The sequence below is a fragment of the Candidatus Paceibacterota bacterium genome (genome assembly GCA_028714635.1).
Taxonomy (GTDB): domain Bacteria; phylum Patescibacteriota; class Minisyncoccia; order Phycocordibacterales; family JAQTLZ01; genus JAQTLZ01.
Genome location: JAQTLZ010000004.1, coordinates 1 through 115,343, shown reverse-complemented (window position 1 = coordinate 115,343; position 115,343 = coordinate 1). Strand labels below are relative to the sequence as shown.

General features: G+C 43.7%; 124 protein-coding genes and 2 tRNA genes. 113 read left to right on the top strand and 13 right to left on the bottom strand.

Annotated elements, in window-relative coordinates; all coding sequences use genetic code 11:
• Positions 1 to 89: 89 nt before the first annotated feature.
• From PHS53_03835 to PHS53_03730, 22 genes are all read left to right on the top strand, one after another.
• Entirely contained in the window at positions 90 to 2,381 is a 2,292-nt protein-coding gene (locus PHS53_03835; protein MDD5357248.1) for an ATP cone domain-containing protein, read from the top strand.
• Positions 2,382 to 2,432: 51 nt separating this feature from the next.
• Positions 2,433 to 2,990: a cob(I)yrinic acid a,c-diamide adenosyltransferase gene (locus tag PHS53_03830; protein MDD5357247.1), complete on the top strand. Its 558-nt coding sequence runs from the start codon at positions 2,433 to 2,435 to the stop codon at positions 2,988 to 2,990.
• Positions 2,991 to 3,104: 114 nt separating this feature from the next.
• Complete coding sequence (locus PHS53_03825; protein ID MDD5357246.1) at positions 3,105 to 3,431, top strand: metalloregulator ArsR/SmtB family transcription factor; 327 nt, start codon at positions 3,105 to 3,107, stop codon at positions 3,429 to 3,431.
• Between the two features lie 84 nt (positions 3,432 to 3,515).
• The gene (locus PHS53_03820; protein ID MDD5357245.1) at positions 3,516 to 4,202 is read left to right on the top strand and encodes an SDR family NAD(P)-dependent oxidoreductase; all 687 of its coding nucleotides are present in this window, start codon (positions 3,516 to 3,518) and stop codon (positions 4,200 to 4,202) included.
• Positions 4,199 to 5,470: an adenosylhomocysteinase gene (gene ahcY / locus PHS53_03815; protein MDD5357244.1), complete on the top strand. Its 1,272-nt coding sequence runs from the start codon at positions 4,199 to 4,201 to the stop codon at positions 5,468 to 5,470. Before PHS53_03820 ends, ahcY begins: the two co-directional genes overlap by 4 nt.
• 11 nt (positions 5,471 to 5,481) lie before the next feature.
• Positions 5,482 to 6,216, top strand: coding sequence for a hypothetical protein (locus tag PHS53_03810; protein ID MDD5357243.1), 735 nt, complete (start codon positions 5,482 to 5,484; stop codon positions 6,214 to 6,216).
• A complete protein-coding gene (locus PHS53_03805) occupies positions 6,217 to 7,161 on the top strand; it encodes a PfkB family carbohydrate kinase (GenBank protein ID MDD5357242.1) in 945 nt (314 codons plus the stop codon).
• 47 nt (positions 7,162 to 7,208) lie between these two features.
• Positions 7,209 to 7,928 carry an ABC transporter permease subunit gene (locus PHS53_03800; protein ID MDD5357241.1) on the top strand — a complete coding sequence of 240 codons (720 nt, stop codon included), beginning with the start codon at positions 7,209 to 7,211 and terminating at the stop codon, positions 7,926 to 7,928.
• Positions 7,929 to 7,938: 10 nt separating this feature from the next.
• Positions 7,939 to 8,718 carry an ABC transporter ATP-binding protein gene (locus tag PHS53_03795; protein ID MDD5357240.1) on the top strand — a complete coding sequence of 260 codons (780 nt, stop codon included), beginning with the start codon at positions 7,939 to 7,941 and terminating at the stop codon, positions 8,716 to 8,718.
• A 92-nt stretch (positions 8,719 to 8,810) separates the two neighbouring features.
• Entirely contained in the window at positions 8,811 to 9,608 is a 798-nt protein-coding gene (locus PHS53_03790; GenBank protein ID MDD5357239.1) for an ATP-binding cassette domain-containing protein, read from the top strand.
• A gap of 5 nt (positions 9,609 to 9,613) precedes the next feature.
• Entirely contained in the window at positions 9,614 to 10,366 is a 753-nt protein-coding gene (locus PHS53_03785; GenBank protein MDD5357238.1) for an ABC transporter permease, read from the top strand.
• A 125-nt stretch (positions 10,367 to 10,491) separates the two neighbouring features.
• Positions 10,492 to 11,622, top strand: coding sequence for an ABC transporter substrate-binding protein (locus tag PHS53_03780; protein ID MDD5357237.1), 1,131 nt, complete (start codon positions 10,492 to 10,494; stop codon positions 11,620 to 11,622).
• A gap of 85 nt (positions 11,623 to 11,707) precedes the next feature.
• Positions 11,708 to 12,574, top strand: a complete 867-nt coding sequence (locus PHS53_03775) for a branched-chain amino acid ABC transporter permease (protein MDD5357236.1) — start codon at positions 11,708 to 11,710, stop codon at positions 12,572 to 12,574.
• Position 12,575: 1 nt separating this feature from the next.
• Positions 12,576 to 13,442, top strand: coding sequence for a branched-chain amino acid ABC transporter permease (locus PHS53_03770; protein ID MDD5357235.1), 867 nt, complete (start codon positions 12,576 to 12,578; stop codon positions 13,440 to 13,442).
• Between the two features lie 55 nt (positions 13,443 to 13,497).
• Positions 13,498 to 14,598, top strand: coding sequence for an ABC transporter substrate-binding protein (locus PHS53_03765; GenBank protein MDD5357234.1), 1,101 nt, complete (start codon positions 13,498 to 13,500; stop codon positions 14,596 to 14,598).
• 9 nt (positions 14,599 to 14,607) lie between these two features.
• Entirely contained in the window at positions 14,608 to 15,714 is a 1,107-nt protein-coding gene (locus tag PHS53_03760; protein ID MDD5357233.1) for an ABC transporter substrate-binding protein, read from the top strand.
• A gap of 2 nt (positions 15,715 to 15,716) precedes the next feature.
• Positions 15,717 to 16,451 carry an ABC transporter ATP-binding protein gene (locus PHS53_03755; protein MDD5357232.1) on the top strand — a complete coding sequence of 245 codons (735 nt, stop codon included), beginning with the start codon at positions 15,717 to 15,719 and terminating at the stop codon, positions 16,449 to 16,451.
• 31 nt (positions 16,452 to 16,482) lie between these two features.
• Positions 16,483 to 17,622, top strand: coding sequence for an ABC transporter substrate-binding protein (locus PHS53_03750; protein MDD5357231.1), 1,140 nt, complete (start codon positions 16,483 to 16,485; stop codon positions 17,620 to 17,622).
• On the top strand, positions 17,622 to 18,344 hold the full coding sequence (locus PHS53_03745) for an ABC transporter ATP-binding protein (protein ID MDD5357230.1): 723 nt from the start codon (positions 17,622 to 17,624) through the stop codon (positions 18,342 to 18,344). Before PHS53_03750 ends, PHS53_03745 begins: the two co-directional genes overlap by 1 nt.
• Before the next feature lie 11 nt (positions 18,345 to 18,355).
• A complete protein-coding gene (locus tag PHS53_03740; protein MDD5357229.1) occupies positions 18,356 to 18,730 on the top strand; it encodes a riboflavin kinase in 375 nt (124 codons plus the stop codon).
• Positions 18,731 to 18,757: 27 nt separating this feature from the next.
• Complete coding sequence (locus PHS53_03735; GenBank protein MDD5357228.1) at positions 18,758 to 21,334, top strand: M1 family metallopeptidase; 2,577 nt, start codon at positions 18,758 to 18,760, stop codon at positions 21,332 to 21,334.
• Between the two features lie 6 nt (positions 21,335 to 21,340).
• Entirely contained in the window at positions 21,341 to 23,083 is a 1,743-nt protein-coding gene (locus tag PHS53_03730; protein MDD5357227.1) for an ABC transporter ATP-binding protein, read from the top strand.
• Here PHS53_03730 and PHS53_03725 read toward each other — a convergent pair.
• Entirely contained in the window at positions 23,080 to 23,313 is a 234-nt protein-coding gene (locus PHS53_03725; protein ID MDD5357226.1) for a glutaredoxin family protein, read from the bottom strand. The genes PHS53_03730 and PHS53_03725 overlap by 4 nt on opposite strands.
• Positions 23,314 to 23,456: 143 nt before the next feature.
• Here PHS53_03725 and PHS53_03720 point away from each other — a divergent pair, with 143 nt between their 5' ends.
• From PHS53_03720 to PHS53_03690, 7 genes are all read left to right on the top strand, one after another.
• Positions 23,457 to 24,743, top strand: coding sequence for a Glu/Leu/Phe/Val dehydrogenase (locus PHS53_03720; GenBank protein MDD5357225.1), 1,287 nt, complete (start codon positions 23,457 to 23,459; stop codon positions 24,741 to 24,743).
• A 12-nt stretch (positions 24,744 to 24,755) separates the two neighbouring features.
• Positions 24,756 to 25,448, top strand: coding sequence for an HAD-IB family hydrolase (locus PHS53_03715; GenBank protein MDD5357224.1), 693 nt, complete (start codon positions 24,756 to 24,758; stop codon positions 25,446 to 25,448).
• 42 nt (positions 25,449 to 25,490) lie between these two features.
• On the top strand, positions 25,491 to 26,072 hold the full coding sequence (locus tag PHS53_03710) for a sigma-70 family RNA polymerase sigma factor (protein MDD5357223.1): 582 nt from the start codon (positions 25,491 to 25,493) through the stop codon (positions 26,070 to 26,072).
• Between the two features lie 4 nt (positions 26,073 to 26,076).
• Positions 26,077 to 27,366 (top strand): hypothetical protein, encoded by a 1,290-nt coding sequence (locus tag PHS53_03705; protein MDD5357222.1) that lies wholly within the window; start codon positions 26,077 to 26,079, stop codon positions 27,364 to 27,366.
• Positions 27,367 to 27,437: 71 nt separating this feature from the next.
• On the top strand, positions 27,438 to 28,316 hold the full coding sequence (locus tag PHS53_03700) for an EamA family transporter (protein MDD5357221.1): 879 nt from the start codon (positions 27,438 to 27,440) through the stop codon (positions 28,314 to 28,316).
• 1 nt (position 28,317) lies between these two features.
• Positions 28,318 to 28,962, top strand: a complete 645-nt coding sequence (locus tag PHS53_03695) for a hypothetical protein (GenBank protein MDD5357220.1) — start codon at positions 28,318 to 28,320, stop codon at positions 28,960 to 28,962.
• Between the two features lie 60 nt (positions 28,963 to 29,022).
• A complete protein-coding gene (locus PHS53_03690) occupies positions 29,023 to 29,406 on the top strand; it encodes a DoxX family protein (GenBank protein MDD5357219.1) in 384 nt (127 codons plus the stop codon).
• Positions 29,407 to 29,750: 344 nt separating this feature from the next.
• Here the strand turns inward: PHS53_03690 and PHS53_03685 are convergent, their stop codons facing one another.
• Together PHS53_03685 and PHS53_03680 are read right to left on the bottom strand one after the other, a co-directional pair.
• A complete protein-coding gene (locus tag PHS53_03685; protein MDD5357218.1) occupies positions 29,751 to 30,446 on the bottom strand; it encodes a TIGR00730 family Rossman fold protein in 696 nt (231 codons plus the stop codon).
• A gap of 21 nt (positions 30,447 to 30,467) precedes the next feature.
• Positions 30,468 to 31,205 (bottom strand): pseudouridine synthase, encoded by a 738-nt coding sequence (locus PHS53_03680; protein ID MDD5357217.1) that lies wholly within the window; start codon positions 31,203 to 31,205, stop codon positions 30,468 to 30,470.
• A 169-nt stretch (positions 31,206 to 31,374) separates the two neighbouring features.
• Between PHS53_03680 and PHS53_03675 the strand changes: the two genes are divergently transcribed.
• From PHS53_03675 to PHS53_03665, 3 genes are all read left to right on the top strand, one after another.
• On the top strand, positions 31,375 to 31,536 hold the full coding sequence (locus tag PHS53_03675; GenBank protein ID MDD5357216.1) for a hypothetical protein: 162 nt from the start codon (positions 31,375 to 31,377) through the stop codon (positions 31,534 to 31,536).
• 69 nt (positions 31,537 to 31,605) lie between these two features.
• Positions 31,606 to 32,820, top strand: coding sequence for a tRNA guanosine(34) transglycosylase Tgt (gene tgt / locus PHS53_03670; protein MDD5357215.1), 1,215 nt, complete (start codon positions 31,606 to 31,608; stop codon positions 32,818 to 32,820).
• Positions 32,821 to 33,183: 363 nt separating this feature from the next.
• On the top strand, positions 33,184 to 34,281 hold the full coding sequence (locus PHS53_03665) for a hypothetical protein (protein ID MDD5357214.1): 1,098 nt from the start codon (positions 33,184 to 33,186) through the stop codon (positions 34,279 to 34,281).
• Positions 34,282 to 34,499: 218 nt separating this feature from the next.
• On the opposite strand, the gene PHS53_03660 is transcribed toward PHS53_03665, so the two are convergent.
• Positions 34,500 to 34,646 carry a hypothetical protein gene (locus tag PHS53_03660; protein MDD5357213.1) on the bottom strand — a complete coding sequence of 49 codons (147 nt, stop codon included), beginning with the start codon at positions 34,644 to 34,646 and terminating at the stop codon, positions 34,500 to 34,502.
• 173 nt (positions 34,647 to 34,819) lie between these two features.
• Here PHS53_03660 and uvrB point away from each other — a divergent pair, with 173 nt between their 5' ends.
• The 3 genes from uvrB (at position 34,820) to uvrA (ending at position 40,598) form a co-directional block, all read left to right on the top strand.
• Positions 34,820 to 36,853: an excinuclease ABC subunit UvrB gene (gene uvrB, locus PHS53_03655; GenBank protein ID MDD5357212.1), complete on the top strand. Its 2,034-nt coding sequence runs from the start codon at positions 34,820 to 34,822 to the stop codon at positions 36,851 to 36,853.
• Positions 36,854 to 36,868: 15 nt separating this feature from the next.
• On the top strand, positions 36,869 to 37,585 hold the full coding sequence (locus tag PHS53_03650; GenBank protein ID MDD5357211.1) for a HAMP domain-containing sensor histidine kinase: 717 nt from the start codon (positions 36,869 to 36,871) through the stop codon (positions 37,583 to 37,585).
• A 418-nt stretch (positions 37,586 to 38,003) separates the two neighbouring features.
• A complete protein-coding gene (uvrA, locus tag PHS53_03645) occupies positions 38,004 to 40,598 on the top strand; it encodes an excinuclease ABC subunit UvrA (protein MDD5357210.1) in 2,595 nt (864 codons plus the stop codon).
• A gap of 51 nt (positions 40,599 to 40,649) precedes the next feature.
• On the opposite strand, the gene PHS53_03640 is transcribed toward uvrA, so the two are convergent.
• Complete coding sequence (locus tag PHS53_03640; protein MDD5357209.1) at positions 40,650 to 41,381, bottom strand: hypothetical protein; 732 nt, start codon at positions 41,379 to 41,381, stop codon at positions 40,650 to 40,652.
• A gap of 94 nt (positions 41,382 to 41,475) precedes the next feature.
• On the opposite strand from PHS53_03640, the gene PHS53_03635 reads away from it, so the two are divergent.
• On the top strand, positions 41,476 to 42,687 hold the full coding sequence (locus PHS53_03635; GenBank protein MDD5357208.1) for a GIY-YIG nuclease family protein: 1,212 nt from the start codon (positions 41,476 to 41,478) through the stop codon (positions 42,685 to 42,687).
• 33 nt (positions 42,688 to 42,720) lie between these two features.
• Positions 42,721 to 43,689: an ATP-grasp domain-containing protein gene (locus tag PHS53_03630; protein MDD5357207.1), complete on the top strand. Its 969-nt coding sequence runs from the start codon at positions 42,721 to 42,723 to the stop codon at positions 43,687 to 43,689.
• 48 nt (positions 43,690 to 43,737) lie between these two features.
• Here the strand turns inward: PHS53_03630 and PHS53_03625 are convergent.
• Positions 43,738 to 43,810: transfer RNA gene (locus PHS53_03625), tRNA-Ala, on the bottom strand.
• A 74-nt stretch (positions 43,811 to 43,884) separates the two neighbouring features.
• Positions 43,885 to 44,178, bottom strand: coding sequence for a hypothetical protein (locus PHS53_03620; protein ID MDD5357206.1), 294 nt, complete (start codon positions 44,176 to 44,178; stop codon positions 43,885 to 43,887).
• A 104-nt stretch (positions 44,179 to 44,282) separates the two neighbouring features.
• Here PHS53_03620 and PHS53_03615 point away from each other — a divergent pair, with 104 nt between their 5' ends.
• The 19 genes from PHS53_03615 to PHS53_03525 all read left to right on the top strand — a co-directional run bounded on the left by PHS53_03615 (position 44,283) and on the right by PHS53_03525 (position 58,958).
• A complete protein-coding gene (locus tag PHS53_03615; GenBank protein ID MDD5357205.1) occupies positions 44,283 to 45,137 on the top strand; it encodes a hypothetical protein in 855 nt (284 codons plus the stop codon).
• A gap of 31 nt (positions 45,138 to 45,168) precedes the next feature.
• A complete protein-coding gene (atpB, locus tag PHS53_03610) occupies positions 45,169 to 45,912 on the top strand; it encodes a F0F1 ATP synthase subunit A (protein MDD5357204.1) in 744 nt (247 codons plus the stop codon).
• Between the two features lie 122 nt (positions 45,913 to 46,034).
• Positions 46,035 to 46,262 carry an ATP synthase F0 subunit C gene (atpE, locus tag PHS53_03605; GenBank protein MDD5357203.1) on the top strand — a complete coding sequence of 76 codons (228 nt, stop codon included), beginning with the start codon at positions 46,035 to 46,037 and terminating at the stop codon, positions 46,260 to 46,262.
• A gap of 21 nt (positions 46,263 to 46,283) precedes the next feature.
• Positions 46,284 to 46,799, top strand: a complete 516-nt coding sequence (atpF, locus tag PHS53_03600; GenBank protein ID MDD5357202.1) for a F0F1 ATP synthase subunit B — start codon at positions 46,284 to 46,286, stop codon at positions 46,797 to 46,799.
• Between the two features lie 88 nt (positions 46,800 to 46,887).
• Positions 46,888 to 47,271: a F0F1 ATP synthase subunit delta gene (locus PHS53_03595; GenBank protein ID MDD5357201.1), complete on the top strand. Its 384-nt coding sequence runs from the start codon at positions 46,888 to 46,890 to the stop codon at positions 47,269 to 47,271.
• A gap of 2 nt (positions 47,272 to 47,273) precedes the next feature.
• Positions 47,274 to 48,806, top strand: coding sequence for a F0F1 ATP synthase subunit alpha (atpA, locus tag PHS53_03590; protein ID MDD5357200.1), 1,533 nt, complete (start codon positions 47,274 to 47,276; stop codon positions 48,804 to 48,806).
• 27 nt (positions 48,807 to 48,833) lie between these two features.
• Positions 48,834 to 49,769: an ATP synthase F1 subunit gamma gene (atpG, locus tag PHS53_03585; protein ID MDD5357199.1), complete on the top strand. Its 936-nt coding sequence runs from the start codon at positions 48,834 to 48,836 to the stop codon at positions 49,767 to 49,769.
• Between the two features lie 17 nt (positions 49,770 to 49,786).
• The gene (atpD, locus tag PHS53_03580) at positions 49,787 to 51,160 is read left to right on the top strand and encodes a F0F1 ATP synthase subunit beta (GenBank protein ID MDD5357198.1); all 1,374 of its coding nucleotides are present in this window, start codon (positions 49,787 to 49,789) and stop codon (positions 51,158 to 51,160) included.
• Positions 51,161 to 51,269: 109 nt separating this feature from the next.
• Positions 51,270 to 51,512: a hypothetical protein gene (locus PHS53_03575; protein MDD5357197.1), complete on the top strand. Its 243-nt coding sequence runs from the start codon at positions 51,270 to 51,272 to the stop codon at positions 51,510 to 51,512.
• Between the two features lie 14 nt (positions 51,513 to 51,526).
• Entirely contained in the window at positions 51,527 to 52,210 is a 684-nt protein-coding gene (locus PHS53_03570; GenBank protein ID MDD5357196.1) for a nucleotidyltransferase family protein, read from the top strand.
• Between the two features lie 18 nt (positions 52,211 to 52,228).
• Positions 52,229 to 52,873, top strand: coding sequence for an MBL fold metallo-hydrolase (locus tag PHS53_03565; GenBank protein ID MDD5357195.1), 645 nt, complete (start codon positions 52,229 to 52,231; stop codon positions 52,871 to 52,873).
• Positions 52,874 to 53,087: 214 nt separating this feature from the next.
• Entirely contained in the window at positions 53,088 to 53,318 is a 231-nt protein-coding gene (locus PHS53_03560; protein MDD5357194.1) for a hypothetical protein, read from the top strand.
• 74 nt (positions 53,319 to 53,392) lie between these two features.
• Positions 53,393 to 54,808, top strand: a complete 1,416-nt coding sequence (gene zwf, locus PHS53_03555; protein MDD5357193.1) for a glucose-6-phosphate dehydrogenase — start codon at positions 53,393 to 53,395, stop codon at positions 54,806 to 54,808.
• A gap of 93 nt (positions 54,809 to 54,901) precedes the next feature.
• The gene (locus PHS53_03550; GenBank protein ID MDD5357192.1) at positions 54,902 to 55,609 is read left to right on the top strand and encodes a 6-phosphogluconolactonase; all 708 of its coding nucleotides are present in this window, start codon (positions 54,902 to 54,904) and stop codon (positions 55,607 to 55,609) included.
• A gap of 45 nt (positions 55,610 to 55,654) precedes the next feature.
• Positions 55,655 to 56,242 (top strand): NAD(P)H-dependent oxidoreductase, encoded by a 588-nt coding sequence (locus tag PHS53_03545; protein MDD5357191.1) that lies wholly within the window; start codon positions 55,655 to 55,657, stop codon positions 56,240 to 56,242.
• A 6-nt stretch (positions 56,243 to 56,248) separates the two neighbouring features.
• Positions 56,249 to 56,470 carry a hypothetical protein gene (locus PHS53_03540; protein MDD5357190.1) on the top strand — a complete coding sequence of 74 codons (222 nt, stop codon included), beginning with the start codon at positions 56,249 to 56,251 and terminating at the stop codon, positions 56,468 to 56,470.
• An 84-nt stretch (positions 56,471 to 56,554) separates the two neighbouring features.
• On the top strand, positions 56,555 to 56,881 hold the full coding sequence (locus PHS53_03535) for a hypothetical protein (protein MDD5357189.1): 327 nt from the start codon (positions 56,555 to 56,557) through the stop codon (positions 56,879 to 56,881).
• 87 nt (positions 56,882 to 56,968) lie between these two features.
• Entirely contained in the window at positions 56,969 to 57,967 is a 999-nt protein-coding gene (gene ychF / locus PHS53_03530) for a redox-regulated ATPase YchF (protein MDD5357188.1), read from the top strand.
• Between the two features lie 166 nt (positions 57,968 to 58,133).
• Positions 58,134 to 58,958, top strand: coding sequence for a hypothetical protein (locus tag PHS53_03525; GenBank protein MDD5357187.1), 825 nt, complete (start codon positions 58,134 to 58,136; stop codon positions 58,956 to 58,958).
• Between the two features lie 118 nt (positions 58,959 to 59,076).
• Here PHS53_03525 and PHS53_03520 read toward each other — a convergent pair whose 3' ends face one another.
• A complete protein-coding gene (locus PHS53_03520; GenBank protein MDD5357186.1) occupies positions 59,077 to 59,577 on the bottom strand; it encodes a hypothetical protein in 501 nt (166 codons plus the stop codon).
• A 132-nt stretch (positions 59,578 to 59,709) separates the two neighbouring features.
• On the opposite strand from PHS53_03520, the gene PHS53_03515 reads away from it, so the two are divergent.
• The 5 genes from PHS53_03515 to mltG all read left to right on the top strand — a co-directional run bounded on the left by PHS53_03515 (position 59,710) and on the right by mltG (position 67,487).
• Entirely contained in the window at positions 59,710 to 60,633 is a 924-nt protein-coding gene (locus tag PHS53_03515) for a DUF5671 domain-containing protein (GenBank protein ID MDD5357185.1), read from the top strand.
• 57 nt (positions 60,634 to 60,690) lie between these two features.
• Positions 60,691 to 63,756 (top strand): leucine--tRNA ligase, encoded by a 3,066-nt coding sequence (gene leuS, locus PHS53_03510; protein ID MDD5357184.1) that lies wholly within the window; start codon positions 60,691 to 60,693, stop codon positions 63,754 to 63,756.
• Positions 63,757 to 63,937: 181 nt separating this feature from the next.
• Positions 63,938 to 64,972, top strand: a complete 1,035-nt coding sequence (locus PHS53_03505; GenBank protein ID MDD5357183.1) for a sigma factor-like helix-turn-helix DNA-binding protein — start codon at positions 63,938 to 63,940, stop codon at positions 64,970 to 64,972.
• Between the two features lie 99 nt (positions 64,973 to 65,071).
• Positions 65,072 to 66,421 (top strand): hypothetical protein, encoded by a 1,350-nt coding sequence (locus PHS53_03500; GenBank protein MDD5357182.1) that lies wholly within the window; start codon positions 65,072 to 65,074, stop codon positions 66,419 to 66,421.
• A 106-nt stretch (positions 66,422 to 66,527) separates the two neighbouring features.
• Positions 66,528 to 67,487, top strand: coding sequence for an endolytic transglycosylase MltG (gene mltG, locus PHS53_03495; protein MDD5357181.1), 960 nt, complete (start codon positions 66,528 to 66,530; stop codon positions 67,485 to 67,487).
• Positions 67,488 to 67,540: 53 nt separating this feature from the next.
• Here the strand turns inward: mltG and PHS53_03490 are convergent, their stop codons facing one another.
• Entirely contained in the window at positions 67,541 to 68,272 is a 732-nt protein-coding gene (locus PHS53_03490; protein MDD5357180.1) for a phosphoribosyl-AMP cyclohydrolase, read from the bottom strand.
• A gap of 104 nt (positions 68,273 to 68,376) precedes the next feature.
• Between PHS53_03490 and mnmA the strand changes: the two genes are divergently transcribed.
• The 4 genes from mnmA to PHS53_03470 are packed head-to-tail and all read left to right on the top strand — an operon-like array spanning position 68,377 to position 70,899.
• The gene (mnmA, locus tag PHS53_03485) at positions 68,377 to 69,462 is read left to right on the top strand and encodes a tRNA 2-thiouridine(34) synthase MnmA (protein ID MDD5357179.1); all 1,086 of its coding nucleotides are present in this window, start codon (positions 68,377 to 68,379) and stop codon (positions 69,460 to 69,462) included.
• A 59-nt stretch (positions 69,463 to 69,521) separates the two neighbouring features.
• On the top strand, positions 69,522 to 70,004 hold the full coding sequence (locus PHS53_03480) for an MgtC/SapB family protein (GenBank protein ID MDD5357178.1): 483 nt from the start codon (positions 69,522 to 69,524) through the stop codon (positions 70,002 to 70,004).
• Positions 70,005 to 70,012: 8 nt separating this feature from the next.
• Entirely contained in the window at positions 70,013 to 70,306 is a 294-nt protein-coding gene (locus PHS53_03475; GenBank protein MDD5357177.1) for an MGMT family protein, read from the top strand.
• Positions 70,306 to 70,899, top strand: a complete 594-nt coding sequence (locus tag PHS53_03470; GenBank protein ID MDD5357176.1) for a uracil-DNA glycosylase — start codon at positions 70,306 to 70,308, stop codon at positions 70,897 to 70,899. Before PHS53_03475 ends, PHS53_03470 begins: the two co-directional genes overlap by 1 nt.
• An 81-nt stretch (positions 70,900 to 70,980) precedes the next feature.
• Here the strand turns inward: PHS53_03470 and PHS53_03465 are convergent, their stop codons facing one another.
• Entirely contained in the window at positions 70,981 to 71,274 is a 294-nt protein-coding gene (locus tag PHS53_03465) for a hypothetical protein (GenBank protein MDD5357175.1), read from the bottom strand.
• 51 nt (positions 71,275 to 71,325) lie between these two features.
• Between PHS53_03465 and PHS53_03460 the strand changes: the two genes are divergently transcribed.
• The 21 genes from PHS53_03460 to dnaK all read left to right on the top strand — a co-directional run bounded on the left by PHS53_03460 (position 71,326) and on the right by dnaK (position 87,714).
• Positions 71,326 to 73,098, top strand: coding sequence for an alanine--tRNA ligase (locus tag PHS53_03460; protein MDD5357174.1), 1,773 nt, complete (start codon positions 71,326 to 71,328; stop codon positions 73,096 to 73,098).
• 43 nt (positions 73,099 to 73,141) lie between these two features.
• A complete protein-coding gene (locus tag PHS53_03455; GenBank protein MDD5357173.1) occupies positions 73,142 to 74,362 on the top strand; it encodes a hypothetical protein in 1,221 nt (406 codons plus the stop codon).
• Positions 74,363 to 74,404: 42 nt separating this feature from the next.
• Positions 74,405 to 75,769, top strand: a complete 1,365-nt coding sequence (locus PHS53_03450; protein MDD5357172.1) for a hypothetical protein — start codon at positions 74,405 to 74,407, stop codon at positions 75,767 to 75,769.
• 90 nt (positions 75,770 to 75,859) lie between these two features.
• On the top strand, positions 75,860 to 76,078 hold the full coding sequence (gene infA / locus PHS53_03445) for a translation initiation factor IF-1 (protein MDD5357171.1): 219 nt from the start codon (positions 75,860 to 75,862) through the stop codon (positions 76,076 to 76,078).
• Positions 76,079 to 76,141: 63 nt separating this feature from the next.
• Positions 76,142 to 76,258, top strand: a complete 117-nt coding sequence (gene rpmJ / locus PHS53_03440; protein MDD5357170.1) for a 50S ribosomal protein L36 — start codon at positions 76,142 to 76,144, stop codon at positions 76,256 to 76,258.
• Positions 76,259 to 76,346: 88 nt separating this feature from the next.
• Positions 76,347 to 76,730: a 30S ribosomal protein S13 gene (gene rpsM / locus PHS53_03435; GenBank protein ID MDD5357169.1), complete on the top strand. Its 384-nt coding sequence runs from the start codon at positions 76,347 to 76,349 to the stop codon at positions 76,728 to 76,730.
• 10 nt (positions 76,731 to 76,740) lie between these two features.
• Positions 76,741 to 77,175 (top strand): 30S ribosomal protein S11, encoded by a 435-nt coding sequence (gene rpsK, locus PHS53_03430; GenBank protein ID MDD5357168.1) that lies wholly within the window; start codon positions 76,741 to 76,743, stop codon positions 77,173 to 77,175.
• A gap of 12 nt (positions 77,176 to 77,187) precedes the next feature.
• Positions 77,188 to 77,799, top strand: coding sequence for a 30S ribosomal protein S4 (rpsD, locus tag PHS53_03425; GenBank protein MDD5357167.1), 612 nt, complete (start codon positions 77,188 to 77,190; stop codon positions 77,797 to 77,799).
• A gap of 108 nt (positions 77,800 to 77,907) precedes the next feature.
• Positions 77,908 to 78,876, top strand: a complete 969-nt coding sequence (locus PHS53_03420; protein MDD5357166.1) for a DNA-directed RNA polymerase subunit alpha — start codon at positions 77,908 to 77,910, stop codon at positions 78,874 to 78,876.
• Positions 78,877 to 78,971: 95 nt separating this feature from the next.
• Positions 78,972 to 79,322, top strand: a complete 351-nt coding sequence (rplQ, locus tag PHS53_03415) for a 50S ribosomal protein L17 (protein MDD5357165.1) — start codon at positions 78,972 to 78,974, stop codon at positions 79,320 to 79,322.
• Between the two features lie 4 nt (positions 79,323 to 79,326).
• Positions 79,327 to 79,671 (top strand): 50S ribosomal protein L13, encoded by a 345-nt coding sequence (gene rplM / locus PHS53_03410; protein ID MDD5357164.1) that lies wholly within the window; start codon positions 79,327 to 79,329, stop codon positions 79,669 to 79,671.
• A 5-nt stretch (positions 79,672 to 79,676) separates the two neighbouring features.
• On the top strand, positions 79,677 to 80,090 hold the full coding sequence (rpsI, locus tag PHS53_03405; GenBank protein ID MDD5357163.1) for a 30S ribosomal protein S9: 414 nt from the start codon (positions 79,677 to 79,679) through the stop codon (positions 80,088 to 80,090).
• Between the two features lie 129 nt (positions 80,091 to 80,219).
• Positions 80,220 to 80,921 (top strand): transposase, encoded by a 702-nt coding sequence (locus tag PHS53_03400; protein MDD5357162.1) that lies wholly within the window; start codon positions 80,220 to 80,222, stop codon positions 80,919 to 80,921.
• Positions 80,922 to 81,061: 140 nt separating this feature from the next.
• Positions 81,062 to 81,874: a 4-hydroxy-tetrahydrodipicolinate reductase gene (gene dapB, locus PHS53_03395; protein ID MDD5357161.1), complete on the top strand. Its 813-nt coding sequence runs from the start codon at positions 81,062 to 81,064 to the stop codon at positions 81,872 to 81,874.
• 90 nt (positions 81,875 to 81,964) lie between these two features.
• Complete coding sequence (locus PHS53_03390; protein MDD5357160.1) at positions 81,965 to 82,717, top strand: PsbP-related protein; 753 nt, start codon at positions 81,965 to 81,967, stop codon at positions 82,715 to 82,717.
• A gap of 21 nt (positions 82,718 to 82,738) precedes the next feature.
• A complete protein-coding gene (locus tag PHS53_03385; GenBank protein ID MDD5357159.1) occupies positions 82,739 to 83,107 on the top strand; it encodes a VOC family protein in 369 nt (122 codons plus the stop codon).
• 3 nt (positions 83,108 to 83,110) lie between these two features.
• Positions 83,111 to 83,743 (top strand): class I SAM-dependent methyltransferase, encoded by a 633-nt coding sequence (locus PHS53_03380; GenBank protein ID MDD5357158.1) that lies wholly within the window; start codon positions 83,111 to 83,113, stop codon positions 83,741 to 83,743.
• A 606-nt stretch (positions 83,744 to 84,349) separates the two neighbouring features.
• A complete protein-coding gene (locus PHS53_03375) occupies positions 84,350 to 84,931 on the top strand; it encodes a nucleotide exchange factor GrpE (protein ID MDD5357157.1) in 582 nt (193 codons plus the stop codon).
• A 9-nt stretch (positions 84,932 to 84,940) separates the two neighbouring features.
• Positions 84,941 to 85,426 carry a hypothetical protein gene (locus PHS53_03370; GenBank protein MDD5357156.1) on the top strand — a complete coding sequence of 162 codons (486 nt, stop codon included), beginning with the start codon at positions 84,941 to 84,943 and terminating at the stop codon, positions 85,424 to 85,426.
• 5 nt (positions 85,427 to 85,431) lie between these two features.
• The gene (locus PHS53_03365) at positions 85,432 to 85,758 is read left to right on the top strand and encodes a hypothetical protein (protein ID MDD5357155.1); all 327 of its coding nucleotides are present in this window, start codon (positions 85,432 to 85,434) and stop codon (positions 85,756 to 85,758) included.
• A 42-nt stretch (positions 85,759 to 85,800) separates the two neighbouring features.
• Positions 85,801 to 87,714: a molecular chaperone DnaK gene (dnaK, locus tag PHS53_03360; GenBank protein MDD5357154.1), complete on the top strand. Its 1,914-nt coding sequence runs from the start codon at positions 85,801 to 85,803 to the stop codon at positions 87,712 to 87,714.
• A 107-nt stretch (positions 87,715 to 87,821) separates the two neighbouring features.
• Here dnaK and PHS53_03355 read toward each other — a convergent pair whose 3' ends face one another.
• The gene (locus PHS53_03355) at positions 87,822 to 88,295 is read right to left on the bottom strand and encodes a hypothetical protein (protein MDD5357153.1); all 474 of its coding nucleotides are present in this window, start codon (positions 88,293 to 88,295) and stop codon (positions 87,822 to 87,824) included.
• A 149-nt stretch (positions 88,296 to 88,444) separates the two neighbouring features.
• Between PHS53_03355 and dnaJ the strand changes: the two genes are divergently transcribed.
• Positions 88,445 to 89,521, top strand: a complete 1,077-nt coding sequence (gene dnaJ, locus PHS53_03350; GenBank protein MDD5357152.1) for a molecular chaperone DnaJ — start codon at positions 88,445 to 88,447, stop codon at positions 89,519 to 89,521.
• A 143-nt stretch (positions 89,522 to 89,664) separates the two neighbouring features.
• On the top strand, positions 89,665 to 90,045 hold the full coding sequence (locus PHS53_03345) for a hypothetical protein (protein ID MDD5357151.1): 381 nt from the start codon (positions 89,665 to 89,667) through the stop codon (positions 90,043 to 90,045).
• A gap of 93 nt (positions 90,046 to 90,138) precedes the next feature.
• Here the strand turns inward: PHS53_03345 and PHS53_03340 are convergent, their stop codons facing one another.
• On the bottom strand, positions 90,139 to 90,903 hold the full coding sequence (locus PHS53_03340; GenBank protein ID MDD5357150.1) for a hypothetical protein: 765 nt from the start codon (positions 90,901 to 90,903) through the stop codon (positions 90,139 to 90,141).
• Between the two features lie 576 nt (positions 90,904 to 91,479).
• On the opposite strand from PHS53_03340, the gene PHS53_03335 reads away from it, so the two are divergent.
• From PHS53_03335 to PHS53_03215, 25 genes are all read left to right on the top strand, one after another.
• Entirely contained in the window at positions 91,480 to 92,034 is a 555-nt protein-coding gene (locus PHS53_03335; GenBank protein MDD5357149.1) for an AAA family ATPase, read from the top strand.
• Positions 92,035 to 92,136: 102 nt separating this feature from the next.
• Positions 92,137 to 92,853, top strand: coding sequence for an HD domain-containing protein (locus PHS53_03330; GenBank protein ID MDD5357148.1), 717 nt, complete (start codon positions 92,137 to 92,139; stop codon positions 92,851 to 92,853).
• Between the two features lie 103 nt (positions 92,854 to 92,956).
• Positions 92,957 to 93,562: a hypothetical protein gene (locus tag PHS53_03325; GenBank protein ID MDD5357147.1), complete on the top strand. Its 606-nt coding sequence runs from the start codon at positions 92,957 to 92,959 to the stop codon at positions 93,560 to 93,562.
• Between the two features lie 209 nt (positions 93,563 to 93,771).
• Positions 93,772 to 94,656 (top strand): prephenate dehydrogenase/arogenate dehydrogenase family protein, encoded by an 885-nt coding sequence (locus tag PHS53_03320; GenBank protein MDD5357146.1) that lies wholly within the window; start codon positions 93,772 to 93,774, stop codon positions 94,654 to 94,656.
• Between the two features lie 359 nt (positions 94,657 to 95,015).
• On the top strand, positions 95,016 to 96,110 hold the full coding sequence (locus tag PHS53_03315) for a 3-deoxy-7-phosphoheptulonate synthase (GenBank protein ID MDD5357145.1): 1,095 nt from the start codon (positions 95,016 to 95,018) through the stop codon (positions 96,108 to 96,110).
• 192 nt (positions 96,111 to 96,302) lie between these two features.
• Entirely contained in the window at positions 96,303 to 97,535 is a 1,233-nt protein-coding gene (gene tyrS, locus PHS53_03310) for a tyrosine--tRNA ligase (protein ID MDD5357144.1), read from the top strand.
• A gap of 11 nt (positions 97,536 to 97,546) precedes the next feature.
• Positions 97,547 to 98,407 (top strand): prephenate dehydratase domain-containing protein, encoded by an 861-nt coding sequence (locus PHS53_03305; protein ID MDD5357143.1) that lies wholly within the window; start codon positions 97,547 to 97,549, stop codon positions 98,405 to 98,407.
• Between the two features lie 7 nt (positions 98,408 to 98,414).
• Positions 98,415 to 98,500, top strand: a tRNA-Tyr gene (locus PHS53_03300).
• 151 nt (positions 98,501 to 98,651) lie between these two features.
• Positions 98,652 to 99,134, top strand: coding sequence for a pyruvoyl-dependent arginine decarboxylase (locus PHS53_03295; GenBank protein MDD5357142.1), 483 nt, complete (start codon positions 98,652 to 98,654; stop codon positions 99,132 to 99,134).
• 10 nt (positions 99,135 to 99,144) lie between these two features.
• The gene (locus tag PHS53_03290) at positions 99,145 to 99,717 is read left to right on the top strand and encodes a hypothetical protein (protein ID MDD5357141.1); all 573 of its coding nucleotides are present in this window, start codon (positions 99,145 to 99,147) and stop codon (positions 99,715 to 99,717) included.
• Positions 99,704 to 100,237 carry an SET domain-containing protein-lysine N-methyltransferase gene (locus tag PHS53_03285; protein ID MDD5357140.1) on the top strand — a complete coding sequence of 178 codons (534 nt, stop codon included), beginning with the start codon at positions 99,704 to 99,706 and terminating at the stop codon, positions 100,235 to 100,237. The genes PHS53_03290 and PHS53_03285 overlap by 14 nt, the downstream gene beginning before the upstream one ends.
• Before the next feature lie 108 nt (positions 100,238 to 100,345).
• Positions 100,346 to 101,113: a hypothetical protein gene (locus PHS53_03280; GenBank protein ID MDD5357139.1), complete on the top strand. Its 768-nt coding sequence runs from the start codon at positions 100,346 to 100,348 to the stop codon at positions 101,111 to 101,113.
• A gap of 15 nt (positions 101,114 to 101,128) precedes the next feature.
• Positions 101,129 to 101,404, top strand: coding sequence for a hypothetical protein (locus PHS53_03275; GenBank protein ID MDD5357138.1), 276 nt, complete (start codon positions 101,129 to 101,131; stop codon positions 101,402 to 101,404).
• Between the two features lie 6 nt (positions 101,405 to 101,410).
• Positions 101,411 to 102,820, top strand: coding sequence for a GAF domain-containing sensor histidine kinase (locus PHS53_03270; GenBank protein MDD5357137.1), 1,410 nt, complete (start codon positions 101,411 to 101,413; stop codon positions 102,818 to 102,820).
• Between the two features lie 343 nt (positions 102,821 to 103,163).
• Complete coding sequence (locus PHS53_03265; protein MDD5357136.1) at positions 103,164 to 103,484, top strand: hypothetical protein; 321 nt, start codon at positions 103,164 to 103,166, stop codon at positions 103,482 to 103,484.
• Positions 103,485 to 103,577: 93 nt separating this feature from the next.
• Entirely contained in the window at positions 103,578 to 104,804 is a 1,227-nt protein-coding gene (gene trpB / locus PHS53_03260) for a tryptophan synthase subunit beta (protein MDD5357135.1), read from the top strand.
• The gene (gene trpA, locus PHS53_03255; GenBank protein MDD5357134.1) at positions 104,794 to 105,585 is read left to right on the top strand and encodes a tryptophan synthase subunit alpha; all 792 of its coding nucleotides are present in this window, start codon (positions 104,794 to 104,796) and stop codon (positions 105,583 to 105,585) included. Before trpB ends, trpA begins: the two co-directional genes overlap by 11 nt.
• Positions 105,586 to 105,626: 41 nt before the next feature.
• The gene (gene trpS, locus PHS53_03250) at positions 105,627 to 106,571 is read left to right on the top strand and encodes a tryptophan--tRNA ligase (GenBank protein ID MDD5357133.1); all 945 of its coding nucleotides are present in this window, start codon (positions 105,627 to 105,629) and stop codon (positions 106,569 to 106,571) included.
• A 211-nt stretch (positions 106,572 to 106,782) separates the two neighbouring features.
• A complete protein-coding gene (aspS, locus tag PHS53_03245) occupies positions 106,783 to 108,186 on the top strand; it encodes an aspartate--tRNA ligase (GenBank protein ID MDD5357132.1) in 1,404 nt (467 codons plus the stop codon).
• Entirely contained in the window at positions 108,187 to 108,921 is a 735-nt protein-coding gene (locus tag PHS53_03240; protein ID MDD5357131.1) for a ScpA family protein, read from the top strand.
• A 4-nt stretch (positions 108,922 to 108,925) separates the two neighbouring features.
• Complete coding sequence (scpB, locus tag PHS53_03235) at positions 108,926 to 109,480, top strand: SMC-Scp complex subunit ScpB (GenBank protein ID MDD5357130.1); 555 nt, start codon at positions 108,926 to 108,928, stop codon at positions 109,478 to 109,480.
• 57 nt (positions 109,481 to 109,537) lie between these two features.
• Entirely contained in the window at positions 109,538 to 111,454 is a 1,917-nt protein-coding gene (locus PHS53_03230; protein ID MDD5357129.1) for a hypothetical protein, read from the top strand.
• Between the two features lie 38 nt (positions 111,455 to 111,492).
• The gene (locus tag PHS53_03225; protein ID MDD5357128.1) at positions 111,493 to 112,566 is read left to right on the top strand and encodes a hypothetical protein; all 1,074 of its coding nucleotides are present in this window, start codon (positions 111,493 to 111,495) and stop codon (positions 112,564 to 112,566) included.
• A gap of 54 nt (positions 112,567 to 112,620) precedes the next feature.
• On the top strand, positions 112,621 to 113,721 hold the full coding sequence (locus tag PHS53_03220) for a putative peptidoglycan glycosyltransferase FtsW (protein ID MDD5357127.1): 1,101 nt from the start codon (positions 112,621 to 112,623) through the stop codon (positions 113,719 to 113,721).
• A 13-nt stretch (positions 113,722 to 113,734) separates the two neighbouring features.
• Positions 113,735 to 114,862 (top strand): UDP-N-acetylglucosamine--N-acetylmuramyl-(pentapeptide) pyrophosphoryl-undecaprenol N-acetylglucosamine transferase, encoded by a 1,128-nt coding sequence (locus tag PHS53_03215; GenBank protein MDD5357126.1) that lies wholly within the window; start codon positions 113,735 to 113,737, stop codon positions 114,860 to 114,862.
• A 76-nt stretch (positions 114,863 to 114,938) separates the two neighbouring features.
• On the opposite strand, the gene PHS53_03210 is transcribed toward PHS53_03215, so the two are convergent.
• Positions 114,939 to 115,343: hypothetical protein (locus PHS53_03210; protein ID MDD5357125.1), on the bottom strand; the 405-nt coding region annotated here is incomplete at its 5' end.

The window sequence follows — 115,343 nt, the reverse complement described above, 5'->3', positions numbered from 1 at the left end:
TTCTCTACACGCACAGTTTTAAAAGGTGTATAATATTTGTAATTAATCATTCCAATTATTAGCCACGAAGTAAGTATTTTTTTATTGCCATGATAAAAGTTCTCCCACTCACAAAAGCAGATCTCGCAAAAATAAAATTGATTCGGAAGCGAGATGCAACAGTTGTCCCGTTTGAAGTTGATCGAATTGGAACTGCGGTTGCGAAAGCAATGTCTGTGACGAAAGAGGGAGGAGAAAGAGAAGCAGAGGCCGTGGCAACAAGAGTGTTTCGGGAGCTTCTTATCGACAAAACGCTTTCCGAAGATCCAAAGAAATTTACTCCATCAGTTGAATTTATTCAGGACTTGGTTGAAAAGGTCCTTATTTTGAGCGGTTTTGTAAAAACGGCCAAGGCATACATCCTTTACCGAGAAGAGAGATCAAAAATTCGAAAGCGAATCGGAGCAATTCCTGAAAAACTCAAAAATCTTATCGCAGACAGCAAGCAATACTTCAGAAATCCACTCGCGGAGTTCGTCTATTTCCGAAGTTATGCAAAATGGGTTGATGGAGAAAATCGCCGTGAGACCTGGATCGAGACAGTAGACCGATACATCGGCTTCATGCAAGAAAATTTAGGAAAGAAACTCAAAGATTCTGAATACAAAGAAATTCGACAAGCAATTATTTCTCAAAAAGTAATGCCTTCGATGCGGCTCTTCCAGTTCGCTGGCAAGGCTGCCCGAGCGACAAATGTTTCTGCTTATAACTGCTCATTCATTGCTCCAAAATCGTTCCAAGATTTCGGCGAGATCATTTATATCTCAATGTGCGGAACTGGGGTTGGTTTTGCGGTAGAGAGCCAGAACATTCAAGCACTTCCACAGATCGCGACACAATCAGGCAAAAAACTCCCAGCTTACAAAGTTCCAGATAGCAAAGAGGGGTGGGCTGATGCATTCGTGTTCGGTATGAAGACATGGTTTGAAGGAAATGATGTTGAATTCGATCTCTCCGGTCTTCGTGCGGCAGGCGCGAGACTCAAAACCATGGGTGGAAAGAGCTCTGGACCTGAACCTTTGCGGAATTTGCTCGCCTTTACCCGGGAAAGAGTGATCCGAAAGCAGGGAAGACGCCTTACAAACCTCGATGCCCACGATATTATCTGTAAAATCGGTGAATGCGTGGTTGCTGGAGGAGTTCGCCGAAGCGCTCTTATTTCTCTTTCTGATTTGGATGATGATGCAATGCGAGATGCCAAAAAAGGCCAGTTTTTCCTTACAGAAGGCCAGCGAAGCCTCGCGAACAACTCCGCTGTCTATAATGTAAAGCCTTCGAATACCGAATTTATGGACGAATGGATCGCTCTTATGAAGTCCGGCTCTGGAGAAAGAGGTATTTTCAACCGGGGTTCTCTCGCGAAAACTCTTCCAAAACGACGTCTCGATGTGTTGAAAGGCTATATTGGAGGACTTGGAACCAATCCTTGCGGAGAAATTATCCTCCAGTCAAAACAATTCTGTAATCTTTCGGAAGTTGTGGCTCGGGAGAACGATACGGAGAAAACCTTGATCGAAAAAACTCGGCTTGCAACGATCCTTGGAACCTATCAATCTGCTCTTACACATTTTCCTTACCTCTCTGAAGCTTGGAAGAAAAATTGCGAGGCGGAAAGGCTTCTCGGGGTGTCTATCACTGGCCAGTGGGATTGTCCTGCAGTTCGAGACCCGAAAGTTTTGGAAAAAATGAGACTCGAATCGATCAAAGTGAATAAAGAATTTGCAAAAAAGATGGGAGTGAATCCTTCAACTTGCATCACTTGCGTCAAACCATCTGGAACAGTGTCGCAAACAGTAGACTGCGCTTCTGGAATGCATCCTCGGCACGCTCCATATTACATCCGACGAGTTCGAATCGCTTCTTCAGACGCTCTCTTCAAGATGCTCAAGGATCAAGGAGTGCCATATTATCCTGAAGTTGGACAAACTATGGAAGATGCAACGACCTTTGTCATGGAATTTCCTATGAAAGCTCCGGACAAAGCAGTATTCAAAGATGATCTTTCTGCAATTGACCAGCTTGAGCATTGGAAGATGGTAAAAGTGCATTATACAGAGCACAATCCTTCGGTGACCGTTTCTATCGGAGAAGAAGAATGGATCGAAGTCGCAAACTGGGTCTATCAGAATTGGGATATTATCGGCGGACTTTCATTCCTTCCAAAATCAAATTACGTCTATAAGCTTGCTCCGTACGAAGCGATCGATGAAAAGAAATACAATGAGCTTCTCGCGCATTTCAAATATGTAGATTTCGCAAAGATCGTAACCTACGAAATGGAAGATGAGACTGAAGTGAAAAATGAGCTTGCCTGCGTCGCTGGAGTCTGCGAAGTTTCCTAAATCTAAAAACAAAAAACCTCGCGAAAGCGGGGTTTTTGTTCACTTACTACTATGCCAGGACTTTACACAGGAAAAGGCGACGCTGGAACGACAAAAATCTTTACTAGTAAGGAGCGTATATCGAAAGACTCTCCGGTTATCGAGGCTCTCGGCTCTCTAGATGAGCTAAATTCTTTTTTGGGTATTTGCAAAGTACTCTCATATGAGAAGAAGCTCAAACTGGAATCAGATCTTCTAGGAGATATCATCCACGCAATCCAAAAAGACCTTTTTATCGTCCAGGCCGAGCTTGCGGGGTCAGAAATGACCATCTCGCGCAAAAAGGTGGAAAGTCTTGAGGCTCTTATCGCAAAAGTTGAAAAGATAATCCCTCCTATTAAGACTTTTCGTATTGCGGGCGGGACAGAACTTGCAGCGCATTTTGATGTTGCGCGGACAGCTGTTAGGAGAGCCGAACGGCGAGTGGTCGGTGCGGGAGAAAAAGGAAATAAAGTCGGCTTAGATACCTTGGCATTTTTGAACCGTCTCTCGAGTGTTTTTTATGCCTTTGCCCGCCTCGTGAACGATCAGGAAAAAATCATTGAACCGTCTCCAGATTATAGCCTTTGATATCTCCTAATAGGAAAATGAATTATTTATATGCATCATGCATATGCATATATAAACATGACGCATATATACCCCTTATTCGCGCGAATAAGGGGTATATAGTATGATTGAGATATGGGAGGCCCGATGTACAAAAAGTTTAAAAAATTTGTGGGCCCTAAACAGCCAGTGAATATTGAACAGGTTTTGAAAGCGCTCGCTAATGGTAGGCGCCTATTTATCCTGAATCTTTTAAAAGATAAAAAAAGACTCTCTGTAGGAGAGATCAGTAAAAAGATAAAACTTTCTCTCAAATCGACCTCGAAACATTTAGTAATTCTTTCTGCGGCCGGTTTACTAGAAAAAGAACAAAAGAGCGTACAAGTATATTATTCAGTATCTTCTGAACTTAATTTTTCCGTGAGAACCATACTCAATATCATATTGCAAGATTATATGTAGGTCTTATTCGCGCGAATAAGACCTATATACGAGATTGGATGCGGACGGATTCCCAAATACTTGAAAATATGAGAGGATGGTGCAATGAAAGATAAGGTTGTTGTAATTACCGGCGGAAGCAGGGGTTTTGGCAGGGCTCTCGCCGAAGTCTTTATTGCTCGGGGTGCGAAAGTGATTATTTCATCACGGGATAAAAAAGAATTGGAGGAAACAGCCGACGAAATTAAAGCAACTTCTGTTGTTGCGGATGTGACAAAAGAAAAAGAGATTTTAAATCTTCGCGATGAAGCGGTTAAACGTTTCGGGAAAATTGATTATTGGATCAATAACGCAGGGATTTGGTTTTGTTTTTCTACGATTGAGGAACTCGATATTCCGAAAGTGCACGATCTTATGGAAGTGAATCTTTTCGGTACTATGTATGGCTCCAGGGCTGCTTTAATTCAAATGAAAGACCAGGGTTTTGGTACAATTGTGAACATTATTTCGGTAAGCGGACTTCGTGGGAGAGCGAAATCGTCTGGCTATGCGGCAACAAAATATGCAGTACGGGGTTTTACCGAATCGCTTCGCGAGGCGTGCAAAGAAACTCCGATAAAAGTTATTGCTGTATATCCGGGAGGTATGAAGACGGAAATATTTCATGACAAAAAACCATCTGATTATGATAAATTTATGGATGTTGAATCAGTTGCAGAGAGAACAGTGATGAATTTAGAAGCGGAAAATCCAAAAGAAGATTTAATAATTGAAGATTACGTACTTATATGAAGCACGACATAAAAGACATTAAACTCGCAGACAAAGGAAAGAAACGAATCGAATGGGCAGCGATTGATATGCCTGTGCTCAAAAGCATCGGAGAAGATTTTAAAAAGAGAAAGCCACTCAAGGGAATCACTGTTGCCGCTTGTCTTCATGTTACGGCAGAAACAGCCAATCTCATGATCGCGCTTAAAGATGGCGGGGCGAATTTGGTTCTTTGCGCCTCCAATCCTCTTTCGACACAAGATGATGTCGCCGCGTCGCTCGTAAAAGATTACGGCATTTCAGTTTTTGCGATTAAAGGAGAAGACAATAAAACTTATTTTTCTCACATAAAGGCAGTGCTCGATATGAAGCCGGATATCACGATGGATGATGGAGCTGATCTTGTCTCAGAGCTTCATAAAAATCGCGAACCACAACTCCTTAAAATGATTGGCGGAACGGAAGAAACAACGACCGGTGTTATCCGTCTCAAGGCCCTTTGGAAAGAAGGGAAACTGAAAATGCCGATCTTGGCCGTGAACGACGCCATGACCAAGCACTTTTTTGATAATCGGTATGGCACCGGCCAATCGACGCTCGATGGAATTATTCGCGCAACAAACAAACTTCTTGCGGGGAGAGTTTTTGTTGTCGCTGGCTACGGCTGGTGTGGACGAGGACTCGCAATGCGTGCTCGAGGAATGGGTTCACGTGTGATTGTCACTGAAATTGATCCAGTAAAAGCTCTTGAAGCGAATATGGATGGATTTGAAGTGTTGCCGATGAAGGGAGTATCAAAAATCGCTGATTTCATCTGCACAGTTACAGGAAACACGAGCGTTCTCGACGAAGAGCATTTCAAGGTCATGAAAGACGGCTGTATTATTTCAAATTCCGGCCACTTTGATGTTGAAATAAATTTGAAATCGCTCATGAAACTTTCCAAAAACAAGCGGACACTGCGAGATTTTGTAGAAGAATACATGTTGAAAGACGGTCGGAAAATATATGTTTTGGGAGAGGGCCGGCTTGTGAATCTTGCCAGTGCCGAAGGACATCCTGCGTCAGTTATGGATATGAGTTTTGCCAATCAGGCGCTCGGAGGGGAATACATGGTAAAAAATGGCAAAAAGCTGGTAAAAGATCATCAACCAGCCGTCTATCCGATTCCAGAAGAAATAGATAAGAAAATCGCAAAGCTCAAACTTGCATCTCTCGGCGTAACAATTGACACGCTCACGCCCGAGCAGAAAAAATATCTTTCGAGTTGGCAAGAAGGAACGCTCTAAAGTGTAAATTAATGAAATTAGAATCTGAAAATCCCGAAATTTCTCATTCGAAATCCGAAAGTGGCCGGGAGCTAGTTTATGCTAATGAATTTAAACAATTAATTCATGAAAATCCAGGTATTATAGCGTCTTTTCGAAAGCTAGAAAAGGAGGCGGAAGAAAAATATAAATCAACAGAACTTAAGTATGGTGACTCACTCGAAGATGCGGGTCTTAGGCTTACTGCTATCTGGCGTAGAGATCTGCATCCTGGGCAGATTAATGTTTGGAAACACCCCTTAGTGGAGAAGTCTGATATGTATTTTAAAGCTGAAATAGGTTCTCATGCATTTTTTATCAAACGCACACCAGGTCTGGAGGAAGATATGGGAGGTGTTCAGGAATTTTTTTCCATGCAAAGAGCGAAGGAGAAACTTAAAGATTTTCCCGGTGTTGAAGTAGTTGACTTTCAGTTAGGATACCAAGATAACAATAACGTAACTTATTTCGTCTCAAAGTGGACAGATGGAATTAGGCTCGATAGGTATTTGGAAAGTTTAATAGAGCGGGCCAAAACTGAAATAGATAGCGAAACAAGATCTCAAATGAATACTGAATTCGAAACTCTAGAGAAAACGTCTGTTTCTCTTAGGCGTTTACTCGAGGACGATTTTTGGGATGTGCAGGAGTGTAACATGCTTTTTAATTCGCAATCAAAAAAAATCACAGTTTTCGATATTCATTCAAGACCATCAGGTACATTCTAAATGTTTTCAAAAAGTCACAGACAAAACAAAATTCTTGTTTCGGGTTCGCTTGCAATCGACCTGATTTTTGATATTCATGGGAAAATTCAGAATGAAATTGTCATGCCTATCGAAAGCCAGCAAAATATGATGTTTGTGGCAAAGCGAAAGATCGAACGATACGGAGGAACTGGAGGAAATATTGCTTACGGCCTTGGGCTTCTTGGCGCAAAGCCGATTCTTGTATCTGCGGTAGGGAAAGATTTCGACAATGGTTTTCGCAAACATTTACTCTCTAATGGCGTGATTCCTAAAGTTTTTATTGATAAAAACGGCTTTACCGCGAATTTTTATGGAATGTCTGATGAAAAAGGACAGCAAGTAGGAGTGTGGCAGCCAAATTGCTATCACGAAGTAATTGAAAAATTTCCTCTGTCTAAAATTGTAGCAAGGACAGTCCTTGCTACGGTGTCGCATGCGATTGTTTCTGCGGGTACTGGTAAGAGTATGCTTTCTCATACAGAAGAGCTCCGAAAACTGTGTGGGAAAGAAATAACCATTATCTTTGATCCGGGCCAAGTGCTTTCTGTGTTCTACGATAAAACACTTCTTGAAAAAACTCTGAAACTCGCCGATATTTTCATAGGAAACGAAGTAGAATTCAAGCAAGCCGAAAGTATTTTGGGATACTCGCGAGAAGAAATCTTTAAACTCGGAGTGGCCACTCTTATTGAAACCAAAGGAAGCAAGGGAAGCATCGTTTATCATAAGGACGGCGCTAAAGAAAAAGTAAGCGCAGTAAAACCAAAAAAGATTGTTGGAACAACAGGCGCGGGCGATGCGTATCGCTCGGGGCTTCTTTTCGGCCTCTCACGAGGACAGTCCTTGCGAAAATCTTGTGAGTTGGGAGCGAAAATCGCAGCGAAAAGTATCGAATATTCCGGAGCACAGGAATATAAACTCTAGGACGAAATCCACAACCCCCATAATCTCTCTGGGGTATACTTATAGTCATGCGGAAAAAGGTAATGCGACTCTATCGCACCAAATATCACCTGCTCGGTACGATCCTTGTGATTGTCGTGCCTTTTCTTTTCCTTCTTTATTTTTCCCGAGTTTCTAATATTCAATCTGGGGTACTTTTTGAAAATCTGGTTTTGTCGGTCGGGCGAATTATTGTCGCATACATTATCTCGGCTGTACTGGCTTGGGTGCTTGCGGTTCTCTTTTATCGCGGTAAGCGGGCCGATTACGCCCTTCCCGTTTTTGATATCCTCCAAAGTTTTCCAACTTCCGCGACTCTTCCTCTCGCTGCTCTTATCTGGGGCAAAACAAATGGCACTGTTATTTTTTTCCTTGTCCTCACAATGATTTGGCCGATTCTTTTCTCGCTTATAAGCGCGCTCAAACTCGTAAAGCATGAATGGGAAGAATCTGTCGAAATAGGAGGAATTACCGGCTGGCGATATATAAAATCATTTTTGATTCCTGTCAGCTTTCCGGCCCTCATTACAGGTTCCATTATTGGTATTGGAGAAGGATGGGAAGCGCTTGTTGCAACAGAAATTATTATCGGCATTCAATCAGGGCTTGGACACTTTTTCGAACAATTTGCTACAAATACAACTCTCACAGCTCTCGGAGTTCTTGGATTTCTCCTCCTCATTTTCAGTGTGAACAAAATAATCTGGCTCCCTCTTCTTGAACGAAGCCATAAGATGCTAGAGGAATAACTTTTTATTTATGAGTACTATTCTTAAATTAAAAAATGTTTCAAAAAGTTTTCGGGAAGGGCGCGGAAAAGAAGTGCGCATACTTACCGATATTAATCTTGAAATAAAAGAAGGGGAGATCTTTACTTTTCTCGGGGCTTCCGGTTCTGGTAAATCAACTCTTCTTCGCCTGATGTCTGGACTCGATAAGGAGTACGCGGGGTCGCTTGAATGGGCTTCCACGGCACTTCCGAAAGAATGCGGATTTGTCTTCCAGCAGTTCGCACTTCTTCCTTGGCTTACGGTGCATCAAAATATCGAACTTTGGCTCATCTCCCGAAATATTCCTCTTGCCGAGAGAGAACGTCGAGTCAAAAAAGAACTCCAGGTGATGAAGCTTGACCGAGCGGGGCATCTTTACCCTCACGAACTCTCCGGCGGTATGAAGCAAAGGGTTGGAATTGCCCGTGCGCTTGTGATCGAGCCAAAAATTATCTTTATGGACGAAGCTTTTTCAGAGCTTGATTCATATACAGCCCAGACCCTTCGCCAGGAACTTTTGAATATTTGGCAGGAAAGAAAGATGACTATTGTCATGGTGACGCATATCCTTGAAGAAGCGCTTGAACTTGCAGACAGGATTGCTGTTTTAACATCAGATCATCCGTCCACTATTTCACACGTGATGGAAAATTCTTTATCGCGTCCGAGACAAAAACGTTCGCCAGAATTTTTTGCTCACGAAGATAAATTGTTTGGCTATGTTCGTCCGCATCTTGAGGCAAAAGAAAGGCGAGATGCGATGATGTGATTTCCGCGCTACGGAAATCATGTCGAAAGATGTACAGCCGAAGGCGTAGTACATTTTCGACTAGTTTTCTGCTATACTCTCGTCTAACTCATATGATCGAAGTTAAAAATCTTGTAAAAAAGTTTGGAAATTTCACCGCTGTGAAAAATGTAAGTTTCGAAGTTAAAAAGGGTGAAATTTTTGCATTTTTAGGTCCGAACGGCGCGGGAAAATCGACAACAATAAAAATGCTTACGACTCTCCTTCATCCCACAGAAGGGACGATTCGAATTGACGGAAATAATCCCGTAACAGAGGCGAACAAAGTCAGACACTCCTTCGGTATCGTTTTCCAAGACCCGAGCCTTGATGACGAGCTTACTGCCTGGGAAAATATGGAATTTCATGGAGTACTGTATGGAATGCCGAAGAAACTGCGCCGACAGAGAATTGACGAACTTATGGCATTCGTAGAGCTCACTGATCGAAAAGACAGTCTGGTAAAGCAATTTTCCGGAGGTATGAAGCGTCGGCTTGAAATTGCCAGAGGTCTCATTCATCACCCTAAAATTATTTTCTTGGACGAGCCAACACTTGGTCTTGACCCGCAAACTCGAAATCATATGTGGACGTATCTTCAAGAATTAAATAAATCTGAAGGCGTGACCATCTTCTTTACCACGCACTATATGGAAGAGGCTGCAAAAGTAGCACAGAGAATTGCCATCATTGACCATGGAACTATCGTTGCTTCCGGTACGGCGGATTCTTTGAAAGAACAGACGAGCACCAAATCTCTTGAAGAAGCATTTCTCGCACTTACAGGAAAGACGATTCGTGATGAAGAAGCTGGTGCAGGAGATCATATGCGTCAAATGCGCCAAGTGTGGAGAGGCGGAAATAAAAGATAAAAACTATGCTTTCAACTATTTACATTCTTTGGCTCCGACAAATTAAGCGATACATACGCTCCAAGTCTCGTATCATTGGTTCCCTTGGCCAGCCGATCCTATTTCTTTTGGCGCTTGGATATGGGTTCGGGCCGGTTTTCCAGCAAGCGGGAAAAGGGAATTATATTAATTTTCTTGTCCCCGGTGTGGTTGGAATGGGAATTATTTTTACGGCGATCTTTTCAGGAATTGAAGTGATCTGGGATAGGCAATTTGGATTTTTGAAAGAAACGCTTGTTGCTCCCGTATCTCGTTACAATATTATGATCGGAAGAACTTTGGGGGGCGCGACTGTTGCGGTTATGCAAGGTGTTGTCGTCTTTCTTCTCTCACTTTTGACCGGTTTTCATCCTGTATCTTGGGCAGTGATGCCTCTCGTACTTCTAGTAATGTTTCTCGTGGCGATTCTCTTCACGGCTTTGGGTACTGCCATCGCTTCGAGATTAGAAGATATGCAAGGCTTTCAGCTCATCATGAACTTTTTGGTGATGCCGCTCTTTTTTCTTTCCGGATCTTTGTTTCCTCTCGGAGAGTCTGGACAAGGTGTCATAGGCACAATTGCGAAATTTGATCCGCTTTCATACGGAATTGATGCGATGCGAGGGCTTCTTGTTGGCGGATATCATTTTGGATTGGGAACGGATATAACAGTGCTTTCTCTCATAACAATTGTGTTCGTCATCATTGGAGGATATCTTTTTTCTAAGATCGAGATATGAAAGATATTTGTGGGACATTTTTGACACAGATTATTTGCATTTTATAAAACGCTTTTATATCATTAGAGGCGTTGAAAGCTCTAGTTCCTTTTGGCTCTCTTAATTATTAGTTATTTATTCATTCTATGAAGAAAGTTCTTGTTTTGATTGTTATCGTGTTGGTTGTGCTCGGTATAGCGTATTTGGCAAAAGGCCCTGGAAAAGCTCCTGTGGCAACAGAGACTGGCCCTGTTACGATCGGATTCACAGGTCCACTTACGGGAGATTTGGCTAACATAGGACAAAATGCAAAAGCCGCAGTAGAAATTGCGGTAAGCGAGGTTAATGCGGCCGGAGGTATCAATGGCCGAACGCTTAATGTGATTTATGAAGATGATAAATGTGCAGGACCAGAAGGAGCAAGCGCCGCACAAAAACTCATAAACATCGATAAGGTTTCGGTGATATTAGGAAGTACATGTTCTCCAGCGACGCTCGCAATGGCGCCAATTGCAGAGCAAGCAAAAACAGTTGTGCTTTCATATAGCGCAACTGCTCCAAAAATCTCCGATGCTGGCGATTATATTTTTAGAGATGTTCCCTCAGATCTTTTCCAGGCAAAATATGCAGCACAATTTGCTTACAATACCCTCAAAAAAACAAAAGTAGCTATTGTCTACATCAACAACGATTGGGGAATTGGTCTTAACAAAGCCTTTACCGACGCATTTACAGCATTGGGAGGCAGTGTTGTTTCTTCGGAAGCGTATGCACCTGATTCTCAAGACTTGCGATCTCAAATTACGAAAGTAAAGGCTTCTACTGCAGATCTTTTCTATTTCCCATCTTTCACAGACGGAGCAATTGCAGGTATCAAACAAGCAAAAGTGCTCGGTCTTAAACAGCCAATCTTTGGAGCTGATTCTTGGGATGACAACAAGATATGGGATACGCTCGGAAAGGATGGTGAAGGAGTAATGTATACTCGCGTCAAAACAAATTCTACTGATGCCTTTAAAGCAAGTATGAAAGCGAAATTAGGAAATGACAGTATTATTTATCCTAGCAACTTCGCTTATGACGGAATAAAGATCCTTGCGCAAGTTATATCTCAAGTTGGAACTGATAGCACAAAAATAAAAGATGCGCTATACAAGGTGAATTACAATGGTGGTGTTTCAAACCTTAATATTCAATTCGATAAGAACGGTGATCCTGTCGGTGCAGATTACAACGTGCTTGTTGTAAAGAATGCAAAGGCAGAAGTGCTTCAATAATAGTTGAAGAATTTCTCAGAAAAAACCATCCCCAAGAAAGGATGGTTTTTTCGTGTTTAAATTGCTATTCTAAAGGTGCAATTTTATGTCCATCGTTCCTCAACTCGTATTAAACAGCATTATTGCCGGATCCATCTACAGCCTCATGGCTCTGGGTTTCAGCCTCATCTTCAGTACAGTGAAGTTTTTCGATCTCTCTTATGGAGTGCTTGCCACTGCAGGTGCATATGGAACATTTTATGTTTTGAAAACACTTGGCCTTCCACTTTTTGTGGCTGTCCCCGCGGGCATTCTCATTTCCGCTCTTCTTGGTTTTCTTTTCTACAAATTGATCTATCGAAAGCTTCGCGCTAGAAAATCCTCAAATACTGTGATGCTTGTTGCTTCGCTCGGTGTTTTTACAGCCCTTCAAGCAGTTGTGGCGATCCTTTTTACAAGCCAATTCCAAACACTTTCTTCCAATTTGGGGCAAGAGAGAGTCTTTATTATTTTGTCTGGCGCGATAACACAAACACAAGTCATCATTCTTTGCACTTCCATTCTTGTTGCAGTTGGTCTCGCTCTTCTTCTCAAATTCACATTTTTCGGAAAAATGGTAAGAGCAGTGGGGGATGATGAAGAAGTTTCTAAAATAGTGGGGGTGAATACCGAAAAAATTATTGGAGGTATCTTTATTATCGGCTCTGCAATTGCAGGTCTCGCGGGAATTATGGTGGGTTTTGATACGGGTATTGAGCCGACAATGGGCTTGCCGCTCCTTCTCAAGGCCGTCATTGCTTCAATAATTGGAGGAATGGGGAATATCTACGGCGCACTTCTAGGAGCTTTTCTTCTGGGTTTTGTTGAAAACTTCGGTATTTGGCACATTTCTGGAGAATGGAAAGATGCAATCGCGTTTGGAGTTTTAATTATATTTTTAATTTTTAAACCCCAAGGAATTTTTAAACAATAAAATGCCTTACCTTATCCATTTACTGATCCTTATATCCATTTACGCCATTTTAGCGATTTCCTTGGACTTGGTTGTTGGTTTTTCTGGCTTTCTTTCTCTTGCTCACGCGGCGTTTTTTGGTATCGGTGCTTATGTCACAGCGATTCTTCTTACTTCTCTCGGTATCAATTTCTTTTTGGCCGCTTTTATTGGAGCTCTCATTTCGGCATTTCTGGCACTTTGTATCGGTGCCGTACTTTCAAAGTTTAAAGGCGACTTTTATGCTCTGGCTTCACTTGGCTTTGGAGTAATTGTTTATAGTGTTTTTCTCAATTGGCAGGACCTTACTCGTGGACCCCTGGGTATTCCGGGGATTCCTCGACCAGCTATTTTTGGTTTCGCTTTTGCAGATAATTTCTGGTTTTTAGTACTCGCTCTCGTTGTAACTCTGCTTGTCTTTTTATTTTCCCATTTCGTCACCGGTTCTTCTTTTGGGCGAGTGCTAAAAGCAATTCGCGAAGATGAACAAGCTATTTCTGTATTCGGCTATAACGTACTTCTCTACAAGCTTGCGATTTTTGTTATTGCGGCTGCTCTTGCGGCCTTTGCTGGCTCTTTGTATGCCGCCTATATTACTTTTATCGATCCATCCACGTTTACTGTTACCGAATCCATCTTTATTCTTTCAACAGTGATCCTCGGTGGGCTTGCGAGCCACCGCGGCGCCGTACTCGGCGCCGCGGTCCTCATTCTTCTTCCCGAATTTCTCCGTTTCGTGGGCTTCCCAACAGATATAGCCGCCCAAATGCGACAAGTGGTGTACGGAGTGCTTTTGGTGGTGCTTATGATGTATAAACCGCAGGGACTTTTGGGAGAATACAAGCTTTGATTGCAAAAACTCCCCGGAAGGATAGTATTGAAGAATATTAAATAAAGCTTATTTTATGGGTAAAAAAACAATATGGGGGCTTGTGATTCTCGTCGTGGTTATATTGATTATCCTCATTGGACGAGGAAACAACTCATCAGGTTCTCCTAAAATCGGCGTGGTCGCTCCTCTAACTGGCTGGGGCGCATATTGGGGCGAAGGATATGTAAAGGGAATGCAGCTTGCTCAAGATGAAATCAAAGCAGGCGGAGACAATCTAGACATTGCAATTGAGGACGGTGCGACAGATGCACAAAAATCAGCTACTGCTGCGCAAAAACTGATAAATATCGACAAAGTAAACGCTCTGGCTGTCGAATTCACCGCTCCAAGCTCTTCTGTTAACCCTTTGTCTCTTTCAAACAAGATTCCTTTCGTCTACGACGCTCTTGTGAAAAAATTCGTGGAAGACAATCCGTATGCTTTTAAATTCTATTTTGACGTTGGGAAACAGTGTGCGGTAGCTACAGAATATCTCGCGAGTCAGGGTTATAAAAATATCGGCGGACTTTTCCTCAATCTCGACTTCGCTCCCGAATGCGAGCAGGCTATGACAAAAGTAGCTCAAGAAAAAGGAATTAAAATTGATATCACTAAATTCAACATAGATACGACGGATTTTCGCACGATCATTTCAAAAATGAAAAGCAGTGGAATAGATGCGCTTGTGCCGGTTTTCTATGAGGATCATGCCATCAGTTTCTTTAAGCAGAAAGCGGATTTAGGTCTCAGAATTCCGATATTCATGGGCATTGGAATTCCGGACGGCTTTACTGAAAAAGTTCGCTCAAGCGTTCCTCAATCTGCTATCGAGGGGGTAATGACATTTGATCAGCCGATTTCAGATGATTTCAGAGCGAAACTGGCTAGAAAATATCCGGGCATAGTAGAAAAAGATTTTGTTCCTGCTGCTTATGGGTATGATGAAGTTATGTATCTCTATAACGGACTGTCAAAATGCTCGAAGACAGATCCTGATTGCGTTGTTTCAAAGATGAAGCAAGATGCACATGTTGGCGTTCTTCAGTCGGCTGGTTTTGGAGACGACAGAGTGCTCGACATGAGCCCGGTTTATTACAGATATACATCAGGAAAACTTGTTGAGTTCAATCCTTAAAAAATCTCTATGGACAAGAAAGTAATTGGAGCAGTTTTCGTCATCTTGTTCATTTTTCTTCTTGTTTTCCTTGTCTCGAATAAGAAACCAGAAAGTTTTCGAATTGGAGTCATCGCTCCAATCACAGGTAACTTTGCCGCCCTCGGTGAACATATTCATAATGGTTTTGAAATGGCAAAAGAGGATGTTTTAGCTCAAGGAAAAATAAAAAGTTTCGATATACTCTATGAAGATGCTTGCCAGCCGAAAGAAGCTGTGGCTGCAGCTCAGAAATTTATCTCAACAGACAAAATAACTATTCTGGGCGGTTCATTCTGTGTTGTTGGCTTTGTCCCCGTATTGCCAATTATGGAAGAAGCTAAAATTGTGTCTTTCAATATTGCACCAAATCCAGATTCTGTTTTAGGACATAAGTATCTTGTTTCTACGAACAGTTCGATACAGCTCAAAGCAAAGCAGATAGCACAGTTTGCTCACGATACGCTTGGCGGGAAGAAGGCTTCTGTGATCTATTACAACACTCCGCTTGGAGCAGATTACAATAAGTATTTGTCTGAAACTTTTGAGAAGGCTGGAGGAAAGATTCTTTCAAGCGAGGTTACTGCTGTTGACGCGACAGATTTTCGGACACAGCTTACAAAAATTAAAGCTGATAAAGTGGATATTATTTTTGTAACGGAACTGGCAGCGCCTCTTGGAAATTTACTGAAACAAGCACGAGAGCTCGGCATTCAAGCAAAAATTGTCGGAAATTCTCAGAATGAAGACCCGAATGTATTGAGTACTGCAGGAATAGCTGCCGAAGGATTTATTATTTCTTCTGACGAGCCGTTTCCGAAGACCGATAAAATTCTAGATTTTGCGAAACGATATGAAGCAAAATTCAATCAAAAGCCAGATACCTTTGCCGCTAATGCATATGATTCTCTCATGCTCCAAGTTGATGCGTACAACTCTTGTGGCGCCGACTCTGATTGTGTGCTTAATTATCTCCATAGGATTAGTAATTACACGGGAGTGAGCGGACAAATCTCGATTGCCGAAAATGGTACTGCTTCAAAACCAACAATATTTAAAATCGTAAAAAATAGTCAGTTTGTTAAATTTGAACAATAAAAATGCCCATTCTCGAAACAAAAAGCTTAGTAAAACGATTCGACGGCGTACATGCCGTAGATCATCTCTCGCTTTCCTTTGAAGCCGGGAAAATCACTGGAATTATCGGCCCGAACGGTTCGGGGAAATCGACTCTCGTGAATTTGCTTACAGGAATTATTCCGCTTGATAGCGGGAAAGTTGTAGTGCTCGGAAAAGAGAAAATTTCAAAAGTCATTTCTCACGAAGTTTCCACTCTCGGAATCACTCGGACCTTCCAAGATGTCAGGCTTTTCGAGCAGATGAGTGTGCTTGATAATGTACTTGTAGTTTTGACCGAACGCCATGTTTTAAACTCGCTTTTTGAACGTCACGGGGCGTATCATCTTGCAAAAGCCGAAGAAGTGCTGAAACGAGTCGGACTTTGGGAGAAACACAAAGAACTCGCCGGAGGACTTTCGTATGGTCAAAGAAAACTTCTTGAAATTGCGCGCATACTGGCAATGGATTCAAAAATCATTCTTTTGGATGAACCATTCGCCGGACTTTTTCCCGAAATGCTCAAAATAATGGTCTCTATTATAAAAGACCTTCGAGCTTGCGGTACCTCGATCATCCTTATCGAACACAACATGGAGCTTATTCGCGAACTTTCTGATTACGTCTTTGTCTTGGACAGCGGAGAGCTTCTTGCAGAAGGGAAACCAGAGGAAGTTTTGGCTCGAAAAGATGTGATTGAAGCTTATCTCGGGGAATGATAGGATGGAGAACAAGTAATATTAAAAATATATGAATAAAAAGATATTGATCGTGGGCGCAGTTATCATTGTGATTTTGCTTATTATTATCCTTATTCCGAAGAAGTCAGACGGAAATACGATAAAAATCGGGCATATTGATTTTGTAACCGGTCCGCTCGCTAGCATTGGAGAGGCCGCGAAAAAGGGTGCAGAACTCGCTGTGGAAGATATCAATGCAGCGGGAGGAATAAAAGGAAAAAAAGTTGAATATTTGGTAGAAGATTACGCTTATGATGGAAAAAAGGTTATTCCTTCCTACGAGGCACTTATGAATAAGGGGATCCAGTACCTTATTGTTGAAGGAAGCACTGCTGCCGCAATTCTCAATCCAATTGCAAAAGAAAAGAAACAGTTCATGCTCGTACCGTCGGCCTTTACTCCCGTTTGGAAAGATGGAAATCCGCTTACCTGCAGAATTGCTCTCACCGCTGATTCTTACGGTGCAGCTACCGCAGACTACCTTCTCAAGCATTTTAACAAGCCAAAGATCGCAATACTCGTAAGCAACAACGAATACGGCAAAGGTATGATGGATGTTTTGAGCAAGGGTGTTGAAGCGGGAGGCGGAAAAGTAGTTATTACAGATACCTATGAGCAAGCGGGCGGGGATTTCCGAACACAGCTGACAAAAATAAAAGGTGTTGAATCACAACTTGATGCAGTGTTTACCCTTAATTCCGGCGCGAGCGTTGAACCTCTTTTTAAAGAGATAAAGGAATTAAAAATTACAAAACCGATTATTTCGGATACGAGTACCGTTTCCAATTCAAATCTTAAGGACAGGTCGCTTGTTGAAGGCGTGGTTTATTCCGATTATCCGCTTTCACCTATGAGAAGCGATGATGACACTCCGAAAGCACATGATATGAAGGAGCGATACTTCCAAAAATTTGGCGAGGAACCGGGTACATTTTCTGTGCAGTCTTACGATGCTATGATGATTCTCGCTAGGGCCATAGAAGACTCCGACGACACATCGTCTCAAGGGATCTCTGATTTTCTGATTCACAAGATCGGCACTTATGAAGGTGTTAATGGCAAATTTACATTTAACAATGATTGCGAGGTAGATCGCCCAGTTGTTATGCGGGTTGTAAAAGACGGCAAGCCAGTGCTTCTAACTCAGTAATGAAAGAAATCCTTCTTGAGGCGAAAAACGTGCACGTGCATTATGGTGGCGTAAAAGCTCTCGATGGTGTTTCAGTTGCTGTTGGAGAGGGTGAAATTCTCGCGCTTATGGGTCCGAATGGCGCTGGGAAATCTTCTGTTTTGAAGGCGATCTTCGGTCTCGCTCCGCTTCAAAGTGGGAATGTATTTTGGCATGGACAGAAAGTGGATCCAATAGCTCATGAAATGGTGGAACGAGGAATTTCTTTTGTTCCCCAAGGGAGACGAGTATTTCGGCACCTCACTATTTTGGAAAATTTGGAACTCGGCGGAATCACCGTAAAGAACAAAAAAGATCTCCATGAACGAATTGCAGAAGCTTTAGAAATTTTTCCAGCCCTGAAAGCGAAACTTCGGCACAAATCTGGCTCTCTTTCTGGCGGGCAACAGCAGATGCTCGCCCTCGCTCGAGGACTTATTACCCGCCCCCAAGTGCTTCTTCTTGATGAGCCCTCGCTCGGTCTTGCTCCGAAGATCGTTGGTGAAGTTTTCGCAAAAATAAAAGAAATAAATGAACGCCATAAAATAGCGATCGTGGTTGTTGAGCACAACATCAAAACACTTCTCCATATCGTGAATAGGATTTATATTCTTGATAAAGGAAAAGTTGTGACAGAGGGTACGCCAGAAATTCTCAAGGGAAATCGAATCCTGGAGGATGTTTTCTTGGGAAAATTAGTATAAGATTTTTCTTCATGAAGCTTTTATTTAAAACAACAAGTAAAACTGGAAAAGGGCGGGGAAAGCTTCTTGGATTTCCTACGGTCAATCTTGTTATACCGGATGAACTTTCACTCACCATGCAAGAGGGGATTTATGCCGCGCGCGCAACAATAAAAGACCAAAAATACAAAGCTGCGCTTTATTTCGGGACGGTGCCGACGTTTGAAGACGTAGATCACACTTTAGAGCTCTATCTTATCGATGCCGACCACCCCATTATTTTTGCCGGTGAAGCCGTAGAATTCGAAGTCGTAAAATTTATCCGCGGAGTTCAAAAATTTGATTCTCCGGAGCTTCTCGTGCGCCAGATGCAGAAAGATGTTGAAGCGATAAAATCTATTCTCTGAATCATTAAATTCTGCTAGAATGGCGGAATGCAAAAGGGAAAATCTAAAAATGTACGGCTTTCTAGCCATGTTATTCCCGAAAGATACGAGCTTAGTTTAAAGCCCGATCTTGAAGCTTTTACCTTCGAAGGGCAAGAAGCTATTACGCTTATTCTCAAAAAAGCCACAAAGACAATCACTCTTCATTCAAAGAATCTGGAAATAGAATCTGCCGAAGTAGAATTCGGAAAAGAAAAGATCTTTGCTCTTACAATTTCGTACGATGAGAAGGCAGAGACTGCTACATTTCACTTTCAAAATGAAATTCCTAAAGGGAAGCTTAAGCTTGCTCTAGTGTTTCGAGGAGTTTTAAACGATTTAATGCGGGGCTTTTATCGGAGTCGGTATGAACACAAGGGTCAAACGAAACACCTCGCCACAACCCAATTTGAGTCAACAGATGCCCGTCAGGCCTTTCCCTGCTTTGATGAGCCCGCTTTGAAGGCTATTTTCGATATCTCACTTGTTGTGCCGACAAACCTGACGGCTATTTCAAATACCATGCCTTCGAACATTCGGGAGCATGAGGGAGGATACAAAACTGTTACTTTTGAACCAACTCCGAAGATGTCTACCTACCTCGCGGCATTTATTGTTGGAGATTTTGAATCTATCGAAGGGAAAACTGCCCGGGGGACTCTTGTGCGAATTTTTACTACTCCCGGAAAAATTCATCAAGGAAAATTTGCTCTGGAAGTTGCGAAAAAATCTCTCTCATTCTTTGAAAAATATTTCGGCATTCATTATCCGCTTCCTGCCCTTGATCTCATTGCCATTCCGGATTTCCAATCAGGAGCCATGGAAAATTGGGGAGCCATTACCTATCGAGAGACTGCGCTTTTGTATGACGAAGAACATTCCGCGCTTGCCACAAAACAGCGAGTAGCTATTGTAATTGCTCACGAGATCGCCCATCAGTGGTTTGGAAATCTTGTAACGATGGAATGGTGGACGCATTTGTGGCTCAACGAGGGATTCGCAACGTACATCGAGTATCTCGCGGTTGATGCAATGTTTCCAGAGTGGGATATGTGGACGCAATTTCTTATCGAAGATCACGGCGTCGCCCTTCAACTTGATGCTCTCGCGAATACTCATCCGATCGAAGTTCCCGTGCATCATCCAAACGAAATCAGTGAGATTTTCGACAAAGTCAGCTATTCGAAAGGGGGAAGCGTTATCAGAATGCTCGCAGAATATCTTGGGAAAGAAAATTTCCGAAAAGGCCTTTCGCATTATTTGAAAAAACACAGCTACGCGAATGCTGAAACTGCTGATCTTTGGAAAGCTCTCGAAAAAGTTTCTGGCAAACCTGTGGCGAAAATAATGCGAGATTGGACGGAACATCCCGGATATCCAGTTCTCCAGGTTTCGCAAGTACAAAGCAAATACAATTTGACCCAATCACGTTTTTTTTCAAGCCCTATTTCAGAAAAGAAAGCTAAGGATAAAACTTTGTGGCATATTCCTGTAATTTCCAAATCGAATAATAAAAGTGAAGTAGAAAAAACTATTTCGAATAAAAAGACCTTTGCGGTTTTGAGAAAAGCCGGTTCAAAGTGGACAAAGATAAATTACGGAGAAACGGGTTTTTTCCGCACAGCATATCCGAAAGAGATGCTCGAAAGTTTTAAAAAACCGATCGAAGATAAGGTATTTGGTCCAATTGATAGACTCGGTATTATTCGAGACGCTTTTGCTCTTCTAGAGGCTGGCAAAATCAAAGTTGAAGATGTTCTCACTCTTTCGGAGAGTTTCAAGAACGAAGATGATTATGCTGTTTGGGGAGAATTGGCGTCTGGGCTTTCTTCGCTCGCCGGAGTTTTGCCAGCAGGGAAGTTGAAAGATGAATACAAGGAATATGCCGGAAAGATATTTCTAGGAGTTGTCAAAAAATTAGGCTGGGCAAAGAAAGATGAAGAAAGACACACAGTAACACTTTTGCGCTCACTTATTCTCGGAAGTGCGGGAATTTATGGCAATAAAGAGGTTATAAAACGAGCGCAGAGGCTTTTTCATGATTTTATAGAAAAAGGTGCTCCAATTTACGCAGATATTCGGGGTGTTGTTTTCATGCTCGTAGCTCGCTATGGAAGTAAAAAAGAGCACGAAACTCTCACTAATCTGTACAAGAAAGAGAAACTTCAAGAAGAAAAAAATCGAATCGGGAGGGCACTTGCAAATTTCTCTACTGAAAAACTCATAGAAGAAACTCTCAATTTTGCTCTTTCTAAGGAGGTGCGGGCACAAGATGCTTTTATACTCATTATTTTGGCATGGAGAAATCCGCACGGGCAAGAGTTGACCTGGAAATTTGTGAAAAAACACTGGGACGAGCTTTTGTCTCGGTACGGAGGAGCAGGAATTATTGCTCATATATTGGAAAGTGCGTCTGTTTTTGCAACAACCGAAAAAGCGAAAGAGATTCAAAAATTCTTTAAAACTCACCCAGCTCCTGGTGCAAAAAGAACTTTGGAGCAGGCAGTCGAGCAAATTTACTCGAATGCTCTGTGGAGAGAAAGACTTCTTAAAACTTTGCCGGCATTTTTAAAAAAGAATAAATAATTCTGTATGCAACTTCTCTGGAAATACGTAAAAAAACAAAGATGGCTTCTGGTGGGGACTTTAGCTTTGGCGACAATAAACCAGGGTTTTTCGCTTTTGGATCCGCAAATTTTCCGGATCATTGTTGATAGATATGCGACCCAGGCGGCGAGCTACACCCATTCCGGATTTCTTCGGGGTGTTCTTCTTCTTCTCCTTGCTTCGATCGGCGTTGCGCTTGTCTCGCGAATTGCTAAAAATTTCCAAGATTATTATGCGAACGTGATAACTCAAAGGGTGGGAACTGAAATGTACAGCGAATCCGTCGCTCATACTTTTGCCCTGCCCTACGCTATTTTTGAGGATGAAAGAAGCGGGGAGATGCTCCAGAAACTTCAGAAAGCCCGTCTTGATGCTCAAACGCTCATTATGAGTGCGATTGGAAGCATTTTCATCGCACTCGTTGGGATTATTTTTGTGATCATCTACGCACTCAATGTGCACTGGTCAGTTGGGCTCGTCTATATTCTTATCATTCCGGTGCTTGGAACGGTAACCTTCACTATTTCAAGGAAGATCAAACGGGCGCAGAAAAATATCGTCATCGAAACTGCAAATCTTGCCGGTTCGACGACAGAGACGATTCGAAACGTCGAGATGGTGAAAAGTTTGGGACTTGAAGAACAAGAGATCACTCGCCTTAATATTGTAAATCAAAAGATCCTCACCCTCGAACTTAAGAAAATAAAACTTATTCGCACCTTAAGCTTTATTCAAGGCACATGCATCAATGCCCTTCGTTCTTCGCTTCTTCTCCTTATGCTTTGGCTCATCTGGAATTCTGCCATCACGGTCGGAGAATTTTTCAGCCTCTTTATCTACTCATTCTTTATTTTCAACCCGCTTGGTGAACTCGCAAACGTTTTCGCACAATTTCAGGAAGCCAGCGCAAGCCTCGCTGCCGTAGCGGAGCTCCTTTCTCGCCAAGTTGCTCCGGTTCCTCTTTCTCCCGTGCGACTCAAATCACTTGAATCAATTGAATTTAAAAATGTTGACTTTGCTTACTCGGGAGCTCGAAGTTCGGCTGTTTCGGGGATTAACTTAAAAGTACATGTCGGGGAAACAGTCGCTTTTGTGGGCCCTTCTGGTTCCGGCAAATCGACTCTCGTAAAGCTTGTGCTTGGCCTTTACCAACCGGAGAAAGGTTCTCTTTCCTTCAATACTGTAAACGCGTCCAAGATCGATTTCGAGGCATTACGAAGTCGTGTCGGGCTTGTTGCGCAGGAGACCCAGCTTTTTTCAGGAACCATTCGAGATAATCTTTTATTCGTGAAAACTGACGCTACAGATGAAGAGTGTCTTTTAGCGCTTTCTTTTGCTCAAGCCACAACTATTTTAGAGAGGAGCGGGCAAGGACTCGATACAAAGATCGGCGAAGGAGGAGTGAAAGTTTCAGGAGGAGAACGCCAGCGTCTCGCTATCGCTCGTGCGCTTCTTCGAAAGCCGGAACTTATTATTTTCGATGAAGCGACTTCGAGCCTCGATTCGATTACTGAAAAAGAAATTACGGACACGATTCAGAGCGTCGAGATCGCGGCAAAAGGAGTTATGCAAATTCTAGTTGCTCACAGGCTTTCAACAATTGCCCACGCAAAGAGAATTTACGTCTTAGAAAAAGGCAAAATTATTGAAGAAGGGACGCACGAATCACTCCTTAAGAAAAAAGGATTGTACGCTGCTTTGTGGAGAGAGCAGTCGCCGACGAATTAGAGACTAAGAGCCTTTCGGAGTTCTGGTTCGTTAAAGCCGACGATTATTTTTCCTCCAATATCAATAACAGGCACTCCCATTTGTCCTGATTTTTCAACTGCTTCTTTGCGCGCAGTCATATCACTCGCAGCATTTTTATCGGTAAATTTTACGCCATTTGCGTTGAAAAAATCTTTCGCCATATGACAGAAGTGGCAGGTTGGAGTTGAGTAGATTATTACGTCTTTCATAGAAGTGTGAGATAAGATTAGTAAAAGAGTACTCATTATACCAGACTATTTTTAAGACACAAAATTTTTGCTGTAACCACTCGCATTCCCGCCATTTCGGTATATAATGTTTGCCTATAATTAATCAATTAATCCTTCATTTTATGGCCAATTCACCGTTCAACAACTATCTCGTAAGGCTTAAGAGCGCCTCGACCCTTTTGGGTCTTTCTGGCAAGGAATTCAAGACTCTTTCAACACCCAATAATGTCATCGAAAAAGATATCGAAATCGAGCGCGACAATGGCCAGATCGAGAGCCTCAAAGCCTACCGAGTTCAGTTTAATAATGCTCGCGGTCCTTATAAAGGTGGCATCCGTTTTCATCCAAAGGCAAATTTGAATGAAGTAAAAGCACTCGCTTTAGGAATGGCAGTAAAATGTGCGGTTGTGGGAATTCCGATGGGAGGAGGCAAGGGCGGAGTAGAATTTGATCCCAAGCAATACTCCTCAAAAGAAATTGAAGCTGTTTCCCGCGCGTGGATGAGGGCGATGGCAGAGCATGTCGGAAGCAGAAAAGATATTCCAGCTCCAGATGTCTACACCAACGGCGCGATTATGTCATACATGCTTGATGAATATGAAAAGATTGTCGGTTACAGCGATCCCGGAATGATCACGGGCAAACCGCTTTCTCTTGGAGGAAGTCTGGGGCGTGACACCGCAACCGCACAAGGGGGCGTGTACGTTTTGGAGGAACTTGTAAATACACTTGGTTTAAGGAGAAAAGATCTGCGCGTTGCAGTGCAAGGATTTGGAAATGCTGGATATCATGCGGCATCAATTTTACACGGACTTGGCTATAGAATTGTGGGTCTTTCTGATAGTAAAGGAGGAATTTGGAGCGCTCGCGGACTTGATCCGGAAGAAGTAAATGCGGTGAAAGAAGAGCGTAATGCTGTCACTGAATTTTATTGCAAGGGAACTGTGTGCGATATGGATAAACTTATGCACGATGAAGCGAAGATCTATAGTGAAAAAGATTTCGTAACGTGCCCCTGTGATATTCTGATTCCTGCTGCTCTCGACAATGCGATCGATGCGAAAAATGCTAAAAACGTCAAAGCGAAAATCATTCTCGAACTCGCAAATGATCCGACAACGCCAGAAGCCGATCTTATCTTGGCGAAAAAGCGGGCGATTGTTGTACCGGATGTTTTGGCAAACGCTGGGGGAGTAACGGTTTCCTATTTTGAGTGGGTACAAAATATTACTGGCCAAAGATGGACTGAAGAAGAGGTTCGAGACAAGCTGAAGCCGATCATGCTCAAAGCTTTTGAAAGCGTCTGGCGCCTTTCAAAAGAGAAAAAGTTGACCCTTCGTAACGCAGCATATTTCGTGGCGGTAGAAAAAATCGCGGCCGCAATGCGAGATAGAGGCTCGTTTTTGTGATAGTATGGGTTTATGAGCACCGGCCGAAAAGTCGCCATTTTTGATGTAGACGGAACGATATTTCGCTCTAGCCTCCTTATCGAATTGGTGGAAATAATGATAGAAAAGGGGCTTTTTCAGGAGTCTGTGCGGGTAGATTACGAACGAGAGCGTTTACATTGGCTTGAGAGAAAAGGGGATTATGAAGCCTACATTCAGGCTATCATAAAAGTTTTTGTCGCAAATATTAAAGGCGTTTCTTATAAAGAATTTGACGATGCTTGCACAGAAGTAATCGCCCGGCACAAAGACAAAAATTATCGCTTTACCCGAGACCTCATCAAAGATTTGAAAAAGAAAGGTTACTACCTTCTCGCCATCTCACAGTCTCCGAAAACAATTCTCGATAAGTTTTGTATTCCGCTCGGATTTGATAAAGTGTATGGCAGGATTTATGAGACTGGGCCTTCGGACAAATTGACTGGTGCGGTAACGGACGAACATCTCATAAGCAATAAGGCCAATATTGTGCGCAGGGCGGTACTTAAAGAAAATCTGACCCTCGAAAATTCTGTCGGAGTTGGAGACACTGAAAGCGATATTCCGTTTTTGGAAATGGTGGCTAAACCAATATGTTTTAACCCAAATTCGATGCTTTGGAAGCAGGCAAAACGCTCAAAATGGAGAGTTGTCGTGGAAAGGAAGGATGTCGTATACGAGATATAAACACAAGAAATTGTCACGTACTAAAATTTTTAACGTTATTCTATGAGACGCACCGATGATGAAAATACCCGAACGCTGTTAGAGGAGGCGAAAAAAGGCGATAAGCATGCTTTTGAAGAAGTGTACCGCCTTTTCTTTACGCCAGTCTATCGATATGTCTATCTTCGGGTAAAAGACAAGAAGCTCGTTGAGATGCTTACCCAAGATGTTTTTATAAAAGTATATAGTTCGCTCGGCCAGTTTCAATCTAAAGGAGCATCTCCGCTTTCGTATTTCTTTACAGTCGCGAGAAATACCATCATTGACCATTGGCGAAAAGATAGAAATAAGATTTCGTTCGGAAAGGAAGACCTTATGCTGGTAGTTCCAGATACCGCTGATAATCCGGAGCAATCGTACGAAAAACAAGAAACAAAAGCTCTTTTGTACAAGGCGGTGAATATGTTAAAGCAAGATGAGCGGGAAGCTATTTCAATGAGATTTTTAAACGAAATTCCGAATAAAGAGATCGCGAAACATATGGAAAGAACGGAAGAATCAGTCCGACAACTTCAGTCGAGGGGGCTCAAATCACTGCGAGTGATCCTTCTTGAGCTTTCCGGCAGTGGTGAAGAAAAAAAATAATTCTATGGCAGCTCCTAAAAAAGAAATTGACGAAAATCTAATAGCGAAAGCCCTCGAAATGCACGAGGCGGGCAAAGTGAACCAAGAGATCATCTCTCGGCTTGTTCCAAACGGTAATAAAGAGGAACTGGAAGAGATCCTTGAATGTTTGGCTTGGGTAGAAAACGAGGGCAAAAGTATTTCTCCCTCGCCACTTCTCCTTCGCACCATTTTGGCTCACGTACCTCACGCAGAGAAAATTGCTGCCGCCACAGAGGTTCCTCCGATTTCTGACGAGGGTTTGAAGAAAAAAATAAAAGAGCGTCCTATTTTCGACATTTCTAAATTAAAAGACACCTTCTTGAATAAAAAAATCTTTCTGCCTGTTGGTGCGGTGGCCGTTGTCCTCTTTCTTTTTCTTATTCTTAAACCCGGAAGTACCCCAACTACAAACACCATTCTTCCTTCTTCCGAAGCCACGCAAGCTTTTCTCACAAAATCCGCAATGGAAAATCCCGTAACTATCGATGAGATCTTCAATGACTTGGATAAAGAAACAGAGGATGAATTGAGCAGTGTGACAGCAACAGTAGAGGCAATGACTCCAGTTTCTGCGTCGGCTCTCTTGGATACGGGCACAATTATAGATGCGAATGAGACAGATAAGGGAGTTTGTGAGCGAATTTCAGCCGCAAGCGCTGATGCGAATGCACAAATTAGCGGGAAACAGGTAAAGTTCGAAACCGCATATAATCTTGAACAGGAAAAACAGGAGCAAAAACTGGCGAGCACAACTCAAGAATTAAAAGACAAGAGAGATGCTGCCGAAGCGTCCTTCGCATCCCAAGTGCTTTCATTTTCAGATGCCGCCTCAACAACCGAACAAAAACAAGCAATTTCTGACTTCCAACAGGCCGTAGAAAAAGCTCGCGCAGCACGCCTTGTTGCCGTAGATGGGGCTGTTAAAGTTTTTGGAGATGCGGTAGCAAGTTTGACTGACGCGAAGAAAACCGCGAGCTTAACCGCACTCCAAAACTTCGGAACGTCTGTACAGGGCGCATTTCAGAAGGCGCAGACCGATTGCGCAAGTTCCATTTCAAAAGACACGACCCAATCAAATCTTATAAAAGCTCTGAATGCCGCAGAAGCCAGCCTTAAAACAAATCAAACTTCTCTCTCTAAAACAGCTCCCACCTTCGACGCTCTCGTGAAAACACGAAGAGATTCGATACTGAAAGCATTTTCTGGCTACAAGCTTTCTCTTCGAAAAATGAAAGCTGACTTACGGCTTGTATTTCCTCTGGTGAAAAAGTAACTCTCCTTTTTTACACGGGTATACCCAGGCACTAACTTTCCAAAAAGTTAGTGCCTGGGTATAATAGATCCATGCAGAATTCCCTCGGAGTTCTTTTGTCAGTCTCAACACTTCTTCTCTGGAGCGTTGGCGATTTTTATATCCAGAAATCAACCCGAATAGTGGGTATTTGGAAATCCCTTTTTTTCATAAGTTTTTTCGGAATGGTCTTGGAGTTGCCTTTTGTCTGGGTTGAGGTGCAAAAGATTTTTCTAAGCCCGCAAAGCCTCATCCTTCTTGTCATTCTCGGAGCATCTGTCTTTCTCGCTGCTTTACTCGATTTTGAGGCCCTGAAACGAGGGAAGATCGCCGTTGTCGAGCCTGTGTTCGGTCTCGGAATTCCTTTTACTGTCTTCCTGGCCGTTATCTCTGGGCACGATATTTTAAGTCTCACCCAAAGTCTTCTGATCGGCGCTATCTTCATCGGAATAATCCTTTCAGTTATGGTCCGAGGTTCTTTTCGTTATAATCGGATTATTTGGGAGAAAGGAGTCTTCATCGCAATTCTTGGAACTTTGGCGATGGCTCTTACCAATTTCCTGACTGGAGTAGGGAGCCAGCTTATTTCTCCGCTTATGACAATCTGGTTCATCAATTTTTTCTTAACCATTGCAACCTTCGTATACCTTTTTGCAAAAGGGGAATGGAGAAGCTTGCCAAACGACATGAGAAGGCACTCGAAAGTCATTCTTGAAGAAAGCCTTTTTGACAACATCGCCTGGCTTGCCTACGCGTTTGCAATGACCCTTATTCCAATCAGTATCGCGACCTCAATAGCCGAAAGCTACATTGTGATGGCAGTGCTACTCGGCGTCTCTGTGAATAAAGAAACGCTTAATCGGCATCAAGTGCTCGGCGTCATTCTCGCAGTTCTCGGAGTAATATCGCTCTCGCTTACTGTGACTGGCTGATATGCTGCACATAATTCTCGCATCGCTCGGATTTCTTCTTATACTTCTTGTTTCAGAAGCTTGCAAGAAGCATTTTCATTTTTCAGCGGATATAACACGGAAGATCGCCCATATGTTTTCGGGTGTCTTTGCCTTTTTTCTGCCGTATCTTCTTACCCGCCGGGAACTTATTGTTCTGTCGGTTTTATTTATTGGAATTGTTTTTGTCACGAAAACACTCGGATTATTTGGAAGTATCCATGGAGTATCCCGCAAAACGTGGGGCGAAATTTATTTCCCGCTTTCTCTTGGACTTTTGGCTTATTTCTTTCTTCCAAATCACGTACTTTCGGCTCAATTTGGAGTTTTAGTCCTTGGGTTTTCTGACGCATTGGCGAGCATTGTTGGAATAGAGTTTGGCTCTCATAAATTAAAAATCTGGGGACATCAAAAAAGTATCGAGGGAAGCGGTGCCTTTTTTGTCACAACCGTCATCCTTATCATCGCTTTTCTTGCTCCAACTTCATTTTTAGCGATTATTGCCGGGCTTTTCATTGCCTTTTTCCTAACTTTTGTCGAACTTTTCTCGATAAACGGCCTCGATAACCTTCTTTTACCGATATTAGGTGCATATTTGTTCCAATACTTACTGCTTGCTTTGCGCTAACTTGAGGACTAAAATAGAAGGATACAGCTTATTATAAGGCTTTCTTAACTATTAGAGCGTATGGATTTACTATTTCTTTTGGGACGAGTGTTGTTTGGAGGCTACTTTCTTTACAAAGGAATCGGCCATTTTACACAATCAGCTGTTTTAGTCGCTCGTGCATCAAATCGTCATGTGCCAAGCCCTAAAATTGCCGTGTATGCTACGGGCATACTCATCCTTTTGGGAGGAGCCGGAGTTATTCTCGGTATTTCTCCAGTCTGGTCGCTTGTCTGTCTTATCGTCTTTCTTATTCCTGTAACTTTCATCATGCATCAATTTTGGAAGGAAACTGACCCCCTTCAGAGAAGAATACAGGTTAGCAACTTCTTAAGAAACATTGCTCTTCTCGGAGCAGTACTTATGCTTCTCTCGTTTCCGACTCCTTGGCCGCTTTCTTTCTAGGAATTCCTTACCACCCAAGCGAGCCCCACACCTTTTGGGAAACTCACTGGGCGAGGTGCGGAGCACCGCAAGACCTTGAGCGTTCTGTACTCAGAAAGCGAAAGGTGTACCGCTCCTGTAAGGAGATGTGCAACGCAAGCGTCAGAAATTTTTGCGCCTTCGGCTAAAAATCTTCTGACGTGATTTTTGTGTGGCAAAAATCACGAGCTTTTCCGGAAAATTGAACTGTCTGAGCCTCGCCTTACAGGCGGGCGAGTTTTCACGTTTTCCGAAGTAGAAAAGTGACTATTCCGCAATCAGAGAACCAGTGGCAGCTGTTTCCCAAAAGGTGTGGGCGAGTGACTTTACTGTCCTCTTAGGTGTGCTTTTTTTATTATTTCGATGATCTGGTCTTCATCATCTGTAATGCTATAAATGAGCAAATCTTCGGCTCGGATCGTGCCGTATTTTTCCAAAAGGGTAGCACGGAAAAGTTTCTCAAGGGGTTGCCAGTATTCCGAGCCAAAAAGAACAATCGGCACTGGAGAAATTTTATGCGTTTGTCGAAGCGTTAATATCTCAAAAAATTCATCGAGCGTACCGAAGCCCCCAGGAAAAAAGATACAGCATTTAGCCGTGAAGGAGAGAATAAATCGTCGGACAAAAAAATAATAAAAATCAACACTATCGGTAACGTATTGATTTGTTGCCTGTTCGTGGGGGAGCCGGATAGTGATGCCTATCGAATCTCCATTTGCATCCTTTGCGCCCCTGTTGGCCGCTTCCATAATCCCGGGGCCTCCACCTGTGACAACCGCGCAGTTGGTTTCTTCAACAATTCTTTTTCCCAAAATCCGAGCCTTTTCGTAATAGACAGTTCCTTCTTGAATCTTCGTTCCTCCATAGATAGTGACAGTTTTCGGATATTGAGCAACGAATTCGAAGCCCCTCAAGAATTCGTTATCAATTTCAGACACACGGTCTTTCGCTGTGACATGTGCGTGATGTTTGATCTTGTCTATGAAAGAAACAAGAGCCTCGGTGTTGTTATCGGTTGCCATTGGATTTTATTTTATCAAGAATTACTTTTTTAATCCAATACTTTCGAGAAACAAAGTCAGTTCTTTACCGCTAAGTTCCCGGTATTGCCCCTCTTTTATATTCGAAAGTCGAATATTCATGATACGAATGCGCTGAAGGTCTCTCACTTCGTACCCGCATGCGGTACACATTCTTCGGATTTGATGTCGTTTCCCTTCGGTAATCGTAATAGTGAGAGTTTTTTCGTCTAACTCTTCTACGACGGCAGGCTTAGTCGTGAAATCTTCAAGAGCGATGCCTTTTTCGAGCCTTTGAATAAATTGTTCTGTGATCGGCTTATTCACCACCACTTGATATTCTTTTTCGTGATCTTTATCGGGACTCAAAAGCCTTTCAATAATTCTTCCGTCATTTGTGAGAATAATGAGCCCACGAGATTCTTTATCAAGCCGGCCCACAGGAAACACTTTGGTGCGAAATTTTACAAGATCAACGATCGCTTTTTCGCCAGGCTGGGGCATTGTGGTCGTAATCCCCGGAGCCTTGTTGTATGCGAGATAAACGTAATTGTTTTTCTCTCTGCCCGCATTTTGTATTTCCACCTTATCATCCTTATTCACCTTATCCCCAAGTACGGCAATTTTGCCATTTATGGTCACCTTTTTCTGTTCAACTAAAGTATCGGCGCCACGGCGAGTTGAGTGTCCTTGGAGCGCCAAGTAGCGATTAATCCGCATTGGATAGGCGATTTCAGGCTCTTTTGGCAGTGATTTCTTCATCCCGTTAGAAGCTAGCTTCGATTATCTGGTAAATGTTAAGTTTATGCATGGTTTGTAAATATTGGTTGCTTCTAACGGGATTCATAGGAAGGTACTATAACATGCATTGCGTAAAATAGTCTGTGAGTATATGATTACACTATATTAATATCCTTTTTCATTTTATCGCATGAAAAAATTAAGCAAAAAGGAGTGGATTGGAGTGGTGGTTGCTCTTGTCATCGTGGGAGTTTTTATGATATTCCCTCAGGTGCTTAAAAGCATCCAGGGAAATTCAGCCATGCCGGAAATTTCACCGGCGGCAATCGATACGGCACAGTTACCACAATAGAATATTTTTCTATTGTATAAGGAAAAGGCCGTATCAATACGGCCTTTTATGTCCCCCCACCAAAAAACTATGCGAGCCATAAAATTCAAAATTGAAAAGAAACTCAAAGGAAAGCTGGGGCGAGCCGGTATTTTGGAAACGCCTCATGGGAAAATTGAAACGCCCGCATATGTAGTGGTGGGGACAAATGCAACCATAAAATCAGTAAACGTGGAACAAGTGAGGGCTTGCGGGACAGAAGTTGTACTCGCCAATACCTATCACCTCTATCTTCAACCCGGAGACAAACTGGTGAAAGACGCCGGCGGACTTCACAAATTCATGAACTGGCACGGACCCACCATGACAGACTCGGGAGGATTTCAGGTTTTTTCACTTGGCGTTGCGTATAAAAAAGGTATTACGAAATTCGCCAAAACAGAAGACCTTCACGATGATACGAATGAACAAGAAGAGAATAAAATCTCACCACAACTCGCAGTCATCGACGAAGAAGGGGTAACGTTCAAATCGCACCGCGACGGAAGCATGCATCGTTTTACGCCAGAACGCTCTATCGAAATTCAGCACAACATCGGCGCCGATATGATCTTTGCTTTTGACGAATGTACATCTCCGAGTGCTCCGCTTCAATATCAAAAAGAGGCAATGGACAGGACTCATCGCTGGGCAAAACGCTCTCTCGATTACCACAAATCACAACCGCATTCCGAAAAGCAGGCTTTGTTCGGAATAGTTCAGGGGGGCAGATACGAAGATTTGCGAAAAATTTCCGCAAAACAAATCAGTGGAATGGATTTTGACGGATTTGGAATTGGAGGTTCATTTAACAAAGAAGATATGGGAACTGCGGTGAAATGGGTGAATGAAATTTTACCAGAAGAGAAGCCGAGACACCTTTTAGGAATCGGTGAACCAACTGACTTGTGGGAAGGAGTTGAAAATGGCGTAGATCTTTTTGATTGCGTGCTTCCGACTCGTCTCGCGCGCAATGGTTCTATTTATACAAAAGACGGAAGAGTGGGGATTACGAACGCTCGGTTCACAAAAGATTTTTCTCCAATCGAAAAAGATTGCGGATGCTACACTTGCCAGAATTATTCTCGCGCTTATATTTCGCACCTTTTCCGCTCTGATGAAATGCTTGCGGGAACGCTCGGTTCAATTCATAACATTTATTTTCTTGTAAATCTGGTAAAAACAGCTCGACAGGGGATTATCGACGGCAACTTTCAAGAACTCAAAGAAGAATTCTTAGCAAGATTCCGCCCAAATATGGCCTAAAGTAAGGCTAAAAACTATTGACTTTAATGCCCAGATGTGCTATACTCCTAGTAGGTAGGGAGATGAATTAAAGCTGGAATCATCCGGCTTTTTCATTTCGTGGCGGAGGCTTCAAATTTAGGAGGCTACACAATGTTCTTCAAAATCTTTTCTGGTTTTTTGGTCGCGATGTTTCTGGGCTGTGCGCCCATGACATTCGCTGTGGCGGAGGAACCGCAAGCAATGCCCGCGGCTGGGCTTGACGCTGAGGTCAGATGGCCCGATAACGGCTCGACGTTGGTCACCGGTGAGTACTACACGGTGACTGTGCGAATCAATCCGGATCTCGGCATCACGAACCTGCAGGCAAGCCTCTGGTACTTGATGCCGAGCCCGATGGGCTATCAGGATGTGTATGTGTCTACGATTAGTTTCGGGACACCAGTACAGGATGAGTACACGTGGGTGGATTTCCAACCACGAACAACCGATACCGGCGCACAGCTGCCGGACGGCCTGTACTTCATCCAAATTTCCCTTTTCAGCGATGGGAAGGGTAACGGAACGTTCGTCGGGAACATTCGTGGCAGCGTTTTCAATTTGATTTCGCCGCCGACGATTTCATTTCTCGATCCGGAAATCATAGCTGTGGGAGAGGAGTTGACCATCTACGGCGGTGATTTCCAGCAATATGGAAGTTCCGTGTTGATTCAAAATATCGACACGGGAGCGTTCCGCAGGTTCGAGTATCTGGAATCTGAATACGGCTACGGCCACCGGTTGTTTATCACTATCCCCGATGAAATGTTTATCGCGGGAAAAGGAGACGCGCCGATACCAATCGGAACACATGCAGGTGTGTATCGCGTTACCGTGCAGGGGTATTACGGCGGTCAAAGCGAAAGCTATTTCACGATCACTGATACGCAAATCAGCGTATACCCGCTCCAGTATGAGTACTCCTTGGGGGATTACCTGAGGTTTGGGTATAGCTCTGACGGACTCGTCAGGGCAAATGTGATGGTCCGAAGGATTGACACCTCGATGAAGTGGGTCGGCTCTATTGCCGAAAACTTTTTCCCCGACTCCGAGGAAACGCAATGGTACATCGAGTATGATGTTCCGCCGGGTGTGTATCAGATCTTCGTTGAGAAGACTGACCGCACCTTTCGAGCATTTTCGGCGCCGTTTACGATTTCCGCGGGCGGTAAGGGTGTTGTGAAGCCGACAGTGAACCCGACAACTACAAGCTCCGACCATTTGATTGTTCACTACTATGTTGTGGACGGTTTGAATGGGAAGAAAACGCTCACCGGCGTTGCAGAGCAGGATCCTGTATTGTATGGCCTAGAAGCAACATTTACCGGCCGTACAATAGACAGCAGCACGGGGGTGATCGTCTTTGTACACAACCCCAAAAAGAAGGCCAACTTGAAGAAAGCCGTGCAAGTGCAGAGCTTCAGCTTTAAGCCGGGCGCGTAACAAAACCAGAAGTAAATCTGCTTCGCACTGGGCGAGCAGATAAACAATAACCGTAGCCACGTGTCTCACGACCGTGGCTACTTTTCATTATTGAGAAAAATTGGATATTTGTGTATGATGCAATTTGGCGTTGGGCGTAGTACAAACGGGGGAAGACCAGATTAGGAGAGGGACAAGCCATGAGAACAGTTACGGTGGCAGATCTGCCAGTTGGGACGTCAGTGATTACGGGAGCGCCAATTTACGGCGACAATTATAAGCTCGTCGTTGATGCCGGCACCTCCGGAAGGATCACTAATCATTCGCAATTCGATATCAGTCACTGCCACGTGCGGTTCGATGGCCACCCGAACGAGGTCAGGCATGTCTATGTCGGCCATCTGAAAAAAGTGAGCTGGTGGACCCGCCTGTGTCATCTCATCGGATGCTGATTGTCGGGGCCAGAACCGACTCATATCTTTGCAGCAATATTCGTGTTACAAGGGCGTCGTCAAGATGCCCTTTGTTTTTATCTATCAGAATAGTATAGTTTCTCGATATGAAGTTAGAAAAGAAATTCAAGTTGAAATCGGAATTCAAACCTGCGGGTGACCAGCCACTCGCTATTTCTGCACTCGTAAAGGGGCTCAAAGAAGGAATGAATCACCAAACACTTCTTGGGGTTACCGGTTCTGGGAAAACTTTTACTGTCGCAAACATCATCGAAAAAGTTCAGAAACCGACGCTTGTCATTGCTCACAACAAAACGCTCGCTGCCCAGCTCGCTCAAGAATACAAAGAATTTTTCCCAGAAAATGCTGTGCATTATTTTGTTTCGTATTACGACTACTACCAGCCGGAAGCGTATTTGCCAACCACCGACACATATATCGAAAAGGAGGCAATGATAAATGATGAAATTGACCGACTTCGCCACGCATCGACACAGGCACTTCTCACGCGAAGTGATGTCATTATTGTTGCTTCGGTTTCTTGTATTTACGGTTTGGGTTCTCCGGTTGAATATGAGAAGGTGAATTTGAAAATTGAAAAGAATCAGGTTATTTCACGCGCAGATTTCATTCGAAAACTGGTAAATCTCCATTTTGAACGCACTAATGCTGACCTTGAGCCCGGACTTTTCAGGGCACTTGGAAATGCGATTGAAATAATGCCGGTCAATGAGAAACTCATTTACCGTTTAAGTTTCAAAGAAAGTGTCATCGACGAGATTGAAGTCATTGATGCAATCAGCCGTTCAGTTTTAGAAAACGTGGACAATTTTTTCCTTTTTCCGGCAAAACATTTCATCAGCACTTCCGAAGGAGTAAAAAGCGCCCTCCAAACTATCGAAGCCGAGCTCAAAGAACAAATCAAAAAATTCGATAAGGAAGGAAAGCTTTTGGAAGCAGAGAGAATCAAGCGACGAACAAGATACGATCTGGCGCTCATCCGCGAAGTTGGCTATTGCAACGGAATTGAAAACTATTCTCGACACTTCTCGGGGAAAATGGAAGGTGAACCGCCAGACTCTTTGCTTTCCTATTTCCCGCACAAAGCAGATGGTTCAGCAGATTTTCTCACTATTATAGATGAATCGCACGTAACTGTGCCCCAAATTGGAGGAATGTACGCTGGGGATGCTTCTCGAAAGAAAACTTTGATCGAACACGGCTTCCGACTTCCTTCCGCGAAAGATAATCGCCCACTCAAGGCCGAAGAATTTCGAGAAAGAGTTGGACAAGTAATTTATACGTCCGCCACTCCGGGAGAATATGAAAAAAAAGAAAGCCAACAGATAGTTGAGCAGGTCATTCGCCCAACAGGTCTTATTGATCCTGAAATAATTATCCGTCCAATCATTTCAAAAGGAAAATTTCAAGGTCAAATCAAGGACTTCATAATGGAAGCCGAAGCGGTGATTAAAAGAGGGAATCGTGTTATCGCGACAACGCTCACCAAAAAAATGGCAGAAGATTTGAGCGAATATCTCAAAGAGCGCGGCGTAAAAGCGGAATATCTGCATAGCGACATCGAAACGCTTGATCGCATTAGAATTCTAACTGAATTTCGAAAAGGGAAATTTGACTGCATAGTCGGGGTAAACTTACTGCGAGAAGGGCTTGATCTGCCGGAAGTTGAGCTCATCGGAATTTTGGATGCTGACAAGGAGGGATTTCTCCGCTCTGAAACCTCGCTCATTCAAACTATCGGCCGTGCCGCCCGAAACGTGCTTGGCCACGTGATTCTTTATGCTGACAACATGACCGGTTCAATGGAAAGAGCGATAAGCGAGACCAATCGTCGCAGGGCTCTTCAAGTCGCTTATAATACGAAACACAGCATCACTCCCAAAACGATTCTGAAGAAAATTCATGACATTACCGAGACAATGGAAAACAAGCACTCGAAAACGCTCAAAAATTTGATCGAGCTTGATGATAAATTTTTTAAGAAGAATCCTGCAAAATTTATTAAAGAAAAAGAGAAACAGATGAATGCTGCCGTAAAAGTACTCGATTTTGAGACCGCAGCACTTCTTCGAGACGAGATTGCGATGTTGCAAAACTCAATGGCTAAGAAAAAGTCTTAGTGTTAGAATATTCCCATGTCTGAAGAAAAAAAAGATGCAAAAGGTGATTTTGCTACTATTCTCGTACACCAGTTGCGCACACCTCTCGCAGGAATTAAATGGACATTATCCGGAGTACTCAAAGGCGATCTTGGGCCTTTGAATGACGAGCAAATGAAAGTTCTGGAAAAATGTTATGAGGACAACGACAACACCATTGCAATTGTGAATGATATTTTAAGTTTAGATACATTGAAGTCTGGAAAATTTCAGTACAACTACGAGGAAACCCAAGTTGTGGATCTCATCTCAAATATTGTCACAAGCTTCCTTCCTTTGGCAGAACGCTATGGAATTGATTTAGTTTTTGAGACAGAAGGACTTTCACTTCCTCCCTTGGTTGTAGATCCAAATAAAATTCATACCATACTTCAAAACCTCATAGAAAACGCCGTAACTTATTCAAAACCAGGTACGAAAATAAGCGTGAAATTAGTTCCGGGTAAAGATGAATTTACAGTATCAGTTTCTGACCAAGGAATTGGAATTTCGAAAGAAGAACAGCCGAAGATTTTCAGCGAATTTTTCCGCGCGAAAAACGCAATTAAGCAGAGAAGGGATGGAATCGGACTTGGGCTTTACATCATCAAAAATGTGCTCGAAGGACAGGGAGGAAAAATATGGTTTGAAAGCGAAGAGGGAAAAGGAACCACATTTTTCTTCACTATTCCAACAAATAAGACAGTTTCCTAACTTTTCCACTTTGACCTCAAGGTTTCTTTTTGCTATACCTGTTCGGGGAAGTACAACACGGGAAAGGAGATTAGCGCAAATGCTACAAGGAAAAGAGGCTCGCGGTGGCCTTTCAAAACGCTGTAACATTGTCGAGGTTTTCGCAGAGATGGAACGAAGGGGCGAAAAGATCATGCCCCAAGTAGAACCATCCCAACCCCAAGACTTCGAGTCGTCTCCGAGATCACATCCGGAAACGATCAAGAAAAATCATCGCTCCTTCAGTTGGAGCCCTGGAAGCATACTCTTTTAGAAGTTCGAAAGGATTTCCACGGAGCTCGGACTTCGGTTCGAGCTTTTTCTTTTTCTAAGATTATAGTAGACTAGAACAATTCATACATAACCCTATGCGTCACCGCGTAGGTCTTTGCTGTCTTTTATGAAGGAAAATCAAGATAAATTAGTTATCAGGGGCGCCCGCACCCACAACCTAAAAAATGTGACGGTAGAGATGCCTCGCAATAAAATGGTTGTTTTCACAGGGCTTTCCGGAAGCGGGAAGTCGTCTTTGGCGTTCGATACCATTTTTGCTGAAGGACAGCGGCGATATGTCGAATCTCTTTCTTCATACGCTCGACAATTCTTGCGCCAAATGCAAAAGCCGGATGTGGACGAGATCATCGGCCTTTCTCCTGCAATTTCAATCGACCAAAAATCCCGCTCGAATAATCCTCGCTCAACTGTTGCTACTATCACAGAAATTTACGACTACCTCCGTATTCTTTACGCTCGTGTAGGCAAACCACACTGTCTCATTTGCGGAAGAGTTATTAAAAAGCATACGAACGAAGAAATTCTTGAAACGATTCTCAAAACTGTCGAATCTATCGAAACTGGTACAACTAAAAAGGTAATGGGAGTCGTATACGATACTCTTAAAATTCGAATTCTGTCGCCCCTTGTTGTTGGAAGAAAAGGTGAATATTACCAACTTCTCTACGATCTTCTCGGGAAAGGATATAAAGAAGTGCGAGTGGATGGGAAAAATAAAAAGTTGCGGGAACAAATTATTCTTTCCAAAACTCAAAAGCACGACATTGATGTGGTTGTTGATGAAATTTTCGTCACAGAACTCAAAGATCTAAAATCAAAAAGTGGAGCTCACGAAAGGCTTAGTGAAGCGATTGAACGTGCACTTGCCGAATCTGACGGACTTCTCCGAATCGAATACCCCGGAGAAGGCGGAGAAACAAAAGAGCATCTCATCTCTGCAAAATTCATGTGCGCATATGATGGATTTTCATATCCAGAAATCGAGCCCCGCCTTTTCTCCTTCAATTCCCCATATGGAGCGTGTCCAGAATGTAACGGACTTGGAACAAAACATTTTTTCGGTGAAGAACCCTGTCCAAAGTGCAAAGGCGCTCGGCTTCGGGAAGAAGCCCTTCATGTATTTCTTGGCGAAGGAAAAGTAAATATTGTGAATCTGGTTGGAATGTCTATCGCGGATTGTTTTGATTTTTTCTCGAAACTCAAACTCACCGCCACAGAAAAAAATATCTCGAAGGTGATCATAAAAGAAATTGAAAGTAGGCTCCAATTTATGATCGATGTCGGTATTGATTATCTCTCTCTCGATAGGCGCGCCCATACGCTCTCGGGTGGAGAAGCGCAGCGAATTCGCCTCGCTTCACAACTTGGTTCCGGGCTTGTGGGAGCGCTCTATGTGCTTGATGAGCCGACCATCGGTCTTCATGCGAGAGATAATGACCGACTTATTAAAACCCTGCTCCACCTTCGTGATATTGGAAACACTATTGTCGTTGTAGAACATGACGAAGATACGATTTTTGCATCGGATTACATAGTAGACATTGGCCCGGGAGCAGGAGTACACGGCGGAGAAATCGTTGTCGCCGATTATCTTGAAAAACTTCTTCTGGCCAAGAAAAATGATTCGAAATCTCTTACTCTTTCATATCTGCGCGGAGAAACGGCAATAGAACCGCCGGAAGAAAGACGAACTGAAGAAAAAGGTGCGCTGAAAATCCGCAACGGAAATATCTTCAATATTAAAAATATGGATCTCGATGTTCCGCTTGGCAGACTTGTGAGCGTGACCGGTGTGTCTGGTTCTGGGAAATCCTCCCTCGTGTACGAAATAATCCATAAAAATCTCCAATGCCGACTTGAACGCCATTTCCGTTCAAACGATACTCACAATTGCTCTTCATTCACAGGAAGCGAATATATTGGACGAACGATTCTCATTGACCAAAGTCCGATCGGCCGAACTCCTCGTTCAAATCCTGTAACCTACACAGGTTCGTGGATATTCATCCGAGATCTTTTTGCAGCTTCAGCCGAAGCTCGCGCTCGCGGATGGAAAGCCAATCGATTTTCATTCAATGTAAAAGGCGGACGCTGTGAAAACTGCCAGGGAAACGGAATGATTGCCGTTGAAATGCATTTTTTGCCGACAGTCTACGTTCCTTGCGAAGTCTGTGAAGGAAAGCGATTCATGAAAGAAACGCTCGAAATTAAATACAAAAAGAAAAGTATTTATGATGTGCTTCAGATGACAGTAGAAGAAGGACTCAAATTCTTCGAGGATATTCCAGCTATTTATGATCGAATGAAGACACTTGATGAGGTGGGTCTTGGATATTTAAGACTTGGCCAATCAGCGACAACGCTTTCCGGCGGGGAAGCGCAAAGAGTAAAAATTTCGTCAGAGCTATACCGTCCTCATCTTCAAAAGACACTTTACATTTTGGATGAGCCGACAATCGGCCTTCACTACGAAGATGTGCGAAAACTAATTGAAATTTTGCAAAGGCTGGTGAAGCACGGTAACACAGTGCTCGTGATCGAACACAACATGGATGTCATAAAAAGTTCTGACTATATTATTGATATCGGTCCAGAAGGAGGAAATGGGGGAGGGAAAGTGGTGGCAAAGGGGACTCCGGAAGAAGTTGCCAATAATACTAAGTCTTACACAGGCAAATATTTGAAGAAAGCTTTGAAATAAAAAGGAGCAAGCTTGCGCTTACCCCAATATCGTCTAACAAACTTCAGAAACTCATTGCGTGGTGAGTAATGCCTTGAATCTTTCCAAAGCCTTGCTCTTGTCGTGCATGCGAAAATCTTCAGGACAGCCAGCTTCCGCAATGCGCTTGATCCACGGGCCGTCTTCAGATACAACCAACACCGGAATCTTTTCCTCTTGTAACCGGGTAAAGATAGCAAAGAGCCATTGGTCCTCGATGATCGTAAATCCGCTCAGAATGACTCCGTCGATCCGCGACATTTGAACTACAGCAACAACATTCTCTGCGTCAAACTCCTTCCCCAGTCTCTGGGGCAGGATGAGGTCTACGCCAATCCGTTCTGCTTCGACTTCAAACGCTCGGAGCATTGCCTCCCTGCTTGCGGGTGAGCAGGATTCTATGGCGAGAATCTTCTTCTTTTTGACCCACCCTGTCGCCTCAACGACCATTGAGACAAAGTCTGCCATCGGATTCTTGGCCCACGTTTTGGTACAGCCAGCGGCGATGAGTTCATCGTTGATGTCACTCGACGCTGCGACCATCACACCGTCGAACTTCTGACGAATCTCCTTCACCAGCTTAATGGATGTCTTCTCGCCAAGCTTTCCATCAAAGAAAATGATGGCGATATCGGCGCTGTTTGTCTTGAACAAACCCTTGGCCTCTCCGATGGTGTAGGCCTGAAGGATGTCTTCTTGGGGAAATCCCACACCCTTTACCAACGCTTGCCAGCAAAGATCCTGGATTCCTTCGCTGTCCTCCACGATCAGCACTTTTTTTGTCATCTCTGAATTCTCCTTTTCTTTTCGGTTTCCTTGCCAAAGTAACGGCCCTTACTGTATCATTCAAAACACTATTATGTCAATTAGTCAAGAATCATTAAAAAATCTGCCAGACTTGCCCGGAGTATACTTTTTTCGATATGAAAAAGAGATTCTTTATATCGGCAAAGCCACATCTCTTCACGACCGAGTAAAGAGCTATTTTTCAGCACGGCTTGGGGAAGCTCGGAGCCCGCTTATCACCAAAATGGTTGAAAAAGCCGATTCAATTGATTTTCAGATTACTGATTCGGTTCTTGAAGCCCTCATTCTTGAAGCTGCTCTTATAAAGAAGCATCAGCCAAAATACAATACGGATGAAAAAGATGATAAAAGCTACAACTATGTCGTTTTCACAAAAGAAGATTTTCCTCGTATTCTTTTGGTTCGCGGTAAAAATCTAGATTCTCTGGATTATAAAGTGAAAGATATTTTCGGCCCCTTTCCAAATGGCGGACAGTTAAAAATTGCACTCAAAATTATTCGGAAAATTTTCCCATATCGGGACACTTGTACTCCACTTCAAGGAAAATTGTGTTTCAACGCCCAAATCGGCCTTTGCCCGGGCGTATGCGATGGACGAATGGGAAAAGTTGAGTATGCTCGGCAAATCACACACTTGAAACTCTTTTTTGAGGGGAAAAAATCTACTCTTGTAAGATCTCTTGAGAAAGAGATGAAAACCCTCGCCAAGAATAGAGAATTTGAAAAAGCAGACAAGATCAAAAAACAAATTTTCGCGCTCGGCCATATCCAAGACGTCGCTCTCCTCAAATCTGATATATCCCTAATTCGCGCGAATAAGGGATACATGAGAATCGAAGCTTATGACGTTGCTCATATAAGCGGAACTTCAACCGTTGGCGTAATGACTGTTGTGGAAGATGGGGAAGTAAAAAAGGCCGATTATCGGATGTTTAAAATCCGCACTGCCAAAGCGGGAAGCGACACGGGAGCGCTTCGAGAAGTACTTGAACGCAGACTGAAACACTCTGAATGGCCAACTGCAAATTTGATAGTAATAGACGGGGGAATTGCACAAAGAAATTTGGCAGAAAAAGTGCTAGAAAATTTTGGACTGAAAACTCCAATCATAAACGTAGTAAAAGACGACCGCCACAAGCCCGATCATTTCCTGGGAGACGAATTACTTGCTCGAAAATATAAGAAAGAAATTCTCTTAGCAAACAGCGAAGCGCACCGATTCGCAATTTCGTATCATAAAAGAGTCAGGGGAAAACTGTTCTAATCTAGGCTATGTTCTCTGTGGTATAATTTTTCTATGTCAAAGATCCGTGTCGGAGTTTTGCGCGGAGGAACTTCCCGCGAATATGAAAAATCTCTCAAAAGCGGAGCGAATGTTCTTAAAAATCTACCGGAAAAGTATGTCGGCTATGACATTCTCATAACGAAAGATGGAACATGGCATTTCCAGGGACTGCCGATCATTCCGGAAAAACTTTTTCCGAGAATAGACGTAATCTTTAATGCTCTTATAGTCGGCAATTATTCAGAAAACGCGCAAGTAGAGCATATTTTTGAATCTCATAATATTCCTTACACTGGTGGAGATCCTCTCTCTTCCGTTTTATCGAGAAATAAAGCTCTGACAAAAAGAATTCTCGAAAAACATGGCATAAAAACCCCTCACTCGATTGTGATGCACAAAGATGAATACAACGAGAATCGGATAATGGAAATTTTCAGGTCGTTTCCAATGCCCGCAGTGGTGAAGCCCGTTTCGGATTCGCTTTCCCGCGGAGTATCGCTCGCAAAAACCTTGCAGGAACTGAAAGAATCCCTACGGTATGTTTTTCTGCATTCACCGATCGCACTTATCGAAGAATATATAAAGGGAAAGGACGCAAAATGCATTGTTGTCGAAAATTTTCGTGGTAAGAAATATTACTCTTTCTTTCCGATAGAAGTGAGAAAATCAAAAGGAATCGAATTTATTAACAGCGAAATGCGTGCTGAAGAAATTCTAGAAAGAGCAAGTCCGGGCAATTTTACTAAAAAAGAAAAAGAAAAAATGGAGAAAGTCTCCGCCCAGGCTCATCAGATTTTAGGCATTCGGCACATTTCAAAAACCGACTTTGTTGTCCATCCAAGACGGGGCGTTTATCTGCTTGAAATAGATCCTCTTCAAGGTTTTTCTGAAAACACTTCCATAGCTCATTCGCTTTCTGTTGTGGGAGCTAAAATGTCAGATTTGATAGAGCACTTGATTGAACTGGCTCGTAAAAACTAAACAAATACAGAAAAAAACCTCCAATAATGGAGGTTTTTTTCTGTTCGGTGGACCCAAGCGGATTCGAACCGCTGACCTTTGCTTTGCAAAAGCACTGCTCTACCAGCTGAGCTATGGGCCCTCTAAGAACGCGATAGATTCTACACGAATTTATGTTTTGTGACAATAACAAAAGAAGGGAATTCTGTCTTAAGATTAGCGTCGAGAATTTTTCTCCCGCTCTTCCTGCCTCTGTGCGTCCTCCGCTCCCCGCCGAGCTTGATTCAATTCATCTTCAAATTTTGTCTTTCTGAATTTCAACTCCTTCATCTCATTCATTTCTCGCTTTAATTTCTGCTCTTTCATTTCAAGATCAAATTTTTCCTGCTTATTTCTTCTGCCCAGGGTCTCTGTTTCTCCGGCTAGTAGTCTGATTTTGTCATTAGTAAATCTGAGCTGATCTTCTGCTTCCCTAGCTTTTCGTTTCAATTCTTCTGATTTTGATGCCATGGTGATTTGAATTAAGAAATAATCACTTCTAGTATGACTCTTCTAGAAAAAACCCGCAATTCCCCCTTTAATAAAGCAGGGAGAAATGTTACAGTAATCTCGACATGAAAGAAGCCTTTGAACATAATCCGGAAAAATATCTGGAACGGACTAAAAAACGTGCCGACACAGAGTATCCGCCGGAGAAGAAGGGGGGTGTCGACCCTGAAATCGAGGATTTAAAGGCTCATTTTGCCGATGTCTCGTGGGAAAAGCTGAAGGGAACTGTTACATTTGATCTCCCAAGTGAAGAAGGGAGTGCACCCTCAAAATGCATAATCGAATACAATTCGATACTTGATGAAAATATCCTGAATCATTTTTCAGATTCCTCCGACCCGGATGGCGGGTTGGAAAGTATCCCCGATCTTCCCAACTATCGCCGAATAACAAATCTAACATTTCAAAATTCTAAAGGAGAGATTGTAAATCTCAAGGATATCTGCGAAGAAGTTTCAGTATATGTATACACGGGAGCTATGCCAGATACGAAGATGCGAGGAAAAACAAAAATCGGAGAATCGAAAGAGCTTGGAGGATTTTTCAACGGGGGAACTCATATTATTATGGTTGGAAGTAGCCCCATTTCAAAGCGGGGGATAAGCTACCTCCTGCACGAGATGGGACACGCTAAGAGAGACAGAGATATGACAATGGATGCTCAAGACAGGGCAGATACCGTGAGAGGAAAAATGGTCGAAGAAAAACCATTGAAAGCAATCGAAAGAGCTTCGATTATAAATGATGAACGTTATGCTGATGCATTCGCTCTAAATATAATGAGGAAATTCTTCAGTCGAAAATTTATGAAAGAGATAAACAAACAAAGTTACCGTTCACAATCGAAATATCATGACGCTTTGGGAAAGTGCGAAAGTAATGATGGGGTTTGGCAAAGATTCCTTGGAGAGACAATTTGATAAATTCCGCTAAATCCGTATGATATGAGCCATGTTGAATATAGAAATTGCAGCTGAAAAGCTTTTTTCATTTATGGGCTTGCCCATCACAAACGGCCTTCTTACAAGCTGGATCGTGGTTATTTTGCTTGTTGTTGCTTCCTATATTCTCTCGAGAAACATCCGCAAAGTGCCGAAAATGTTTCAAAATATCGTCGAAAGCGGGGTAGAGGAGCTCGTAGGAATGATGCAGGGAGTGCTTCATTCTCGAAAAAAAGCGGAGAAATTTTTCCCGCTTATTGCCACCATTTTCACCTTCGTTCTCATTTCAAACTGGCTGGGGATTTTCCCAGGGGTTGGTTCTGTTGGATTTAATGAGGTCAGCGAGGGGGTCACAAAATTCGTACCATTAACTCGCTCCGCAGCTGCTGATCTTAACTTCACTCTCGCAATTGCTCTCATTTCCGTAGTAATGGTAAATATTTATGCCATCCGAGAGCTCGGCGCAAAAATTCATTTCGGTAAATTTTTCAATTTCAAGGGTCCAATAGAATTTTTCGTCGGAATTCTCGAAATTCTCGGTGAATTTGCAAAGGTCATCTCTTTTTCGTTCCGACTCTTCGGAAACGTCTTCGCTGGAGAGGTGCTTCTCATCATTATGGGCGCGCTTGCGCCGTTTCTCGCTCCCATTCCGTTTCTCATGCTCGAAATCTTCGTGGGCTTCATACAAGCGCTGGTGTTTTCGATGCTAACGCTTGTATTTTTGAGCATTGCGGTCGAACACGAGGCTCATTAGACCCCACGAAGCGCGTGAGTAAAGTACGTTTACTTTCTTCAAGTCATGAGATATACTGGGGGCGCTTCTTTTTTTGTTTTCTTTATTTTAGTCATTATTATTAGCCATTAAAAAACATAAAAATGGACATAGACACAATTAAGTTGATCGCAGTTGCAGCAACTATTATCGGAGGAACCCTTTTCCCAGCACTTGCTATCGGAAAAATCGGATCAAAAGGCCTTGAATCTATCGGCCGAAACCCAGAAGCAGCATCAAAAATTCAGACAGCTATGGTGCTTTCTATCGCTTTCGCTGAAGCTATCGCTATTTACGCGTTGGTGGTTGCACTCATAATCAAGTTCGTCTAGTAAAGGAGGTTAGATACTGCCATGAGTGACCTTCTTAATCATCTGGGGGTGGATTGGAAATTGCTACTCGCACAAGTAGTGAATTTTGCCATTCTCGCTTTTGTTCTCGGTAAATTTGCTTACAAGCCGATCCTTGGGATGCTCAAAAAGCGCTCCGATGATATCGAGGAAGGACTTCGAGCAAGCGAAGAATCGAAAGAGAGATTGAGCAAGACAAAAATAATCGAGGAAGAAAGGATTCTCGCCGCTGACAAAAAAGCGCTTTCAATGGTGCAAGCTGCGGAGACAACTGCAAAAGTGCGCGGTGAAGCTATTATGGAAGACTCGAAGAAAAAGAGCGAGGGAATGGTGGAAAGCGCTCACAAATCAATCGAGCAGGAAAGAGGACGAATGGCCGAAGAAGTGGGGAAAGAGGCGAGCATGTTCGTCCGAATGGGGCTTGAAAAAGTCATCGGAAAGATGGATTTCAATGAGCGTGATAATGCACTTATCGCGGAAGCATTGAAAGAGATGAAGTCTGCTTCAACCCATAAATAACCTATGAATCCCGTTAGAAGCAATCAATATTTACAAACCATGCCCAAATCGAACCATTATCAGATAATCGAAGCTAGCTTCTAACGGGATGAAATACAAGCCGAAACAATATGCTGAAGCGCTCTACGAGACACTGGAAGGAGCGAAAAAAGGAGAAGAAAAAAAACTTATCCAGCATTTTGTTCAGACGGTAAAGAAAAACAAAGACTGGATTCGATTGCCGCTTATTCTCAAACATTTCGAGAAAATATTTGTCGAAAAGAACGGTCTGACAAAAGTAGAAGTTGAATCAGCGTATCCCTTGACCGCAAAAACAAGAAAAGAAATTGAAGGAATATTTAAAGACAAAGTACTCCTCGAAGAAAAAGTAAATCCAAGACTTATCGCTGGAATCCGAATACTTTTAAATAATTCCGTCTTTATCGATTCAAGCGCGCTCAAACACATTAACAATCTTTTTATAAACGCATAATTATGCCTTCACCAATCATCGAAAATCTGAAAAATGAGATCACTGGGTACAAACGAGAAGCTCGTGCCCAAAAGATCGGGAAAGTGACCGAAGTGGGAGACGGAATTGCCCGCCTTTCGGGACTTTCTGACGTTTCGATGCAGGAAATGGTGGAATTTGAAACAAGTTCTGGCAAAGTTTCCGGCGTGGCTTTCAACCTCGAAGAAGACAGCGTCGGAGTTATCGTTCTCGGAGATTATAAAAAAATTAAAGAGGGGGATATCGTTACTCACGCAGGACGCGTGCTTTCTGTACCAGTAGGGAACGAAATGATCGGACGAGTGGTTGACCCTCTTGGAAATCCCCTTGATGGCAAAGGCCCTATTTTTAAAACTGGTTCAAAACACGAATTTTATCCTACAGAACGAACAGCACCGTCTGTTATCGCACGTTCTCCTGTAAATACTCCGATTCACACCGGAATCAAAGCTATCGACTCGATGATTCCGATCGGCCGAGGGCAGAGACAGCTCGTCATTGGAGATCGACAAGTGGGTAAGACGTCTATTTGCATCGACACCATCATCAATCAGAAAAACGATACTCGGTTCCAGACACCAATCTGTATTTACGTCGCAATCGGACAGAAGGAATCAAAAATTGCAAAAATTATTGCGACCCTTGAAGCTGCGGGCGCGATGAAATACACGATTGTCGTCTCTGCTCCATCTTCTGCTCCGACTTCAATGCGATATTTGGCTCCATACAGTGCAACCGCCATCGGAGAATATTTTATGTACAAAGGGAAAGATGCCCTCGTGATTTACGACGATCTTTCAAAGCAGGCGACAGCATATCGAGAAATTTCTCTTCTTCTCCGACGTCCGCCAGGCCGTGAAGCTTATCCTGGAGACATTTTCTATCTCCACTCAAGACTTCTCGAGCGATCAGCAAAACTTTCGAAAGAAAATGGGGGAGGCTCGCTTACTTCGCTTCCAATCATCGAAACACAGCTTGGAGACGTGGCTGCATACATTCCAACAAACGTTATTTCTATCACCGACGGACAGATTTATCTCGAATCAGAACTTTTCAACCAAGGAACTCGTCCTGCGGTAAACGTCGGACTCTCCGTATCACGCGTGGGTTCTGCGGCGCAGACAAAGGCGATGAAGAAAGTGGCAGGGAAACTACGACTTGAGCTCGCCCAGTATCGAGAACTCGCTGCTTTCTCTCAATTTGCATCTGATCTCGATGAATCGACACGAAAAACCCTTACTCGCGGAAAAGCGCTTTCAGAATCTTTGAAGCAAGATGAGCTCGCTCCAATTCCATTCGAGAAACAAGCTGTCCTTATTTACACAGCGACAAATGGATATTTTGACGCGATTGCTCCAGAGAAAATCGTTGATGCCTCACTTTCTGTGATTGATTATCTTGAAAAGATGCACAAAGAGAAAATTTTTGAAGCGATCAAGAAATCAGGTGAAATGTCAGACGATATCCTTAAAACTTTGAAAGATTCTTTGGCGGAATGGGTGAAGATGCAGAAATAGTCAGTAGAAAGTAGTAAGTAGAATCAAATGCAATCATTACGAGATATTAAAAAAAGAATCAAGTCGGTCAAGAACATCGAACAGATCACCAAAGCAATGGAAGTGGTTTCGATGACTAAGATGCGAAAAAGCCAGGGTTACGCGCTTCGTGCTCGCCCTTATGCTATCGCCGCGTTTGAAATGCTTGAAAATCTTTTGACAAAAAGCCCGAAACTCCCGGAACTTTTGAAATCTCGAAAAATAAAAACTTCGCTTCTTGTTATTGTAACTGCCGATAAGGGTCTTGTGGGAGCTTTTAACGACAACATCGTCAGAAAAGCGCAGAACTGGATCAATGAAAGCCGCGAAAAAGGAGAATCTTTCAAAATAATCACTATAGGAAAGAAGGCCAAAGAGTACTGCGATCGAAAAAAGATCGCTGTCATAAAAAGTTTTCTTGATTTCGGCGACTATTCCGAAGCAGAGGAAGCTCTTCCAGTTGGAGATATGGTGCTTTCAGGCTTTATTGCAAAGGAATGGGATGCAGTAGATATCATCTACACCCATTTCCGTACAACACTGCGCCAAGAAACAGTTCTGCGAAAAATTCTCCCGGTCACAAAGACAGGAATTGAGGAAATCATCCGCGGTATTGTTCCTGAATACGGAAAATTCTCAAATGCAAACACTGGCCTCGCAGGAAATACCAAGCACCGATACAATTTTAAATACAAATTTGAACCATCGCCGGTAAAAATCCTTGACGTACTTCTTCCAGAACTTTTACGGCTCCACATTTACCACGTCATCCTCGAATCAAACGCTTCAGAGCACTCCGCACGAATGATCACGATGAAAAATGCTTCGGACAATGCGAAAGAATTGAAAGGGGAATTGAATCTTTCATACAACCAAGCAAGACAGTCAGGAATTACGGCACAGCTCAGCGAAATTATTGCAGGAAGCGAAGCACTTGAATCATAAAACTAATTATTAACACTATGTCAAAATCAAAAGGAAAAATTGTTCAGATCATCGGTACCGTTGTTGACGTTGAATTTGAAGAGGGCTCGCTCCCGCTTCTCTACAACGCTCTTACCACTGGTGAGGGTGAAAAAATGGTCACCCTTGAAGTAGCGAGACATCTTGGCTCCGGACAAATCCGAGCAATTTCCTTAAACTCCACTGACGGACTCGTTCGAGGAGCAGAAGTATACGATACAGGAGCTCCTATTTCCGTACCTGTTGGGAAAGAAGTGCTCGGAAATCTTTTCAATGTTTTTGGAAACACTATCGATTCAAACGCAAAAACAAACTTTACCAAACGATGGCCGATTCACCGCCAAGCCCCTCCTCTGGTAGATCAGCTTCCAAAGACTGAAATTTTCGAAACAGGAATTAAAGTTATCGACCTTCTCGCTCCATTCGTCCGAGGAGGAAAAGTGGGACTTTTCGGAGGTGCCGGCGTGGGAAAGACCGTGCTTTTGAAAGAGCTCATCCGTAACGTGGCAGAAGAATCTGGAGGTGTATCTGTGTTTGCCGGAGTGGGAGAGCGAACTCGTGAAGGAAACGATCTTCTTTTGGAAATGCAGGAATCAAAAGTTATCGACAAAGCAGCTTTAGTATTCGGACAAATGAACGAAGTGCCGGGTGCTCGTGCACGAGTTGCTCTTTCCGCCCTCACCATGGCTGAATATTTCCGCGACGAAGAATCAAAAGATGTGCTTCTCTTCATTGATAACATTTTCCGATTCTCACAAGCTGGTTCTGAAGTGGCTGCGCTTCTCGGTAAAATGCCTTCAGCTGTAGGTTATCAGTCAACGCTCGCAACAGAAATGGGAGAGCTCCAGGAACGAATTACTTCTACAAAGAAGGGCGCTATTACGTCCGTGCAAGCTATTTACGTCCCTGCTGATGACATCACCGACCCAGCTCCCGCAACTGTGTTCTCTCACCTCGACTCTACTATTGTGCTTTCTCGAGCGCTCACCGAGCTTGGAATTTACCCTGCTGTAGACCCGCTTGCTTCGACTTCTTCTGCTCTTGATCCAAAGATTGTCGGAAAGGAGCACTATATGGTTGCTCGAGCAGTGCAAAAAACGCTCCAGAGATATTCAGAGCTCCAAGACATCATTAACCTCCTCGGTATCGAAGAGTTGTCTCCAGAAGACCGCCTTCTCGTGGCCCGAGCTCGAAAGATCCAGAAATTCCTCTCACAGCCATTCTTCGTCGCAGAAGTATTCAGCGGTATTTCAGGTAAATTCGTAAAGCGAGAAGATACTATTCAGAGCTTCAAAGAAATTCTCGAGGGTAAGCATGACGATAAGTCAGAAGATATGTTCTATATGAAGGGGGGAATTAAGGAGGTTAAGTAAGTAAAAGTTTTTTTGAAGTTGCAGCTTTTAAAATGACTAAGACTTGGCCAAGCGGCCCGGAGCGGTCTTTTTAAAAGGTGTGACGAGAAAAAACTCTAACAATCAACATATGCAAGTCGGAGTCTATACAATCAAAGACACCCTCTTTAATGGAGAGGCTACAAAAGTTATCGCAAAGACGACGACTGGAGAAATTACTATTCTCCCGAACCATCTCCCTTTGGTTTCTACGCTCGTTCCTGGAATTTTGAAAATCATCGAAAAAGACGGGCAAGAGAAATCTATCGAAATTAAATCCGGAGTTTTAGAAATTCGTCCAGAAAGCCGTATCGTTATCTTAGCCAGCGCATAATCTTTCTTTAAGAAATGAAAGCCGTCATTATCGCCGCGGGAGTGGGAAAGAGAATGCAGCCACTCACCCTCACAACTCCGAAACCCCTCCTCACTGTCCTTGGAAAATCACTTCTCGAGCGCGTTTTTGATGTTTTACCAAACGAAGTTACTGAAATAATTGTTGTAATCGGCTACAAAGGCGAGATGATACGAGAGAAATTCGGTAATTCATACAAAGGCAAAAAAATTGATTACGTTGAACAAAAAGAGCAAAAAGGAACGGCCCATGCATTGGAACTCTGCCGGCATCTCCTTACAGAAGGCGAGCGATTCTTGGTTATGTACGCAGACGATATCCATCACAAAGAGAGCATCCAGAAAATGCTTGTCTACCAGCGCGCCTTACTTCTTTCTCGGGCTGAACATCCAGAGCGATTCGGCGTAGTGGAAATGGATAAAGATAATCGCATTCTAGAACTTGTTGAAAAACCAGACGAACCGAAAAGCAATCTCGTCTCAAATGGTGTCTATCTTCTTGATGACAATGTATTCAATTACAAAGCTCACGAATACAAAGGAGAGCTCTATTTACCAGTACTTATTGAGCAAATGCTAAAAGAGTATCCCGTGTACGGCGTCGTATCTGATCTTTGGATACCAATCGGCTATCCTGAAGATCTTAAAACCGCAGAAGAAATCTTGAATGCAAGAAAGTGATTTTGGTATACTAGAGGAATGAAGATTACCAAGCTCGGTCACTGCTGTCTCCTTATTGAAGAAAAGAGTTTGCGGATTTTGACCGACCCGGGAAGTTTTTCAACTCTCCAGGATTCAATCAAAAATATAGATATCATCTTGATCACTCACGAGCATCAAGACCATTTTCATATTCCTTCGGTAAAAACGGTTCTCAAAAATAATCCAAAAGCGCGAATCATGACCAATACTGCCGTCGGACTTCTTTTAGAGAAAGAGGGAATTAAATACGAAATTCTTGAAGAAGGACAAAACAAAACACAGGAAGGAGTTTTAATCGAAGGCTTCGGTACCATCCACGCCGAAGTTTACGAAACGATTCCCCGAGTTCAAAACACAGGATACTTTATTTCAAACCGTCTGTATTACCCGGGAGACGCGCTTCATATCCCCCCTAAACTGCCGGAAATTCTTGCCCTGCCAGTAGCGGGACCGTGGCTCAAAATTTCAGAAAGTTTTGATTTCGCGCTCGCCTGTAAGCCGAAAATCATCTTTCCTGTACACGATGGAGGCCTTAAAAACACTGAAATTACCGATAGATTATCAAAAATAGCGTTTTCTCCCCGTAAAATCTTTTTTCAAGAAATGGAGCTGGGGAAAACCATTGACTTTGACAAAATATAGCCTAGTTGTACAGTAAGAATTAGAGCAGTTCTCGGGCTCTCTGTGAACATAACATCAAAGTTAACCCCAAACGGAGGAAAAGGCAGTGGACAGAAAAATACGTCTCTCAGCAGACTTTCCTCACCGGAGGCATTTGGGGAAAGGCAGGAGAGGTGGCCAGAAGACCACAACTGTGGTTGAAGAGAAGCCCAAGCTTTACTCATTGGTTACGCGAATGGGTGGGTGGTCTGAACATGAAATCAATACTTTGGTGGAACGCAGATTTATCGTTTACACCAATGGTTTCATGAAAGACCCGGGAAGACTTAAGATCGTCATCGAGGCAACCTGCAACGCGCGAGAGATTGCGGACGTCCTCGACATCGATACCGGAATCGAAGTAAGGTTGTTGACCCGCGACAAACTCCCATTCGAACCAGATAAGGCAGAAATTTTGCCTCCATAAGTCCAAGGAACGTGCTCGCGACCGTTCCTTATTTCTTTATATGAGAATATATGCCTGTCTGATATACTTTTTACATGGAGACCACTTCTCCCACCACAATTGTCATATTCGGCGTTACGGGAGATTTGTCTCAAAGAAAGCTTTTTCCGTCTCTCTATGAGCTTCATACGAAAGGGTTTCTGCCTTCAAAATACCAGATCGTTGGTTTCTCCCGCCGCTCCCTTTCTACGGACGAGTTCAGGAATTTTATAAAAGAGACGCTCATTACCAAAAAGATGCCCGCGAGTGAAAGCGATCTCTCTGATTTTCTTAATCACTTAAGCTACCGAGAAGGTTCATTTGATAATGCTGATTCGTACAAAAATCTTTCGGACACGCTCTCAAAAATTGATGGCGGACTCGGGCAATGCTCGAATAAACTTTTCTACCTAGCCGTTCCTCCAGATCTCTACGAAGGAATTCTTGGACACCTTTCCTTTTCTGGACTTACTATTCCATGCGGGGGCGATATGGGTTGGACACGAGTCCTCATTGAAAAGCCATTTGGAAGAGACGTAGAGACTGCACACAAGCTCGACCATCACCTTTCTGACCTCTTTGAAGAAGAGCAGATTTTTCGCATTGACCACTATTTAGCAAAAGAAACGCTTCAAAATATCTTGACATTCCGCTTTTCCAACGCTCTTTTCGAACATCTTTGGAGCGGAGAACATATAGAATCGGTTTCTGTAAAACTATTCGAAACTCTCGATATTTTGGGGCGCGGAACTTTCTATGATTCAACCGGCGCGCTTCGAGACGTCGGACAAAATCATATCTTGCAAATGCTCGCGCTTGTAGCAATGGAAAGACCAAGGAACCTTACACCAGAGAGTATCCGCCGAGAACGGGCACGAGTATTTGAAAAGCTAGTACCTATGGCGGTAAAAAACATTGAAGAATATGCAGTCCGCGCGCAATATGAAGGCTATCGAGGAGAGTCGAATGTAAATCCCGAATCCACGACCGAAACATATTTCAAACTCAAAGCGTTCGTCAATAACGAACGATGGCGGGATGTACCTTTTTATCTTGAAAGCGGAAAGGCTCTGAGCGAAATGCGGACTGAAATTGTGGTGATTTTTAAACCCTGCACGACCTGCCTTTGTCCAAATGGCGACGGTCACGAGCACCGCAACAAAATCACATTCACCATCCAACCAAATGAAGGAATTTCTATAGAATATTTTATGAAAAAACCTGGATTTGATTCTTCCGTCGAACCGAAAGACCTATCCTATGTTTATCGGGAAAGCGTAGAAGAAAAAGCCCTTCCTGACGCCTACGAAAAAGTGCTCTACGATTGTATCCGCGGAGACCAGACGCTTTTCCCCTCGACAAGCGAAGTAGACCTGACGTGGAAATATGTAAGTCCCATCATCAAACATTGGGAATCTCTCCCGCTTCTCTCGTATAAAAAGGGGTCGGAAGGCCCCAAGACATCTTTTTAACTAAGAGGATGGATCCCGTTAGAAGCAACCAACATCTGCAAACCGTGCTTAATTTGAAGGTTTATAAAATAATCGAAGCTAGCTTCTAACGGGATGGAAAGAAATTTTGAAAAAAACGAAAATATCTTAAAAGAAAGGGCTGGTGAGAAACTTTCGCATCTTTTTTCGGAAAAAATTCCCACCCTCCTTCTCCTTGCGGGAGGTTCCGCTTTCTCTTTTTTGGATTTTGTAGATTCAAAAGTTTTCTCTTCAAATCTTACTATAGGAATGGGGGATGAAAGATACAGTATTGATGAAAATATAAATAATTTCAGCCAGCTCCAAAAAACTCAATTTTTTGCTGATGCAACAAAAGGAGGGGTGCAATTTTTTGACTCACGAGTTGAGACGGACGAGACCTTCGAACAATTCGGCGAGAGGTTCAGAAAAAATATCGAGGATTGGATTTTGAAAAATCCGGAAGGAAACATCATCGCAATTCTTGGAATAGGAGAAGACGGCCATACTGCAGGTATTCTGCCATTTGCAGAAAACCCTGATCTTTTCGACAAACTTTTCGAACAAAATGAAATTGCTGTAGCTTATGATGCTAAAGGGAAAAATCTGTATCCGCATCGAGTAACAATCACACTTCCATTTATTCGAAGCAAAATACAAAAATCTATTGTGTACGCAACTGGAGAGAAGAAACGGCAAGCTTTAGGAAAAATATTTGCGCCAGCCGGACATCTTTCAGAAACCCCGGCAAGAATTCTTAAAGAAATGAAACATGTGATACTTTTTTCGGATATTGAGGCATAAACTCACGATTATGATAGAATATGGCGCATAACTTCTTATAAAAATATGGCAAAGATTTTTATTTTAGTTGGGCATCCTGACAGCGACAGCGAGTGCGCCCGCCTCGCCACTGCCTATGAACTTGGAGCTCGTGCTGCCGAGCATGAGGTGCGTATGACGAGACTTGGAGACCTGAAATTCGACCCGATACTGCATAAGGGATATAAAGAGATACAGGCACTAGAGCCCGACCTTCTCAAAGCCCAAGAAGATATCAAATGGTGCGAACATTTTGTGGTTCTCTATCCTGTCTGGTGGGCAGGAATGCCTTCGCTTCTCAAGGGTTTTTTCGACCGTGTTTGGCTTCCCGGGTTTGCCTACCATTTCAAAAAAGAAGGGTTTTTAAAGGGAGTCATCTGGCACGGGGCACTCAAAGGGCGAAGTGCTCGAATTATTGTGACAATGGATAATATTCCTTTTATTGCAAGGCTCCTCTTTGGAGATATAACGAACGAAATGCACTTCGGTATTCTCAAATTTGCAGGCTTCTCTCCGGTTAGAGTAAAAAAGATCGGTCTTATGAAATTTAAAACGGCTGAAGGAAAAACGAAGCACGCACAAATGCTCGAGCGATGGGGAAGAGAAGGAAAATAAAATTCTATGTTCAAAGAATTTTTAATGCGGAAAATGCTTGCGAGCAAAATGAAAGGCGTGCCGGAAGCGGAGCAAGAGAAAATGCTAAAGATGATTGAAAAAAATCCGGAACTTTTTCAAAAAATTGCTCTTGAAGTCCAGGAAAAAATAAAAGGAGAAAAAGATCAGATGTCCGCAACGATGGAAGTCATGAAATCTTACGAAAGTGAATTACGCTCTATACTTTAAGGAGCTTCCGCTGGTACAATATATGCTAGTTTAGCAGACGTACTTTGAGTGGTGGCGTTCGACTTTTGTGAGGAGGGTACGCAAGTGACTTTCACAAGAAGACAGGAGAGGGAGTTCCGACAAGTTCTCGCAAAAGAGCGGGTCAAAATTCACAAACGACTTGCTCAATACATTGCGAGAATCAGGAAGGGTCCACAAAACGGCACGAGGGAAAGCTTGTCGTCAATCGATGCTGTTTACCCTGATTTTAAAAGCCGGGTCACGGCGACTGATCTGACTTGGAATGAGATCCTCAACATTTCTTCAACTGTCGGAATGACTCTTGAGGAGGTTTTGCCTGACATTCCCAAAGGCCTGGAAGATCCGATTTCTTTCCGACTTCAGCTCCTCACAGATCTCTGCCCAGAATGAAATCTCTTTCACGCAAAAAGAGACCGAATGACGCTCGATTGGGGAGCGTCATTTTTTCTTGGCCTTCTTTTGTGCTACAGTACCACAATGGCACTTAGTATAGGTATTGTTGGTTTACCAAATGTTGGAAAAAGCACTCTTTTTAATGCACTCACAAAAAAGAGTGTTCCTGCAGAAAATTATCCTTTCTGCACTATAGACCCGTCTGTCGGAGTTGTCGCCGTGCCGGACGAGAGACTGCAAAAACTTTCTGATTTTAGTAAATCTAAAAAAACAATCCCAGCTGCAGTAGAATTCGTCGACATTGCAGGACTTGTGAAGGGCGCGGCAGAAGGGCAGGGGCTTGGCAATAAATTTCTCGCAAACATCCGCGAAACTGATGCGATTCTCGAAGTTGTGCGTATTTTCAAAGACGCTGATATTATCCATGTTGCAGGAAAAGTTGAGCCTCTTTCTGATATTGAAGTAATTAACTTGGAACTTATTCTCGCCGACCTCGAAACTGTCACAAAGCGGATGGCAAACATAAAAAGCGACCTTAAGCGCGGCGATAAGAAAGCTGTTGCAGAAAATGCTCTCCTTGAAAAAATTCGTCCGATTTTAGAAGCCGGGAAGCTCGCTCAAACTACCGAGATGAATGTCGAGGAAAAAGAAATTGTGAAATCACTCCATCTTCTGACCATGAAGCCGATTCTCTACGCACTCAATATTTCCGCCGCAGCTGAAAACGCAGACGACGTGAAAGCAAAGATCCCAGGGCCATTTATTGAAATTGATCCAGTATTCGGCACAGGACTTGATACTCTGATTGCAAAAAGCTATGAAATCCTTGGCCTCATCACCTATTTCACAACAGGAGAAGACGAAACTCGCGCATGGACAATTCAAAAAGGCTGGACTGCTCCGCTCGCTGGCACAGCAATTCATACAGATTTTAAAGATAAATTCGTGAGAGCGGAAATTATAGAATCAGACAAACTCCTAGAAGCCGGGTCATATGCCACAGCGCGTGAAAAAGGCCTCGTTCGAACTGAAGGAAAAGAATATGTCGTGCATGACGGAGATGTCATCGAGTTTAAGATATAACACTAAATTGATGGGGATGCTTGCCCCGTAGCCAGCTTCGCTGTGGTACCGGGGTCATCGAATTCAAAATCTAGTTTTTAATTCTTTTCGAGAACTTTGCATAATGTGTCGACTATGATAGTTTGGGGGATAGTGCTGTTCAACAAAAACCCAGGGGGACAAAACCATGAGCGTCGAGAACGATTTTCGGCGCTTGTACGCCGAATACCGAAGAGTAACCAGGAAGGAAAGTGCGTTGCGGAGAAAACTTTTAGACTTCGTCGAACGAATTGAGAAGGGTGGCTACGAGAATAAACACCAACTCCTTTCAAGAGAAGAGATAACTGCATTGGTGTTCGCACAGCTGGCAAAATTGGACCGTGAAGAAAAAAAGACGAAGAATGGCGCGACGATAGAAAGAGAAAGTAGGAAGCTTCACTTACTTCTTCAGGACGCAAGAGAATGTCCAGGACAGCTGGTGGGACATTTCGAAGTGTACTGTTTTCGCGTAGACAAACACTTGCCGAAAGGAATATGTGTTTTCGGAAAAGTCCCAGAACAGGGCTTTGAATTCGACCCGGAAAATTTGGATGTGACACTCATACAGTCCGGCCAGGGAATTCTGACGTACGATCGGCGGACAATGATGTTTAACCCCTATCGAACACTGCTAAGTCTCCAGCTCAACCGCACGACTTTGTCAGCAACAACATTGTTCGGCTATCAAAGAATATCAGCCGGACTTTATGTGCGCAGACACTGGATAGGAAAAAACGACTGGTCGATGCGAATCCTAGCTGTTGGCGATGAAGCACTCGAAGCACTCGCTCGCCGGCTGAATAACTATGCACCGGAAGCGGACGAAAAGACGATCGGGATTGATCGGCTCGTCGAGGTGTATTCATATGCCAGACACCATTTGGATCCCTGGGGTTCGGCATTCAAGCATGTGCGAAGAAACCCCAGGCTTTTTGAGAAAATGGAAAGATGCCTGCAAATCAAAAAGTTTTGAAATGGAAAGGAGATCCGCTACCGCGTTTCTCCTTTTTTTTTAAAAATCAGTGGTTTGGGGATTAAACATAAAAAAACTCTCGGAGCCCAAACGGACCCCAAGAGTCACTGCGAAACTGTCATACAATCGTTTGCCAGCGTGATTTTTTATCTCCCCAATACCAGAAAATAGTGCAGAGTCTGGTCGGGAAACCTATCCCTAAAGCAAAACAAGCCACAGTCCCCACCAGCGAAGCAAGGATTCCCTCCTGGACTATAGGAGTGCAGGTCACGATGAGGAAAAGAAGGGCCCACCCAATCAGGAAGGAATTGCTCCTTATCCGCAAAAACTCTTCGGGATAGCTGGTAACGGCTTCCCTGAGATCGTCTTCCTCATCGTCATCACTCCGTTCATCAAAGATGTCGGCGACGAGAAAGTAGACGAAGAAGACCAGCGCTGAAAATGCCGATTCGATTCCCGCCACTAGATAGGAGACATCCCAGATGAAAATTCCGAAAACAAAGATCGAGGCGCAGGCGACGATAGCGCCAACACAATGGAACGTGTCAAAGAGCGAAATGAGACGCTCCAATTGTGTGCGGACATCTTGATCGACACTTACAGCGGGTGATTCACTCATTACCGTGGCCCTCCCAGGCTCGATTCCAATGTGTAACAGCGCCAAACAACCTCCATCCAGATTATACCCGCTCGCCCTTTTGTCAAAGCAAAAAAGGGGATATAATTCGGTATTATCCTCACTTATAAATCCATGGAACCACAAACCAAAACCACCCCAAAAGACTTCTTTTTAAACGTCGCCATCTCGATAACGCTGTATGCATCAACTATTGCTTTCCTCAATATCCTTTTCGGTATTCTTGAATACCTCATGCCAGATGCCCTGAATTACTCCTATGGCGCACCGCAAAGCATCCGTATCGCCATGGCAACGCTCATTGTGGGCTTTCCGCTCTATATCGTTTTTTCATATTTTGCGCGCAAGACTGAAAGACTTGAACCTTCGCGGAAAAATACCTGGGTACGCCGATGGCTCACTTACATCACTCTTTTTCTGGCCGGAGCCGCTGTTGCGGTAACTCTCATCGTCCTCATCAACACATTCCTGAATGGCGAGATAACCTTGCGATTTATCCTGAAGGTCCTGTCAGTCGTCATCGTGACCGGAGGAATCTTTAGCTATTACATCATTGATCTGCGGGAAGAAGCTGATGGAAAAAAGCGTGCTCGATGGGCATTCATCATCTCCGCTCTTGCAGTCGTAGCTCTCCTTGTCGGCGGACTTCTTACCGTAGGCTCGCCAGCGCGGGAGAGAGCATTACGCTTCGACGAACAAAGAATCTACGACCTACAGAATATCCAATATCAGATCGTGAACTATTGGCAGAAAAAGGGCGAACTTCCCAAAAAACTCTCTGAGCTAAATGATTCAATTTCTGGCTGGAGTGTACCTCAAGATCCTGAGGGAAGAGAGTATGTTTACCGTTTTACTGGTGGGCTTTTATTCGATCTTTGCGCCACCTTCAACTTAAAAGTTACGTCTCCAAAATTTACCGAAGTGTCCGCGCCTCTCGCACCCATACGATCGCAAGATTACAACTGGAGCCATGACTCTGGCTACACCTGTTTTGCCCGAGTAATTGATACACAGCTCTATCCGCCTCCCAAAAAATAATTCCAAAAAAACGCCGGCGTGTTGCGCCGGCGTTTTTTGTATTGTATTCTAAAGTTCATGCAAAAATACGATCATCTAAAGATCGAAAAGAAGTGGCAAAAAGAATGGGCTCGGAAAAAAGTCTACACCTCCCATGAAGATCCGAAAAAGCCAAAACATTATGTCTTGGACATGTTTCCATATCCTTCGGGAGACGGTCTTCATGTGGGTCACCCAAAAGGCTACATAGCTACCGACATCTACTCGCGCTTTATGCAAATGAAAGGATATAACATCCTCCACCCTATGGGTTGGGACGCTTTTGGCTTGCCCGCGGAAAACTACGCGATAAAAAATAAGATTCATCCCGAAATTGCTGTGAAGAAAAATATCAAGCGTTTTAAAGAACAGCTCTCCATTATGGGTTTCAATTATGATTGGACCCGGGAGATAAACACGACTGATCCGAAATACTACAAATGGACGCAGTGGATATTCTTGGAGCTTTTCAAAAAAGGATTGGCATATGAATCATACGAACCGATCAATTGGTGTCCATCCTGCCAGACGGGACTCGCGAATGAAGACTTGGAAGATGGAAAATGCGAACGATGTGGTTCTGTCGTGGAAAAACGTCCGATGCGGCAATGGATTTTGAAAATCACCGACTACGCAGAACGTCTTCTTGCTGATCTCGACGCGCCAGTTCAAAAAGAACCTCTGAAAATTCTTATCGGAACGAGAAATAATGCCAAAGTAGAAATGTGGAGGAGATGCGTTCCCAAAGAAAGCGGAATAACGTTACTATCCCTAGACGACATAGCAAAAATTGATGATTCCGATCTCGTAGAAGGCGATGACTTCGAGGAAAACGCTCGGAAAAAATCCGAATATTATTTTAAAAAGACTGGAATTCCTACCCTTTCAAGCGACCACATTTTCTGGATGGAGAAATGGCCCGAAAATGATGGAAATGTCGTTCATATGCGGAAACACGCGAATCCCAATTCTCCTCGGGCAAGCGATGAGGAGGTTGTGAAATATCTTAAAGATTTCGTGAAAAAGAACGGGGAATCGAAAAGCAGATTCCTTTATGCTCTTTCTTTTACCGATGCATCGGGTACCGAAAACTTAGTTGCAAAAGGCAAGGAATATATTTTGCAGGATCAACAGTCAAAAACTTTTTGGGACGGATATCCGGTAGAATCGCTCATCAAAGATCCGCAAACAGGAGAATATAAATCAGAGGAATCTGATGAAATCCGCTATTCGCATGTAATAGACGCGGTACAGAAAAAAATACTGCCAAGAATCCAAAAGGGGCAAAGAACAGCGGGCTTGAATTGGCCAGAGTCAATCAAAGAATCCCAGAGAAATTGGATAGGGAAGTCAGAAGGAATGCTTTTTACGGCACCCGTCAAAGACACGAAGCTCACAATTCAGACCTTTTCGGCTCATTTTGAAGCATTTACGGCCGATACATTCGTCGTGATTGCTCCGGATCACCCATATCTACCAAAACTTCTTGAAGGAATACCGAACAAAAAAGAGATTCTTGATTTTGCGGCAGGACTTATTAAAAAGCGTGCGGGACAAGGCTTCGCGGAAGAAAAAGAATCAGAAGGAATTTTCACAGGCAGATATATTGTAGACCCGGTAGGGAATGGAGACCTTCCAATTTGGATCGCCAGTTTTGCTTTAGCTGATTATGGTACGGGAATTGTAAAATGTTCGGTTCATGACGAACGTGATTTTGCTTTTGCGAAAAAATATAAGATTCGTTTGAAACCGGTACTCTTTCCGGCGGACAAAGTCCTTGCTGAAAAAGTTCGAAACCTTGAAGTTTGTTTCAGTGATATGAAAAATGGGGTTCTTAACGAACCAAAAGCATTCGAAGGAAAGTTCTCCGGAAAGGAAAGACAGAACATCATCTCGTACCTGGAAAAAAACAAGCTTGCTGTGAAAAAAACAACTTACCGCCTGCGCGATTGGGTTTTTTCACGCCAAAGATATTGGGGCGAACCGATTCCAATAATCCACTGTGAAAAGTGCGGGACTGTACCAGTTCCGGAAAAGGATTTGCCGGTAAAATTGCCCAAAGTAAAGTCATATGCGCCGACAGGAACGGGGGAGTCTCCGCTTGCTGAAATTTCAAAATGGGTAAATGTGAAATGCCCGAAATGCTATGGTCCTGCAAAGCGGGAAACAAACACAATGCCCCAATGGGCGGGCTCTTCTTGGTATTATCTCCGCTACATGGACCCCAAAAATTCTAAAACATTTGTAGATCCAAAAAAAGAAAAGTATTGGGCGCCTGTAGATGTCTACGTCGGGGGGACAGAACATGCGACACGCCATCTTATTTACGCGCGCTTCTGGCACAAATTTCTTTTTGATATCGGAGCGGTCTCGACGACTGAACCATTCATGCGTCTCAAGAACCAAGGACTCATACTTGCCGAAGACGGGAAGAAAATGAGTAAAAGATTCGGAAATGTTATTAATCCCGATGATATCATCAAGCTCTATGGCGCCGATACACTTCGTATTTATGAAATGTTTATGGGTCCGTTTGAAAATGCCATCAATTGGAGTACAGAAAGCATGATCGGTTCACGGCGCTTTGTAGAGCGCGTCTGGAAACTTTCACAGAAGGTCGCCCAAAAGCCCAAAACAGCGCCATCGCAGAATCTTTTAAACTCGCTTCACAAAACAATCAAAAAAGTTGGTGAAGATATCGTTGATTTCAAATTCAATACAGCGATCTCTTCAATGATGATGTTTTTAAATGAGGCCGAAAAAGAAACAGAGATCGGAGCAGAAATATTCTCGGATTTTCTCAAAATTCTCTCACCATTCGCTCCTCATGTTACGCAAGAATTATGGTCACTATTCGGAAAGGGAGAGCTAAAAGATGCACAGTGGCCTGTATTTGATAGTGCTTTGATCGGGACATCGTCCTTCACAATCGTCGTACAAGTAAATGGAAAAGTGCGCGGAGAATTTAGGGTCGAAAGCGAGATGGGGGAGGAGGAGACCAAGAAAAGAGCTCTCTCACTTCCAGAAACGCTGAAGTGGATGGAGGGAAAGACCGCGAAAAAAATTATCTACGTAAAAAATAAATTAGTGAGTATCGTCGTATAAAAACCTTAATTTTGAAGCTTTTCTGGGGGGTATTTGACATTAAATGAGGAGTATAGTATTGTAAGACCACAGGGAATGAGGCCAAAAAGACACTATTTCACAACAGAATTGACTTTATTTCACACAAATGCTAGAAAATAGGTATGTAAGCAAAAAGCTTCGCACGTAAAATTTTATTCAAATGACACCAGCAATTAAATTTAAACCAAAACAGATAACCAAGAAGCTTTTGGGCGTTCTCCCTGCTCGCGCGAGGGATGTGCTCGTAAGCCGTTTTGGGCTTGGTGCAAAGCCGGAACGAATGACTCTTGAGGCGATCGGCAAGACATACAACATCACTCGAGAACGAGTTCGACAGATCGAAAACTACGCGATTCACAACATCAAGAAATCCGAAGGCTACAAGAAAGAAAAGGCTGCTTTTGACGAGCTTGAAGCGATCCTTCATGAAATGGGTGGATTTGTTGCGGAAGAGGATTTTCTAAGTCATCTTGCAAAAGATGCTTCTACCCAGAATCACATCAACTTTCTCATGATTTTGAGCCACAACTTTAAGCGAGAGAAAGAGGACGATGAATTCAAGCACCGATGGTATGTTGACGATGCTCTTTCTGCAAAGGTACACGAATCACTGCGAAAACTTTACAAAAACCTTGGCGACGACGATATTATTCCGGAATCAGAGATCATCAACACTTTCCTTGATTACGTAAAAGATCTTTCTGATCATTTCAAAAAAGAAGAGATCATCAAGCGATGGCTTTCAGTTTCAAAAAAGATCGGCCGAAATCCAATGGGCGAGTGGGGACTAACTTCTTCTCCAAATATTAAAGCGAAAGGAATGAGAGACTACGCATTTCTCGTTATCCGAAAGCACGGCTCTCCGATCCACTTCACTCAAGTTGCAAAAGCAATTACCGATACGTTCAAAAAGAAGGCTCATGTCGCAACCTGTCACAACGAGCTCATCAAAGATCCTCGATTCGTGCTTGTAGGACGCGGACTCTATGCTCTTTCTGAATGGGGATATCTTTCAGGAGTGGTAAAAGACGTTATCAAGAAGGTTCTCGAAAAGCACGGACCATTGACGAAACAAGAAATCATTGAAAAAGTGCTCAAAGAACGATATGTCAAGGAGAACACTATTGCGATTAACCTCCAAAACTCGAAGCACTTCAAGAAAGACAAAGACGCAAAATACTCTCTCGTAGGATAAAAACAAAAAACTGCCGGCAAGGCAGTTTTTTGTTTTCCCCGTATCCACCTTTTGTAGATGGAAAAACATATTTCTATGCGATAGAATATAAGGAACCAAATGTCATCAGGCTCCAAAAAACCGGCGATCTTTGATTTGAGCAATAAAGGACTTCTGCCATTCCAAAATTTCATGGTGGGAGTTTTCGCCGTTGTTGCACTGGTTATCCTCGCTCAATTTCCTGGAGCCCTCGAAAAAACAATTTCCGTTATCTTTGAAACCTCGCCGATCTGGCTTCCTTTGGTTCTTCTTCCGCAATTTATGCATATCTGGCTCCACTGGAGGCGCGCAATGTTTCTTATGGGGCAGGGTTCGGCGCTCATAGAAATTAAGTTGCCAAAAGAGCTAGTGAAATCTCCCGAAGCAATGGAGCTTGTCCTCACATCATTATGGCAAAAGGGAAGTGCGACCTATCTTGAAACTTATTGGAAAGGAAAAGTGAAGCCCTGGTTTTCTTTCGAAATTGTTTCAGAAGACGGGAATATTCGCTTCTACATGTGGACATTCAAAAAATTCAAGGAGCTTCTTGTTCACCAGCTCTACGGCCAATATCCGAATATTGAAATTTTGGACGTGAAGCCCGAAGACGACTACGTCCATAAAGTTGAACACGATCCCGTGAATCTTCCTATCTGGGGAACGTATTATAATCTCGCGAAGCCAAGTATCTATCCGATAAAAACATACATGGATTTTCGCATGCATGAAAATCCAAAAGAGGAATACAAGATCGAGCCAATGACTCCGCTTCTTGAATATTTAGGCTCGATGAAAAAAGGCGAAACGGTTTGGATTCAAGTTCTCTTCCAATGCCATAGAAAACAAGGCCTCAAAGAGGGATTTCTCTACAAACAGCCGTTCTGGTCTGATGCCGGGAAAGCGGAAGTAAATAAGATCATGAAGCGCGATCCGGAAACCAAGGGACCAGACGTAGTTTCAGATACCGGATTCCCAATTCATCCAGTTATGAGCGAGGGAGATAAAAATGCGATTACTGCGATCGAACGCAATATTTCTAAATATCCTTTCGAGACAACTATCCGCGCTTTTTACATCGCAAAAGCCGAGGCCTACAATCCAATATCGAACACGGGTATCATTGGAATCTTCAACCAATTTAATTCGAAAGAATTAAATGAAATAAAATTGGCTTGGTTTACTGATTTCGATTATCCTTGGCAAGACTTCCGAAGAATCCGAAGAAACAGAATGGAAAAGCAGATGCTTGATGCGTACAAGAAACGCTCCTTCTTCCAAGGTCCCTATCATCATTTCCGGGAAGCCGGCTTTATCATGAATGCAGAAAGCCTCGCTTCCATTTATCACTTCCCAGGAGAAGCCGCGACAACGCCATCATTCACCAGAATTCCTTCAAAGAAAGTGGAACCTCCTTCGAATTTGCCAACATAATAGGGGACAGGGTGGAGGGTATGGGGTTGAGAATAAAAATCAAAACTTTCTCAGCACAGTATTTTCTACCCTGTACCCTGTACCCTAAACCCTTTACCCTTCTTCTATGCGCTTTCCCAAATACCTTTTGAAAAGAAAAGCTCTCCTCATCATCGCAGGGTGCGTCTTGTTAGTCGCTTTTTATTTTCTCTCCTTGCCTCCTTCGGGCTTTCCTTCCAACAAAATAGTGATGATCGAATCCGGCAGTTCCTTAAAGGAAGTCGGTTCATTTTTGAAAGAGAAGGGGATTATCCGCTCATCATTCCTCTTTGATAACTTCGTCATCCTTCTCAATCATGAAAAAGCAGTTATCTCCGGAGAATACGTCTTCACGAAACCACTCTCTGTTTTCTCAATAGCAAAAAGAGTGAGTGCCGGAGATTTTGGGTTTCCTTTGAAACGCGTTACCATCCCTGAAGGGCTCAACACCCTCCAAATTGCGAATTTAATGCCCGCAGAGTACTTTCATTTCAGTAAAAATGAATTTTTGAAGCTTACTACAAAAGATGAAGGGTACCTTTTCCCCGACACCTATTTTTTCCCGATAAATATCACCACGGAAAATATTATAAAAACGCTTTCTGAAAATTTCGAAAAAAAGACGGGGGTTTTGAAAGCGGATGTTCTTATTTCAGGCAGAACATTTAAAGATGCGATAACAATGGCGTCCATTCTTGAGGAAGAAGCGCTCACAAGCGAAGACAGAAAAATGGTCGCTGGAGTTCTTTGGAAACGATTGAAACTCGGAATGCGCCTTCAAGTAGACGCGCCTCTTTCCTACGTGACAGACAAAACCACCTTTGAACTAACGCTCAAAGATCTGAAATTTGATTCTCCTTACAACACCTATTTGCACACGGGTCTTCCACCGGGGCCAATTTCAAATCCCGGCTTGGATGCAATAGACGCAGCCATCCATCCGACAACTTCGAAATATCTTTTTTACCTTTCAGGAAGAGATGGGGTGATGCATTACGCAGCGACTTATGCGGAACATTTAGCAAACAAGAAAAAATATTTGGATTAAAAAAACGGCTCCTTTCGGAAAACCGTCTTCGTGTGAAATGAACATCGAGAAGATCAGGATTTGATCAGCTCGGACACCGCCGCCATTCTCCTATCAAGAACTTTCAGCCTCGGAATCCTATCTTCCGGGACATCCATAAGGAGAGGCGTACTGACAAGAACACTGCGAGAGTAGCATCCCAAGGAATTTGTGTGACAGACTGGCACCGCCGAATTCGTCACATAAGTGAGAAGCATGCCGCTTGGGTGTGTGTAGACATGCTCCACGGGAACATAATTTCCACTTTCTTCGGCGCCTTTGTGCCAAAGTTTTTTCCTCGAGACCGACCAAAGTACAAGCTGGCCTAGGTCGCGCATTGTTTCGAATGCCAGACTATTCGTTGAGCCAAGCATCGAGACCATTCCTTCCGGAAAGGTCTGCATGACAATCACGGGCCTGATCTCATCTCCATCCTTGAACTTCGGCTCGTTTTTGTGGGGAAAAAGCTCGTCGCGCTCTACCGTACAAAGCACCGAACGATCATTGGCCGATTTTCTTGAAACCGATACCAAAAGGGAGTTCACCTCGCAGTTTATGCGCACACCGACAACCTGAAGTTCCTTTCTGCAGGCGCTTACCGTTCCAGTCCAAAGCATTTCAAAAAACTTGCTTCGGTTCAGGTAAATGAGATCAATGACGACCCCATTTCCTTCAAGTTGGACAATCGCTGGAATTGTCCCGCTTGGGCGATCCGGGCGCGCCGTAAAATCCGGCACCAGAATTCCTTGTCGACGACTTGTGGCCATTGTCTGACTCCTTAAACAGGGTTTCAAAGGATTTAAACGCCAACTTTCGACGAAAATAGTATACATTTCTCAAAGCTTGTCAATTGTGGCATACTGTGTTCGAAATGATTCAAAAAAGCCCCAAACAAAAGGTCTTTGTAGGACTTTCGGGGGGAGTAGACTCCTCTGTTTCTGCTGCACTCCTTAAAAAAGCCGGGTACGACGTAACCGGGGTTTTCATCAAAGTCTGGCAGGCAGATTTTCTGCCATGCAACTGGAAAGAAGAACGCCTGGACGCAATGCGGATTTGCGCCCGACTCGGCATTCCTTTTCTCACATTCGACCTCCAAAAAGAATACAAAAAAGAAGTGGTGGATTACATGATTCGCGAATACAAAGCGGGACGAACCCCTAATCCAGACGTGATGTGCAACCGCCATGTGAAATTCAGAGCGTTTTTTGATAAGGCCCGCAAGATGGGAGCGGACTATGTCGCTACTGGCCATTACGCCCAAGTTGCGAAAACAAAACGTGGAAAATTTGAAATGAAAGCTGGCTCTGACTTCAATAAAGATCAAAGCTATTTTCTCTGGACACTCACGCAAAAAGAACTTTCAAAAACATTTTTTCCAGTAGGAAATATCGAGAAACCGGAAGTGCGAAAGCTCGCAGAAAAATTCAACCTCCACACAGCAACGAAGAAAGACAGCCAAGGGCTCTGCTTTATCGGTAAAGTAGACCTTAAAGAATTCTTAAGCCATTTTGTGAAAGAAAAACCCGGAAAAGTACTCGATGAATCTGGGAAAACGATAGGGAAGCACGAGGGAGCATTTTTCTACACTTTGGGACAGAGACATGGGTTCACAATAACCAAAAAAACTCCTCACGACACTCCATACTACATTGTGAAAAAAGATATCAAGAAAAACGTCCTCACCGTCTCAGAAAAAAAACCGGAAAATAATTTCCTCAAAGACACTCACATTGTAAAAATTGAAGATACCAATTGGATCTCTGAAATTCCTCAAAAAAGAAAGGTGTACAGCGCCCGAGTCCGCTATCGCCAGCCGCTCGAAAAATGTACCGTCGAAATAAAAACCAAAAAAACGGCCATAGTAAGCTTTGAAAAGCCGATTCAAGCAGTCACTTCGGGGCAATCTCTAGTCGTATACGACAAAAACACCTGCCTCGGCGGTGCAATCATCTCCTAGCGGGAAAGTTTCGGGTGCGATAAAATAAAGCCACATTAATTAATCCAATTTAAAATTATATGGATACATTTTTTGCGAATCCAAATACTGTTATGTTCTTCCAGCTACTCCTCGCGCTGGTGCTCGGCGGGATTTTAGGAATTCAAAGAAGTCTCTCTCATAAAGGCGCGGGAATGAGGACCTTTTCTCTTGTCGCAATGGGTTCTTGTCTTTTTGTTGTCATTTCAGAGATCATACATGCCCGAGCGCTTGGAGTGGGCGATGTCATTCCCACACAGATTCCCGGAGCGATCATTACCGGCATCGGATTTCTCGGCGCGGGCCTCATCATTTTCAAAGATGATAAATTGAAAGGACTTACCACGGCGGCAGGACTTTGGGTCGCCTGCGGGATTGGAATTGCTATTGGATTTCAACTCTACTTGCTTTCAATTTTTGCAACTGTCCTTACTCTCCTTGTCTTTACCGTGCTGTGGAAAGTAGAGACAGCGATCAAAGAAACTGGTTCCGAATATTCTGAAGAGAGCGGAGAAATAAAATAGCATTTAAAATGAAGACGTTTACGGAAAAAGTGTTTGCAGTAGTGGCGAAAATTCCAAAAGGAAAAGTTCTGACGTACAAAGAAGTGGCAGAGCGCGCGGGAAGCCCTCGGGCTTCCCGCGCTGTCGGCTCCATCCTCAAAACCAACTACAATCCGAGAATCCCGTGCCACCGAGTCATCCGTTCCGACGGCAAAACCGGACACTATAATCGCGGAGATATGCAAAAAATCGCACTTCTTAAAAAGGAGGGTGCTCTTAGCGAGGTTCAACCTCGCTACAACCTCGCTAGAAATGAAGATTAATGGACGAACACACAGTAAAACTCAAACGGATTAAAGACGAGCTTCTCGCAATGGAAAGTCCGCTTGCTGATGAGCGCCGGAAAAATAAAGTTTTCCCTGTGATCGGAGAAGGGGATCATTATGCGAAAATAATGTTCATCGGCGAAGCGCCAGGAAAGAATGAGGCCAAAACGGGCAAGCCTTTTTGCGGAGCATCAGGCAGGATTTTGGACGAGCTTTTGGCGAGCGTCGGGATTGACCGAAAGGGCGTCTATGTGACAAACATCGTCAAGGATAGGCCTACTGACAATCGTGACCCTCTACCGTCAGAAATAGACGCTTACGGGCCATTTTTAGACCGTCAAATCACTATAATTGAGCCGAAAATCATCGCAACATTGGGGCGTTTCTCGATGGAATACATTATGAAAAAATTCGGTCTTGGCGCACAGTTACAAGTAATAAGCATGATGCACGGCAAAACTTTTGAAGTAGAAGTCTCCTACGGTAGCCTCACAGTCATCCCGCTCTACCACCCCGCCGCCGCAATCTATAATCAACACCTTAAAGACACTTTAAAAAAAGATTTCGAAGTTCTGAAAAAATATAAATAAAATAGCTGTTTTGTTCGCTTGGCGGCGAACAAAACAGCTAGATGTTAGTTGAACAACGGCGCGTCACGTAGGAGCCGCAGGCTAATCGTCCCCCAAAATCTGTGATCGATTAGCCTCAAGAAAGGCTGGGCTCTGTGTCGCGAGAAACACAAGCTTTTCCCCCCAAGTAAACACCTTTGACGATGCTAGGAGGACTTGTTGAGATGCCTCCTTCATCTCCTGCCCCAGAAGAGCGATCAACTGGAGGCGTTCTGCATCTGTCCAATCTGGACTTGGCACGAAATTATTGATCATGACTTCCTCCCCAATCCGACACTGCGAAATTCGAGTGTCTACCAAAATATAGATTACTACGAATTTAGTATTTGTCAACATGTTCGGACAACTCAATTTTTTAACTGATCGAATTATGCTATATTTATCCTCATGCAATCCGAAGAAATTCGAAGCAAATTTTTAGAGTTTTTTAAGAAGCGGGATCATATGATTTTGCCTTCGGCTTCGCTTTTGCCAGAAAATGATCCATCTGTTCTTTTTACAACTGCCGGAATGCAGCCTCTCGTGCCTTTTCTTCTTGGCAGAGTTATGCCGACACAAAGACGTCTTGCGAATATTCAGAAATGCGTCCGTACACAAGACATTGATGAGGTGGGAGACAATACCCACAACACCTTTTTTGAGATGCTTGGCAACTGGTCACTCGGTGATTATTTTAAAAAAGATGCTATTTCCTGGACATACGAATTCTTTACAAGCAAGGAAGCGGGACTCGGTCTCGATCCAAATCGAATCTACGTAACCTGTTTTGAGGGTGATGAAAATGCTCCGAAAGATACAGAATCGGCAGAAATCTGGGAATCAATTGGAATTCCCAAAGATCGCATCTATTTCCTTCCCGCAAAAAATAATTGGTGGCAAGCGGGTGAGAACGGACCATGCGGACCCGACACCGAAATTTTCTACGACCTTACGAAAAAAGGTTTGGGTAAAATGACAAAAGAAGAGTATCTCGAAGCCGATAACAAACAGGAGGTTGTGGAAATTGGAAACGACGTCTTCATGGGCTATGAAAAAAAGAACGGGGTTGTGGTTGGAAAACTCAAACAACAAAATGTGGACTTTGGCGGAGGCTTTGAACGGCTTTGTATGGTTTCGCAAGGAGTAGCAAATGTTTTTGCCACTGATCTTTTTCAGCCGATAATGGCAAAGATAAATGAGTTCACAACTTCTGCCGACGAAAAAGCGAAGAGAATTGTTGCTGATCACATTCGTACTGCTGTTTTCATGATCGGCGACGGGGTCATTCCATCAAATACAGATGCTGGATATATTTTGCGCCGACTTCTTCGACGAGCTGTTCGCTTTGCAGACAAATTAGAGATGAAGCACGATTCGCTTTCTTGGATTGCCGAAACAGTGATAGAAAAATATACTATCATATATGATAGTATTTCAAAAAAACGTGATCTGATAAGAAAAGAAATCGATGAGGAAGAGCAGAAATTCAGGAAAACTCTCGCAAGCGGATTGAAATTATTTGAAAAGATCTCTGAAAAACATATTTCCGGAGAAGAAGCCTTCGACCTTTTCTCAAGCCACGGTTTTCCACTCGAAGTAACGCTCGAGCTTGCAAAAGAAGAAGGTAAGACGGTAGATGTTGCTGGTTTCAATAAAAAATTCAAAGAACACCAAGAACTTTCTCGCAAAGGCGCAGAACAGAAATTTAAAGGAGGACTTGCGGGGCATTCCGATAAAGAAGTTCAATACCATACAGCAACGCACCTTTTGAATTCCGCATTACGAAAAGTGCTCGGCGCGCACGTTGAACAAAAGGGAAGCAACATCACTCCCGACCGGCTTCGATTCGACTTCATTCACACTGCAAAAATGACTGACGAGGAGAAAAAACAGGTGGAAGAATGGATAAATGCGCAGATCAAGGCAGAACTTCCAGTTTCTTTTCGAGAAATGCCAATTATTGAAGCGAAAGAACTCGGCGCTATCGGCGTTTTTGAAGATAAATATGGAGAAGTGGTAAAAGTCTATTCCATCGGCAATGAGAAAACCGGAATCGTGAGCATGGAGCTCTGCGGGGGCCCCCACGTCTCTAACACATCAGAATTAAAGGGAACTTTCAAAATCCAAAAAGAAGAAGCCGTCTCCGCCGGAGTTCGTCGTATAAAGGCAGTATTGGAATAGCTTTCCACTTCAAAGGATTTAGAGGAGATGATACAATTAATGAATGTTCCTCTCGTCTCTTTTCAAAAAACCAGAGCATGAAATTTCAGTTCTCTTTGATATAAGCTCACGAAGCGTCGGCGGAGCCCTTTTGGAGCTTTCCCGCCACGGCAAGCCTAAAATTCTCTACACAGCCCGTCTCGAAATTCCTTTTCACGAAAGCCCCGGTTCAGAAGAATTAGTTTCAGAAACCCTCTCCGCGCTCACTAAGGTCACAAGCTCGCTTCAAGTAGAGGGGATTGCCCACCTTTCAGCCACCGAATTCAAAGACCACAAAGTAAAAGAAGTATTTTTGGTCTTTTCTTCTCCTTGGTATATTTCAGAGACAAAAATTGCCCGCATCGAGAAAGAGAAGCCTTTTACATTCACGGAAAGACTGCTCAAAGAAATGCTCGCGCACGAAAAAACATCGTACGAAAAAGCCGTCGAAGCAAATCAAAATAAAAACGTAAGCGGAATAAACTTCCTGGAACAAAAGGTCATCCAAATAAAACTAAACGGCTACGAGACAGCAAAACCGTTCGGCCAGATCATCTTTTCCGCGGAAGCAAACATACTTTCAAGCTTCATTGATTCGCATCTTCTAAATCGTGTCAAAGATGTCGTGCTTCATTCTTTCCACCCTCGGCACGTTGGCATACATTCTTTCCCAGGAGTTGCCCATTCCGTGCTTCGCGACATTTATCCGGGTGAAAACGATTTTTTCATTGTCGATGTCGGAGGAGAATCAACCGAAATCTCGCTCATCAAAGGAGGAGGGCTTCTGGAAACATTTTCTTTCCCAGTCGGGCACAACCAGACGCTTCGCAAAATTTCTGAAGCGTTAGAAGTATCTCGAGATGTCGCCATTTCATCCCTCTCGCTCTTTCTCGATGGCAAAACATTCGAAAAAACGGGCGGAAAGATAGAAGGCGTCGTGAAAGATATGCAAACAAAATGGAATGAAGCATTCCAATCTGCTCTCGGCAACCTCGGCGAGAATAGAGCTGTCCCGTCGCTCTTTTATCTCATCTCGGAACCTCCGTTCGCAAATCTTTTCAACAGTGTCATCAAAAAAATAGAAAAAGCGGACGAGAAAACCGGCGCGAAAAAAGTTGTGCCCCTCGAAAGCAAGACGCTTGCTCTGCATTATGAGAGAAACGGCATCGGAGATGGGGATATGTTTCTCTGTCTTGAGACAATTTTCTTGAACAAGCTCTTTTCAAAAGACGGCGCAGAAAAATAGTGTTAGGTAAAGATAAAGAATAGGCATATAATACAAAACAGTATGGCAAAAGAAATTTTTCAAGACGTAATACCGCCAGGAAAACGAAGCATTAGGCGCATTCCTCTGAAACGGCAAAAACCAGCGCCCACGCCTCCTCCTGTCCGGGAAAAAGCTGAAAAAGCTACAGAAAGAAGAATTCCTGACGCCCCTCCAAGAGAAACAAGAAGGGAAGAACAACCAGTACCGATAAAAGAAAAGAATTATTCCTATTACGAATACCCAAAAAAGAAGCGGCTTCCAAAAATCCTCATCGGGGTTGTCGGAGGAATCTTGGGAATCGCCCTTTTGGTATTTCTCATTACTACTTTTGCATCGAGTGCAACTCTCAAAGTCACCGCTCGGCAAGCAGACGCCTCTCTCGACAGCGATTTTGTGGCCCAAGAAGTTCCAGAGATGAAGGGGATCGGATATAAAACGATTGCGGTATCGGAAGATTCGAAAGAACTTGTTACAGCGAGCGGTACCCAAGATGCAAAAAAGAAAGCGTCTGGAACAGTGGTCCTCTATAATAATTTCTCCACCACTCCGCAAAAACTCATCCGAAACACAAGACTTGAAACAACAGATGGCCTTATCTTTAGAATTGATTCGTCAGTCACAATCCCCGGGAAAGCCACTTTAGCGGGGAAAAGCATTCCTGGCTCGGTCAGCGTCCTTGCCTATGCCGATTCTCCCGGCGAAGAATACAACGTCGGACTGGTAGATTTCACTGTTCCAGGATTTAAAGGTACAACAAAATACAAAGATTTTTACGCGAGGTCAAAAACTCCAATGCAGGGAGGACTCATCGGAAAGATCAATACCATTACCGACAAAGATCGCACAGATGCTATAAAAAGAGCGCAGACAAAAGCTGTTGCTGAACTCCTTTCTCAAGTGAACACCAAGAAACAAGACGGCTTTGTACTTTTTTCCAACTCGTACGCTGCTGATTTCTCAAATCTTCCCGACAAGCAGACAGCGGGAGGTTCAGTTGAGGTCGGCGTCCACGCAAATTTGAAAGCGATCGTGTTCGATGAAAGAGCTTTGAGCAATCAGATTGCAGAGAAGTCCTTGAAAGATTTTGATGGAGGCCCTGTCGCCGTTCTCAATATGGAAAACCTCACATACGAAACTAAAAAAGCTGATCCGAAACATCCCTTCGATCCAGGTACCCTTTCATTTCACCTGAAAGGCCAGCCAAAAATGCAGTGGGTCATTGATACAGATAAAATTGTAAGTGAGATTGCCGGCAAGCAAAGGGCAGAACTCCAAAATATCCTTGCCACATACCACGGAATAGAAAAAGCCGAGGTAGTCGTCAAGCCATTCTGGCTTCGTTCTTTCCCCTCCGATACCTCAAAAATTACTATCGAACAGCACTAATTTTTGCCGAACCCCCGAAAAACCCCTTAGGGTGTTGACTTTTTGCCCATTCTTTTGCTAGTATTGTGAAGCTCAAAGTTTTAAAAGGAGATGCAGAACCCACAACAGAGACCCGAATCAGTGCTCGGTATAGTTACCGAAGCACTTCCAAATGCTCTTTTTAAGGTCAAAATTGAAGGGAAAGATGAGTTGCTCACGTACCTTTCAGGCAAAATGCGCTTGAATCGAATTCGAGTACTCATCGGCGACAAAGTAGAAGTTGAGCTCGAACCCTATGGAGGAAAGGGAAGGATCATCAGACGTTTGTAAAATTTAATGTCCGGTAGATTTGCCGGAGCAGAAACAGTTACATACTGTTTTTCTTGTATTTAAATGAAGGTAAAATCATCAGTTAAAAAAATGTGTCCGCAATGCAAAGTAGTCCGACGAAAGGGCTATGTTTATGTCATTTGCAAAAGCGACCCGCGGCACAAACAGCGACAAGGCTAGCAAAACAGGGTAAAGGGGATAGGGTAGAGGGTATAAAAACACCAAGCATCCGAACCTCCTAAACCCTTCACCCTAAACCCTATTTAAAATCATGCGAATCGTAGGAATCACAATACCAGATAATAAAAGACTCGAAATCGGACTTACCTCCCTCTATGGTATTGCACGTTCTCGAGCTCAAAGCATTCTCGACGAAGCAAAGATCGAGCACGGACGAAAAGCGAAAGATTTGAAACCTGAAGAAGAAAACGAGATCCGAAAGATCATCGAAAAAATGAAGATCGAGGGAGATTTGAAGCGAGAAGTCGGCGCAAATATTAAGCGTTTGAAAGACATCAAAGCATATCGAGGAATCCGACACCTCCGTTCTCTTCCATCACGAGGCCAGAGAACAAAGACCAATTCCCGAACACGACGAGGAAATGTACGAAAGACTATGGGTACCGGACGACGAAAAGAAACAAAGACATAAAATAATTTAAATGGGAAAGAAAAGAATCACAACAGAAGCGGGAGCCGGTGGAAGTGCTGTGAAAACAGACGCTTCTTCGCGCGCTTCAACAAAAAAGAAGTACGATCGGGGAATTCTCCACGTTGAATCTACGTACAACAACACCAAGCTCCTCCTCACAGACGAGAAAGGAAATGCTCTCTGTGCTTCTTCATCTGGCTCTATCGGATTTGCGGGCGCAAAGAAGGGAACTCCTTTCGCAGCTGCGAAGATCGGCGAAACGCTCGCTGCAAAAGCCGCAGTTTTGGGCATCAAAGAAGTATCTGTCGTCGTAAAAGGCGTCGGTTCTGGACGAGAATCAGCGATCCGAGGATTTATTTCAAAAGGAATCAATTTACTTGAAATTTCAGACCGAACCCCGGTTCCGCATAACGGCCCAAAGCCTCCAAAACCTCGACGCGTATAATTTTTTACCATTATGAAAATTGGACCACGATACAAAATAGCACGACGCCTCGGCGCTCCCATCTACGAAAAGACGCAGAATCCTAAATTTGCGATTCGAGAAGCTCGACGTGGACGAAAGGAATACAAGCACCCAAAACAGCGCTCTGAATTCGGCATTCAACTTATCGAAAAGCAGAAAGCTCGCCTCACCTACGGAATGGGAGAAAGACAATTCGGCCGATACGTCGAAGAATCAATGACAAAGAAAGGAGTAAAGCCTACGGAAGAGCTCTACACAATGCTTGAATCTCGACTCGACAATGTCGTCTATCGAATGGGACTTGCTCCGACACGAGCTGCTGCACGACAAATGGTAAACCACGGCCACATCAATTTGAATGGAAAACGAGTTTCTATTCCTTCTGCACAGACAAAAATCGGAGATGTTATCTCTATCCGAGAGCGAAGCGTCAAGAAGCCTCTTTTTGGCCCGCTTGAAGAGAGACTCAAGACCTACACCTGCCCTTCATGGATCAAATTCGACAATGAAAAGAAGACTGGAACGATACAGGGAGCGCCAAAGGCAGAGCCGATAAATACCGTGTTTAATCTGGCAATGGTACTGGAATTTTATAGCAGATAACAAAGTAGGGGAATGGTCGCTTTCCTCCAATACAATCCACATTTGCAAAATTGTCAAAAATAAGGTATATTTTTCAAGTCATTTTTTTAAACTTTAACCACAAAAACTATGTTTGATCCAACAATCGTTCTTCCTTCAAAGCCAAAGATCATCTCCGAAAAAGAATTCGACGGAGTCTATGAAATAGACGGTTTTTATCCTGGATACGGACACACCATCGGCAACTCTCTTCGCCGAATCATCCTCTCGTCTCTCCCTGGCGCAGCGATCACCTCTGTGAAGATCAGCGGAGTAAGCCATGAATTTTCAACTATCGCAGGCGTGAAGGAAGATGTTGTTACGATCATCCTCAATTTGAAACGAGTTCGAATCAAAATGCTCACCAACGAGCCTCAAACCCTTACCCTGAAAGTAAAGGGCGCGAAGGAAGTGACTGCAGAAGACATCAAAGCTTCCGGACAAGTTGAAATTTTGAACCCTGAACTTCACCTCGCAAGCATTACAGAAAAAAATACCGAACTTGAAATTGAGCTCAAGGTTGAAAAGGGCCTCGGATACATTCCAAAGGAAATTCTTATGAAAGAGCGAGTAGATATCGGAGCAATCACTCTTGATGCTATTTTCTCTCCTATCCGACGCGTAAACTACGAAGTAGAAAATATGCGAGTCGGCGACCGAACAGATTTCAACCGAATCAAGCTCTTCATTCAGACTGATGGCACCATCACTCCAAAAGAAGCTCTCGAGAAATCAATCGAGATCATGATTCACCAGTTGAAAGCTATCGTCGGCTTCAAGGAAGAAGAAGTGAAGAATGAAAAAGCTGATTCAAAAGAAGAGGCTGGAGCTGAAGGCAAGCCAAAGAAAGAGCTTGATGCAGAATTCCTCAAAACTCGAATCGAAACTTTGAATCTTTCTCCTCGTACTCTCAATGCTCTCGCAAGCGCAAACATCCGAACAGTCGGAGGCCTTGTACGAAAGAAAGAAGAGGATATCTTGGATATCGACGGTCTTGGCAACAAGGGCGTTCAGGAAATCAAGAAAGCTTTGAGTAATTTCGGAATCGCTTTGAAATAGCTTTTTGGCTTATAAGCTTGTAAGCTTCTTAGAAAATGCAAATCAAAATCCAAAACTTAAAAGCTAAAAAGCATAGAAGCTAATAAGCTAACCCCATGCGTCACCATAATTCAAACAGAAAATTCGGACGAGAAACAGATCAGAGACGAGCTCTCATGCGCTCTTTGGCATACTCTCTCATCAAGCACGGCCATATTACTACGACCGAAGCAAAAGCAAAAGAACTCCGACCATACATGGAGAAGCTTGTGACTGCATCTCGAGTAGACAATCGTGAAGCAATCCGACTTGTACAGGCAAAGCTTCCTATGAAGTCAGCAGTGAACACCCTTTTCAAAACCATTTCACCAAAGTATAAAGACCGAAAAGGAGGCTACACACGAATCGTCAAGCTCCCACAGAGAGTGAGCGACGGTGCGCGAATGGCATTAATTTCTTTCGTATAAAACCATGAAGTATACTATCGACGCAACAAATCAGAAACTCGGACGACTTGCGAGTAAGACAGCGAGCCTTCTTATGGGCAAGAACGAAGCGAGCTACACAAAGAACGCGATGCCAGAAGTGAAAGTGGAAATCACCAACGCTTCAAAAGTTTCTGTTACCGAAAAGAAGCTTACAGAAAAAATCTACAAGCAGTATTCCGGCTACCCAGGAGGTTTGAAATCAAAGAGCATGAAGCAAGTTGTCTCAAAGCTCGGCCACCAAGAAATCATTTCTGATGCAGTCTACGGAATGCTTCCAAAGAACAAGCTCCAGAGAAAAATGATGAAGAACCTAACTATCACCGCATAAATAAAATGACACCAACAGATACAAAAGAAGGACGATATATTGAATGCGTGGGACGACGCAAGACCGCGATTGCGCGAGTTCGAATGACTCCGTCGACAAAAGGATCTTTCACCGTAAACAACAAAGATCTAGAGAGCTACTTTGGAACTAATGAGCTTCGAATGTCAGTGATGAATCCTCTTACAGAAGCGAAGCTTGCAAGCAAATTTAAAATCACAGCAATGGTGAAAGGCGGGGGAATCACCGGCCAAGCAGAAGCACTCCGACACGGAGTAGCTCGAGCACTCGTAGAACACGATGCAGAACTTCGTAAGCACATGAAGAAACTCGGCTTCCTAAAACGAGATCCAAGAGCAAAAGAAAGACGAAAATTCGGTCTCAAGAAAGCGAGAAAGTCGCCTCAATGGAGTAAGCGTTAATCAAACAACAAAAAAAATCGCCAGGTCGGCGATTTTTTTGTTACCAGTATATATGTGTAAATCTTGCATATAAAACCCGTAGCAAGGACAGTCCTTGCTACGGGTGTCCTCGTCCGATAAAATATAAGAATGCTTCGAGATGACCCTTTTGTTACCGACGAATACTACCATCTCTATAATCGCGGAATAGATAAACGAGTCATATTCAAAACTAAATTCGATTATGAGCGGTTTATGATGCTCCTTGTTGTCGCAAACTCAGAAGAGTCTATTCGACTTGATAATCTGATAAATCATGAACATAGAAAATATGAAGAAATCATAGAACTTGAGAAAGAAAAGCCGATTGTTTCCATCGGCGCGTGGTGCATTCTTTCAAATCATTTCCATATATTAGTCAGGCAAGATGTAGACGGAGGAATTACGAAGTTTATGAAAAAACTTGGCACAGCGTATTCGATGTATTTTAATATTAAATACCAGAGACAGGGAGCATTGTTTGGTGGACCATTTAAATCAAAACTGATTGGTGCAAACGATAGATATATGCGTCATATGTTTGGATATATTCATCTCAATCCTCTTGATATCAAGTTTCCGGAGTGGAAAAAGAATCTTGATACACTTACAAACGAGAAAAAGACGATGAAGAGCTTTTTGGAATCTTATCAGTATTCAAGTTATCCGGATTATATAGCAGAAGATAGATCCGAAAAATCTATTTTAAACAGGGAAGCATTTCCCGACTATTTCGGACAGAAATCTTCGATGGACGATTTTATCGAAGATTATTTGGAGAATGAGCACAGTACGGCACCAAACTCACTGTAGCAAGGACAATCCTTGCTACAGTGGAAAGGGAAGTTTTTGTTTGATTTTGTCCCCACATTCATATATATTGCCCTCGGAACAGGTCTTGTGTTGCTCTGTGCGACACAGTCATTTCTACACATTTTGAAAGGAAAATGGTCATGAATCCTACTCGGATTTGCATTGCCGGCGTTGCTGGACGAATGGGTCAGTGCTTGCTCGCGCTCACCTTGAAAGACCCGGAACTGAAGCTGGTGGAGGCACTTGAACGTCGGGGCCACAAATGGGTTGGCCATCACTTGAGTGAAGTCGCCGGCGTCGAGAAGGGCCTGGGAGTGGTGGTGGACAGTGACCTTCACCATGAGAGCACTGCGCAAGTCTTTATTGATTTTACCGAGCCCGTAACGGCATCGTTCCACGCCAAAGTCTGTGCCGATCTGAAAATCCCCATCATCATTGGCACAACAGGCGTTGTGGGGGACGAGAAAGATCGCATAGCCCGTGCTGCCGAGCACATTCCCGTCATCCACGCGCCGAACTTCTCGGTCGGCGTGAATGTGCTCTTCAAGCTCGTTGAACAAGCTGCCGAAGCGTTGGGTGATAGCTACGACGTTGAGATCGTCGAGGCACATCACAACCAAAAAGAGGATGCTCCGAGCGGTACAGCCCTCAGATTGTACCAAAGCGTCCTCAAAGGATTCGAACCCAATGCAGGATACACCGCAGTCCACGGACGATCTTCTTTCAATCGTGGCGTACGAACGAAGAAAGAAATCGGCATCCATGCCATCCGCATGGCCGACGTCGTCGGTGAACACACTGTCTACTTCGCCATCGGCGGCGAACGAATCGAGCTGACACACAAGGCGTCCAGTCGCGATACGTTTGCCCGAGGAGCACTCCGCGCCGCGAAATGGATCGTCGGCAAGGATCCCGGCATGTACACGATGGCGCAGGTGCTCGGACTCGAATAATCAACAAGTTCTGTCGAACCTATAACCCGCTTTCCAAGAACCCATTGGAGGCGGGTTTCTTGTTTCTATACAATTTGTTAGAGTAACCATATGAAAAACGTCATACTTCTCATTATTGCTTTGCTTCTAATAGGCACTGGCGTCTATGTTTACCGAAAAAATCACCCAATTATTACCGAGGTTCAATCAACTCCAACTCCCACCGAGACGACCTCTGTAAAAACATACACGAATACAGAATTCGGATTTCAATTTGATTATCCGTCATATGCAAAAATAGAACCAGAAAATGGGGGCGGTTTTATTGCTGCACGTCTTAGCCTTATCGCTTCAACAGGAAAAGAAACGAGTGAGTTGGATAAAGTGACTATAAGAGTTTATACGAAAAAAGACACGCCTGATATTTACGGCGCGATGAGAGAAGGAGAGAGTGAGTTCACGAAAATTGTGAAAAATCTTGCCTTTCTCATTCAAATAGACGGAAGCGACAAAAGCGATCAATTCTTACTCAACACCATAGAATCGAGTATTAAGTTCGCGACATACCCAGAGACAATTGGCGAATGCTTCAACCTGACGGTTTTAAATGTCTTAACAAGACTGGGGATACCAGACAGTGGTAGTGCAATAACTTACACAAATGGTGCAGTACAGGTCTCTAATGTTACTATAAAAGGAATCGACGATTCAAAACCGGGAGACAAAGTAAATCTCTGTTTGTTTTCTATACCTACGGACTGCCCGCCGGGGGATGAAAGAGGAAAAATATATGGGGCGACTAATTTACGTACCGGAGAAAGTTGGGGCGTATCTAATTCATCACATGGTTGTGGTGGTGCTTAAAATTCAAAATTACGAATCTCTATGGAAATAGCCTACATTTGTATTTTTGCCTCCAATTTCGATGAATCGATAGCTTTTTATCGAGATGTTCTTGGCCTCCAAGAAATACCTGAAAGATTGGAGAAAAATTTCCACGCTTTTAAAGCTGGTTCGACCAATATTGGTATAGAAAGAAATGGCACACGAAAAGATGGAGAGAAAACAAAAGCAGAAAATGCGGTACTTATTCAATTTAAAGCCCGCAGTTTGGATGAATTGAAAAAAATTACAGCAAATCTGGAAACAAAGAATGTTCGATTTTTAAAGAAACTCGTTGAGACCCATTACGGCAGCTTCACGAATTTTCTCGACCCAGACGGAAATAAATTAGAAATTTTGTATCAGCCTTAAAATATGAAAGTTGAAGGTTTCAAAGATACCATTGATTGGTACGATAATAACTCGGAACAATACGCCAAAGGTTTATACGAGGTATCGCCTACAGCCTCTATCCAAGCGTTTTTAGAACATATACCGCAAGATGCATATGTTTTAGAAGCAGGATGCGGGCCAGGAAGAGAGAGTAAAATTTTTCACGAGAAAGGAATAAAGACAGTTGGAATTGATATGTCTGAAGGGTTACTTGAAGTTGCTAGAAAGATGAACCCGGAAACAGAGTTTGTAAAAGGAAATTTCCTCGAACTTCCTTTTCCAGATGCTACATTTGGAGCGGTTTGGGCTCACGCTTCTTTGGTTCATCTCGAAACTATTGAGGATGCGAAAAAAGCACTGGAAGAATTTCACAGAGTTTTAAAATCTGGGGGGACATTACTTGTGAAAGTCAAAGCACAAACTGGAGAAGACAAAACCGCAGTTGTCACCGACACGCTTTCAAAACACGACAGGTTCTTTAGATACTATACTCCTGAAAATATGGAGGCTCTTTTAATAGAAGCTGGATTTGAAATCATAAGCAATACAATGCTTGAGGACGACCATGGGCGTTCTGAAGTAAAGTGGATTCAGGTTATTGTGAAAAAACTATAGAGTTTCCTATAAAAACAGAGTTTTCCCCACCCCTCCTTTTTCCACAATTTAGGGATGATATAATATTTAGGCTTAAGCAGTAGTCCAAACAAAGTAAAAACCCGAGTTATAGCTCGGGTTTTTACTTGCTCAAACTAGTTGTCGCTTTCCAATAAGCTTAGAATGTATCTGGCCCCACAGAGAACCAGACCTAATCCCATTCCTATAAGAATGTTTATCACTTACCACCTTACCAGACAGTTCTTCTCAAGACTTTGTCTTCTGCTCTCTTGGTAAGATGCACGTAGTAACTAAATCTCTGTAAACTTAGCTTTGGTGGTTCTGCCGAGAACAGAAGGTGGTTTAATTGAAATCGTGATTATTATTTGCATAATAATTTTGATTAGCTATTAATACCTCTGCTCTCGAAGAGCTTTTGGCAGATTTTCTCTCCAAACAATAGAGAGTCCAAACTGCTTGTATCTTATTATAACATTTTTCCGAGAAAGCAACTAGAGGAAACGTGGAAAACATGTGGATAGACAAAGCAAAAATAGAATTGTCTAAAGTGAGTGTGTACCAAAACTTGCCCATTGACGTTTTTCTGGATATAATGTCATCTCAAATATGAATTCAGACGATACAAACGCTAAAAAAGACCCCACAGTTGAGCAGGAAACTGACGATGTTGTTATTGAAGACATCGAGGAGGGGGAGAATTCTGCTCTTGCTTTAAAAAAGCTTCGGGAAAAGCTGAAAGTCGCTGTCACTGAAAAACAGCAGTATCTTGATGGCTGGCAGAGGACACAGGCCGACTTTTCCAATTACAAAAAGCGGGAGAAAGAAGAGCGGGAAAATCTTATCAAATTTTCAAATGAGCAGATCATTCTTGACCTCATTCCTGCGCTCGACAGCTTCGATATGGCAATGGCGAATAAAGAGAGCTGGATGTCTGCACCAGAGAACTGGCGCAAAGGCGTAGAGTATATATACTCGCAATTTCTTTCAATACTCGAAGGATACGGCGTAAAGCAGACGAATCCGGTAGGCGAGATGTTTAGTACGGCAAATCACGAGCCAGCAACGCTCATCCCGACAGAAAAAGCAGACGAAGATGGTAAAATTCTTGCGGTAATTCAGAAAGGATATACACTGAACGGAAAAGAGGTTCGTCCGGCAAAGGTGAATGTGGGAGAATTGAAAAAATAAAGTAAAGACATGAAAAAATACCGTCCATACATAATTATTTTCGTCATTGCACTCATACTTGTTGGCTTTTATTTTTTCGCTAATATGCCTGTAAAATTTGATTCTCACCCAATCACTTTTCAAATAGCAGATCAAACGAGCGATGCCCCTCACACCGCTTATGCTTCTTTTTTTATAGATACAAGTGGTTTTCTCATGGATGAGAATCCTCTTACTTTCTATCTTGAACATGAAAATGTTGTCGAAAAACTTCATCTCGCAAACTGCAAGGATGATTTTGGAAGTGGTGATGGCATTCCTTATAATGAAAAGTACCGAGCGCACGCTGTGCTTTGTGATGGAGTGGTGTATTCTGTTGCAATGGTTGGAAGTGATGCTATCCTTTACAAAGAAGAAGCTGGTATTGAAACAGAACGAGCTCGTATCCCTCTTTCCTCCAACTTCACGAAACTCGCTTTTAGAAATTTAGAGAAACCATATATCGAAGTTCGATAAGAACCATGCAAATCCAGCAACGAGAAAACCGCATAGTTAAATTCTTCACTGTCGACAAGGGAACGTCGGTGGTGATTTATGCTGTCGCTTTCCGCAAAGAGGGAAGCGAGCTTATTGCTGTTTCTGAACCACGGATTGTACGGATTATTGCAAAGGAGCAGGTGGTACTGAAAGGGGAGGTTTCAAGCGGAAATTTTTCTCTTCCTGGAAAAATTTCCACTTCCGTTCGCCGACTTACAAAGACGCTTCCCGTTATTTCACCATTTTTCGAGACTTCAATTTTCCAAACAGGATTTATTGCAACAATAGGAGCTCGTGCGCCGTCTAATTAAATTGAATTTGATTTTTTATCATCTTTAATTTAATTAAACACAATGTCTAAAGTAATAGGAATCGACTTAGGTACAACCTACTCGGCTGTCGCGGTAATGGAAGGAGGCGAGCCGAAAATTCTCGAAAATGCCGAAGGAGTGCGAACCACACCTTCGATAGTAGCAAAAGCAAAGACCGGAGAGACGCTCGCGGGCCTTTTAGCACGCCGACAAGCAGTGACCAATCCAAAGAACACGATCTACCAGATCAAGCGTTTTATGGGCCACCAGTTCGACGAGGAAGCAGTGCAGAAAGACAAAGCATCCGTGCCCTACGAAGTCGTAAAGGGAACAAATGGAGGAGTGGAAGTGAAAATGGGAGATAAAAATTATCGCCCAGAAGAAATTTCTGCTATCTTTCTCCAGAAATTGAAAGCAGACGCAGAAGCAAAGCTCGGAGAGAAAGTAACCGAGGCAATCATCACCGTCCCAGCGTATTTCAACGACTCACAAAGACAGGCGACAAAGAACGCCGGAGAGATCGCGGGACTCACGGTGCTCCGCGTACTTCCAGAGCCGACAGCAGCCGCTCTTGCATACGGATTCAACAAAAAGAAAAATGAAAAGCTCGTGGTCTTCGACTTCGGAGGCGGTACGTTCGATATCTCCGTATTGGAAACAGGAGATGATGTGATCGAAGTGAAATCAACCGACGGAGACTCACACCTCGGAGGAAAGGATATCGACCAGAAGATCATGAACTATCTCGCAGATGCATTCATGAAAGAGAATCCCGGAATTGATTTGCGAAAAGACCCGCTTGCAAAACAGCGACTCGACGAAGCGGCAGAAAAAGCAAAGATCGAGCTCTCAACAGCAACGCAAAGCGAGATAAACATTCCGTTCATTTCATCCGGTGCCAACGGCCCGCTTCACCTCGTCCAGACGCTCACACGGGCAAAATTGGAGGAATTGGCTGGAGAATTTATCGACCGAGCAATGGCAATCACCAAGCGAGCGATGGAAGCTTCTCCATTCAAAGTAAATGAGATCAACGAAGTTGTGCTCGTAGGAGGCCAGACTCGAATGCCAAAGATGCAGGAAGTAGTGAAGGCATATTTCGGAAAGGAATTGAACCGAACAATCAACCCTGATGAAGTAGTAGCGCTCGGAGCAGCGATCCAAGGAGGCATCATCAAAGGAGATGTGAAGGACGTGCTCCTTCTTGATGTTATTCCACTTTCTCTCGGTATCGAAACCATGGGACAGGTAGCGACAAAGCTCATCGACAAAAATACGACCATCCCGACATCGAAATCACAAACATTCTCAACAGCAAGCGACAATCAGACTTCGGTAGAAATTCATGTCGTACAGGGAGAGCGAGCAATGGCAAAAGACAACAAGTCGCTCGGTAAATTCATCTTGGATGGAATCCCACCAGCTCCACGAGGTATGCCGCAGATCGAAGTTAATTTCGACGTGGACACCAACGGAATTCTTACAGTGAAAGCAAAAGAAAAGACCACAGGAAAAGAGCAGAGTATAAAAGTAACCGGCTCTGGCGGACTTTCAAAAGAGGATATCGAGAAAATGAAGAAAGACGCCGAAATGAATGCGGCAGAAGATCAGAAAGCAAAAGATTTGATTGACGCAAAAAATCTCGCGGAGCAGATGGCGTACACTGCAGAAAAAGCATTGAAAGACGCGGGAGATAAGGTACCGGCAGAACTGAAGAAATCAGTCGAAGACAAAGTTGCCGCTGCAAAGAAAGAGCGAGAAAGCGGTACGCTTGAATCGATCAAGAAAGCAACAGAAGAACTCTCAACCGAGCTTTCAAAAGTCGGCGAAGCAATGCAAAAAGCAGCGGGCGCACAAAGCGCACCCGGAGCTGGAGCAGCAGGTGGGGAAGCAAAGCCGGAGGAGAAAGTGCGGGATGCTGACTTTAAGGAAAAGAAAGACGAGGGAACGAAGTAATGAAGACGCGAAAAAGTTGCCCTGCAAGGCAACTTTTTCGCGTACAAACAGAAAGCCACAGAAATGTGACTTTCTGTGGCTGAAAACTTCTCAACCTAGCTATTGAGCTACCCCTTCGGACCCCATCCCATGTGTCCACCACTCGCTTGAGTGGAAGCCGGAGGTTTGGGAGGCCCGGGAACATCCGGTTTGTCTTCGCCCCACACGTGCAGAGGCGCATCCTCAATATGAATGAGGGAAATCGTAACCTCTCCGGTTGGCCCCACAAGTTCTGCTTTGATTTCGTCGAGCACCACCCCCAGTTTACCGTTCTGGAAAAGATCGGTGCCCGAATAGTTCGAACACTTCATCCAGAGATTGTTGTGCAACAAAATCCCGAAACTTGTCGGATCAAACCTGCCGGAATGAACCTGCTCCTTTGGCGCAGTTACGACCATGTGAAGATAGTAGGAATGCTGCCTCTCCCGACTCTCCACATAAAACTTGTGGGGCGTGTGGATGTTGTGCTTATCACGCCGGAGAACAGCGATGATGACAATGACACCAACAACAATCGAAACAAGACCGATGACAGTCCACATGATTGACCCCCTGTGCTTGGGTTAAAAATTGAAAAGGAAGAGATCCACGAGGATCGATCCTGACTTGCCAGACTACTTTATACCGTCATAAAGTATGTTTGTCAAGGAGAATCCTTGCACTATTTCCTGGGCGGTGTAATATAGTTTTCATGGCAAAAGATTATTATCAAATTCTCGGTGTAGAAAAGAACGCTTCGACGGACGAAATCAAAAAAGCGTTCCGTACTCTCGCGCACAAACATCATCCTGACAAAAAAGGAGGGGACTCTGCGAAATTCAAAGAGGCGAGCGAGGCATACTCGGTGCTGTCTGATGAAAAGAAGCGCGCAGAATATGACACCTACGGGCGAGTGTTCAGCGAAGGCGGAAATACTGGAGGCGCTGGTGCAAGCGGATTCGAAGGGTTTGATTTCTCACAATTCACGCAAGGGTCGGAAGGATTTGGAGGCTTTGATTTCGGAGATATTTTCGGAGATTTCTTTGGGGGCAGAAATTCGAGAACAAAACGAGGGCGAGACATTTCGATTGACCTTGAACTTAGTTTTGCTGAATCAATTTTCGGCTCTGATAGGAAAGTACTTCTGACAAAAACGAGTGTTTGCGAGCATTGCAAAGGAAGCGGAGCGGAAACCGGATCAGAAATGATCACTTGTTCAACCTGCAACGGAAAAGGAAAGATCCGCGAAACAAAAAGATCCCTTCTCGGTTCATTTATGGTAGAGAAAACGTGCGAAACCTGTCTCGGAAAAGGAAAAGTGCCTAAAGAAAAATGTCATGTCTGCCGAGGTGCTGGCGTCACACGCAAAGAACAGGAGATCGAAGTCAAAATCCCTGTCGGAGTTGATGATGGAGAAATGGTTCGCCTCACCGGAATGGGAGAAGCTGTTGCCGGAGGAGTTTCGGGAGATTTGTACATCAAGCTTCACGTGCACCGACATCCGCTTTTCAAAAAAGAGGGAAATAATCTCGTCACTGATCTTAAAATTAAATTAACTGATGCGCTTCTCGGAACTGAATACACTTTGCAGACGCTTGATGGAGAAATCAAAGTAAAAGTTCCAGCTGGAGTAACTTTCGGCGAAGTACTTCGAGTGAAAGGAAAAGGCGTCCCAATGGAGAAAAATCATCGTGGAGACCTCCTTATTCGACTTCATATCCAATTGCCAACAAAGCTCTCTCGGGAGGCCCAGAAGGCTCTGGAAGCTCTTAAAAAGGAGGGTTTGTAGAGGTTTCAGAATATCTAAAAGACAACAGAACCCCCCACTAAAGCTTTAGTGGGGGGTTTGCATAATACCCCCAATATTGCTTAAATAGCCCGAGGATAGGCGTTTCGGGCCCACGAGAGAGGCTTACACCCAAGGAGGTCGCAATGTTCGAGAAATTGCTGAAAAATGTGACCCCTTGGCCAAAAGCCAAAAGGGTTCCGGGAAGAAAGAGTGTCTTCAGAAATGATCTGGATGAATGCTGTTACCTCGTTGGTAAATTGAGGGTTTGTTATTTCGGAGGATGGAGTGCTGAAATTCAGGCCCAAAAAATCATCGCCATGGTAAAGAATGGCAAAGTGTCTTGGGCAGCGCTTCTTACAGACGAGGAAGAACTCAAGGGACTTGTCGCTAAGGCCAGAGAAAAAGAAGCCCGTGAGGCTCTCCCACCGCCACAGCGATGCGAACAAGTCTTCGGCTACATCGGACCGCCAAGAGTAAAAAAAGAGGAACCACCTAAATGGATTCCTCCGTCAGAGCGTAAATAGCGGATAGGATCACACCGATTCCGCTTTTTGTTTTTCAAATAAAAAAGGCTTCGATCCAATGAATCAAAGCCCTTCGAAAACAGTATCTGGAAATCAGCGGACGGAAAAGCCAATACGAGTACCAACATCCCGTCCAGTCGCGAAGCGTAGAATAGTATCTTCACCGAGTCCAGCAATGACCGTATGCATCCCTCCCTCTCTGCACACAATCGCTGAATCCAACTTTGCACTCATCCCGCCTCGCCCGTTTGTCGACTTTGACCGTGAGGCAGAAGCAATGAGTTTCGCAGTCGGAATATCAATCTCTTTATAAAGATTGCCTGGGCTGTCTTTATAAACACCCCCGCAACTCGTCAAAAAGAGAATTCCGTCGGCATCGATAAGTTCGGCAACCAGACATGCGAGCTGATCATTTTCGCTGATGCCTTTTCTCTCTTCGTCGGAGACGATATCGTTCGCATTTATGACAGGAACAACAGATAAAGACGGCGCCGCGAGAATCACCGAACGAGTGGCATTTTTTTCATGTTCGTCTCCCAGATTCGCATGTGTTACCAAAATCTGGGCGATCTCTTGATCCGGCTCAAATGCATTGCTCCACATAATAAGCAAGGGCAGATTGCCCGTTCCCGCCAGAATTGATTCTGGTATACCTTCAACAAATTTCCTGCTTCTCGTCCGTTTTTCCTTTCCGGCCTTGATTGCGCCGGACGTCACGATCACCACATCAACGCCAAGTTCTTGAATTTGCCTCACCTGCAAGGCAACATTATCAAAAATTTTTTGATCGAGATGATTTTCGGTCAAAAGGACTTCAGTGCCAAACTTGATCACGACTCGCTTCACGATTGGGCGCATGGCTTGTTCCTCCGTTTTTCAGTTTTAAAAGGACATTTTCGCAAGGGCGAAATCCAGGGCACCCTGGCGAGAAAATCTAGAATCGAGACCCTCTCGTCAGGGGAGAAGGCGGAAAGAAAACCACCTTCTCGTTCCATGAAGGCGGTTTCTCGATTGAATAGTTTTGATAGATTCTTATAACGAAAAGCCGCATTTCATGGGGTTTCTGGGTGCGGGTGACGGGATATTTACAGACATGGATTTCGCTATGAAATTCATAATTTGAATGCTAGCAGTATGCCGATTTTATGTCAATCTGTTGTACTAGTCCAATGCATTGACCCAAAAAACTGAACATGGTAGGCTTGTCATAAGTAAGTATTCGTATATGAATTCAAACAATAAAAGAATGCAAAATAAGACTTCTACAGTATCTAAAACTACTGCTTATTATTGTTATTATGCTCACATCTCACAGAGGTTAGTTTAAGGCGCCGAATAGAATAATCACACATTATCGACTTCTCAAACTACCCTCATGTGGGGGTAGTTTTTGTTCTTCACAACCTGAATTAAATTACATAAGGAGACAGGGCAATGGGAAACCAGGACATAAGAAGAGTTCTGATTTTGGCCGCCGGATTGCCGGGAGTGGGCAAATCAACAATCTCTCGAAAGGTGAGCGCCAAAATCCAAGCGAGAACTGTTGACATCGACGATTTCAAAAGAACCGAAGTCGACCCAGCTCTGGTGGCACAGCAAATCGACCCACCAGAGATCCGCTGGCGTTACTATCAAAAAGCCTTGGAATACGTGTCCAGTCTTTTTGATCAGGGAGTATCAGTTGTGGTAATGGATGAAGTATTTCATTTGAGCGCCCTCCGTGCTCAAATGGAAGCTCTCTGCGCGAAACAAAACGTGCAGGTGCTGTGGGTTGAAGTGCGGTGTCCGTACGCCACCGTCGAGAAACGCCTCTGCTCACAAGAGAGAGAGTCGCACATCCTGTCTACAGCAGAAGCCTTGAATATGCACCTTATGTTCAGGGAAATTTTCGAAAAATTTCCTGCCAATGCAGAAAATCACTTGGTCATCGACAACGAAGATGACGCCAACGTGGATGCTCTGGTAGAAAAGATTCTGGAAAGATGTTAGTACGAAACAATTGGGCTGGTCTCGGTCACAAACCGACGCCAGCCCTTTTTCTTTGAAAGATTGGGACATTTATACTATACTCACTCGTATCTCATTACTTTTATGCTTAACAAAATAACACTGCTTCAAATAAAGAAACTTGGCGTTGAAATAGACTGGAATGACGCCTTTGCCGGAAAATCCAAAGGAAATAAGCATCTCTTTCGAGTTGTGAAATTAGCTAAATTCATGGCTCAAAAATTACGAGCAAATGTCTCAATTGTTGAGGCGGGGGCATGGCTTCATGATACAGCCCTCCCGTCAGGAAACGACTACGATTCTGAGAAAAATAAACAAATCGTAAAAGATATCCTGAAAAATGTAGACTTATCGGAGGAAGAATTAGAAAAAGTTTCTGAATGCGTCGCTTGCCATGAAGGAACAGGAAAGGCAACAACACTTGAAGCAAAGATAGTCCATGATGCTGATGTTTTAGAAAAATCTGGAATTCTCGGTATCATTCGCCACACATGGAAGCTTACTAATTCAGGCAAGATCTCTCCAGAAAATATTACTGAGGGGACAGCAAAAGACATTTTAGACCATCTGAAGTGGCGCAGAAAGAAGCTCCAAACACCTTTGGGTAAAAAAATACAAGCTTATTTGACTGTGCCAGTTACTTCAGTGGAAGCTCAAGAAATAATTTCAACCGCTTCAGAAAAAGCGGCGAAAAGTATCGTTACAGAAAAGATAGCCGACTCGCTCTTTGGCAAATTAACGAATATTCAAAAAGAAAGACTCAAAGAACAATTGAATATGGGTTATCTGAAAAAATTTTAAAGAGAGTGATCTGCACTTGACAGGAATGTTTTATTCTACTATTAATACGAGTTGGAACTTTCGTAATCCGAGAAATAACCCATAGACCAGAAGGAGGTTTAACATGGGTCCAAAGGACGAGGGACAGGACACGATGGTCAGGATCATCGAGGGCGATGAAGATATGGGGCTGCTCGAGACTCTCACGGGGCATGAGTTGTGCCAAACAGCGGAACAAATCCTTACGGCACGGCTCAAGGTCTTTGACACAAGGAAGGTCAAACTCGTCAGCGTGCACGAACCTCATGAGTCTTCGATAAAGGGGTCAGTCTATCAAGACCGCCTCAATCAAGAATGCCCGCGAGCGAGGCTTGGGCTTGAAGATATGAAGCTCATCGGAGATTACCCGGAACGTCGGGACGAAGTTCTGGCGCGTCTGGTGAAAGAGGACGAGGAGCATCTCGCGAATAATCCGGGCATACCGCTCGGCGATTCCGCCTTCCTTTCGCTCTACAAAAACCAGGACAAAATCCCGGAGGAGTGGAAGGAGCGTGATGGGGAAGGAAAGACACGTCGAATCACATTTGACGGATCTGACCTGGCCACGCGAGAAGACAAGCACATAAAGGTCTTCTTTTTCTGGGCTGGGGGAAAGTGGCGAGTCGGGTCTTACTCGGACGATGACGACCTCACTACGAATTACGTTTCTGCTGTTTACCAAGATCATTGATCTTGACATCAGAGCAATACTCTTAGAATGCCTCCCATTGGCGCTCTAAGAGTTTTTTCTTATAAAATATAACGTTGATAAATATACATCTAGAGGTTACACTACCTTCGGGTAATTAAGTTCCCTCCAAAGGAAGATGTTTTTCTTTTGCGCCAAAGTAAGGTCAACCAAGCGGAATTTCTCCGCGAAGAGATGAAAGGAGTCCTGCTGTGAAAAGATTAAAAAAGAAACATCAGCAATCTGCCACTCTCGCTATTATTGGGGCTAAGGGAAATATGGGCCGTCTATTAGCCAGCATTTTTTCTCCCTTATTTTCGGTCATTAAAATTGATCGTGAAAGTACCAGCTCCGATTGGAGAAAGACGTGGAAAGCGAATATTATATGGCTCAGCGTTCCTCGCTCTTCCATAGAAAGTCTGCTCGTGGAGAAGAAGTTTAAGAAAGAACAACTGGTTGTAGATGTTTGTTCCCTTAAAAGAGGATTGGGAGCGGTTGTTGCAAGGACCGGTGCAACTCACCTTTCTTTGCACCCTCTGCACGGAACTAAAGTCCCGTTTATTGGCCAGCGCTGGGCTCTCATACAAACTCTTTCTCGAGGAGAAAAACATCCTCGAGGGAAAATGCTCTTGAATTTCCTGAAGGAAAAGGGAATCTCATTTCTTCCTGCATGTTCCGAGGGAAAACACGACTTTATGATGGGAATTACATTGAGCATCCCCGAGATGTTGACCATCGTTCTTGAAAAAATTATCGAGAAGTATGCCGAGGATTCCAATCGACCTGTCCCTACGCAAGAAGAACTTATGCAGTGGGCTGTACCGGCCTCGAACGCGATTTTCGGGTCATATCTTCATCTTATAAATAGCACTCCGGAATGGCTTCGAAACGAAATCGTGAGAGAAACACCGGGTAGTCTGCTTTTGTCTCTACATCAAGCGTGCGAGGAGGTGGGAGGAATGTCTCTCGGAAATGTTGGGAAGAAAATCAAAGCCCAATCCAAATTAGTGCGCACGATTTCTCTCTGTGAAAGAGATCGAGCGAGAGATTGGATCAATGCGTGGTTTGTCGACTCGACAAAAACTCTTTTCAAATAGGAGTTTGGGTGATTGCATAACGCAATCACTTTTTTTATTCCGAAAATCATCCTTTCCCTTAAGGTCTTGACAAAAAAGATCCTTAGAGATAGACTGATTTTATGAACATGACAGCACAGAAATGGGGTTTCTTTTACTTCTTTTTTAACTCTCAAAAGGGAGATTTTGTTGCTACTCGATAAACACTGAACAGAACTAGCAAATCAAGAAATCTCCCGCAAAACGGGGGATTTTTCTTTTCTGAAGAATGCGTGTTCTAAGCCAAATACTCATTCTCCAGATCGGAAATGTCCGATTCTGGCGTAGCTCGCGGTAAGCTACGTACACTTTGAAAAGCAAACCTAACGGAGGGAACTACAATGCTCGGAGCTCACACAAGCAGCAGCGGCGATGAAAGACTCGATGATTGTCGCATCGCTGGGTACACTCGGCTGTTGTCTCGAAATGAGCTGGCGGAAAAATTTGCTGCGCCAACCCACGTAGAGGAAGCCATCAGAAGACATCGTCAGAAGATAAAACAGATCGTCCACAAGCAAGGGAGCATTTTTCTGGTCATTCTCGGGCCCTGCTCGATCGATGATCCTGAAACAGCTTTTGAATACTCGGACTTTGTGCTCCGACTTACCGAAGAGTACGGTTCTCGCATTATGTTCTGTATGCGGACCTACCTGGAAAAGCCGCGCTCTGAGGGCGGATGGGAAGGTTACATTACTGACCCTTTCCTTACGGGCGAGTACGATTACGTCAATGGCATTCCGATGAGTCTGGATTTGCTTCTCAAACTTTCGGCCAAGCTCCCGCTTGCCGGCGAGTTTGTGAGTCCAACTGTCGCGAATCTCGTCGCGCACCATTACAGCTACGGTTGTATTGGCGCCCGTACGGTTCAAGCTCCGGACAGCCGTGCTCTTGCAAGTGGAATGTCGATGCCCATGGGTATGAAAAATACCACTGACGGCTCGCTGAAGCACGCAATCACTGCTGTCCGTTCTGCTCGGAAGCCGCACGCTCTTCTGGCTGCGAATCCTGAAGGCCATGACTCGCAGGTCAGAACCTTGGGGAATTCGGACGCGCATGTCATTCTCCGCGGGGGAGATGGCGGGCCGAATTCTCATGCAGGAAACGTGGCTCTGGTCTCTGAAGCCCTGCCTGATGTCGCTGTTGCTATTGACGGATCTCACGGCAATTCGAACAAGGACTGCAAAAAACAGGGTGCGATCTTTCTGGACGCCGGCCGGCAATTCGCAGAGCACGGTCTCGTCCGGATAGCAATGCTCGAGAGCTACATCCATGAGGGAAAGCAGAATTTCCCTTCACCGGAAACGGTTCAGACTCGCAAGCGAGGTCTCTCTGTCACTGATGCTTGTATCGGTCAGAGCGAGACATATGACCTCTGTGGTCAGCTTTTCGAGATTTTGAAGCCAGTTTCCAACGGCTGGGCGCCCTGGCAACAGTAGTTCTTTTTATGAGTTTTTTGTCCTTTCTATAGAGCGGTTCACACTTATCATGTGAACCGCTTTTTTCTTTTTCTACAACTTGCTTGACAAGGGTATTCCTTCTACTAAGCTTGACTAAGGACGTTCGTTAAAAGGCAAAGGACAAAAGTGGTCTTTACATTTCCCAGACAATGGGGCAGAAAGGAGCTGAACGTGAACGCGCTAGAAATTCTCCAAAAGAGGGGATTCATGCAGCAATGTTCGGACGAACAGGGCCTCCATGACCTGTTTTCTGGATCAGAGGTAACCTACTACGCAGGATTTGATCCGACAGCCGACAGTTTTCACATCGGCAGTCTGATCCCGATCATGGCGATGGCTCATCTCCAGAAGCTTGGTCATAAGCCGATAGCAATTATCGGCGGCGGTACCGGTCTTATTGGGGACCCGAGTGGGAAGACCGAGCTACGCAAGATGCTCTCGCGCGAAGATGTCGCGAGCAACATGGCGAAGCTCTCTTTGCAGTTCAACCGTTACTTGACTCTCGGTGGAAAACAAGGACTCTTGATTGACAACGCAGATTGGATCGCGGAACTCAATTACATTGAGTTCCTGCGCGACATTGGCAAGCATTTCAAGGTCAACGAGATGATTAAGAACGAGGGATACAGGAAACGTCTCGAGTTGGAGCAGGGACTCTCATTCATTGAGTTCAACTACCAGCTTTTGCAGGCGTATGACTTCCTCGTTTTGCACGACCAGTACGGCTGTAAGCTGCAGATAGGAGGCGACGACCAATGGGGGAACATCCTGGCCGGCGTCGATCTGGTAAGGAAAGTGAGAAGACAGACAGTCTTTGCTCTCACTTTCCCGCTCATCACAACCGCGAGGGGGCAGAAGATGGGGAAGACCGAAGCTGGAGCAGTTTGGCTGAATGCTCTCAAGACTTCGCCCTATGAGTTCTATCAGTATTGGATCAATTGCGACGACCGCGATGTTGTCCGGTTCCTGCTTATGTTTACTTTCCTCACAATAGAGGAAATTGAGAAACTAGGGGCACTTCAGGGCGCCGATATTCGCCAGGCAAAAGAAGTGCTTGCCTTCGAGGCAACGCGTCTTTGCCACGGCGAAGAAGAAGCAGGAAAAGCGCAAAGAACGGCTCGAGCGGCTTTCTCAAAAGAATCCGCGGACGGCACGGCGCTTCCGACCACACTCGTCACCAAAGAGAGAGTCGCCGCAGGAATTTCTGTGATCGACTTGTTGGTTGAGACGGGGCTTGCAGCTTCGAAAGGAGCGGCTCGTCGGCTTATCGAACAAGGCGGAGCGTATGTGAATGATGTGAAAGTCACTGCAATCGGTGCCGTGATTGACCAAAGCTCTTTTTCAGGTGGCGTTTGTATCATTCGCCACGGGAAAAAACAACACCACCAAGTCAAGGTGGAATAAGGAGACTCCTCATGAGGGTTGGATACTTAGGTCCGGGAAGGAGCACTTTCGGCTTCGAAGCTGCCGAAAGGTTCTTCAAGGGCGAAGGAGATGTTGAATTTGTCTCCTTTTCCAGTCATACCGATGTCTGCCGGGCAGCCGGCAGGGGTGATGTAGATTTCGGAGTAATGGGAGTTGAGAATGTCATCGAGGGCATGGTCACCGAAAGCATCTACGCCATCGACAAGCTCAGCAGAGCCCATGGTCTGAAAATCTCCGGTGAAGTTGAAGTGCCAATCAAGCTGTTTCTGTTCCGCAAGCAAAATGACGGCAGTGCGCCGACCAAAATCTACGCGCAGCCGGTCGCGCAGGGGCAGTGTTCGCAAAAACTTGCCGCCTTCAAAAAAGCCAATAACGATATCCCGATCGAATCGGTCGCTTCGAACAGCAAGGCGGCCGAGATGGCGAGTAAGGATCCCTCCTGTGTGGCAATCAGCACAGCAAAGGCCGAACAGGAGTACGAATTGGTTCGTCTGGATCCTGAATCGATCACGAACAATACCAACAACTTCACCCGCTTTTGGATAGTGGGTACGAAGAGGGCAAAGTCAACCGAGAACGACAAGACCTGCTTGCTTATAAACTTGGACCATCCCAAACCGGGCGGTCTCGTGAAAGCGCTTGCTCCGTTCGCCGAGAGGGGAATCAATCTCCTTCTCTGCACTCCCATCCCGATTCCGGGCAGGAAATGGGAGTACACCTTCCTAGTTGAGTTCGCTGGAAGTTACAGCGAACAAAGGATGGAAGATGCTTACGATCAGTTGTGCGCAAGCGGTATTTCAATGGATGCTCCCCTGGTGCTGGGATCCTATCCCGCAGGAACTACGAAGTAACTGGACTGGGTAGGTGCCCGAGCGGCTAAAGGGGACGGTCTGTAAAACCGTTGGTTAACGCCTACGTGGGTTCGAATCCCACCCTACCCACCAGTTCTTTTGAAACATAGTAATGAATCAACTCCCGTCTCACGATGGGAGTTATTTTTATAAGTAGATTTTTGTTGCGATAAAGGCAGACTTCTCCTGTGCATAAAAAACTCCTCTTTTCCCTATATTTTGGTAAAATAGATGCTATTCAAACATGCAAAAAATCATAAAAGTTACCAAGGGTTCAGGGACAGGGGAGACAAAGTTATCGGCTTTTGACGCCGCTTTGTTTGACGCGGGAATTGCAAACTACAATTTGATCCGCCTTTCTTCCATAATTCCAGAAGGATACGCACCGAAAGCAGAGAAAATAAAAATGAATGGCTCAACAGACTTCGGTAATAAACTCTATGTCGTTTATGCTTCGCAGATAGAAAATGAAATAGGGAAGGAAGCGTGGGCAGGAGTCGGCTGGGTGATGTCGAAAACGGATCCGAAACGGGGACTTTTTGTTGAACACGAGGGAGCGGACCGAGCCCAGATCGAACGACTTATCAATGAAAGCATCATCAGCATGGTGAGGTATCGTAAAGAAGAATACGGAGAGATCCATAGCGAAATCTGCGGAATAAAATGCGAGTCAAAACCTGTCTGCGCACTTGTGGCTGCGGTTTACAAATCCGAAGGATGGGAGTAAAAGCTGATCTATGCTAGACATTCATCCGATTTTGGGAATATTGGCTGGCGTTTTGTCTTTTTGTGCTTTTATCCCCTATACCAGATCAATACTGCGCGGAGAAAGCAAACCACAGAGAGCAACATGGTTCATCTGGACGTTTGTCGGATTTACTCTTCTTGCAAGCTATTATACCTCCGGCGCAACAAGCACTATCTGGGTACCCATATCTTATTTTTTTGTTCAAGCATTTATTGCATTCCTGTCGATTAAATATGGTGTTGGAGGATGGACCACCTTGGACAAAATATGCATAGGGGGAGTTATTATAAGTGTCATTCTTTGGATGACCACCGGATCTCCCCTCATTGCACTTCTTATGGGAATTGTGATAGATTTTCTTGGTCTCATTCCTACAGTATTAAAAACTTATAAAAATCCAAAAAGTGAAGACAGATTTGCGTGGAGTATAAGTTTTGTGGCAAGTATTATAAACCTGTTTGCACTTCAGAGTTTCAGTATTTCAATTGTATCTTATCCGGCTTATATGGTTTTTAATACGGGTCTAGTATTTTTTCTTACATTCCTTCATGAAAAAAAATAAACTAGATAAAATTATCGAATTCAATAATCAAAACGTTTATACGGCAAAATCCCCGAAGGGTTATGGTTATACATATTTTGCAAAAAGAGATTTGAAAAAAGGTGAGATTGTTATAAGCGGTTTCGGTAAAATAGTCGATCATCAAACTCCACACATATCAATACAGATTGATCACAATAAACATTATTTACCTCTCAAATTGACAGGTAAATATTGGAATCATTCGTGTAATCCAAATACGCATATTAAAACTCGATCTGACGGTTTTCCCGATTTTGTAGCAACAAAGAACATCAAAAAAGGTGAAGAAATAACGTATGCATACTGGATGTCAGAACATGGGTGGATAAAGGGAGCAGATGAGAATTTTGTGAAATGTGTATGTGGTGAAGAAACATGCTTTGGAATTATTTCTTCATTTTCGCAGCTACAAAAGCGTCATCGCAAAAAAGCCCTTGAGACAGGCTCCGTTTCAAAGTATCTAAAAAATATTTACAATGATAGGAAGGGGAGTGTATAGGTGCATAAGAGAGTTTGATACAAAAACAAGAGGGTAGTATAATTTATAGATACTATGGATAAAAGAATAAGCAAATCAGGATTTCTAATAATAGGCCTGTACATTGTAATGTTGCTCTGGTGGTTGACTATATTCAACCGGGGCATAATAGACACCACAGAAAATTATCTTTTCGGTGGAGCGATTGGTGTACTTACTGTTATCGGAGGCATCGTAGGGTTGATAAAGGCAAAAAGGTGGGGTGGTTTTAGAAGTTCAACCGGCAAGTCTGTGATCTTTCTCTCGACAGGTCTCTTGACGTGGGCAATCGGAACACTTATCTTTGCTTATTATAATCTTTTTCTAGATATTGCCGTACCCTATCCATCCCTAGCTGATGTCGCATACATTGTGAGTTGGCCTTTGTGGACTATTGGAATATTATATCTTTCACCCGCAATTGGACTTAAATACCAGTTAAAAAAGATGAGTGGAAAAGTTTTTTTACTCATCATCCCACTTGTTACTATTTTCTTGTCTTATTATCTGTTGTTTGTTATTGGAAGAGGCGGCGTCATCGATCTGTCTGGGGGAAGTCTTAAATTATTTTTTGATCTAGCCTATCCTATAGGTGATATAGTAATCCTATCCATCACGGCGCTTGTTTATAGTCTTTCCTTTAATTATCTCGGTGGGTTCTTTAAATTTCCCATCATAGTAATAATGCTTGGTTTTGTTTTGAATTACTTGGCTGACTTCAGCTTTTCTTATACTACCACTCAAGAGACATTCGATGTTGCCAATTGGAACGATCTTCTTTTTACAACTGCAATGTTTGTATTAAGTGTCGGCTTAAGTCTTTTTGACCCGCACTTACTCAACAAGACAGAGAAATAAAATCTACAAACTTTTATGACCACCCTCGATCAAATTGCCACAAAGATCATCAAAGAGCAGGAGCTTGTTATCGGCCCTCTTGCTTGGAGCGAGGCGGGCAAGGTTCAGGGACTTCAAGTGAGTGATCATCACATCGCTTTCAACAACGGAGATCAAAAGGAAGTAGTGAACCGACTTGTCAGCCAGTATGAACGTTTGTTCGGAAAGGCGTCTCATGAGGTGTGCCGAGAGGCGGTGGCTAGCATGATTGCGGAACTTAAACCTGAAGAGATTCCCTCTAGTCTTAGATAATGAAAAATGTTTCTTCGAAAAACAAAAAGCCAGGCTTTAAAGAGCCCTTCAACTCCTCACGAGGATGAACTCAAAAAAGCGGCGGAAAGCCTCTACAAGCAAAACCATGAGCTTGCGATAAAAAACAAGACGCTTTCTCTCCTTCGAGAACTCTATCAAACGAGCATCCAGAATCTGGAGCCGAATATTCTTGCGGGAAAACTGGCAGAGCAGATCCTCAAAGCTTTTGAATACGAGCTCGTAGCCTTTTTTTCTTACAATGGCAACCGGGACGAGCTGGTGCCGTCGGAATTTGCCCGTTCAGAAAGATGGAATGCGACTCGGGCGAAATTGCAAGTCCATATCGATTCTTTTCATTTTCCTTCCGCCTCTACGCATCCAATCCTCGGAAAAGTCCTGCGAGACAAGCAGATGGTGCATATTGAAAACATAACCGAACTTTGGGGGAAAAATGTGTCCGAGAAAACGCTGAAAGAGTTCCAAGAAAACACTCATCTGAAAAGCATCCTTATGTATCCGCTTTTCACTGATGGGAAAAATCTCGGCGTCCTCATGTTCGGACTTAACCGAAATTATGACGAACTCATCCAGTATGAGAAAGATTCTATAGGGAGTTTTATAAACGTGATTTCTATCGCCCTCGATAAAGCATATTTGTATCAAGAATTGCAGGTTACCAATGAGGATCTTGCGGTTGCCAACGACAAGCTGAAAGAGCTCGACCAACTCAAATCAGAATTCCTTGGACTTGCATCGCATCAACTTCGAAGTCCGATGACGGCAATCAAAGGCTATGCTTCCCTTATTCTTGAAGGAGAATTCGGGACAGTCTCGCCCGAATTGAAAGGAGCGGTAGATATTATTTATCATTCAACTCAAACTCTGACTTCTATGGTCGCCGACTTTTTGGATGTATCGCGAATCGAGCAAGGAAATATGAAGTACGACATGGCTGACTTTGATTTTAAGGTCCTTACCGAAGAGGTGATCAGTGAACAGAAACCAAATATAGAAAAGGCCGGACTTGCGTTCGCATTCAAACCGGAAGAGGGGAAGACTTATATGATGAACGGCGACAAACAAAAACTGAAACAGATTTTGGTCAATTTTATCGACAACTCTGTAAAATATACGCCCAAGGGTTCGATGACTGTCAGTCTCAAAAAAGATGATGCGACGAAGAAAATCACATTTGCTGTTTCCGATACGGGTGTGGGTATCGCTAAAGAAACAATGCCGAAACTCTTCGAAAAATTCAGCCGGGCAAAAGACGCGCAAGCAACGAATATCCACGGAACTGGTCTCGGACTGTATGTAGCAAAAAAGATGGTAGATGCTCACCACGGGCGTGTCTGGGCGGAATCAGAAGGGGAGGGGAAGGGTTCTACTTTCTTGGTAGAACTGCAGGGAAAATAAGAAGCTTGACATTGTTTTTACTCGCAGTATTATCAATATAGATTCTTTACAACTGCAATATCTACGTATAGGTCCCTTGGCTTAGGCTTAAGGGATTGGGCCTATGCATCCAGCACTTATTTTTCTCAAAAATAAGTGCTGGAAAGATGATTTCTGCGCAAGTGGAAATCCGGTCTCCTCCGTTACAAGGATAATCGATGTCTGCCGAAAGGCGTATGAGTCGATGAGTGGAACAAAAATCCGCGCTAGCGGTTTTTTCGTACCAAAACAAGGGTGGCAACACGTGGATTAAAAATCCCCGTCCCTCTGCACAATTTTTCGCTGTGCAAAGAGACGGGGATTTTTGCGTTGTAAAAATGGTTCATTTAAAAAGAGAGATTTCACCAAGTCAACGGGGTTCGCTTCCAATGTGGCAAGCGATCCAGAAATTACCGAGCTTCGCCTGAGGGCGAGCAGAAAGGAAAAGATGATGGAAACAAGAACTGACCGGACAGAGCTCCTTGAGCTTCTCCTCAAGGAGCGCCTCACTCCCGAGGAAGAGGCGAAACTCGCTCAAAACGAGGGCGTGGCCAACGGACTCGTGGATACAATGCGGGGACGCTTGGTGAGTTTTGGTCTCCGCCCCAAAACCGGCGAGAAAGACCCGCGAACTTGGGTGCAATAAAAGAGCGCTCTCTGTTACAAAAAGGCCTCGTGCAATCACGACGAGGCCTTCTATTAAAATCAAATGTTTTCAGTTACTATTAGTTAAAATTCAATGAAAAGAAAAGAAAAACAAAAAAATACATACGGCGGAGCATATGTTCCAGAGATGCTTGTTCACGCACTCAAAGAAATAGAAATCGAATTTGAGAAAGCTCTGAAAGATACTCAATTTCAGAAAAAATTTCGAGAACTTCTCCACTCTTACAGCGGACGGCCAACTCCGCTTATTTATGCTGAAAATCTCACCAAACATTTTGGCGGCGGGAAGTTATATCTCAAAAATGAAGGTGCAAACCATACAGGCGCTCACAAAATCACTCACTGCTTGGGCCAAGCACTCATTGCAAAAAGACTAGGGAAAAAAGAGCTGATTGCAGAGACCGGGGCAGGCCAGCACGGAGTCGCAACTGCAACCGTTGCCGCAAAATTCGGTTTTAAGTGCAAAATATTTATGGGAGAAGTTGATATCGCCCGGCAAAGACCGAACGTTTTCTGGATGGAACAACTTGGAGCAGAGGTTATAAGTGTTTCTTCGGGAAGCAAGACCCTCAAAGATGCTGTAAACGAAGCCCTCAAATATTGGATGGCACATTCGGATGAAAGTTATTATGTGATTGGTTCAGTACTCGGCCCCCATCCATATCCAGAAATGAACAGGACTTTCCAGTCGATTATCGGAGAAGAAATTCGTGAGCAAACAAGAAAAGCAGAAAAAAAGCTTCCTGATGTAGTTGTCGCCTGCGTAGGAGGCGGGAGCAACGCGATCGGCGCATTTTACGATTTTGTGAAAGAAAAAGGGGTGCGACTTATCGGAGTTGAAGCGGGAGGAATCGGAAAAAGAGTCGGGGAAAATGCTATGCGAAAAGAAAATGGCAGCCTCGGGATCTTTCAAGGGTATAAATCACTTTTTCTTCAGACAAGCGAAGGACATATCGCCCCAACGCATAGCGTAGCGGCGGGATTAGATTACCCGGGCATGGGACCGGAACTCGCGACACTTTTTCGAGAAAAAAGAGTTGAACTTCAATCTGCAACTGATAAAAAAGCTGTGGAAGCATGCCTTCTTACGGCAAAATATGAGGGGGTTATTCCTGCGCTTGAATCTTCCCACGCGCTTGCATATGCGTATAAAATACTGCCGAAACTCTCGAAAAAAGAAGTGGTAGTGGTAAACGTATCAGGAAGAGGGGATAAAGACCTCTTCAATCTCACAAGATATCTCAATCATAAGGAATTTAAAAAGTTTCTCGCAGAGGAAATTCAAAGATATGAAAAATAATCTTGACCGCACAATAGAAAAATTCGGTGCAGGGAAAAAAACGGGGATTATGGCCCATCTTGTAACTGGATATCCGACCCTTGCTCTCTCAAAAAAAATTGCGCAGTCGCTCGTGGCCGGTGGGGCAGATATTATCGAAATCCAAGTCCCTTTTTCTGACCCAATGGCAGACGGACCACTTATTGTTGAAGCTTGTCAGAAATCCCTCGATAATGGAACCAAAGTAAAAGATAGTTTTGCGTTGGCTGCATTCGTAGACAAAACTTTAAAAACTCCTGTGGTGCTTATGACATATGCGAATATTGTTATTCATATGGGTATCGAAAAATTCTGCGATGAGTGCAAGAAACATAAAATTTCTGGAGTAATTGTCCCTGATCTTCCCCATGACTCCAAAGAGGGAGAGGAATTAAAGAAACAAGCAACAAGAAAAGGGATTCATTTGATTTATGTTCTCTCTCCAGCGATAGAAAAAGAGAGGCTCGAGAAAATTTCTAGACAAGCAACTGGCTTTCTCTACTGCACATCGAGACAGGGAACTACCGGAACTGGAAAAAGATTTGCGAGTGACTTGCATTCCTATCTTAAAAGAGTAAAAAAAAGTTCTCATTTGCCGTTAGCTGTCGGATTTGGAATTTCCTCTCACAAAGACATAAAAGAAATAAAACCCGAGGGAGATATTGCGGTCATTGGCAGTGCAGTTATTGATCTTATACAAAAAACTCCAACACAAAATATACTGAAGACTATTGAAAAGTTCGTAGTGAGGTTGAATCAATAACTAGTTATACAGAATGGGCTTATTTTGGTATTATTAAGGCCATGAAAAAAATCTTGCTTTCAGGAGTAAAGCCAACTGGCCGGCCTCATATCGGGAATTTCTTCGGCGCCATGAAGCAATTCGTTGACCTTCAAGAGAATCACGAGAGCTACATTTTCATCGCTGATCTTCACGCACTCACTACAGTTCAGAATAAGGAAGAGATGAGCGAGAATATTATTGGCGTCGCACTGGATTATCTTGCGATCGGACTTGATCCAAAAAAAGTAGTGCTTTACAAACAATCTGATGTCCCGCAAGTAGCCGAACTTGGCTGGATATTCAATTGCCTTACGACTATGCCGTACCTTATGCGTGCACACGCTTTTAAGGATGCGGAGGCTAAGAATAAAGAAATAAATGTCGGTCTTTTTGATTATCCTCTTCTTATGGCCGCCGACATATTAATCCAAGACGCAAATGTCGTGCCGACCGGTCTCGATCAGAAACAACATATCGAAATCACTCGAGACACAGCAGAAAAATTCAACAGGATTTTCGGAGATACATTCAAAATGCCAGAACCGCTTATCCTAGATTCAGTAAAGGTGGTTCCTGGAATTGACGGACAGAAGATGTCGAAAAGTTACAACAACACCATCTCACTTTTCGCTTCTGACGAAGAAATCAAAAAAACGGTCATGGGAATTGTCACGGATTCAAGTGCGGGAGTGCCAACGAATGTATATGCAATTCATTCACTCATCAAAGACAAAGCATCACTCGATGCACTCTACGAAGAGAAAAAGGGCAAGTATAAAGACCTCAAAGATGCACTTATAGAAGATATGATTGCGTTCATAAAGCCAATGCGAGAAAAGCGCGAAGCTCTGGCAAAAGACAAAAAGGCGGTCATCAAAATTCTGAAAGAGGGGGGCGAGCGAGCCCGCGAGCGAGCCGAAGCAAAAATGAAGATTGTTCGAGAAAAAATAGGAGTTGCGCTCTAAAGGAAAGGTGGTACTATATGAATACCAACGACCCGGCTGACACCGGCGAGGATGAAGAAAGAACGCTTAACGGCTAGTAGATTCTTCCGGGTAAGCCCGATATAGCAGTAAAAAGATATAAAACAGGGTGGCACCGCGACGAAATCGCCCCTGCGAATTTATTAGAATTAATGAATTCGGAGGGGCTTTTTTGTTACTCCGGAAAAAATATATGCAACGAACATACATTGGTGAGTTGAAAGAGATGGCGGGAAAAGAGGTGATGATAGCCGGATGGGTGGATGTTCGACGCGATCAGGGAAAGCTCATCTTTTTTGATTTCCGCGATATGACCGGCACCGTACAGGGTGTTATCTTGCCGAAGGCGACAGAGGCACACGCAGTAGGGAGCAAACTCCGTTCCGAATGGGTTGTTGAAGTCCATGGAAAAGTAAACGCTCGTCCAGAAAAAAATATTCAGAAAGAAAAACCAAATGGTGCGGTAGAAGTTGAAATTCTTTCAATTACCGTTTTGAACGAAGCGACCACACCGCCATTTGATATTGCAGGGGAAGGAACAGAAATAAACGAAGAAACCCGGCTTAAATACCGCTATCTCGACTTGCGACGGCCTCGAATGCAGAAAAATATCCGAGCACGGCATGCTATTCAGCATTTTCTGCGAAACCGTCTCACTGAAGAAAAATTCACTGAAATCGAAACTCCGCTCCTATCCACGGCAACCCCAGAAGGTTCGCGGGATTACGTCGTGCCATCGCGCTTAGAAAGAGGACATTTCTACGCACTTCCACAATCTCCGCAACAATACAAACAGCTTCTCATGTCAGCAGGATTCGAAAAATATTTTCAATTTGCCCGATGTATGCGAGATGAAGATACGAGAGGGGATAGACAGCCGGAATTTACCCAGCTCGATATGGAGATGAGCTTTGTTGAACGCGAAGATGTAATGGCGATCAATGAAAAGCTTCTTATCGAAATGGTGAAAACACTTTATCCTGAAAAGAAAATCCAGCAGATTCCTTTCCCAAGAATGAGCTATGACGAAGCGATGAAAAAATACGGAGTTGATAAACCGGACATTCGAGAGAATAAAGAAGATCCGAACCTTCTGGCATTTTTGTGGGTAATTGATTTTCCATTCTTTGAAAAAGACGATAATGGCGGATGGACATTCACCCACAATCCATTTTCTCGGCCAGCAAAAGAACATATGGAATCTCTTATGGAAAAGAAAGACATCGCAGAAATAAAGACGACTCAATACGATATTGTTCTAAATGGCTGTGAGGTTGCTGGAGGATCTATACGAAATCACAATCCCGAAGCGCTCAAGAAAGTATTTGAGATCATGGGCTATTCTGAAGAGAGAATTCAGCATAATTTCGGACACATGATTACTGCGCTTGGAAGCGGTACGCCTCCCCATGGAGGAATCGCCTGGGGATTTGACCGTCTTCTCATGCTCCTCAATAATGAACCGAACATCCGCGAAGTTATTCCATTCGCTAAAACAGGAGAAGGGAAGGACCCGATGATGGGCGCACCGACGACGATTACCGAAGAACAACTTCAGGAACTTGGAATCAGCATTGTGAAAGAAAAGAAAAAATAGGTGGACAACCAGACCTACAAAATAAAAACGGAGAAATTTGAAGGACCATTGGACCTTCTGCTTTCCCTTATCGAAAAACGGAAACTTCTCATCAACGAAATTTCGCTGGCTCAAATTACTGATGATTATATCGGGTATATAAAAAATAATGGAAATCAGACGATGGGGGAGAGCGCGAATTTTATTTTGATCGCCTCTACACTTCTTCTCATCAAATCCCGCTCGCTGTTGCCGAATCTTTCGCTTTCTGAAGAAGAGGAACAGTCTATTGATGAGCTCGAACGCCGGCTGAAAATCTACAAGGAAATAAAAGAATTGAGTGTGCACATTGCCGAACGTTTCGGAAAAGAGATGATCTTTGCTCCGCAGATGCGAAAATTTGACCCCGTTTTCTCGCCTGACAAAGACACGACTCTTCCGAACATGCTCTCTGCGATGGAGCGGGTACTTCAAAGCTTGCCGAAAAAAGAATTCTTACCGAAGGCGGTTGTGAAAAAAATCATAAGCCTCGAGGAAATGATAGGAAACCTGACAGTACGCATCCAAAAAAGCCTCAAGATCGGTTTTAAAGACCTCGCAAAAGTCGGAAAGGATGATAAAATCAATGTCATCGTAAGTTTTCTGGCAATTCTTGAACTGGTAAAACAGGGTGTTGTCTCTGTTGTACAAGAATCGAAACACGATGACATCATGATCGAATCAAACGAAGTGGGACTTCCTAAATACGGAAATTAAAAAAATGGATCTCGAAACAACATTAGAAGCAGTTTTGTTTTTCAAAGGCGAAGCTGTCTCAATAAAAAAACTTTCTCAAATTCTCGAGAAAAATTCCGCTGAAATTCAGGATGGTTTGAAAGTGCTTGAAGAAAAATTAAAAACGAGAGGAATCCGGCTTCTGCGTATTGGAGATGAAGTAGCCCTTGGGACAGCTTCGAAAGCAGACGAAATCATCGAAAAACTCACCAAAGAAGAACTCTCAAGGGATATTGGAAAAGCGGGACTTGAAACACTTTCCATCATTATTTATCGGGGACCGATCGCAAGAAGAGAAATCGACTACATTCGAGGCGTAAATTCGACCTTTATTCTTCGAAATCTTCTCATCCGGGGTCTCGTAGAAAAAGTGCCCGCAGAGAAAGATCAGAGAAGTTTCCTCTATAAACCAACCCTTGAACTCCTTGCGCATTTGGGACTCGAAAAAATCGAGGACCTGCCCGAATATACGCGAGTAAAAGAGGAGATAAAGAAATTTGAAGAAAGCGCAAAGGAACCAGAAGAAAAAGAGAGCATTTAGCATATACCCCTTATTCGCGCGAATTAGGGATATATACTTTATTTCTTTTTATCAAACATGAAAAAAATATTATTTTCTGTACTTGTAATTATCATCCTTGTTGCTGGAGGATTTTTTTTGCAAAACAAAGATAATCTCAAGAAAGTTCGCAATATAGTTACAAGGGCGACTCCGACCCCGACACCAACGCCCGAAATCGACCCAAGCTCACTTACGTGGATACAGACAAAAACAAGTGCGCAGGGTTGGCCGAAACGCGATTCTCATTCCGTGTTTGTATTTGATAACAAGATGTGGGTTCTTGGCGGGCTTGATTCTGATGCATCAAAAGTAGATGGGATTCCCGATTACGAGTCGGCAATTTATTACAACGACATTTGGAATACGTCGGATGGCGTGAACTGGACGAGAGTAGTAGAGCATGCCGATTTTCCTTACATCCGTTCTGCATCAGTCGTCAATTTTAAAGGCACTCTTTACATGTACGGAGGATGGAGTCCTCATGATGGACTTCAATATAAAAACGGCATTTGGAGCTCGACCGACGGAATTCATTGGAAAAAAGTGGTGGAAAAACCGGATTACCCGGAACGTGAGGGGCAGATCGTGCTCGAATGGAATGGGAAACTATGGCTTGTCGGGGGCGTGGATTATTTTGGAAGGAAAACGTTCAACGACGTTTGGTCATCTGACGACGGGATCCACTGGGGAGCTGTGACAACAAATGCGCCCTGGCATTCGAGATGGGACCACGCACTTGGTGTATGGAATGGAAAAATGTATATCGCCGGAGGGATGAATTTTGGAGGCGTCGGCTACAGCGATGAATGGTCTTCAAGTGATGGGGAACATTGGGATCTTGTGAACGCAACTGCGCCCTGGGGAGAAAGACAGGGGCAAGAAATAGTAAATTACCGAGGGCTAATGTGGCTTATTGGCGGGCTTCATTCTGCAAGTAATGAGGGCAAAGGTGACGCGTGGTATAGCACTGACGGAATTGAATGGACCAAAGCTCCCGATGATTATGAGTGGAAGGGCAGGGAAGACCATGGCGTCATCGTATTCAACGACAAAATTTGGGTGATGGGAGGAATGGACAGCAATTGGAATTGGAATGGGGATGTGTGGTCTTCGAGTTTCCAGATTCAGCCAGAAATTGTAATAAAGATACCCGAAAACTTAACAGTTACGCCCAAACCCGATGAGCCAAAACCGCAGACAGCGGAAGAAAAATTGAATCTTTCTGCGACCTCTTACTTTTCAAAGCTCGTGACTGGGAACGATAAACCGCTTGAGTTCGCTCGAAAAAATATAAATCAAAAATTACCGATCGCAAGTGTAACGAAACTTATGACTGCGCTGGTGGCGGTGGAAAATATTCCTCAAAATACCCTGATTACTATCGACAAAGATAGTTTGGCAGGAAAGGGAAGTGCGGGAGAAATTCACGCTGGCGAAATATTCGACAGAGATTCTCTTCTTACGATCCTTCTCCTCCCATCAGATAATGATTCCGCTTTTGCGTTTGCGGAGGCGAAAAGTGATTTTGTGGTACTTATGAATGCAAAGGCGCAGACGCTCGGAATGAAAAATACTTATTTTGGAAACCCGGCCGGGCTCGATTCTGTTATCGAAAGCGAGGTAAACTATTCAACAGCTTCCGATCTCTTTCTTTTAGCAGAAAATATTTTAAAAAATCATCCTGAAATCTTGACAATCACTCGCAATAAAGAAGCGACAGTCACTAATACCGCTGGGGTAGCGCATCATTTGATAAATACGGATAAACTTCTTAGCGAAACATTGCCGTTTTTGGTACTCGGTGGGAAAACAGGAGAAACGCCGATGGCGAAGAAAAATCTCGTCCTGATAACAGGAAGTATGTATCCTGACACTGCGATTATCTCAATTATTTTGCATTCTGATGATAATTTCGGAGAAATGAAAAAGCTTTTAAATTCGATAATAAAATAGCTGGAAAAAATAAGCATTCCACTATATAATCTCCCAACATGATAATCGACATCGTAAAAGTTTTCCTACCCTCAACCGTGGCCTTCTGCATGGGTATTTTGATCACCCCGTTCCTCACGAATTACCTCTACAAGCACGAAATGTGGAAGAAAAAGGCGGGGAAAGTCGATATGCAAGGAAATGCGACGCCCATATTTAATTCTCTCCATAAAGAAAGGGAGGTGAGCACTCCGCGGATGGGAGGTATTGTGATCTGGGGGAGCGCCATCATCACGGTCCTCTTTTTCTTTTTTCTCGCAAAGATCTTCCCAGGAGCACTTTCGCATAAAATAGATTTCCTTTCCCGAAACCAAACATGGTTGCCTCTCTCGACACTTTTCTTTGGGGCCATTGTAGGACTCGTTGATGACTGGCTCGAGATAAAGGGGAGCCGAGATCATATCGCAGGAGGGCTCTCGCTCAAGAAAAGACTTTTTGTAGTGCTCCTTATCAGCCTTCTCTGTGCATGCTGGTTTTATTTTAAGCTCGGAGTTTCTTCGATTGGACTTCCATTTCATTTTGAATTACAGCTTGGACTTCTCTTTATTCCGTTTTTTATGGCGGTCACCGTTTTTATCTATTCTGGCGGAGTTATCGACGGCATTGACGGCCTCGCGGGAGGAGTTTTTGCGAGTATGTTTGCCGCGTATGCCGGAATCGCTTTCTACCAAAATCAAATAGACTTGGCGGCTCTTTGCGCCACTTTTGTGGGAGGAATATTGGCATTTTTGTGGTTTAACATCCCACCGGCCCGGTATTATATGTCTGAAACGGGGACAATGGGCCTTACTATCGCCCTTGCAGTAGTGGCATTTCTTACTGATTCACTCGCGGGCGGATATGGCATATTAGTGCTTCCAGTCATCGCATTACCGCTCGTTCTCACAACACTCTCAAACATTATCCAAGTGCTTTCCAAAAAATACAGAGGAAAGAAAGTTTTTCTTGTCGCTCCGCTCCATCACCACTTTGAAGCCCTCGGCTGGCCAGCGTATAAAGTGACGATGCGTTATTGGATCATCGGAATTCTCTTTGCAATTTTGGGACTCATACTCGCCTTAATAGGGAAATAAAAGGCTTCTTAAATCTTCGGAAGCTCTTTCGTGTTGTGATATAATTATCACACCATGAGCCATGCTCGCGTAGATAAAGTCCTCCTTGCTTGTTTTGCAATTCTCATCTTCGTGGGATTTTTTATTTTCACTTCCGCATCCCTTGGGCTCCTCACTCGCGGAGAGGGCATATTTTCTCAAGTGGCAATAAAACAAATACTTGTGGGCGTTATTTTAGGTTCGATCGCTTTTTTTATCACACTGAAAACTGATTACACTCATTGGCGTAAATATGCTTTTTTTATCGCTATCGCATCTATTTGCTTTGCAACACTCGTCTTTATACCAGGAATCGGATTTGCTCACGGCGGAGCAAAACGGTGGATAGATATTGCAGGAATCTCTCTTCAGCCGGCAGAATTCTTGAAACTAGGACTCATTATTTATTATGCGGCATGGCTTTCGAAAGTGCGCGAAAAGATTTCCAAACTCCAATACGGTCTTTTCCCGCTTCTTATTGTTATTTTCGTCGCGGCCGTATTAGTCCTTCTCGAGCCAGACACGGGCACCTTTCTAGTTATTTTCGCGAGTCTGGTTGGAATGTTCGTCGCGGGAGGAGGACGATGGAGAGATATTCTCATTCTTTTTCTCCTTTGTGCTGTTGGCATAGCGGGACTTTTCTACATGCGGCCATACATTCGTGAGAGATTTTTAACCTTTCTGGACCCGGCGCGCGATCCTCTTGGCTCGGGGTATCAAATTCAACAATCGCTTATCGCGATCGGTTCCGGCGGATTTTTTGGAAGGGGGTTCGGACAAAGCGTCCAGAAATTCAATTATCTTCCAGAACCGATAGGAGATTCTATTTTTGCTGTGGCCGGAGAAGAATTTGGCTTCATTGGGAGCCTTCTTCTTGTGCTTCTTTACATTTTCTTTGCACTTCGAGCGCTTCGGATGGCCTCAAAAGTAAGCGATGTGTTTGGTAGACTGCTTGTCGTAGGAATTGTTATACTAATTGTGTCCCAATCGTTCCTGAATATCGGCTCTATGCTTGGGATTCTCCCGCTCACCGGCGTTCCGCTTATTTTCGTGAGCCAGGGAGGCACAGCGCTTCTTGTCGGAATGGCAGAAGTCGGTATTCTTCTTAATATTTCACGACGGAGGGCGATAGGATAAATTTAAAATACAAATGAAAATTGTTTTAACTGGAGGAGGCACGGGTGGACATTTTTATCCTCTCATAGCTATCGCCGAAGAATTACAGAAAGAGGCGAGGCAAAATAAGCTCCTCGACGCAAAATTATATTACATGGCGCCAACTCCATATCACGAGGCGCGGCTTTTTGACAATGACATCACGTTTGTGAGAATCCCCGCAGGAAAAAGAAGACTGTATTTCTCTGTCGCCAATTTTTTTGATCTTTTTGTTACCGCGCTCGGTATCCTTGTCGCTCTTTGGAAAATGTTCACCATTTTCCCTGATGTGGTTTTTGCCAAGGGGGGATACGCGAGCTACCCAGCGCTTTTCGCAGCGCGATTTTTCGGCATTCCAGTCGTTATTCATGAATCTGACAGTGTTCCAGGAAGAGTGAACCTTTGGGCAGGAAAATTCGCAAAAAAAATCGCTCTTTCATACCCGAGCGCTGCTGAATATTTTCCTAAAGGCAAAACTGCATACACAGGAAATCCTGTTCGACGGGAACTCATGACGGTGCAAAAAAGCGGGGGGCACGAATTTTTAAAGCTTGAAGAGAGCACTCCGACTCTTTTAATTCTCGGAGGTTCGCTCGGTTCGGAAGTTATAAATGACGTGATTATCGATTCTCTTCCAGGACTCATCTCAAAATATCAGATCATTCATCAGACAGGGAAGGCGAATTATAATGAAATACTAAATACGTCAAAAGTTATTTTAAAAGATAACGAATTTGAACATCGGTATCATCCATTTGATTATTTGAACGATCTTGCGATGCAGATGAGCGCCGGAAGCGCGGACCTTATTATTTCCCGCGCAGGTTCAACGATATTCGAAATTGCTGTGTGGGGAATTCCTTCAATTCTCATTCCTATCACTGACTCACAGGGAGATCACCAGAGAAAAAATGCTTACGCCTACGCAAGAAGTGGAGCGGCAGTTATCATCGAAGAAGCGAATTTGAACTCGCATATACTTTCCGAAGAAATTCGAAGACTTATGGAAAATCCAGCGGAACGAGAGAGAATGAAGGAAATGGCGAAAGGATTTGCCCGGCTTGATTCGGCAGAGGTGATCGCTAAAGAAATCATACAGATTGGGCTAGGCCACGAAAAGTAGGACGCTCCCCGCAAACTTTTTGGTAAACAGAAAAGCCTCACGTGGAGAAAGTAAGAACTTTTCCGCGCGAGGCTTGCTATTTAATTCGTAACCTTCGCATTGACAAGAGAACCATTGCGCTGTGGTGAAATAAATACACCAATGGACTTATATAGTCCATATTTTGCGTTTCAGGCTTCAATGTAAGCGCAGCGATATTTATAAACAGAGAAACTGACCACATAAGCCAAACCTTTGTCGGTTCAGCGCTGGGGTTTTTAAGAACAGATCTATAGGTGGGAACAAATGCGAGACTATATGCTCCCAAGTTGAGTATGTGACCCCACTTAGAAGTCCTAAGTAAGCACCACAATCCCAACCCAATGAGACTGATGAGCATAATAGCTCGATCGAATACTTCCACATCAAGCTTTGCTTTGCGTCGCACCACAATGAAGACTAGTGTTGCGATACAGCCAAGACAGTCCGTAAACAAAACAGC

Coding starts and splice junctions, on each gene's coding strand:
- PHS53_03715 (MDD5357224.1), top strand. CDS start 24,756: ATGAGCACCGGCCGAAAAGTCGCCATTTTTGATGTAGACGGAACGATA.
- PHS53_03705 (MDD5357222.1), top strand. CDS start 26,077: ATGGCAGCTCCTAAAAAAGAAATTGACGAAAATCTAATAGCGAAAGCC.
- PHS53_03755 (MDD5357232.1), top strand. CDS start 15,717: ATGCCCATTCTCGAAACAAAAAGCTTAGTAAAACGATTCGACGGCGTA.
- infA (MDD5357171.1), top strand. CDS start 75,860: ATGCAGAACCCACAACAGAGACCCGAATCAGTGCTCGGTATAGTTACC.
- PHS53_03220 (MDD5357127.1), top strand. CDS start 112,621: ATGAGCCATGCTCGCGTAGATAAAGTCCTCCTTGCTTGTTTTGCAATT.
- PHS53_03810 (MDD5357243.1), top strand. CDS start 5,482: ATGAAATTAGAATCTGAAAATCCCGAAATTTCTCATTCGAAATCCGAA.
- atpA (MDD5357200.1), top strand. CDS start 47,274: ATGCCTTCACCAATCATCGAAAATCTGAAAAATGAGATCACTGGGTAC.
- PHS53_03225 (MDD5357128.1), top strand. CDS start 111,493: ATGATAATCGACATCGTAAAAGTTTTCCTACCCTCAACCGTGGCCTTC.
- PHS53_03335 (MDD5357149.1), top strand. CDS start 91,480: ATGGGAAACCAGGACATAAGAAGAGTTCTGATTTTGGCCGCCGGATTG.
- leuS (MDD5357184.1), top strand. CDS start 60,691: ATGCAAAAATACGATCATCTAAAGATCGAAAAGAAGTGGCAAAAAGAA.
- PHS53_03835 (MDD5357248.1), top strand. CDS start 90: ATGATAAAAGTTCTCCCACTCACAAAAGCAGATCTCGCAAAAATAAAA.
- uvrB (MDD5357212.1), top strand. CDS start 34,820: ATGAAGTTAGAAAAGAAATTCAAGTTGAAATCGGAATTCAAACCTGCG.
- PHS53_03700 (MDD5357221.1), top strand. CDS start 27,438: ATGCAGAATTCCCTCGGAGTTCTTTTGTCAGTCTCAACACTTCTTCTC.
- PHS53_03450 (MDD5357172.1), top strand. CDS start 74,405: ATGGCAAAAGAAATTTTTCAAGACGTAATACCGCCAGGAAAACGAAGC.
- PHS53_03820 (MDD5357245.1), top strand. CDS start 3,516: ATGAAAGATAAGGTTGTTGTAATTACCGGCGGAAGCAGGGGTTTTGGC.
- PHS53_03805 (MDD5357242.1), top strand. CDS start 6,217: ATGTTTTCAAAAAGTCACAGACAAAACAAAATTCTTGTTTCGGGTTCG.
- PHS53_03695 (MDD5357220.1), top strand. CDS start 28,318: ATGCTGCACATAATTCTCGCATCGCTCGGATTTCTTCTTATACTTCTT.
- PHS53_03570 (MDD5357196.1), top strand. CDS start 51,527: ATGAAAGCCGTCATTATCGCCGCGGGAGTGGGAAAGAGAATGCAGCCA.
- PHS53_03370 (MDD5357156.1), top strand. CDS start 84,941: ATGAAAAAATACCGTCCATACATAATTATTTTCGTCATTGCACTCATA.
- atpB (MDD5357204.1), top strand. CDS start 45,169: ATGTTGAATATAGAAATTGCAGCTGAAAAGCTTTTTTCATTTATGGGC.
- PHS53_03490 (MDD5357180.1), bottom strand. CDS start 68,272: ATGGCCACAAGTCGTCGACAAGGAATTCTGGTGCCGGATTTTACGGCG.
- uvrA (MDD5357210.1), top strand. CDS start 38,004: ATGAAGGAAAATCAAGATAAATTAGTTATCAGGGGCGCCCGCACCCAC.
- PHS53_03720 (MDD5357225.1), top strand. CDS start 23,457: ATGGCCAATTCACCGTTCAACAACTATCTCGTAAGGCTTAAGAGCGCC.
- PHS53_03780 (MDD5357237.1), top strand. CDS start 10,492: ATGAAGAAAGTTCTTGTTTTGATTGTTATCGTGTTGGTTGTGCTCGGT.
- rpmJ (MDD5357170.1), top strand. CDS start 76,142: ATGAAGGTAAAATCATCAGTTAAAAAAATGTGTCCGCAATGCAAAGTA.
- PHS53_03620 (MDD5357206.1), bottom strand. CDS start 44,178: ATGGCATCAAAATCAGAAGAATTGAAACGAAAAGCTAGGGAAGCAGAA.
- dapB (MDD5357161.1), top strand. CDS start 81,062: ATGAATCCTACTCGGATTTGCATTGCCGGCGTTGCTGGACGAATGGGT.
- PHS53_03365 (MDD5357155.1), top strand. CDS start 85,432: ATGCAAATCCAGCAACGAGAAAACCGCATAGTTAAATTCTTCACTGTC.
- PHS53_03575 (MDD5357197.1), top strand. CDS start 51,270: ATGCAAGTCGGAGTCTATACAATCAAAGACACCCTCTTTAATGGAGAG.
- PHS53_03465 (MDD5357175.1), bottom strand. CDS start 71,274: ATGTTGACAAATACTAAATTCGTAGTAATCTATATTTTGGTAGACACT.
- scpB (MDD5357130.1), top strand. CDS start 108,926: ATGGATCTCGAAACAACATTAGAAGCAGTTTTGTTTTTCAAAGGCGAA.
- dnaJ (MDD5357152.1), top strand. CDS start 88,445: ATGGCAAAAGATTATTATCAAATTCTCGGTGTAGAAAAGAACGCTTCG.
- PHS53_03635 (MDD5357208.1), top strand. CDS start 41,476: ATGTCAATTAGTCAAGAATCATTAAAAAATCTGCCAGACTTGCCCGGA.
- PHS53_03560 (MDD5357194.1), top strand. CDS start 53,088: ATGGGTGGGTGGTCTGAACATGAAATCAATACTTTGGTGGAACGCAGA.
- PHS53_03355 (MDD5357153.1), bottom strand. CDS start 88,295: ATGTGGACTGTCATCGGTCTTGTTTCGATTGTTGTTGGTGTCATTGTC.
- PHS53_03505 (MDD5357183.1), top strand. CDS start 63,938: ATGACACCAGCAATTAAATTTAAACCAAAACAGATAACCAAGAAGCTT.
- rplQ (MDD5357165.1), top strand. CDS start 78,972: ATGCGTCACCATAATTCAAACAGAAAATTCGGACGAGAAACAGATCAG.
- PHS53_03215 (MDD5357126.1), top strand. CDS start 113,735: ATGAAAATTGTTTTAACTGGAGGAGGCACGGGTGGACATTTTTATCCT.
- rpsD (MDD5357167.1), top strand. CDS start 77,188: ATGAAAATTGGACCACGATACAAAATAGCACGACGCCTCGGCGCTCCC.
- PHS53_03475 (MDD5357177.1), top strand. CDS start 70,013: ATGAAGACGTTTACGGAAAAAGTGTTTGCAGTAGTGGCGAAAATTCCA.
- PHS53_03305 (MDD5357143.1), top strand. CDS start 97,547: ATGAGGGTTGGATACTTAGGTCCGGGAAGGAGCACTTTCGGCTTCGAA.
- mltG (MDD5357181.1), top strand. CDS start 66,528: ATGCGCTTTCCCAAATACCTTTTGAAAAGAAAAGCTCTCCTCATCATC.
- PHS53_03685 (MDD5357218.1), bottom strand. CDS start 30,446: ATGGCAACCGATAACAACACCGAGGCTCTTGTTTCTTTCATAGACAAG.
- PHS53_03750 (MDD5357231.1), top strand. CDS start 16,483: ATGAATAAAAAGATATTGATCGTGGGCGCAGTTATCATTGTGATTTTG.
- PHS53_03740 (MDD5357229.1), top strand. CDS start 18,356: ATGAAGCTTTTATTTAAAACAACAAGTAAAACTGGAAAAGGGCGGGGA.
- rplM (MDD5357164.1), top strand. CDS start 79,327: ATGAAGTATACTATCGACGCAACAAATCAGAAACTCGGACGACTTGCG.
- PHS53_03380 (MDD5357158.1), top strand. CDS start 83,111: ATGAAAGTTGAAGGTTTCAAAGATACCATTGATTGGTACGATAATAAC.
- PHS53_03420 (MDD5357166.1), top strand. CDS start 77,908: ATGTTTGATCCAACAATCGTTCTTCCTTCAAAGCCAAAGATCATCTCC.
- PHS53_03385 (MDD5357159.1), top strand. CDS start 82,739: ATGGAAATAGCCTACATTTGTATTTTTGCCTCCAATTTCGATGAATCG.
- PHS53_03650 (MDD5357211.1), top strand. CDS start 36,869: ATGTCTGAAGAAAAAAAAGATGCAAAAGGTGATTTTGCTACTATTCTC.
- PHS53_03275 (MDD5357138.1), top strand. CDS start 101,129: ATGACCACCCTCGATCAAATTGCCACAAAGATCATCAAAGAGCAGGAG.
- PHS53_03520 (MDD5357186.1), bottom strand. CDS start 59,577: ATGAGTGAATCACCCGCTGTAAGTGTCGATCAAGATGTCCGCACACAA.
- PHS53_03680 (MDD5357217.1), bottom strand. CDS start 31,205: ATGAAGAAATCACTGCCAAAAGAGCCTGAAATCGCCTATCCAATGCGG.
- PHS53_03515 (MDD5357185.1), top strand. CDS start 59,710: ATGGAACCACAAACCAAAACCACCCCAAAAGACTTCTTTTTAAACGTC.
- mnmA (MDD5357179.1), top strand. CDS start 68,377: ATGATTCAAAAAAGCCCCAAACAAAAGGTCTTTGTAGGACTTTCGGGG.
- PHS53_03330 (MDD5357148.1), top strand. CDS start 92,137: ATGCTTAACAAAATAACACTGCTTCAAATAAAGAAACTTGGCGTTGAA.
- ahcY (MDD5357244.1), top strand. CDS start 4,199: ATGAAGCACGACATAAAAGACATTAAACTCGCAGACAAAGGAAAGAAA.
- PHS53_03630 (MDD5357207.1), top strand. CDS start 42,721: ATGTCAAAGATCCGTGTCGGAGTTTTGCGCGGAGGAACTTCCCGCGAA.
- PHS53_03745 (MDD5357230.1), top strand. CDS start 17,622: ATGAAAGAAATCCTTCTTGAGGCGAAAAACGTGCACGTGCATTATGGT.
- PHS53_03800 (MDD5357241.1), top strand. CDS start 7,209: ATGCGGAAAAAGGTAATGCGACTCTATCGCACCAAATATCACCTGCTC.
- PHS53_03660 (MDD5357213.1), bottom strand. CDS start 34,646: ATGCCTGACCTCGTTCGGGTGGCCATCGAACCGCACGTGGCAGTGACT.
- PHS53_03390 (MDD5357160.1), top strand. CDS start 81,965: ATGAAAAACGTCATACTTCTCATTATTGCTTTGCTTCTAATAGGCACT.
- PHS53_03285 (MDD5357140.1), top strand. CDS start 99,704: ATGAAAAAAAATAAACTAGATAAAATTATCGAATTCAATAATCAAAAC.
- PHS53_03290 (MDD5357141.1), top strand. CDS start 99,145: ATGCTAGACATTCATCCGATTTTGGGAATATTGGCTGGCGTTTTGTCT.
- aspS (MDD5357132.1), top strand. CDS start 106,783: ATGCAACGAACATACATTGGTGAGTTGAAAGAGATGGCGGGAAAAGAG.
- trpS (MDD5357133.1), top strand. CDS start 105,627: ATGAAAAAAATCTTGCTTTCAGGAGTAAAGCCAACTGGCCGGCCTCAT.
- atpD (MDD5357198.1), top strand. CDS start 49,787: ATGTCAAAATCAAAAGGAAAAATTGTTCAGATCATCGGTACCGTTGTT.
- PHS53_03765 (MDD5357234.1), top strand. CDS start 13,498: ATGGGTAAAAAAACAATATGGGGGCTTGTGATTCTCGTCGTGGTTATA.
- PHS53_03830 (MDD5357247.1), top strand. CDS start 2,433: ATGCCAGGACTTTACACAGGAAAAGGCGACGCTGGAACGACAAAAATC.
- PHS53_03770 (MDD5357235.1), top strand. CDS start 12,576: ATGCCTTACCTTATCCATTTACTGATCCTTATATCCATTTACGCCATT.
- PHS53_03345 (MDD5357151.1), top strand. CDS start 89,665: ATGTTCGAGAAATTGCTGAAAAATGTGACCCCTTGGCCAAAAGCCAAA.
- PHS53_03760 (MDD5357233.1), top strand. CDS start 14,608: ATGGACAAGAAAGTAATTGGAGCAGTTTTCGTCATCTTGTTCATTTTT.
- PHS53_03545 (MDD5357191.1), top strand. CDS start 55,655: ATGGCAAAGATTTTTATTTTAGTTGGGCATCCTGACAGCGACAGCGAG.
- PHS53_03710 (MDD5357223.1), top strand. CDS start 25,491: ATGAGACGCACCGATGATGAAAATACCCGAACGCTGTTAGAGGAGGCG.
- atpF (MDD5357202.1), top strand. CDS start 46,284: ATGAGTGACCTTCTTAATCATCTGGGGGTGGATTGGAAATTGCTACTC.
- PHS53_03280 (MDD5357139.1), top strand. CDS start 100,346: ATGTTGCTCTGGTGGTTGACTATATTCAACCGGGGCATAATAGACACC.
- PHS53_03775 (MDD5357236.1), top strand. CDS start 11,708: ATGTCCATCGTTCCTCAACTCGTATTAAACAGCATTATTGCCGGATCC.
- PHS53_03725 (MDD5357226.1), bottom strand. CDS start 23,313: ATGAAAGACGTAATAATCTACTCAACTCCAACCTGCCACTTCTGTCAT.
- PHS53_03230 (MDD5357129.1), top strand. CDS start 109,538: ATGAAAAAAATATTATTTTCTGTACTTGTAATTATCATCCTTGTTGCT.
- tgt (MDD5357215.1), top strand. CDS start 31,606: ATGCGAGCCATAAAATTCAAAATTGAAAAGAAACTCAAAGGAAAGCTG.
- PHS53_03665 (MDD5357214.1), top strand. CDS start 33,184: ATGCCGAGCCCGATGGGCTATCAGGATGTGTATGTGTCTACGATTAGT.
- PHS53_03690 (MDD5357219.1), top strand. CDS start 29,023: ATGGATTTACTATTTCTTTTGGGACGAGTGTTGTTTGGAGGCTACTTT.
- PHS53_03550 (MDD5357192.1), top strand. CDS start 54,902: ATGGAAAGAAATTTTGAAAAAAACGAAAATATCTTAAAAGAAAGGGCT.
- PHS53_03525 (MDD5357187.1), top strand. CDS start 58,134: ATGAGCGTCGAGAACGATTTTCGGCGCTTGTACGCCGAATACCGAAGA.
- ychF (MDD5357188.1), top strand. CDS start 56,969: ATGGCACTTAGTATAGGTATTGTTGGTTTACCAAATGTTGGAAAAAGC.
- PHS53_03785 (MDD5357238.1), top strand. CDS start 9,614: ATGCTTTCAACTATTTACATTCTTTGGCTCCGACAAATTAAGCGATAC.
- trpA (MDD5357134.1), top strand. CDS start 104,794: ATGAAAAATAATCTTGACCGCACAATAGAAAAATTCGGTGCAGGGAAA.
- PHS53_03795 (MDD5357240.1), top strand. CDS start 7,939: ATGAGTACTATTCTTAAATTAAAAAATGTTTCAAAAAGTTTTCGGGAA.
- PHS53_03470 (MDD5357176.1), top strand. CDS start 70,306: ATGGACGAACACACAGTAAAACTCAAACGGATTAAAGACGAGCTTCTC.
- atpE (MDD5357203.1), top strand. CDS start 46,035: ATGGACATAGACACAATTAAGTTGATCGCAGTTGCAGCAACTATTATC.
- PHS53_03615 (MDD5357205.1), top strand. CDS start 44,283: ATGAAAGAAGCCTTTGAACATAATCCGGAAAAATATCTGGAACGGACT.
- PHS53_03295 (MDD5357142.1), top strand. CDS start 98,652: ATGCAAAAAATCATAAAAGTTACCAAGGGTTCAGGGACAGGGGAGACA.
- PHS53_03540 (MDD5357190.1), top strand. CDS start 56,249: ATGTTCAAAGAATTTTTAATGCGGAAAATGCTTGCGAGCAAAATGAAA.
- PHS53_03455 (MDD5357173.1), top strand. CDS start 73,142: ATGTTCCTCTCGTCTCTTTTCAAAAAACCAGAGCATGAAATTTCAGTT.
- PHS53_03595 (MDD5357201.1), top strand. CDS start 46,888: ATGAAATACAAGCCGAAACAATATGCTGAAGCGCTCTACGAGACACTG.
- PHS53_03500 (MDD5357182.1), top strand. CDS start 65,072: ATGTCATCAGGCTCCAAAAAACCGGCGATCTTTGATTTGAGCAATAAA.
- rpsI (MDD5357163.1), top strand. CDS start 79,677: ATGACACCAACAGATACAAAAGAAGGACGATATATTGAATGCGTGGGA.
- PHS53_03340 (MDD5357150.1), bottom strand. CDS start 90,903: ATGCGCCCAATCGTGAAGCGAGTCGTGATCAAGTTTGGCACTGAAGTC.
- PHS53_03270 (MDD5357137.1), top strand. CDS start 101,411: ATGTTTCTTCGAAAAACAAAAAGCCAGGCTTTAAAGAGCCCTTCAACT.
- trpB (MDD5357135.1), top strand. CDS start 103,578: ATGAAAAGAAAAGAAAAACAAAAAAATACATACGGCGGAGCATATGTT.
- PHS53_03375 (MDD5357157.1), top strand. CDS start 84,350: ATGAATTCAGACGATACAAACGCTAAAAAAGACCCCACAGTTGAGCAG.
- PHS53_03315 (MDD5357145.1), top strand. CDS start 95,016: ATGCTCGGAGCTCACACAAGCAGCAGCGGCGATGAAAGACTCGATGAT.
- PHS53_03565 (MDD5357195.1), top strand. CDS start 52,229: ATGAAGATTACCAAGCTCGGTCACTGCTGTCTCCTTATTGAAGAAAAG.
- rpsK (MDD5357168.1), top strand. CDS start 76,741: ATGGGAAAGAAAAGAATCACAACAGAAGCGGGAGCCGGTGGAAGTGCT.
- atpG (MDD5357199.1), top strand. CDS start 48,834: ATGCAATCATTACGAGATATTAAAAAAAGAATCAAGTCGGTCAAGAAC.
- PHS53_03735 (MDD5357228.1), top strand. CDS start 18,758: ATGCAAAAGGGAAAATCTAAAAATGTACGGCTTTCTAGCCATGTTATT.
- PHS53_03790 (MDD5357239.1), top strand. CDS start 8,811: ATGATCGAAGTTAAAAATCTTGTAAAAAAGTTTGGAAATTTCACCGCT.
- zwf (MDD5357193.1), top strand. CDS start 53,393: ATGGAGACCACTTCTCCCACCACAATTGTCATATTCGGCGTTACGGGA.
- dnaK (MDD5357154.1), top strand. CDS start 85,801: ATGTCTAAAGTAATAGGAATCGACTTAGGTACAACCTACTCGGCTGTC.
- PHS53_03325 (MDD5357147.1), top strand. CDS start 92,957: ATGGGTCCAAAGGACGAGGGACAGGACACGATGGTCAGGATCATCGAG.
- PHS53_03460 (MDD5357174.1), top strand. CDS start 71,326: ATGCAATCCGAAGAAATTCGAAGCAAATTTTTAGAGTTTTTTAAGAAG.
- PHS53_03825 (MDD5357246.1), top strand. CDS start 3,105: ATGGGAGGCCCGATGTACAAAAAGTTTAAAAAATTTGTGGGCCCTAAA.
- PHS53_03400 (MDD5357162.1), top strand. CDS start 80,220: ATGCTTCGAGATGACCCTTTTGTTACCGACGAATACTACCATCTCTAT.
- PHS53_03480 (MDD5357178.1), top strand. CDS start 69,522: ATGGATACATTTTTTGCGAATCCAAATACTGTTATGTTCTTCCAGCTA.
- PHS53_03675 (MDD5357216.1), top strand. CDS start 31,375: ATGAAAAAATTAAGCAAAAAGGAGTGGATTGGAGTGGTGGTTGCTCTT.
- PHS53_03730 (MDD5357227.1), top strand. CDS start 21,341: ATGCAACTTCTCTGGAAATACGTAAAAAAACAAAGATGGCTTCTGGTG.